The sequence below is a fragment of the Variovorax sp. TLI9-5A genome (assembly GCF_056867935.1).
In genome coordinates, this window is sequence record NZ_CP200310.1 from 1,057,933 (window position 1) to 1,168,783 (window position 110,851).

The 110,851-nt window shown below is 68.1% G+C and carries 105 protein-coding genes and 1 riboswitch (2 of these 106 running past the window's edge); of the genes, 55 read left to right on the forward strand and 50 right to left on the reverse strand.

What is annotated here, in order from left to right; translation table 11 throughout:
• The 4 genes in view from AC1VNX_RS05165 to AC1VNX_RS05180 are tightly spaced (at most 58 nt apart) and all read right to left on the reverse strand, a layout consistent with a single transcriptional unit that may run on beyond the window.
• Positions 1-1,052, reverse strand: partial view of an acetyl-CoA C-acyltransferase gene (locus tag AC1VNX_RS05165; protein ID WP_483155753.1) — the 5' portion only. Its footprint begins 133 nt before the window's first position; the window shows 1,052 of its 1,185 coding nt (coding positions 1-1,052); the start codon lies at positions 1,050-1,052; its stop codon lies beyond the left edge, outside the window.
• A 58-nt stretch (positions 1,053-1,110) separates the two neighbouring features.
• On the reverse strand, positions 1,111-2,931 hold the full coding sequence (gene aceK / locus AC1VNX_RS05170) for a bifunctional isocitrate dehydrogenase kinase/phosphatase (RefSeq protein WP_483155754.1): 1,821 nt from the start codon (positions 2,929-2,931) through the stop codon (positions 1,111-1,113).
• Positions 2,932-2,974: 43 nt separating this feature from the next.
• On the reverse strand, positions 2,975-3,706 hold the full coding sequence (gene can / locus AC1VNX_RS05175) for a carbonate dehydratase (protein WP_483155755.1): 732 nt from the start codon (positions 3,704-3,706) through the stop codon (positions 2,975-2,977).
• Positions 3,707-3,733: 27 nt separating this feature from the next.
• Positions 3,734-4,168 carry a MerR family transcriptional regulator gene (locus tag AC1VNX_RS05180; RefSeq protein ID WP_483155756.1) on the reverse strand — a complete coding sequence of 145 codons (435 nt, stop codon included), beginning with the start codon at positions 4,166-4,168 and terminating at the stop codon, positions 3,734-3,736.
• Between the two features lie 118 nt (positions 4,169-4,286).
• Here AC1VNX_RS05180 and AC1VNX_RS05185 point away from each other — a divergent pair, with 118 nt between their 5' ends.
• The 7 genes from AC1VNX_RS05185 to AC1VNX_RS05215 all read left to right on the forward strand — a co-directional run bounded on the left by AC1VNX_RS05185 (position 4,287) and on the right by AC1VNX_RS05215 (position 10,806).
• Positions 4,287-5,351 carry an MBL fold metallo-hydrolase gene (locus AC1VNX_RS05185; RefSeq protein ID WP_483155757.1) on the forward strand — a complete coding sequence of 355 codons (1,065 nt, stop codon included), beginning with the start codon at positions 4,287-4,289 and terminating at the stop codon, positions 5,349-5,351.
• Between the two features lie 14 nt (positions 5,352-5,365).
• Positions 5,366-6,676: a leucine-rich repeat-containing protein kinase family protein gene (locus tag AC1VNX_RS05190; protein WP_483155758.1), complete on the forward strand. Its 1,311-nt coding sequence runs from the start codon at positions 5,366-5,368 to the stop codon at positions 6,674-6,676.
• Positions 6,673-7,593 carry a pseudouridine synthase gene (locus tag AC1VNX_RS05195; protein ID WP_483155759.1) on the forward strand — a complete coding sequence of 307 codons (921 nt, stop codon included), beginning with the start codon at positions 6,673-6,675 and terminating at the stop codon, positions 7,591-7,593. The genes AC1VNX_RS05190 and AC1VNX_RS05195 overlap by 4 nt, the downstream gene beginning before the upstream one ends.
• A 92-nt stretch (positions 7,594-7,685) precedes the next feature.
• Positions 7,686-8,456 (forward strand): SDR family oxidoreductase, encoded by a 771-nt coding sequence (locus tag AC1VNX_RS05200; RefSeq protein ID WP_483155760.1) that lies wholly within the window; start codon positions 7,686-7,688, stop codon positions 8,454-8,456.
• 736 nt (positions 8,457-9,192) lie between these two features.
• On the forward strand, positions 9,193-9,885 hold the full coding sequence (locus tag AC1VNX_RS05205; RefSeq protein WP_483155761.1) for an HAD family hydrolase: 693 nt from the start codon (positions 9,193-9,195) through the stop codon (positions 9,883-9,885).
• Between the two features lie 75 nt (positions 9,886-9,960).
• Positions 9,961-10,287 (forward strand): thioredoxin family protein, encoded by a 327-nt coding sequence (locus AC1VNX_RS05210; RefSeq protein WP_483155762.1) that lies wholly within the window; start codon positions 9,961-9,963, stop codon positions 10,285-10,287.
• Positions 10,288-10,332: 45 nt separating this feature from the next.
• The gene (locus tag AC1VNX_RS05215; protein WP_483155763.1) at positions 10,333-10,806 is read left to right on the forward strand and encodes a hypothetical protein; all 474 of its coding nucleotides are present in this window, start codon (positions 10,333-10,335) and stop codon (positions 10,804-10,806) included.
• Positions 10,807-10,827: 21 nt separating this feature from the next.
• On the opposite strand, the gene AC1VNX_RS05220 is transcribed toward AC1VNX_RS05215, so the two are convergent.
• Positions 10,828-11,856: an AraC family transcriptional regulator gene (locus AC1VNX_RS05220; RefSeq protein WP_483155764.1), complete on the reverse strand. Its 1,029-nt coding sequence runs from the start codon at positions 11,854-11,856 to the stop codon at positions 10,828-10,830.
• Positions 11,857-11,997: 141 nt separating this feature from the next.
• On the opposite strand from AC1VNX_RS05220, the gene AC1VNX_RS05225 reads away from it, so the two are divergent.
• The 8 genes from AC1VNX_RS05225 to yfcF all read left to right on the forward strand — a co-directional run bounded on the left by AC1VNX_RS05225 (position 11,998) and on the right by yfcF (position 21,969).
• Complete coding sequence (locus AC1VNX_RS05225; RefSeq protein WP_483155765.1) at positions 11,998-13,170, forward strand: isovaleryl-CoA dehydrogenase; 1,173 nt, start codon at positions 11,998-12,000, stop codon at positions 13,168-13,170.
• Between the two features lie 159 nt (positions 13,171-13,329).
• A complete protein-coding gene (locus AC1VNX_RS05230; RefSeq protein WP_483155766.1) occupies positions 13,330-15,000 on the forward strand; it encodes an AMP-binding protein in 1,671 nt (556 codons plus the stop codon).
• Positions 14,997-16,619 carry a carboxyl transferase domain-containing protein gene (locus AC1VNX_RS05235; RefSeq protein ID WP_483155767.1) on the forward strand — a complete coding sequence of 541 codons (1,623 nt, stop codon included), beginning with the start codon at positions 14,997-14,999 and terminating at the stop codon, positions 16,617-16,619. The genes AC1VNX_RS05230 and AC1VNX_RS05235 overlap by 4 nt, the downstream gene beginning before the upstream one ends.
• Before the next feature lie 10 nt (positions 16,620-16,629).
• Complete coding sequence (locus AC1VNX_RS05240) at positions 16,630-17,430, forward strand: enoyl-CoA hydratase/isomerase family protein (protein ID WP_483155768.1); 801 nt, start codon at positions 16,630-16,632, stop codon at positions 17,428-17,430.
• A 25-nt stretch (positions 17,431-17,455) separates the two neighbouring features.
• The gene (locus AC1VNX_RS05245; protein WP_483155769.1) at positions 17,456-18,130 is read left to right on the forward strand and encodes a DUF4126 domain-containing protein; all 675 of its coding nucleotides are present in this window, start codon (positions 17,456-17,458) and stop codon (positions 18,128-18,130) included.
• A 110-nt stretch (positions 18,131-18,240) separates the two neighbouring features.
• On the forward strand, positions 18,241-20,253 hold the full coding sequence (locus AC1VNX_RS05250) for an acetyl/propionyl/methylcrotonyl-CoA carboxylase subunit alpha (RefSeq protein WP_483155770.1): 2,013 nt from the start codon (positions 18,241-18,243) through the stop codon (positions 20,251-20,253).
• A gap of 72 nt (positions 20,254-20,325) precedes the next feature.
• Positions 20,326-21,279, forward strand: a complete 954-nt coding sequence (locus tag AC1VNX_RS05255; RefSeq protein ID WP_483155771.1) for a DUF4349 domain-containing protein — start codon at positions 20,326-20,328, stop codon at positions 21,277-21,279.
• Between the two features lie 57 nt (positions 21,280-21,336).
• Positions 21,337-21,969: a glutathione transferase gene (gene yfcF, locus AC1VNX_RS05260; RefSeq protein WP_483155772.1), complete on the forward strand. Its 633-nt coding sequence runs from the start codon at positions 21,337-21,339 to the stop codon at positions 21,967-21,969.
• Positions 21,970-21,988: 19 nt separating this feature from the next.
• On the opposite strand, the gene AC1VNX_RS05265 is transcribed toward yfcF, so the two are convergent.
• A complete protein-coding gene (locus AC1VNX_RS05265) occupies positions 21,989-22,303 on the reverse strand; it encodes an EthD family reductase (protein WP_483155773.1) in 315 nt (104 codons plus the stop codon).
• Between the two features lie 95 nt (positions 22,304-22,398).
• Between AC1VNX_RS05265 and AC1VNX_RS05270 the strand changes: the two genes are divergently transcribed.
• The 14 genes from AC1VNX_RS05270 (at position 22,399) to AC1VNX_RS05335 (ending at position 33,896) form a co-directional block, all read left to right on the forward strand.
• Positions 22,399-23,319, forward strand: a complete 921-nt coding sequence (locus tag AC1VNX_RS05270; protein ID WP_483155774.1) for a 2-hydroxyacid dehydrogenase — start codon at positions 22,399-22,401, stop codon at positions 23,317-23,319.
• A 96-nt stretch (positions 23,320-23,415) separates the two neighbouring features.
• The gene (locus AC1VNX_RS05275; protein WP_483155775.1) at positions 23,416-24,165 is read left to right on the forward strand and encodes an IclR family transcriptional regulator; all 750 of its coding nucleotides are present in this window, start codon (positions 23,416-23,418) and stop codon (positions 24,163-24,165) included.
• Complete coding sequence (locus AC1VNX_RS05280) at positions 24,162-24,557, forward strand: cupin domain-containing protein (protein ID WP_301509842.1); 396 nt, start codon at positions 24,162-24,164, stop codon at positions 24,555-24,557. Before AC1VNX_RS05275 ends, AC1VNX_RS05280 begins: the two co-directional genes overlap by 4 nt.
• Positions 24,558-24,588: 31 nt before the next feature.
• On the forward strand, positions 24,589-25,605 hold the full coding sequence (locus AC1VNX_RS05285; RefSeq protein ID WP_126023742.1) for a Bug family tripartite tricarboxylate transporter substrate binding protein: 1,017 nt from the start codon (positions 24,589-24,591) through the stop codon (positions 25,603-25,605).
• A 187-nt stretch (positions 25,606-25,792) separates the two neighbouring features.
• Positions 25,793-27,022, forward strand: a complete 1,230-nt coding sequence (locus tag AC1VNX_RS05290; protein WP_483155776.1) for a CaiB/BaiF CoA transferase family protein — start codon at positions 25,793-25,795, stop codon at positions 27,020-27,022.
• Positions 27,019-28,188, forward strand: a complete 1,170-nt coding sequence (locus AC1VNX_RS05295) for an acyl-CoA dehydrogenase family protein (RefSeq protein ID WP_483155777.1) — start codon at positions 27,019-27,021, stop codon at positions 28,186-28,188. Before AC1VNX_RS05290 ends, AC1VNX_RS05295 begins: the two co-directional genes overlap by 4 nt.
• A gap of 15 nt (positions 28,189-28,203) precedes the next feature.
• Positions 28,204-28,500: an acylphosphatase gene (locus AC1VNX_RS05300; protein ID WP_483155778.1), complete on the forward strand. Its 297-nt coding sequence runs from the start codon at positions 28,204-28,206 to the stop codon at positions 28,498-28,500.
• Between the two features lie 129 nt (positions 28,501-28,629).
• Complete coding sequence (locus tag AC1VNX_RS05305) at positions 28,630-29,550, forward strand: hydroxymethylglutaryl-CoA lyase (protein ID WP_483155779.1); 921 nt, start codon at positions 28,630-28,632, stop codon at positions 29,548-29,550.
• 34 nt (positions 29,551-29,584) lie between these two features.
• A complete protein-coding gene (locus AC1VNX_RS05310) occupies positions 29,585-30,220 on the forward strand; it encodes a LysE family transporter (protein ID WP_483155780.1) in 636 nt (211 codons plus the stop codon).
• A 47-nt stretch (positions 30,221-30,267) separates the two neighbouring features.
• Positions 30,268-30,756: a YbaK/EbsC family protein gene (locus AC1VNX_RS05315; protein ID WP_126023736.1), complete on the forward strand. Its 489-nt coding sequence runs from the start codon at positions 30,268-30,270 to the stop codon at positions 30,754-30,756.
• Positions 30,753-31,022, forward strand: coding sequence for a DUF1289 domain-containing protein (locus tag AC1VNX_RS05320; RefSeq protein WP_483155781.1), 270 nt, complete (start codon positions 30,753-30,755; stop codon positions 31,020-31,022). The genes AC1VNX_RS05315 and AC1VNX_RS05320 overlap by 4 nt, the downstream gene beginning before the upstream one ends.
• Positions 31,019-31,666, forward strand: coding sequence for a 2-hydroxychromene-2-carboxylate isomerase (locus AC1VNX_RS05325; protein WP_483155782.1), 648 nt, complete (start codon positions 31,019-31,021; stop codon positions 31,664-31,666). Before AC1VNX_RS05320 ends, AC1VNX_RS05325 begins: the two co-directional genes overlap by 4 nt.
• Positions 31,667-31,856: 190 nt before the next feature.
• Positions 31,857-33,551 (forward strand): MFS transporter, encoded by a 1,695-nt coding sequence (locus AC1VNX_RS05330; protein ID WP_483155783.1) that lies wholly within the window; start codon positions 31,857-31,859, stop codon positions 33,549-33,551.
• A gap of 195 nt (positions 33,552-33,746) precedes the next feature.
• Complete coding sequence (locus AC1VNX_RS05335; protein WP_019656389.1) at positions 33,747-33,896, forward strand: hypothetical protein; 150 nt, start codon at positions 33,747-33,749, stop codon at positions 33,894-33,896.
• 12 nt (positions 33,897-33,908) lie between these two features.
• Here AC1VNX_RS05335 and AC1VNX_RS05340 read toward each other — a convergent pair whose 3' ends face one another.
• Positions 33,909-35,021, reverse strand: coding sequence for an ABC transporter substrate-binding protein (locus AC1VNX_RS05340; RefSeq protein WP_483155784.1), 1,113 nt, complete (start codon positions 35,019-35,021; stop codon positions 33,909-33,911).
• A 179-nt stretch (positions 35,022-35,200) separates the two neighbouring features.
• A complete protein-coding gene (locus AC1VNX_RS05345) occupies positions 35,201-36,313 on the reverse strand; it encodes an ABC transporter substrate-binding protein (protein WP_483155785.1) in 1,113 nt (370 codons plus the stop codon).
• A gap of 186 nt (positions 36,314-36,499) precedes the next feature.
• Here AC1VNX_RS05345 and uvrA point away from each other — a divergent pair, with 186 nt between their 5' ends.
• Positions 36,500-42,250, forward strand: a complete 5,751-nt coding sequence (gene uvrA, locus AC1VNX_RS05350) for an excinuclease ABC subunit UvrA (protein WP_483161883.1) — start codon at positions 36,500-36,502, stop codon at positions 42,248-42,250.
• Positions 42,251-42,298: 48 nt separating this feature from the next.
• Here uvrA and AC1VNX_RS05355 read toward each other — a convergent pair whose 3' ends face one another.
• From AC1VNX_RS05355 to gabT, 7 genes are all read right to left on the reverse strand, one after another.
• Positions 42,299-43,777: an NAD-dependent succinate-semialdehyde dehydrogenase gene (locus AC1VNX_RS05355; RefSeq protein WP_483155786.1), complete on the reverse strand. Its 1,479-nt coding sequence runs from the start codon at positions 43,775-43,777 to the stop codon at positions 42,299-42,301.
• Between the two features lie 49 nt (positions 43,778-43,826).
• Positions 43,827-44,786, reverse strand: a complete 960-nt coding sequence (gene speB / locus AC1VNX_RS05360) for an agmatinase (protein WP_483155787.1) — start codon at positions 44,784-44,786, stop codon at positions 43,827-43,829.
• 15 nt (positions 44,787-44,801) lie between these two features.
• Positions 44,802-45,620, reverse strand: coding sequence for an ABC transporter permease (locus tag AC1VNX_RS05365; protein WP_258352781.1), 819 nt, complete (start codon positions 45,618-45,620; stop codon positions 44,802-44,804).
• Between the two features lie 34 nt (positions 45,621-45,654).
• On the reverse strand, positions 45,655-46,911 hold the full coding sequence (locus AC1VNX_RS05370; RefSeq protein ID WP_093056724.1) for an ABC transporter permease: 1,257 nt from the start codon (positions 46,909-46,911) through the stop codon (positions 45,655-45,657).
• A gap of 30 nt (positions 46,912-46,941) precedes the next feature.
• Positions 46,942-47,970, reverse strand: coding sequence for an ABC transporter substrate-binding protein (locus tag AC1VNX_RS05375; protein WP_483155788.1), 1,029 nt, complete (start codon positions 47,968-47,970; stop codon positions 46,942-46,944).
• A 66-nt stretch (positions 47,971-48,036) separates the two neighbouring features.
• Entirely contained in the window at positions 48,037-49,143 is a 1,107-nt protein-coding gene (locus AC1VNX_RS05380) for an ABC transporter ATP-binding protein (protein WP_483155789.1), read from the reverse strand.
• Between the two features lie 27 nt (positions 49,144-49,170).
• Positions 49,171-50,463 carry a 4-aminobutyrate--2-oxoglutarate transaminase gene (gabT, locus tag AC1VNX_RS05385; protein ID WP_483155790.1) on the reverse strand — a complete coding sequence of 431 codons (1,293 nt, stop codon included), beginning with the start codon at positions 50,461-50,463 and terminating at the stop codon, positions 49,171-49,173.
• Between the two features lie 170 nt (positions 50,464-50,633).
• Here gabT and AC1VNX_RS05390 point away from each other — a divergent pair, with 170 nt between their 5' ends.
• From AC1VNX_RS05390 to AC1VNX_RS05405, 4 genes are all read left to right on the forward strand, one after another.
• Entirely contained in the window at positions 50,634-52,043 is a 1,410-nt protein-coding gene (locus AC1VNX_RS05390) for an aminotransferase-like domain-containing protein (protein ID WP_483155791.1), read from the forward strand.
• Positions 52,044-52,193: 150 nt separating this feature from the next.
• Positions 52,194-53,243, forward strand: a complete 1,050-nt coding sequence (locus AC1VNX_RS05395; RefSeq protein ID WP_483155792.1) for an ornithine cyclodeaminase — start codon at positions 52,194-52,196, stop codon at positions 53,241-53,243.
• A 39-nt stretch (positions 53,244-53,282) separates the two neighbouring features.
• Entirely contained in the window at positions 53,283-54,326 is a 1,044-nt protein-coding gene (locus AC1VNX_RS05400; RefSeq protein WP_483155793.1) for a histone deacetylase family protein, read from the forward strand.
• Between the two features lie 134 nt (positions 54,327-54,460).
• Complete coding sequence (locus AC1VNX_RS05405; protein ID WP_483155794.1) at positions 54,461-55,438, forward strand: tripartite tricarboxylate transporter substrate binding protein; 978 nt, start codon at positions 54,461-54,463, stop codon at positions 55,436-55,438.
• 6 nt (positions 55,439-55,444) lie between these two features.
• Here the strand turns inward: AC1VNX_RS05405 and AC1VNX_RS05410 are convergent, their stop codons facing one another.
• Positions 55,445-56,515 (reverse strand): Fic family protein, encoded by a 1,071-nt coding sequence (locus tag AC1VNX_RS05410; protein WP_483155795.1) that lies wholly within the window; start codon positions 56,513-56,515, stop codon positions 55,445-55,447.
• A 106-nt stretch (positions 56,516-56,621) separates the two neighbouring features.
• Positions 56,622-57,194 carry a TetR/AcrR family transcriptional regulator gene (locus AC1VNX_RS05415; RefSeq protein WP_483155796.1) on the reverse strand — a complete coding sequence of 191 codons (573 nt, stop codon included), beginning with the start codon at positions 57,192-57,194 and terminating at the stop codon, positions 56,622-56,624.
• A gap of 89 nt (positions 57,195-57,283) precedes the next feature.
• On the opposite strand from AC1VNX_RS05415, the gene AC1VNX_RS05420 reads away from it, so the two are divergent.
• Both AC1VNX_RS05420 and AC1VNX_RS05425 read left to right on the forward strand, forming a co-directional pair.
• Positions 57,284-58,549 (forward strand): MFS transporter, encoded by a 1,266-nt coding sequence (locus tag AC1VNX_RS05420; protein ID WP_483155797.1) that lies wholly within the window; start codon positions 57,284-57,286, stop codon positions 58,547-58,549.
• Between the two features lie 208 nt (positions 58,550-58,757).
• The gene (locus tag AC1VNX_RS05425; protein ID WP_483155798.1) at positions 58,758-59,975 is read left to right on the forward strand and encodes a porin; all 1,218 of its coding nucleotides are present in this window, start codon (positions 58,758-58,760) and stop codon (positions 59,973-59,975) included.
• 141 nt (positions 59,976-60,116) lie between these two features.
• Here the strand turns inward: AC1VNX_RS05425 and AC1VNX_RS05430 are convergent, their stop codons facing one another.
• Positions 60,117-60,935, reverse strand: a complete 819-nt coding sequence (locus AC1VNX_RS05430) for an HAD-IIB family hydrolase (RefSeq protein ID WP_483155799.1) — start codon at positions 60,933-60,935, stop codon at positions 60,117-60,119.
• A 94-nt stretch (positions 60,936-61,029) separates the two neighbouring features.
• On the opposite strand from AC1VNX_RS05430, the gene AC1VNX_RS05435 reads away from it, so the two are divergent.
• From AC1VNX_RS05435 to AC1VNX_RS05445, 3 genes are read left to right on the forward strand one after another with little or no spacing between them, the layout of a single operon-like run.
• Entirely contained in the window at positions 61,030-62,025 is a 996-nt protein-coding gene (locus tag AC1VNX_RS05435) for an ABC transporter ATP-binding protein (protein WP_483155800.1), read from the forward strand.
• Positions 62,022-62,873: an ABC transporter permease gene (locus AC1VNX_RS05440; RefSeq protein WP_483155801.1), complete on the forward strand. Its 852-nt coding sequence runs from the start codon at positions 62,022-62,024 to the stop codon at positions 62,871-62,873. Before AC1VNX_RS05435 ends, AC1VNX_RS05440 begins: the two co-directional genes overlap by 4 nt.
• Before the next feature lie 14 nt (positions 62,874-62,887).
• Positions 62,888-63,691, forward strand: a complete 804-nt coding sequence (locus AC1VNX_RS05445) for an ABC transporter permease (protein ID WP_483155802.1) — start codon at positions 62,888-62,890, stop codon at positions 63,689-63,691.
• Positions 63,692-63,712: 21 nt separating this feature from the next.
• Here AC1VNX_RS05445 and AC1VNX_RS05450 read toward each other — a convergent pair whose 3' ends face one another.
• From AC1VNX_RS05450 to AC1VNX_RS05490, 9 genes are all read right to left on the reverse strand, one after another.
• On the reverse strand, positions 63,713-64,126 hold the full coding sequence (locus AC1VNX_RS05450; protein WP_483155803.1) for a hypothetical protein: 414 nt from the start codon (positions 64,124-64,126) through the stop codon (positions 63,713-63,715).
• Between the two features lie 95 nt (positions 64,127-64,221).
• Positions 64,222-65,850 (reverse strand): peptide chain release factor 3, encoded by a 1,629-nt coding sequence (locus tag AC1VNX_RS05455; RefSeq protein ID WP_301511814.1) that lies wholly within the window; start codon positions 65,848-65,850, stop codon positions 64,222-64,224.
• Between the two features lie 91 nt (positions 65,851-65,941).
• Positions 65,942-66,556 carry a GNAT family N-acetyltransferase gene (locus tag AC1VNX_RS05460; RefSeq protein WP_483155804.1) on the reverse strand — a complete coding sequence of 205 codons (615 nt, stop codon included), beginning with the start codon at positions 66,554-66,556 and terminating at the stop codon, positions 65,942-65,944.
• A complete protein-coding gene (locus AC1VNX_RS05465; RefSeq protein WP_483155805.1) occupies positions 66,553-67,641 on the reverse strand; it encodes an alpha/beta fold hydrolase in 1,089 nt (362 codons plus the stop codon). The genes AC1VNX_RS05460 and AC1VNX_RS05465 overlap by 4 nt, the downstream gene beginning before the upstream one ends.
• Positions 67,638-68,063, reverse strand: coding sequence for a hypothetical protein (locus AC1VNX_RS05470; RefSeq protein WP_483155806.1), 426 nt, complete (start codon positions 68,061-68,063; stop codon positions 67,638-67,640). The genes AC1VNX_RS05465 and AC1VNX_RS05470 overlap by 4 nt, the downstream gene beginning before the upstream one ends.
• Positions 68,064-68,098: 35 nt before the next feature.
• Positions 68,099-69,019, reverse strand: coding sequence for an alpha/beta fold hydrolase (locus tag AC1VNX_RS05475; protein ID WP_483155807.1), 921 nt, complete (start codon positions 69,017-69,019; stop codon positions 68,099-68,101).
• A gap of 19 nt (positions 69,020-69,038) precedes the next feature.
• A complete protein-coding gene (gene phaP, locus AC1VNX_RS05480) occupies positions 69,039-69,539 on the reverse strand; it encodes a TIGR01841 family phasin (protein WP_483155808.1) in 501 nt (166 codons plus the stop codon).
• Between the two features lie 177 nt (positions 69,540-69,716).
• Positions 69,717-70,367, reverse strand: a complete 651-nt coding sequence (locus tag AC1VNX_RS05485) for a single stranded DNA-binding domain-containing protein (RefSeq protein ID WP_483155809.1) — start codon at positions 70,365-70,367, stop codon at positions 69,717-69,719.
• 150 nt (positions 70,368-70,517) lie between these two features.
• Entirely contained in the window at positions 70,518-72,584 is a 2,067-nt protein-coding gene (locus AC1VNX_RS05490; protein ID WP_483155810.1) for a hypothetical protein, read from the reverse strand.
• 171 nt (positions 72,585-72,755) lie between these two features.
• A riboswitch (S-adenosyl-L-homocysteine riboswitch) is annotated at positions 72,756-72,824 on the forward strand.
• Between the two features lie 64 nt (positions 72,825-72,888).
• On the opposite strand from AC1VNX_RS05490, the gene ahcY reads away from it, so the two are divergent.
• The 4 genes from ahcY (at position 72,889) to AC1VNX_RS05510 (ending at position 76,643) form a co-directional block, all read left to right on the forward strand.
• Entirely contained in the window at positions 72,889-74,328 is a 1,440-nt protein-coding gene (ahcY, locus tag AC1VNX_RS05495; protein ID WP_483155811.1) for an adenosylhomocysteinase, read from the forward strand.
• Positions 74,329-74,345: 17 nt separating this feature from the next.
• Positions 74,346-75,131, forward strand: coding sequence for a TlyA family RNA methyltransferase (locus tag AC1VNX_RS05500; protein WP_483155812.1), 786 nt, complete (start codon positions 74,346-74,348; stop codon positions 75,129-75,131).
• Between the two features lie 10 nt (positions 75,132-75,141).
• Complete coding sequence (gene metF, locus AC1VNX_RS05505; protein ID WP_483155813.1) at positions 75,142-75,966, forward strand: methylenetetrahydrofolate reductase [NAD(P)H]; 825 nt, start codon at positions 75,142-75,144, stop codon at positions 75,964-75,966.
• A 62-nt stretch (positions 75,967-76,028) separates the two neighbouring features.
• The gene (locus AC1VNX_RS05510) at positions 76,029-76,643 is read left to right on the forward strand and encodes a septal ring lytic transglycosylase RlpA family protein (RefSeq protein WP_483155814.1); all 615 of its coding nucleotides are present in this window, start codon (positions 76,029-76,031) and stop codon (positions 76,641-76,643) included.
• A gap of 23 nt (positions 76,644-76,666) precedes the next feature.
• Here the strand turns inward: AC1VNX_RS05510 and AC1VNX_RS05515 are convergent, their stop codons facing one another.
• Complete coding sequence (locus AC1VNX_RS05515; protein WP_483155815.1) at positions 76,667-77,620, reverse strand: 23S rRNA (adenine(2030)-N(6))-methyltransferase RlmJ; 954 nt, start codon at positions 77,618-77,620, stop codon at positions 76,667-76,669.
• A 198-nt stretch (positions 77,621-77,818) separates the two neighbouring features.
• Here AC1VNX_RS05515 and rplM point away from each other — a divergent pair, with 198 nt between their 5' ends.
• The 4 genes from rplM (at position 77,819) to mdtD (ending at position 80,712) form a co-directional block, all read left to right on the forward strand.
• Positions 77,819-78,250 carry a 50S ribosomal protein L13 gene (gene rplM / locus AC1VNX_RS05520; RefSeq protein ID WP_295981112.1) on the forward strand — a complete coding sequence of 144 codons (432 nt, stop codon included), beginning with the start codon at positions 77,819-77,821 and terminating at the stop codon, positions 78,248-78,250.
• A gap of 12 nt (positions 78,251-78,262) precedes the next feature.
• Positions 78,263-78,655: a 30S ribosomal protein S9 gene (gene rpsI, locus AC1VNX_RS05525; RefSeq protein ID WP_093205808.1), complete on the forward strand. Its 393-nt coding sequence runs from the start codon at positions 78,263-78,265 to the stop codon at positions 78,653-78,655.
• A gap of 187 nt (positions 78,656-78,842) precedes the next feature.
• Positions 78,843-79,208: an iron-sulfur cluster insertion protein ErpA gene (erpA, locus tag AC1VNX_RS05530; RefSeq protein WP_007827949.1), complete on the forward strand. Its 366-nt coding sequence runs from the start codon at positions 78,843-78,845 to the stop codon at positions 79,206-79,208.
• 76 nt (positions 79,209-79,284) lie between these two features.
• Positions 79,285-80,712 (forward strand): multidrug transporter subunit MdtD, encoded by a 1,428-nt coding sequence (mdtD, locus tag AC1VNX_RS05535; RefSeq protein ID WP_483155816.1) that lies wholly within the window; start codon positions 79,285-79,287, stop codon positions 80,710-80,712.
• A 7-nt stretch (positions 80,713-80,719) separates the two neighbouring features.
• On the opposite strand, the gene AC1VNX_RS05540 is transcribed toward mdtD, so the two are convergent.
• Both AC1VNX_RS05540 and AC1VNX_RS05545 read right to left on the reverse strand, forming a co-directional pair.
• Positions 80,720-81,850, reverse strand: a complete 1,131-nt coding sequence (locus AC1VNX_RS05540; protein ID WP_483155817.1) for an anhydro-N-acetylmuramic acid kinase — start codon at positions 81,848-81,850, stop codon at positions 80,720-80,722.
• Positions 81,851-81,860: 10 nt separating this feature from the next.
• A complete protein-coding gene (locus tag AC1VNX_RS05545; protein WP_483155818.1) occupies positions 81,861-83,207 on the reverse strand; it encodes a peptidoglycan DD-metalloendopeptidase family protein in 1,347 nt (448 codons plus the stop codon).
• Positions 83,208-83,391: 184 nt separating this feature from the next.
• Here AC1VNX_RS05545 and tyrS point away from each other — a divergent pair, with 184 nt between their 5' ends.
• Positions 83,392-84,600, forward strand: coding sequence for a tyrosine--tRNA ligase (tyrS, locus tag AC1VNX_RS05550; protein WP_483155819.1), 1,209 nt, complete (start codon positions 83,392-83,394; stop codon positions 84,598-84,600).
• A 38-nt stretch (positions 84,601-84,638) separates the two neighbouring features.
• On the opposite strand, the gene AC1VNX_RS05555 is transcribed toward tyrS, so the two are convergent.
• Together AC1VNX_RS05555 and AC1VNX_RS05560 are read right to left on the reverse strand one after the other, a co-directional pair.
• Positions 84,639-85,253 (reverse strand): OmpA family protein, encoded by a 615-nt coding sequence (locus tag AC1VNX_RS05555; RefSeq protein WP_483155820.1) that lies wholly within the window; start codon positions 85,251-85,253, stop codon positions 84,639-84,641.
• An 11-nt stretch (positions 85,254-85,264) separates the two neighbouring features.
• Positions 85,265-85,816 (reverse strand): FecR family protein, encoded by a 552-nt coding sequence (locus AC1VNX_RS05560; RefSeq protein ID WP_483155821.1) that lies wholly within the window; start codon positions 85,814-85,816, stop codon positions 85,265-85,267.
• Positions 85,817-85,972: 156 nt separating this feature from the next.
• Here AC1VNX_RS05560 and AC1VNX_RS05565 point away from each other — a divergent pair, with 156 nt between their 5' ends.
• Complete coding sequence (locus tag AC1VNX_RS05565; RefSeq protein ID WP_483155822.1) at positions 85,973-86,890, forward strand: cation diffusion facilitator family transporter; 918 nt, start codon at positions 85,973-85,975, stop codon at positions 86,888-86,890.
• A complete protein-coding gene (dtd, locus tag AC1VNX_RS05570) occupies positions 86,887-87,330 on the forward strand; it encodes a D-aminoacyl-tRNA deacylase (RefSeq protein WP_483155823.1) in 444 nt (147 codons plus the stop codon). The genes AC1VNX_RS05565 and dtd overlap by 4 nt, the downstream gene beginning before the upstream one ends.
• Positions 87,331-87,339: 9 nt before the next feature.
• Here the strand turns inward: dtd and ybeY are convergent, their stop codons facing one another.
• Together ybeY and AC1VNX_RS05580 are read right to left on the reverse strand one after the other, a co-directional pair.
• Complete coding sequence (gene ybeY / locus AC1VNX_RS05575; protein ID WP_483155824.1) at positions 87,340-87,807, reverse strand: rRNA maturation RNase YbeY; 468 nt, start codon at positions 87,805-87,807, stop codon at positions 87,340-87,342.
• Between the two features lies 1 nt (position 87,808).
• The gene (locus AC1VNX_RS05580) at positions 87,809-88,756 is read right to left on the reverse strand and encodes a PhoH family protein (RefSeq protein ID WP_483155825.1); all 948 of its coding nucleotides are present in this window, start codon (positions 88,754-88,756) and stop codon (positions 87,809-87,811) included.
• A gap of 169 nt (positions 88,757-88,925) precedes the next feature.
• Between AC1VNX_RS05580 and ruvA the strand changes: the two genes are divergently transcribed.
• Positions 88,926-89,498, forward strand: a complete 573-nt coding sequence (ruvA, locus tag AC1VNX_RS05585) for a Holliday junction branch migration protein RuvA (protein ID WP_295981100.1) — start codon at positions 88,926-88,928, stop codon at positions 89,496-89,498.
• Between the two features lie 18 nt (positions 89,499-89,516).
• Here ruvA and AC1VNX_RS05590 read toward each other — a convergent pair whose 3' ends face one another.
• From AC1VNX_RS05590 to AC1VNX_RS05625, 8 genes are all read right to left on the reverse strand, one after another.
• Entirely contained in the window at positions 89,517-90,518 is a 1,002-nt protein-coding gene (locus AC1VNX_RS05590) for a Bug family tripartite tricarboxylate transporter substrate binding protein (RefSeq protein ID WP_483155826.1), read from the reverse strand.
• Between the two features lie 42 nt (positions 90,519-90,560).
• The gene (locus AC1VNX_RS05595) at positions 90,561-91,832 is read right to left on the reverse strand and encodes an alkyl sulfatase dimerization domain-containing protein (protein ID WP_483155827.1); all 1,272 of its coding nucleotides are present in this window, start codon (positions 91,830-91,832) and stop codon (positions 90,561-90,563) included.
• A complete protein-coding gene (locus AC1VNX_RS05600; RefSeq protein WP_483155828.1) occupies positions 91,829-93,172 on the reverse strand; it encodes a DUF1254 domain-containing protein in 1,344 nt (447 codons plus the stop codon). The genes AC1VNX_RS05595 and AC1VNX_RS05600 overlap by 4 nt, the downstream gene beginning before the upstream one ends.
• 3 nt (positions 93,173-93,175) lie before the next feature.
• Complete coding sequence (locus AC1VNX_RS05605; protein ID WP_483155829.1) at positions 93,176-94,591, reverse strand: DUF1254 domain-containing protein; 1,416 nt, start codon at positions 94,589-94,591, stop codon at positions 93,176-93,178.
• 8 nt (positions 94,592-94,599) lie between these two features.
• Entirely contained in the window at positions 94,600-95,556 is a 957-nt protein-coding gene (locus AC1VNX_RS05610) for a Bug family tripartite tricarboxylate transporter substrate binding protein (protein WP_483161884.1), read from the reverse strand.
• 49 nt (positions 95,557-95,605) lie between these two features.
• Entirely contained in the window at positions 95,606-97,717 is a 2,112-nt protein-coding gene (locus AC1VNX_RS05615; protein WP_483155830.1) for an acetate--CoA ligase family protein, read from the reverse strand.
• A 26-nt stretch (positions 97,718-97,743) separates the two neighbouring features.
• On the reverse strand, positions 97,744-98,808 hold the full coding sequence (locus AC1VNX_RS05620) for a porin (RefSeq protein WP_483155831.1): 1,065 nt from the start codon (positions 98,806-98,808) through the stop codon (positions 97,744-97,746).
• Positions 98,809-98,943: 135 nt separating this feature from the next.
• A complete protein-coding gene (locus AC1VNX_RS05625; protein WP_354425458.1) occupies positions 98,944-99,099 on the reverse strand; it encodes a hypothetical protein in 156 nt (51 codons plus the stop codon).
• Between AC1VNX_RS05625 and AC1VNX_RS05630 the strand changes: the two genes are divergently transcribed.
• Positions 99,098-99,709: a Crp/Fnr family transcriptional regulator gene (locus AC1VNX_RS05630; protein ID WP_483155832.1), complete on the forward strand. Its 612-nt coding sequence runs from the start codon at positions 99,098-99,100 to the stop codon at positions 99,707-99,709. The genes AC1VNX_RS05625 and AC1VNX_RS05630 overlap by 2 nt on opposite strands.
• Before the next feature lie 18 nt (positions 99,710-99,727).
• Here AC1VNX_RS05630 and AC1VNX_RS05635 read toward each other — a convergent pair whose 3' ends face one another.
• The 7 genes from AC1VNX_RS05635 to AC1VNX_RS05665 form a co-directional block, all read right to left on the reverse strand.
• Positions 99,728-100,243, reverse strand: coding sequence for a YdeI/OmpD-associated family protein (locus AC1VNX_RS05635; protein ID WP_483155833.1), 516 nt, complete (start codon positions 100,241-100,243; stop codon positions 99,728-99,730).
• A 46-nt stretch (positions 100,244-100,289) separates the two neighbouring features.
• Positions 100,290-101,246, reverse strand: a complete 957-nt coding sequence (locus AC1VNX_RS05640) for a phosphatidate cytidylyltransferase (RefSeq protein WP_301506287.1) — start codon at positions 101,244-101,246, stop codon at positions 100,290-100,292.
• Complete coding sequence (locus AC1VNX_RS05645) at positions 101,243-101,983, reverse strand: lysophospholipid acyltransferase family protein (RefSeq protein ID WP_483155834.1); 741 nt, start codon at positions 101,981-101,983, stop codon at positions 101,243-101,245. Before AC1VNX_RS05645 ends, AC1VNX_RS05640 begins: the two co-directional genes overlap by 4 nt.
• A gap of 123 nt (positions 101,984-102,106) precedes the next feature.
• A complete protein-coding gene (locus tag AC1VNX_RS05650; RefSeq protein WP_483155835.1) occupies positions 102,107-102,553 on the reverse strand; it encodes a hypothetical protein in 447 nt (148 codons plus the stop codon).
• A complete protein-coding gene (locus tag AC1VNX_RS05655; protein WP_483155836.1) occupies positions 102,543-103,895 on the reverse strand; it encodes a phosphatase PAP2/dual specificity phosphatase family protein in 1,353 nt (450 codons plus the stop codon). Before AC1VNX_RS05655 ends, AC1VNX_RS05650 begins: the two co-directional genes overlap by 11 nt.
• A complete protein-coding gene (locus AC1VNX_RS05660) occupies positions 103,892-105,658 on the reverse strand; it encodes a bifunctional alpha/beta hydrolase/class I SAM-dependent methyltransferase (RefSeq protein WP_483155837.1) in 1,767 nt (588 codons plus the stop codon). Before AC1VNX_RS05660 ends, AC1VNX_RS05655 begins: the two co-directional genes overlap by 4 nt.
• The gene (locus tag AC1VNX_RS05665; RefSeq protein ID WP_483155838.1) at positions 105,655-106,281 is read right to left on the reverse strand and encodes a CDP-alcohol phosphatidyltransferase family protein; all 627 of its coding nucleotides are present in this window, start codon (positions 106,279-106,281) and stop codon (positions 105,655-105,657) included. Before AC1VNX_RS05665 ends, AC1VNX_RS05660 begins: the two co-directional genes overlap by 4 nt.
• Before the next feature lie 87 nt (positions 106,282-106,368).
• Here AC1VNX_RS05665 and ruvB point away from each other — a divergent pair, with 87 nt between their 5' ends.
• Both ruvB and dmeF read left to right on the forward strand, forming a co-directional pair.
• On the forward strand, positions 106,369-107,433 hold the full coding sequence (gene ruvB / locus AC1VNX_RS05670; protein WP_432727860.1) for a Holliday junction branch migration DNA helicase RuvB: 1,065 nt from the start codon (positions 106,369-106,371) through the stop codon (positions 107,431-107,433).
• Positions 107,434-107,438: 5 nt separating this feature from the next.
• Entirely contained in the window at positions 107,439-108,413 is a 975-nt protein-coding gene (gene dmeF / locus AC1VNX_RS05675; protein ID WP_483155839.1) for a CDF family Co(II)/Ni(II) efflux transporter DmeF, read from the forward strand.
• 15 nt (positions 108,414-108,428) lie between these two features.
• On the opposite strand, the gene AC1VNX_RS05680 is transcribed toward dmeF, so the two are convergent.
• Positions 108,429-110,174, reverse strand: a complete 1,746-nt coding sequence (locus tag AC1VNX_RS05680; protein ID WP_483155840.1) for a lysoplasmalogenase family protein — start codon at positions 110,172-110,174, stop codon at positions 108,429-108,431.
• 93 nt (positions 110,175-110,267) lie between these two features.
• Between AC1VNX_RS05680 and AC1VNX_RS05685 the strand changes: the two genes are divergently transcribed.
• A protein-coding gene (locus AC1VNX_RS05685) for a UDP-2,3-diacylglucosamine diphosphatase (protein ID WP_483155841.1) crosses the window boundary here: on the forward strand, positions 110,268-110,851 show its 5' portion. Its footprint extends 286 nt past the window's final position; the window shows 584 of its 870 coding nt (coding positions 1-584); it begins with the start codon at positions 110,268-110,270; its stop codon lies beyond the right edge, outside the window.

The window sequence follows — 110,851 nt, forward strand, 5'->3', positions numbered from 1 at the left end:
GGGTGGCCCAGCGCGCAGGCGCCTCCGTGCACGTTGACGATGTCGTGCGACACGTCGAGTTCGTGCATCAGCGCCATCGGCACCACGGCGAAGGCTTCATTCACTTCCCAGAGGTCGACGTCGCGCGCCTTCCAGCCGGTCTTGGCGAAGAGCTTCTGCACGGCACCGACGGGCGCGGTGGAGAACCACTCGGGCTGTTGCGCGTGCGTGGCGTGGCCGACGATGCGGGCGATGGGCTTCGCGCCGATCTTCCTGGCGTGCGACTCGGTCATCATCACCAGCGCGGCCGCGCCGTCGTTGATCGACGAGCTCGATGCGGCGGTGATGGTGCCGCCCTCCTTCTTGAACGCGGGCTTGAGCGTGGGGATCTTGTCGAGCTTGACCTTGCCCGGGCCTTCGTCGACCGAGATCACGGTCTCGCCACCGCGCCCCTTGACGGTGACGGGCGCGATCTCGTCCTTGAAGAGGCCGGTGTCGGTGGCCTTCTTGGCGCGTTCGACGCTGGCGATGGCGAAGGCGTCCTGCTGCTCGCGCGTGAACTTGTACTTGGCGGCGCAGTCCTCGCCGAAGGTGCCCATGGAGCGGCCCGGCTGGTAGGCGTCTTCGAGGCCGTCGAGCATCATGTGGTCGAAGATGCGGTCGTGGCCCATGCGGTAGCCGCCGCGGCCCTTGAGCATGAGGTAGGGCGCGTTGGTCATGCTTTCCATGCCGCCCGCCACCATCACCTCGTGCGTGCCGGCCAGCAGCAGGTCGTGCGCGAGCATCGCGGCCTTCATGGCCGAGCCGCACATCTTGCTGAGCGTGACCGCGCCCGCGCTGTCGGGCAGGCCGCCCTTGTAGGCCGCCTGGCGCGCCGGCGCCTGGCCCTGGCCTGCCATCAGGCAGTTGCCGAACAGCACTTCGCCCACGCTGTCGGGCGCGATGCCGGCGCGCTCGACAGCGGCCTTGATGGCTGCGCCGCCGAGGTCGTGCGCGGAGAGGGACGAGAAGTCGCCCTGGAAGCCACCCATGGGGGTGCGGGCGGCGCCGACGATGACGATGGATTCGGACATGCTGGTCTCCTTCGGAAATGTGAAAGCGGAATCGGAAAGGGAAAAGAAAAGCGATCGGTCAGAAATGCGTCGCGTGCCCTTCGTGCTGGAAGCGCTGCGATTCTTCGTACGGGAACACATCAAGCATCTGCCCGGCCTGGATGCGTTCCTTGTGGTGCTGCCAGAAGGCGGCGTCGAGCAGGTCGGCGTGGTGGGCCATGAAGGCCTCGCGCACGTCCTTGTTGCCCAGCAGGAAGGGCTCGAAGGTTTCGGGGAACACGTCTTTCGGGCCGACCGAATACCAGACCTCGCCGCTCATCTCTTCTTCCTCGTTGCGCGGCTCGGGCACCTTGCGGAACTTGCAGTCGGTGACGTATTCGATCTCGTCGTAGTCGTAGAACACGACCTTGCCGCCGCGCGTGACGCCGAAGTTCTTCCACAGCATGTCGCCGGGGAAGATGTTGGCGGCCACCATGTCCTTGATGGCGTTGCCGTATTCGACGACCGCATGTTCGAGCTGGTCCTTCGCGCGCTTCGCATGCGCCGGGCTCTCGGGGTTGGCCAGCGTGTCGAAGGCTTCCTGCAGGTAGATGTTCAGCGGGATCATGCGCCGCTCGATGTAGACGTGCTTCACCACGACCTCCATCTCCCCGTTGCCGTCGCGGTCGCCGATTTCCAGCTGGCTGGGCGCGAACTTGCGGATCTCCTCGATCAGCCCGGGCTCGAAGCGGTCGAGCGGAAAGCCCACGTCGCTGTACTCCAGCGTGTCGGCCATGCGGCCCACGCGGTCGTGCTGTTTCACGAGCATGTACTTGCCCTTGATCTGCTCGCGCGTGGTGTCCTTCTGCGGCGGATAGAAGTCCTTGATGACCTTGAACACGAACGGGAACGACGGCAGGTCGAACACCAGCATCACCATGCCCTTGATGCCGGGTGCGATGCGGAAGCGGTCGCTCGAATAGTTCAGGTGCGAAAGGAAGTCGCGGTAGAAGAGCGTCTTGCCCTGCTTGGCCAGGCCCAGCGCGTTGTAGATCTCGGCGCGCGGCTTGCGCGGCATGAGCGAGCGCAGGAACTGCACCCAGGCAGAGGGCACCTCCATGTCGACCATGAAGTAGGCGCGCGCGAAGCTGAAGAGCATCTGCAGGTCGTCTTCGCCGAAGAGCGCGGCGTCGATGTAGAACCGGCCGTGGCTGTCGTGCAGTATGGGCAGCGAGAACGGAAGCTCGGTGAAGCCGTTCATGATCTTCCCGACCACGTACGCGCCCTTGTTGCGGAAGAACAGGCCCGACAGCACCTGCAGCTGGAAGTTGGCGCGCAGCTTGACCTGGTGGAAGCGGTTCAGGATGACGTGCGCCACGCGCTCCGCGTCGCGCCGCTTGTTCGCAAAGGTGCCGAGCAGCGCGAAGTCGTCGAGCATCTGCTCGATGGTGTCGGCCAGTGTCTCGGGCGACGGGTAGTAGGGACGGTAGGTGGGCGCGCCGCGCGGCTCGATGTACTCGGTGCTGATGGCCGGGCGCACGAAGATGAAGTCGTTCTGGAAGTACGCCCTATGCAGGATCTTCGTGGTCACCGAGTTGAAGAAGGTTTCGGCCAGCTCGGGCTGGTGATGGTCCACCAGCAGCCCGATGTAGTGCAGCTTGATCTGGTGCCACACGTCCATCGGCTGCTCGCCCGCCTTGAACTCCTTCTCGAGCCGGGCCACGGCCTCGCCCACGCGCAGGTCGTAGAACTCGATGCGCTCGCGCTGCGCGCGCTGCTGGCCATGCCAGTCGGCGGTTTCGAAGCGGTGCTTGGCGCGCGCCGACTCGGCCCTGAACAACCGGTAGTGCCGGTTGAAGCCGTCCATCATCGCCTTCGCGATGTCGTAGGCCAGCGGCGAGTCGAGGCGCTGCGGGAACATGGCGGCGCGAGACAGCGGATGAAGGGCTGCGAGCCGCCCGGAATCAGGCCGGCTCGGAGCCGCTGACCGCGGCCTGGGCCCCGATCGAACGCACCACCTCGCCGGGCTTGCTCCACTTGTGGCGGATGCGCTGCACCGTTGCCTTGTAGGCGGCGTCCAGCGGCTGCGTGCCGTCCACGCTCAGGCCCAGGTCCTGCAGCAGGCCGTCGTGCACGCCGAAGGTCCAGCCGTGGATCCTGACCTTCTGGCCGCGCGCCCAGGCGTCGACCATCACGGTGCTGACGGCCACGTTGACCACCTGCTCGGCCACGTTGAGCTCGCACAGCGCATCGACGCGCGCTTCCTCGTCGGGCAGGCTCTCGAGCATCACGTGGTGGCGGTCGCGCACGTCCTGGATGTGGCGGATCCAGTTGTCGGCCAGGCCGATGCGCTTGCCGCTGAGCGCGGCCTTCACGCCCGCGCAGCCGTAGTGGCCCACGACCATGATGTGCTCGACCTTCAGGTGCTCCACCGCGAACTGGATCGCCGAGAGCGCGTTGAGGTCCGAGTGCACCACGATGTTGGCGACGTTGCGGTGCACGAACACTTCGCCAGGCTCCAGCCCGGTGATCTGGTTGGCGGGCACGCGGCTGTCGGAGCAGCCGATCCACATGTAGCGCGGCGTCTGCTGCTTCACCAGCCCGGTGAAGAAGCCTGGCCGGTCGCGCTCCATCTGGGCGGACCAGGCGCGGTTGTGGGCGAAGAGGTCGTCGAGGTTGTCGGGTTTTTCGGACATAGTCGGCTATTGTCGATGAGAGGTGTATCAGGCCTTGGCTTCGGCCGGTTTCTGGGCCTTGCCGGCCTTCTGTGTCTTGCTTTTCTGCGCCTTGGCGAGTGTTGCCCGCCCTTTCTTCTCGTGCTCCTTCACTTCGGCGAGGTTGGCCTGCAGCTCGGCAAGCTGCGCTTCGAGCTGGGCCCGGTGGGCGCCCAGCACGCCGAGGAATTTTTCCAGCTGCGGGACGGTGTCGCGCGGGCTGTCGTACATGTCGAGGATGTCCTTGGCCTCCGTCAGGCTCAGGCCGAGGCGCTTGGCGCGCAGCGTCAGCGTGAGCCGGGCCCGGTCGCGCGAGCTGTAGACGCGCTGCAGCCCGGCGCGCTCGGGCGCGAGCAGGCCCATGTCCTCGTAGAAGCGGATGGCCCGCGTGGTGAGGTCGAACTCCTTCGCGAGCTGGCTGATGGTGAAGGTCTGCGCGGGCATGACGACGGTGGCGAAAAAGGGCTTGTTCGGGGGCGTTACGGGCGCGACAGCAGGTTTTCGCCGCGATCCCTACAATGGTGCCCTTGACTCATGACGTTTACGTAAACGTCAATCTTACATGAACCTCCTCGAACGCGAACTCCACTACCCCCTCGGCGACACGCTCCCCGAGCCCGGCCAGACCCTGGAAGTGGCGCCCGGCGTGCGCTGGATCCGCATGCGGCTGCCCTTCGCGCTCGACCACATCAACCTCTGGCTGCTGCGTGACAGCATCGACGGCGTCGAGGGCTGGACGGTGGTCGACTGCTGCATCGCCCGCGACGAGGCGCGCGCGCAATGGGAGCAGGTGTTCGAGACGCAGCTGCAGGGCATGCCGATCCTGCGCGTCATCGTCACCCACATGCACCCCGACCACATCGGCCTGGCCGACTGGCTGTGCAAGCGCTGGAACGTGCCGCTGTGGATCAGCTCCACCGACTACCACGTGGCCCGCGTGCTCAGCACCGCCGGCGACACCCTGGCGGGCGGCGAGCAGGCGGCGAGCTTCTTCGCCTCGCACGGGCTGACCGACCCCGAGGCGGTCGCCAAGATACGGGCGCGCACCAACTACTACGCGAACATGGTGCCCTCGGTGCCCGACAGCTTCGTGCGCATGCTCGACGGCGACATCGTCACCATCGGCGGCCACGCCTGGCGCTGCATCAGCGGCTATGGCCACGCACCAGAGCACATCTCGCTGTACTGCGACGAGCTCAAGCTGCTGCTGGGCGGCGACATGATGTTGCCGCGCATCTCCACCAACGTAAGCGTGCACGCGGGCGAACCCGAGGCGAACTCGCTGCGCCTCTTTCTCGACAGCATCGACAAGTTCAAGGCGTTGCCCGCCGACACGCTGGGCCTGCCCTCGCATGGCAAGCCGTTCAGGGGCATCCATCGCCGCGTCGACCAGCTGCAGGAGCACCACCGCGACCGCCTGGCCGAGCTGCTCGAAGCCTGCACGGCGCGCGCGCTGACCGCCGCCGAGGGCCTGCCGATCCTGTTCAAGCGCGAACTCGACCTGCACCAGATGACCTTCGCCATGGGCGAGACCGTGGCGCACCTGCACCTGCTGTGGTTCTCCGGCCAGGTGAAGCGGGAGCTGGGCAAGGACGGCATCTACCGTTTCGGCGCCAAGGCCGCCTGACCTAAACTCCCCGGATGGACACGCTGGCTCAGCTGCGCGCGGGCCGGCTGGCAGGCGCAACACGTATCGACCTCTCGTGCGGACTCACCGAGTTCCCGCGCGAGGTCTTCGACCTCGCCGATTCGCTGGAAGTGCTGAACCTCTCGGGCAATGCGCTCGACACGCTGCCCGACGACCTGCACCGCCTGCACAGGCTGCGCGTGCTGTTCTGCTCCGACAACCGCTTCACCACGCTGCCTGAATCCATCGGCCGCTGTCGAGGCCTCGACATCGTGGGCTTCAAGGCCAACCGCATCCGCACCGTGCCGGCCGATGCGCTGCCGCCTTCGCTGCGATGGCTGATCCTCACCGACAACGAAATCGAGCAGCTTCCCGATTCGCTTGGCGCATGCACGCGGATGCAGAAGCTGATGCTCGCCGGCAACCGCCTGCGCACGCTGCCTGATTCGATGGCGAAGTTCGAGCATCTCGAACTGCTGCGCATCTCGGCCAACCGTTTCGAGACGCTGCCCGGGTGGCTGCCATCGCTGCCGCGCCTGTCGTGGCTCGCCTGCGCGGGCAATCCTTTCGACACCCAGGCCGAGGACGCGGCCATCGTGGCGCAGTCGGTGCCGCACGTCGACTGGAGCGAACTCACGCTGGGTGACAAGCTCGGCGAAGGTGCATCGGGCGTGATCCACCGGGCCATACTTGGCGCCGACTCGCAGCCGGTGGCGGTCAAGCTCTTCAAGGGTGCGGTCACCAGCGACGGCTGGCCGCACAGCGAAATGGCCGCCAGCATCGCGGCCGGCGCGCATCCCACGCTGATCGCCGCGCAGAGCCGCATCGACGGACATCCCGAAGGCACCGAGGGCCTCGTGATGGCGCTGGTCGATCCTGCGTTCGCCACCCTCGCCGGGCCGCCGAGCCTTGTATCGTGCACACGCGACGTCTACGCCGAAGAGGCGAAATGGACCGCCGACACGGCGCTGCGCATCGCTCGCGATATCGCCTCGGCCATGCAGAATCTGCACGCGCGGGGGATCCTTCACGGCGACCTCTACGCGCACAACATCCTGTGGCATGCGCAGGGCGGCGGCCGGCTCGGCGACTTCGGCGCGGCATGGCTTACCGGTGCGCTCGACGCGCAACAGACGAAGGCATTCCAGGCGCTGGAAGTGCGGGCCTTCGGCTGCCTGCTTGAAGAACTGCTCGACCGCTGCACCGACACACCGCCGCCAGAGATGCCGACGCTGAAAGACCGTTGCCTGCACCCCGACGCATCGGCACGCCCCACCTTCGCCGAAGCCTTGTCGGCACTGCAGCAACACGCCCCCCTGCCATGACCCGCCGCCGGCCAACGCAAATGCCGCTGCCCACGCGCGACGGCGTAGGCCCGAGCTGCACCGGCTTGCCGTACGGCCCCTGGCCGACCATCGCGCAATACCTGATCGAGCGCTTTCCCATCATCACGCCCGAAGCCTGGCTTGAGCGCATCGAGGCGGGAGACGTCGTCGACGAGCACGGCGTGCCGGTGACCGCCACGCGCCGCTACCAGTCGCCGCTGCGCGTCTACTACTACCGCACCCTCGATGGCGAGGCGAGCATTCCTTTCGAAGAGGAGGTCGTCTTCCAGGACGACCAGTTGCTGGTCGTCGACAAGCCTCCCTTCGTGCCCGTGACGCCCAAGGGCAAGTACCTGAAGGAAAGCCTGCTGGTGCGCCTCAAGCGCAAGCTGAAGCTCGATGACCTCGTGCCGCTGCACCGGATCGACCGCAGCACCTCGGGGCTGGTGCTGTTCTCGGTGAAGCCCGCCACCCGGGGCGCCTATCAATCCATGTTTCCCGAGCGCCGCATCACCAAGCACTACGAGGCCGTGGTGCCGTGGCGCGAGGGCGTGTCGTCGGTGCCGGCGGTCTACCGCAGCCGGCTCGTGGACGACGACCACTTCATGCGCGTGCGCGAAGAATCCGGCGAGCCCAACTCCGAGACGCGCATCGAAGTGCTGAACGTGCACGAGGGCCGTGCGCTGTTGCGGCTGTCACCCATCACCGGGCGCAAGCACCAGCTGCGCGTGCACTGCATGGCACTGGGCATGCCGATCGTGAACGATCCGATCTATCCAGTGCTGCTGCCCGAAGGGGCCGACGACTTCGGCAAGCCCATGCAGCTGCTGGCCCGTTCGCTGGCCTTCACCGACCCCGTCACAGGCGAGCAGCGCAGCTTCACCAGCCCTCGCAGCCTGCTGCTGACACCGAGGTGACGCGCGCGCGGCGCCGCGCGCACTAAGCTCGTTTCCTGAATCCGATCGATCCATTCCCGTACGCATTCAATCATTCAGGAGACATCCGCATCATGGACACCACCCAACTCTTCTCGCTGAAAGGCCGCACCGCGCTGATCACTGGCGGCTCGCGCGGCATCGGCCGCATGATCGCCGAGGGCTTCCTGGCTCAGGGCGCGCGCGTCTACATCTCGGCGCGCAAGGCCGCGGCCTGCGACGAGACGGCGAAGGAGCTGTCGGCCTTCGGGCATTGCGTGTCGCTGCCGGCCGACGTGTCGACGCTGGAGGGGGCGCAGGCGCTGGTCGATGCCTATGCGAAGCACGAAGGCTCGCTGGACATCCTGGTGAACAACGCTGGGGCTGCGTGGGGCGCGCCGTATGAAGAGTTCCCGGAAAGTGGTTGGGACAAGGTGGTGGATCTGAACCTGAAGACGCCTTTCTTCCTGACCAAGGCGTTGACGCCGATGCTCAAGAAAGCCGCCACTGACCATCTGGCGAAGGTGATCAACATTGCGTCGATCGACGGGATTTCGGTCAACCCGCAGGAGACGTACTCCTATGCGGCGAGCAAGGCGGGGCTGATTCAGCTTACTCGGCGCATGGCGCTGCGGCTGGCGCAGGATCGCATCGTGGTCAGTGCGATTGCGCCGGGGGCGTTTGCTTCGGATATGAACAAGGTGGCTCGGGATCATGGGGATGAGATCAAGGGGCGGATTCCGGCGGGGCGGATTGGGGTGCCTGAGGACATGGCGGGGGCTGCCATTTACCTTGCCTCGCGGGCTGGGGACTATGTGATGGGGTCTACGTTGGTGGTGGATGGGGGCGTTACGCACGCGCGTTGATGGGTTTTGCTGGGCCTTTGTTTTCCGGGGCCGGGACTCGCCCCGGCGGGCGACCTACTTTTCTTTGCTTCGCCAAAGAAAAGTAGGCAAAAGAAAGGCGACCCCACTGTCTGCGACCCCTTCGCGTTGCTACGGGGCAACCTGCGGTGCTCGCGTTTCGCGGGGTCTCGCAGAACTCGCTTCGCTCAAACAGCTGCGAGCCCTTGTCCGCGAAACGCTGCGCTCCTCGGCGCAGCCAGAGGGGAGGGGAGACGCCCGGGCCTTTGCTTCGCTCGGCCACCAAGGCACGGCAGGCGCTTCGCGCTTGTCGTGCTTGGAATGGGGCGGTGGGGTTGTTGGACTTGCGTGCGTGGTTTGCGCCTCAGGAATAGTTCAGAACCTGCATCTGCTGCCGAGCGAAGCGAAGGCCAGTCCAGGCTGTTCAAAAGCCGAGCGCAGCGATGGCGCGTGTCGATCCCTTCTGGCTGCGCCGAGGAGCGCAGACGTAGGAGGGATCAGGGCCGCAGCTGTTTGAGCGAAGCGAGTTCTGCGGACCCCCTCCTACGTCGAGCACCGCAGGTTGCCCGTAGCGAAGCGAAGGGACGCAGACAGTAGGGTCGCCTTTCTTTTGCCTACTTTTCTTTGGCGAAGCAAAGAAAAGTAGGTCGGCCGCCGGGCCGAGACCCGGCCCCGGAAAGCAAACCCCAAAAGCCGATTGCTACCATCAAGGCAACCCAAGTCAGGCCCCCAAAAAGCAATGTCCCCTTTCCCCTTCTCAGCAGTCCTATTCGACTGCGACGGCGTCCTCGTCGACTCCGAACCCATCACCAACCGCGTCCTGGCACAGATGCTCGGCGAGCTGGGCTGGCAAATCACCACCGAAGAATCGATGAACACCTTCACAGGCAAAGCCGTGAAGGACGAAGCCGCCCTGATCGAACAAAAGACCGGCTTCAAGATCACCGACGATTGGCTGAAAACCTTCCGCGCCCGCCGCAACGAGGCCCTGGAGCGCGACCTGGTCGCCATTCCGCGCGCCCCCGAAGCCATCCGCGAAATCCACGCCAGGCTCAAGGGACGCATCGCCTGCGCATCGGGCGCCGACCGCCACAAGGTCGAGCTGCAGCTCGCCAAGGTCGGCCTGCTCGACTGTTTCCAGGGTCGCATCTTCAGCGGCCACGAGATGCCGCGCTCCAAACCGCATCCCGACGTGTACCTCGCGGCCGCCGAGGCACTCGGTGTGGACCCCAGGCGCTGCGCCATCGTGGAAGACACCGTCACCGGCGCGATGGCCGGCGTGGCGGCGGGCGCGACGGTGTTCGGCTACAGCACGGGCGAGTCGGGCCACAGCGGTCCCGGGCCGTTGCTGAGCGTGGGCGCGGTGAGGGTGTTCAGCGACATGGCCGAATTGCCCGCGCTGCTTTCGGGCTACGGGCTGCAGGCGGCCTGAGTTTCTGTTGGAATGCGGGGAGTCGAGCCAATCCCCAAGTCCCAGGCAGGCAGAAGGAAGGAAGCAAGCAACCCCATGACCTCCGAATACAAAACCGAGCAGCCCGACCGCAGCGAGATCGACACGCTCACCGGCCCCGCCGTGGTCGAGTTCGGCACCAACTGGTGCGGCATCTGCAAGGCCGCCCAGCCGAACATCACCGAGGCATTCGCCCGGTTTCCGAACGTGCGCCGCATCAAGGTGGAAGACGGCAGCGGCCGGCCGCTGGGTCGCTCGTTCAACGTGCGGCTGTGGCCCACGCTGGTGTTCATGCGCGACGGCAAGGAAGTCGCGAAGCTGGTGCGGCCGGAGGACAGCAAGTCCATCGCCGACGCGCTGGCGCTGATCGACCAGCCTGCCTGATCGGCCCGGCATGGTGCTTGCCCATCGGCGCAGCGCTGCAAGCTCATGAACACCGAACTGCATCAACTCGCGAAGGCGGCCGATCTCGACTCGGAAGCGCGGCGGCTGCTGCGGCTGCGTTTCGGCTTCGCATGCGTGCAGCGTGTGCGGCACTTGCTGGAGTCGCCGGAGGCCGTGGAGGGGCTGGACACGCTGGGCGCATTTCTCGAAGGCAAGGCCCGTTCCGCCGCTCTGGCGTTGGCAGAGCAGCGGATGGCCGTGGTGGCGGGGAGCCATCCGGGTTCCCGTTCCATCGACGGAACGGCCCATGCGGCGGTCTCCGCGACCTATGCCGTGTACCAGGCCGTTGCCGGCCGCGCGCTGCAGGCTGCGGAGTACGCGGCTTACGCAACCGTCTATGCGTACGGCGCCTACGCGATCACCGATCCAGAGGCTTTCGCCGAGGAGTTCGCGTGGCAGGTTTCGGCGCTCGACGGACTGCTGCGCGAAGAGCATCCCCTGTCGGCGCGGGCTGGCTGACCCCGCATCCGAACGCAGCGCCTATTTGTCCCGCTGCCTGAAGTCGCGCGGCGCCTGGCCTGTCCATTGCTGGAACGCGCGCGAGAAGCTCTTCTCGTTGCGAAAGCCCACCGCCAGCGCCACCTGCTTGATCGGCCGCGTGGTGCGGCGCAGCTGGTCGACGGCCATCTCGTGGCGCACTTCGTTCTTCAATGCCTGAAGCGAGGTGCCTTCCTCGTGCAGCTGCCGGTGCAGCGTGCGGCCCGACACGTTGAGCAGCGCGGCCAGCGCCTCGGCGGTGGTGGCCTCGCCGGCGCGCGAGCGCAGCAGTTCGCGCACGCGCTGGCCCAGCAGGCGGTCGCGGCGGTACTGCAGGATAGTGAGCGGCAGGGCGCGCTTGAGCATGGCGCGCAGCGCGCGTTCGTCGCGCTGCAGCGGCAGCGCGAGGTAGCGTTCGTCGAAGGCGATGCCCGCCTGCGGCGCGCCGAAGCGCACGTCCGGCGTGAACATCAGCGGGTAGGCGTCGCTGTGCGGCGGCGCGGAAAAAGGAAAGGCCGCGTGGCGCAGCGAGATGCGCGAGTCGATGGCCCAGCACATGTAGCCGTGCACGAAGCGCAGGATGGTCACCAGGCAGAACTCGCGGAAGGCGTCGTCCAGCGCCCGGTGCTCGGCGATGCGCAGCGTGGCCACGCCTGCGGCCACGTCGAGCGACAGGCCGATGTCGTCGGTCAGCAGCCGATGGTGGCGGCACCAGCGCTTGAGCGCCACGCCCAGGTTGGGCGAGCCCAGCGAGGCACGGCACAGCATGCCGTAGCTGCCCCAGGGCAGGCGGCGGGTGAACCAGCCCAGGGTTTCGTCGTCGAGTTCCTGCATGGCGTGGCCCGACAGCGCCTCGAACTGCGCGGCCGTCACCCGGGCACCTGGCCGCGCCAGCTCGCGCGGCGTGATCTGTGCCGCCTTCAGTGCCTCCGCCGGGTCCTTGCCGTAGCGTTCGTAGGCTTGCGCGATGGCTCTCACGAAGGCCATCGGCGTGACCGCGCGGGTGGGTCGGAGGAGCGACGGAGGAGACATGGCTTGGGCGGCGGGTCGTGGCGCAATTTGCAACCATTGTGGCGCCAATTGAGGCACGGCGAAGCGTAAGCTGCGGACTTTCAAGCAAGCGCCATTCCGCGCGGGTAGCTCTGCGCGCCGACCTCAGAGGAGACAAACCCCATGCACGATCCCGGCCTGAACTTCGACCTGGGCGACACCATCGACTCGCTGCGCAGCGCCATCCAGGACTTCGCCGCCAACGAAATCGCACCGCGCGCCGCCGACATCGACCGCGACAACCTGTTCCCGCACGACCTCTGGAAGAAGCTCGGCGACCTCGGCCTGCATGGCATGACGGTGAAGGAAGAGTACGGCGGCACCGAACTGGGCTACCTGGCCCACATCGTGGCCATGGAGGAAGTCTCGCGCGCTTCGGCCTCGGTGGGCCTGTCGTACGGCGCGCACTCCAACCTGTGCGTGAACCAGATCCACCGCAACGGCAGCGATGCGCAGAAGAGGAAATACCTGCCCAAGCTGGTGAGCGGCGAGCACGTGGGCGCACTGGCCATGAGCGAGCCCAACGCCGGCTCCGACGTGGTGAGCATGAAGCTCAAGGCCGAGAAGAAGAACGGCTACTACGTGCTCAACGGCGGCAAGATGTGGATCACCAATGGCGGTGACGCCGACACGCTCGTCATCTACGCCAAGACCGAGCCCGAGATGGGCGCGCGCGGCATGACGGCCTTCATCGTCGAGAAGGGCTTCAAGGGCTTCTCGGCCGGCAACAAGCTCGACAAGCTCGGCATGCGCGGCTCCAACACCTTTCCGCTGTTCTTCGACAACTGCGAAGTGCCGGAAGAGAACGTGCTCGGCGGCGAAGGCCAGGGCGCGAGGGTGCTGATGAGCGGCCTCGACTACGAGCGCGCCGTGCTCTCGGGCGGCCCGCTGGGCATCATGGCGGCATGCATGGACGCGGTGCTGCCTTTCATCCACGAGCGCAAGCAGTTCGGCCAGAGCATCGGCGAGTTCCAGCTCATGCAGGGCAAGCTGGCCGACATGTACTCGACCTGGCAGGCCACGCGCGCCTACGTGTACGCCGTGGGCAAGGCCTGCGACCGCAACGACCATGCGCGCACCTTCCGCAAGGACGCAGCCGGCGCCATCCTGTACTCGGCCGAGAAGGCGACATGGATGGCCGGCGAGGCGATCCAGGCGCTGGGCGGCGTGGGCTACACCAAGGAATTCCCGGTCGAGCGGCTGTGGCGCGATGCCAAGCTGTACGAGATCGGTGCGGGCACGAGCGAGATCCGGCGCATGCTGATCGGGCGCGAGCTGTTCGCTGAAACGGCCTAGGATGAATCGTGCTGCCTCCTCTTGCTCCCTCTCCCCTCGGGGAGAGGGCTGCGGTGAGGGCAGCGGTGATCGAGTCGGGCGCCGCGCTTCATCAAGGGCCGGCACCCTCACCCCAACCCTCTCCCCAAGGGGAGAGGGAGCAAGCCAGGAGACAAGACGATGCCCCTGACGCAGAGCATGGCCCAAGGCGCCACCGACGTCCCCCTCATCGAACAACCCATCGGCGACTTCTTCGACGACATGGTTGCCAGGCAGCCTCACCGCGAGGCGCTCATCAGCCGCCACGAAGGCCTGCGCTTCACCTACCGTGAACTGCAGGCCGAGTCCAACAAGCTCGCCAGCGCGCTGCTCGGCCTCGGGCTGAAGGCCGGCGACCGCGTCGGCATCTGGTCGCACAACAACGTGCCTTGGGTGCTGATGCAGATCGCCACCGCCAAGGCCGGCCTGATCCTCGTCAACATCAACCCGGCGTACCGCACCTCGGAGCTGGAATACGCGCTCAACAAGGTCGGCTGCAAGGCGCTGGTGACGATGGCGCAGTTCAAGACCAGCGACTACCTCGGCATGCTGCGCGAGCTGGGCCCGGCGAAGCTGCCGCAGCTGGCCCACACCTTCTGGATCGACGCGAAGCCGGGCGAGGGCGCCGAGCAGCCGGGCATGCGCCGCTTTTCGCAGCTGCTCGCCAGCGGCGACGCCAACGACCCGCGTGTCGCGCAGGTGCAGAAGACGCTGAAGGCTACCGACCCGATCAACATCCAGTTCACCAGCGGCACCACCGGCTTTCCCAAGGGCGCGACGCTCACGCACCGCAACATCCTGAACAACGGCTTCTTCATCGGCGAGTGCATGAAGCTCACGCCGGCCGACAGGCTGTGCATTCCGGTGCCGCTGTACCACTGCTTCGGCATGGTGCTGGGCAACCTGGCCTGCCTCACGCACGGCTCGGCCATCGTGTATCCGAACGACGGCTTCGATCCGCTCACCGTGCTGGAGACGGTGCAGGCCGAGAAGTGCACCGGGCTGCACGGCGTGCCCACCATGTTCATCGCCGAGCTCGACCATCCGCGCTTCAAGGAGTTCGACCTGTCGACGCTGCGCACCGGCATCATGGCCGGCTCGCCGTGCCCCATCGAGGTGATGAAGCGCGTGGTCAGCCAGATGCACCTGAGCGAGATCACCATCGCCTACGGCATGACCGAGACCAGCCCCGTGAGCTGCCAGAGCAGCACCGACACGCCGCTGGACCGCCGCGTGTCGACCGTTGGCACGGTGCAGCCGCACCTCGAAGTGAAGATCGTCGACCCCGAGACCGGTGCCGTGATGCCGCCGGGCAAGTCGGGCGAGCTCTGCACGCGCGGCTATTCGGTGATGCACGGCTACTGGGACGACGAAACCAAGACCCGCGAGGCCATTGACCCGGAGCACTGGATGCACACGGGTGACCTCGCCACCATGGACGCCGAGGGCTACGTCAACATCGTCGGGCGAATCAAGGACATGGTGATCCGCGGCGGCGAGAACATCTACCCGCGCGAGATCGAGGAGTTCCTGTACCGCCATCCGAAGGTGCAGGACGTGCAGGTGGTCGGCCTGCCCGACCGCAAGTACGGCGAGGAGCTGTGCGCCTGGATCATCGTCAAGCCCGGCCAGAGCGCCACCGAGGACGACATCCGCGAGTTCTGCAAGGGCCAGATCGCGCACTACAAGGTGCCCAAGTACATCCGCTTCGTCAGCGAGTTCCCGATGACGGTGACCGGCAAGATCCAGAAATTCAAGATCCGCGATGCGATGACCGAGCAACTCGGCCTTAGCCAAGAAAAAACAGCATGAGCCAACTCGAAACCAAACTGAACGCCCGCTCGGCGGACTTCCAGGCCAATGCCGCCGCCATGCGCGCGCTGGTCGACGACCTGCGCACCCAGTTCGCGAAAGTGGAGCAGGGCGGCGGCGAGGCCGCGCGTGCCAAGCACACCGCACGCGGCAAGCTGCTGCCGCGCGACCGTGTGGCCGAGCTGCTGGACCCGGGCACGCCCTTCCTCGAGATCGCGCCGCTGGCCGCGCATGCGATGTACCTCGACGGCAAGGGCGCGGAGTCGGCACCGGGCGCCGGCATCATCGCGGGCATCGGCCGCGTGAACGGCGTGGACTGCATGATCGTGTGCAACGACGCCACGGTGAAGGGCGGCACCTACTACCCGATGACGGTGAAGAAGCACCTGCGCGCGCAGGAGATCGCCGAGCAGAACCGCCTGCCGTGCATCTACCTGGTCGACTCGGGCGGCGCCAACCTGCCGAACCAGGACGAGGTGTTTCCCGACCGCGAGCACTTCGGCCGAATCTTCTACAACCAGGCCAACATGAGCGCCCAGGGCATCCCGCAGATCGCGGTGGTCATGGGCTCGTGCACGGCCGGCGGCGCCTACGTGCCGGCGATGAGCGACGAATCGATCATCGTGAAGAACCAGGGCACCATCTTCCTGGGCGGCCCGCCGCTCGTGAAGGCGGCCACGGGCGAGGTCGTGACTGCTGAAGATCTGGGCGGCGGCGACGTGCACACGCGCCTGTCGGGTGTGGCCGACCACCTCGCGCAGAACGACCTGCATGCGCTGGCGCTCGCGCGCTCGGCGGTGGCCAACCTCAATGCGAAGGCGGCCGAGACTCCTGTCAAGGCCGAGGTGCGCGCGCCCGCGTACCCGCGCGAGGAGCTCTACGGCGTGATCCCCACCGACACGCGCAAGCCCTTCGACGTGCGCGAGATCATCGCGCGCGTCGTCGACGGCAGCGAGTTCCACGAGTTCAAGGCGCGCTTCGGCGCCACGCTGGTGTGCGGCTTCGCCGAGATCGAAGGCATGCCGGTGGGCATCGTGGCCAACAACGGCATCCTCTTCTCCGAGTCGGCGCAGAAGGGCGCGCACTTCATCGAGCTGTGCTGCCAGCGCAAGATTCCGCTGGTGTTCCTGCAGAACATCACCGGCTTCATGGTGGGCCGCAAGTACGAGAACGAAGGCATCGCGCGCCACGGCGCCAAGATGGTGACCGCCGTGGCCACGGCCAACGTGCCCAAGTTCACCATCATCATCGGCGGCAGCTTCGGCGCCGGCAACTACGGCATGTGCGGCCGCGCGTACAGCCCGCGCTTCCTCTGGATGTGGCCCAACGCGCGCATCAGCGTGATGGGCGGCGAGCAGGCCGCGAGCGTGCTCGCCACTGTGAAGCGCGACGGCATCGAGCTCAAGGGCGGCAGCTGGAGCAAGGAAGAGGAAGAAGCCTTCAAGGCACCGATCCGCCAGCAGTACGAGGACCAGGGCCACCCCTACTACGCCACGGCGCGGCTGTGGGACGACGGCATCATCGATCCGGCCGACACGCGCCGCGTGCTGGCGCTGGGCCTCGCGGCCGCGCGCAATGCGCCGGTGCCGGAGCCGAAGTTCGGCATCTTCCGGATGTGAGGAAGCTGGCATGAGCGAATACACCAAGCTGCAACTGGGCTTCGACGGCCCCATTGCCCGCATCTGGCTCGACCAGCCCGATGCGCGCAACGCCTTCGACGACATCGTCATCGCCGAACTCACGCGCGCCTTCACCGAAGCCGGCGCGGCGCCGCAGGTCAAGGCGATCGTGCTGGGCGCGAACGGCCCGGCCTTCTGCGCGGGCGCCAACCTCAACTGGATGCGCCGCATGGCCGACTACACGCGCGACGAGAACATCGCCGACGCGGGCAAGCTGGCCGAGATGCTGCGCACCATCGCCGAGTGCCGCAAGCCCACCATCGCACGCGTGCAGGGTGACGTGTACGCGGGCGGCATGGGACTGGTGGCGGCCTGCGACATGGCGGTGAGCGTCGACACCGCCTGGTACTGCCTGAGCGAAGTGAAGATCGGCCTCGTGCCCGCGACCATCAGCCCCTACGTGCTGCGCGCGATGGGCACGCGCGCCTCGCGGCGCTACTTCCTCACGGCCGAACGCTTCACCGCGGCCGAAGCGCATCGCATCGGCTTCGTGCATGAAGTGGTGGCCGCCGACGCGCTCGATGCGAAGGTCGACGAACTGCTGAAGGCGCTGACCGGTGCGAGCCCTGCCGCGGTGCGCGCCTGCAAGCAGCTGATCGCCGACGTGGCCGGCCGCGAGATCGACGATGCGCTGATCGCGAAGACGGTCGAGGGCATCGCCGACATCCGCGCGAGCGACGAAGGTCGCGAAGGCGTGCAGGCCTTCCTGCAGAAGCGCAAGCCCTCGTGGCTCGAAGCGAACAAGTCCTGAAGCCCCATCCTCCGGAGGTCGCGCCATGAACACCACCCTCGACATGCCGCAGCTGCTCGCGCTCGCCGCCGCCATCGGCTGGGCCAGCGGCGTGCGGCTCTACCTGGTCGTGCTGCTGACCGGCCTGGCCGGCTACTTCGGCTGGGTGCCGCTGCCGGGCGGGCTGCAGATGCTGGCGCATCCGGTGGTGATCGCGGCCAGCGGCTTCATGGTGTTCATCGAGTTCTTCGCCGACAAGATTCCGGGGCTCGATTCGCTGTGGGACGTGGTGCACACGGCCATCCGCATTCCGGCGGGCGCGGCGCTCGCGGCCAGCGTGTTCGGCGTGGACCATGGCGTGATGGCCATCGTCGCGGCGCTGCTGGGCGGCAGCTTCGCGGCCACGGCGCATGCGGCCAAGGCCACGACGCGCGCGGCAATCAACACCTCGCCCGAGCCGTTCTCGAACGTCGGCGCCTCGCTGGTGGAAGACACGATGGTGCCCGCGGGGCTGTGGCTCGCGGTGGCGCATCCCTTCGTCTTTCTCGTGCTCTTCGTGCTGGTGCTTGTGGCGAGCGTGTGGCTCATCCGCAAGAGCTGGCGTTTCCTCAAGGCGCTGTTCTCCCGCGTGGCCCGCATCTTCAGCGGCCGGCCCGATCCGGGCGTGGTGCCGGCGTTCCAACTGAAAAAGAATCCTCCGGGAGACACTCCGAATGTTTAAGAAGATCCTGATCGCCAATCGCGGTGACCAGCCGCGAAGCGGCGCAGTGGCGAAGCCAAATTGCCTGGCACGCGCAGCGTGCGCAGGCGATTTCACCGCGAAAGTCCACCATGTTTAAAAAAATCCTGATCGCCAATCGCGGCGAAATCGCCTGCCGCGTTGCCGCCACCGCCCGCCGCATGGCGATCCGCACGGTCGCCGTGTACTCCGACGCCGACGCGCATGCCAACCACGTGCGCGCCTGCGACGAGTCGGTGCACCTGGGCGGCAGCGCGCCGAAAGACAGCTACCTGCGCTGGGAAAAGATCCTCGAGGCCGCCAAGGCCACGGGCGCCGAGGCGGTGCACCCGGGCTACGGCTTCCTGAGCGAGAACGAGGAGTTCGCGCAGGCCTGCGCCGACGCGGGCCTGGTCTTCATCGGCCCGCCGCCCTCGGCCATCAAGGCGATGGGCCTGAAGGCCGAGTCGAAGCAGCTGATGGAAAAGGCCGGCGTGCCGCTGGTGCCCGGCTACCACGGCCACGACCAGAGCCCGCAGCTGCTGCAGCGCGAGGCCGACCGCATCGGCTACCCGGTGCTCATCAAGGCCAGCGCTGGCGGCGGCGGCAAGGGCATGCGCGCGGTCGACAAGGCCGAGGACTTCGCCGCCGCGCTCGCCTCGTGCCAGCGCGAGGCCATCAACAGCTTCGGCGACGACGCGGTGCTGATCGAGAAGTACGTGCAGCGCCCGCGCCACATCGAGATCCAGGTGTTCGGCGACACGCACGGCAACTACGTCTACCTGTTCGAGCGCGACTGCTCGGTGCAGCGGCGCCACCAGAAGGTGCTCGAAGAGGCTCCCGCGCCGGGCATGGCGGAGGCGATGCGCAAGCAGATGGGCGAGGCCGCTGTCGCTGCTGCGCGTGCCGTGAACTACGTGGGCGCGGGTACCGTCGAGTTCATCGTCGAGCAGCGAGAGGGCGGCGAGATGAATTTCTTCTTCATGGAGATGAACACGCGGCTGCAGGTGGAGCATCCGGTGACCGAGGCCATCACGGGTCAGGATCTCGTCGAATGGCAATTGCGCGTGGCCTCGGGCGAGGCGCTGCCGGCGAAGCAGTCTGAGCTGCAGATCCATGGCCACGCCATCGAGGCGCGCATCTGCGCCGAGAACCCCGACAACAACTTCCTGCCTGCCACCGGCACGCTGCGCGTGTACCGCAAGCCGCAAGCCACCGCCTTCCAGCGCAGCCGTGTGCGCATCGACGACGGCGTGCGCGAGGGCGGCGAGATCTCGCCCTTCTACGACTCGATGATCGCCAAGCTCATCGTGCACGGCAGCACGCGCGAGGAGGCGCTGGCCCGGCTCGATGCTGCGCTGGCGCAGGTGCAGATCGTGGGCGTGGCCACCAACGTGCAGTTCCTGCGCGGCATCCTGGCGACCGAGTCGTTCTCGAAGGCCAATCTCGACACAGCGCTGATCGAGCGCGAGCGTGCCGTGCTGTTCGACCGCGAGCCCTTGGGGCTGCCGCTGGCTGCCGCCGCCGCGATCACGCGCACGCTGATCACCGAGTGGCCCTCGAAGATGCCCGATCCTTTCGCGCGGCGCGATGGCTGGCGCTCGCTGGGCGAGTACCGGCGCCACTTCGACTTCGAGTTCCGGGGTGCCGAGCAGACCGCGCTGCTGACCTACAAGCGCGACGGCGGCCTCTGGCTCGAGGCCGGTGGTGCCGCGGGCCCGCTGGTCATCGGCCAGTTCCCGAGCGGCGAGTTCGAGGTGGAATTCGCCGGCAGCCGCCAGACGCTCGACGTGCACCTCGACGGCGCCGTGGCCCATGTCTTCGCCTCGAAGGGCGCGACGAAGATCACCGCCATCGACAGGCTGGCCCATGCCGGCGACACGCACGCCGAGGGCGGCCGCCTCACCGCGCCGATGCCTGGCAAGGTGGTGTCCTTCGCGGTCAAGGCCGGCGACAAGGTCAGCCGTGGCCAGCCGCTGGCGGTGATGGAGGCCATGAAGATGGAGCACACCATCGCCGCGCCGGCCGACGGCACGGTGGAGGAGCTGATGTTCGCGCCGGGCGAGCAGGTGGCCGAGGGCGACGAGCTGCTGCGGATGAGCGCCGCAGCCGCTGCGGCAGCCTGAAAAAAAGTTAACCCCGTTGCGGGCGCCCGCCCGTATGAGCTGCGGTAGTCAACATCCAGGGGAACTCCTTCCATGACCTATCGCATGCCCACTTTCTCCGTCCGCCGCCATGCGGGCATTGCCCTGCTGGCCCTGGCCGCCGCGCTCTCGCTGGCCGGCTGCGGCCGCAACAACGGCGAAGCCAATGTGCTCTCCGAGCCGGCTCCTCCACCCGCGCCGATGCAGGCCGCGGCCGGCTACGGCGGCGGCATGGTCATGAAAGAGCAGCGCATGCGCTCGGCCGAACCGGCTTCAGCGCCTTCGGCCACCGACCAGCAGCAGGACGGCACGCCCCTGCAGCGCTTCCTGGCCGTGCGCCAGGAGCTGAACGTCGAGGTGCCTGCCGATCAGCTCGCCGATGCCTGGGGCAAGGTGCGCGACCTGTGCGGCACGCTGAAGTGCGAGCTGCTGTCGTCCTCCCTGCTGCGCGAGACGCCGCAGCAGCCCGGCAACGCCACGCTCGAAATGCGCGTGGAGCCCGCCGACGTCGAGAGGCTGCTCGGCGGCCTGGCGGGCGTGGCCAGTGTGGTTTCGCACACCACCACCAGCGAGGACAAGACCGCCGAGGTGATCGACGTCGAAGCCCGGATCAGGAATCGCACCGAGTTCCGCGACAGCCTGCGCGCGATGCTGCGCGACACCGTCACCAAGCGAACCATGACCGACCTGCTGGCCATCCAGCGCACCTTGTCCGACACGCAGGCCGAGCTCGACGCCATCGCCACGCAGCGCAAGGTGCTGGCGCAGCAGACCAGCAAGCAGCACATCCAGATCCAGTTCACGGCCAAGCGCGCGCTGGTGAGCAGCGGCGACGGCTACAGCCCGATGCGCAATGCGCTGCGCAACGCCGGCTCGGTGCTGGCGGAGAGCGTGGGCTCGCTCATCACCTTCGTCGCGGCGGTGCTGCCGTGGCTGCTGCTGGTGGTGCTGCCGCTGGGATGGCTGACACGCGTGCTGTGGCGTCGCCGCCGTGCCGCGGCCAAGTAAGTAAGATCGGGGAGGGATTGGTTCTAGTCCCTTTTTCTTACTCAGGAGCCTTTCCCGATGTCGGATCCGCTGCGTCTCTACGTGGACGCCCAGTTCGCCAGTCCCTATGCCATGTCGGTGTTCGTGGCACTGCACGAGAAGCAGCTTGCCTTCGACATGAAAGCCGTCGACCTGGGGGCTCTGGAGCACCGCGCGGCCGGCTTCTCGCAGCTGTCGCTCACGCAGCGCGTGCCGACGCTGGTGCACGGCGACTTCGCCCTGTCGGAGTCGTCAGCCATCACCGAGTACATCGACGAGAACTTCGCGACGGGAACGGCGCTGTACCCCTGCGGGCCGCGCAACCGGGCCCGCGCGCGCCAGCTGCAGGCCTGGCTTCGCAGCGACCTGATGCCGATCCGCCAGGAGCGCCCCACCGAGGTGATCTTCTACGGCCCGGCCAGTGCGCCGCTGTCGACGGCGGCGCACCGCGCGGCGAAGACGCTCTTCCAGGTCGCGCAGGCGCTGCTGGCGGATGGTGCGGAAAACCTGTTCGGCGACTGGTCGATCGCCGATGTCGACCTGGCGCTGATGCTCAACCGCCTTGTGATGAACGGAGATGCCGTGCCACAGCGGCTGGCCTCGTATGCCGACAGGCAGTGGCAGCGGCCCTCGGTGCAGCGCTGGGTGGCGCTGGAGCGGCCGCCGCGCTGAGGCGGCGGGGCTCTCTCGGTCAGCCCACCACCACTTCGCTGATCTGCGTCAGCGGCACGATGTCGGTGTAGTTCTTCACGTCGTCCCTGACCTCCTTCTGGTGCGGGCCGAAGGCCTTCAGGAATGATTCGACCGATTCTGCGAACACGTGGCACATGGCGACGTAGGCGGGCGCGGAGCCCGGCGCGCCGCCGGACAGGCCCTTGTCGATGGTGTACGAGAGGCATGCGTCGCCCATGCGGGCCTTGAGCAGGGGCATGTGCTTGTCGCGGTAGTAGTCGTGATCGAACCGTGCGCCGGGGGTGTGGGGGTACATCACGCTGAACTTGATCATTCCAAGAGTCTCCTGAGGTCGGCGTTCGAGGATAGGAGATGGCCAGTGCCCGCACAAGCCGACGGCGACGCGGGCGCGACCTAAGATGCGTGCCCATGCGAATCACCGTCTACCTCACCGACAACCGTCCCGAACCCTGGATCGAAGGCCTGAAGGCCGAACTCCCCGATGCCGTCATCGAAGCCTGGAAGCCCGGCGCGCCGCAGGCCGACCATGCGGTGGTCTGGGCGCCGCCGCAGGAGTTTCTCGACGAGCAGCCCAAGCTGCGCGGCATCTTCAACATCGGCGCGGGCGTCGACGCGCTGCTCAAGCTCAAGGTGCCGGCGCACACGCGCATCGTGCGGCTCGACGACGCCGGCATGTCGGTGCAGATGGCCGAGTACGTCTGCCACACGCTCATTCGCCATTTCCGCGAGTTCGACGCCTACGAGGCCGATGCGCGCGAGGGCAAGTGGAGCTACCGCAAGCCGAAGCTTCGGCGCGACTTCCCGGTCGGCATCATGGGCCTGGGCGTGCTCGGCGAGCGCGTGGCGAAGGCCGTGACGCAGTTCGAGTTCCCGGTGCTGGGCTGGAGCCGTTCGCCCAAGGAGATCGAGGGCGTGCGCGTCTTCAGCGGCGAGGCGCAGTTCGACGAGTTCCTGTCGTCCACGCGCGTGCTGGTCAACCTGCTGCCGCTGACCGAGGCGACGCGCGGCATCCTCAATCGCGACACGCTGGGCAAGCTGCGGCCCGAGGGCTACCTGATCAGCATCGCGCGCGGCGGCCATCTGGTGGAAGACGACCTGATCCCGCTGCTCGACGCCGGCCGGCTCGCGGGCGCGACGCTGGACGTGTTCCAGGTCGAGCCGCTGCCCTCGGACCACGCCTTCTGGCGCCACCCGAAGATCACGGTGACACCGCACGGCTCGGCGCGCACGCTGCGCGAGGAGTCCATCGCGCAGATCGCCGGGAAGATCCGCGCGATGGAGCAGGGGCTGCCGATCGCCGGCGTGGTCGATCCGGCGCGCGGCTACTGACGACGGGGGCGCGTCCTCCCTCCGGACCCGCCGGAGTGCATCGCGGGCAGGGGAAACCCTGAAACACTGATTTTTCACAAGTATGAAAATCTTTTCATGACTGTGAAAACTGCGTTTCGGGTGATCGAGATCGTCGAACTCTTCGCCCGGGAGAAGCAGCCGCTGGCTCTTTCGGAGATGGCGCGCCTGCTCGACATGCCGGTGTCGAGCTGCCTGGGCCTGATCCGCACGCTCGAGGAGCAGGGCTACATGTACGAGACCGGCCGCCGCCAGGGCTACTACCCGACAGGCCGGCTCCTCGCGATGGCGCAGGTCATCGCCGCCCACGACCCGGTGCTCGACCGGGTGAAGGCCACGCTCGAGGAGCTGCGCGACGCGGCGCGCGAGACGGTGGTCTTCGGCAAGTTCCGCGACGCGGGGCAGGTGGTGTACCTGGAAGTGCTGAGCGCGCCGCAGAGCATCCGCTACACGGCCGAGTCGGGCGAGACGCGCCCGGCCTACGCCAACTCCATCGGCCGCGCGCTGCTTTCAACGCTCGCCCCCGACGAGCGCCGCCGGCTGCTCGAAGGCGCGACTCTCGCGCCGCTGACCGACGCCACGCTCACCACTGCCGACGCCATCGAGGTCGAGCTGCAACGCTCCGCCACGCGCGGCTGGTTCGGCAACCTCGGCGAGAGCATTCCCGACCTGATCGGCCTGGCCTGGCCGCTGCGCATCGGCGGCGAGGCCTACGCCATCTCCGTCGCTGGCCCGCGCTACCGCATGGAGGCGCGCATCGAGGAGATCGCCGCGATGCTGCGTTCCGCCTGCCTCGCCATCGAACCCAAGAACGAAAGCCCCCGATGACAACGACCACAGCAGCCCCCCGCTATTTCGTCCGCGAGGCCGAGATCGCCGGCTACCACCCCGCCAACCACACGGGCACGCTGAACAAGCGCCTGATCGGCCCCGAGACCGTGGGCGCCAGGCAGCTCGAAGTGCTGGTCGGCCACATCCAGAAGGGCAAGGGCGCGCTGCCGCATGCGCACCCGGGCATCGAGCAGGTCTGCTACATGCTCGAAGGCCGCGCGGTCGCCGAGGTGGGCGGCCAGCGGCAGGAGCTGCACCCGGGCGACAGCTGCTTCTTTCCCGCCGACGCGATGCACACCTTCACCGTGGTGAGCGACGAGCCGGTGCGCGTGCTGGTGATCTACAGCCCGCCCTACGAGGAATCGCCGGAGCGCGTGATCCGGCCCTGAAGCGACGCCACACAACAACCGGAGACAAACCATGCAGACAACGAAGAACGCGACCGGGCAACCGGCCGCGATGGCGAACCGTCGCCGTTTCATTTCCATCGGCGCCGCCGCGGGCCTCGCGGGCGCCATGCCCTGGGCCTTCGCGCAGGACGGCTACCCGAAGCAGCCCATACGCATCGTTGTGCCCTTCGCCGCCGGCAGCGGCACCGACGCGGTGGCGCGCATCGCGGGGCAGATGCTCGGCGATGCGCTGAAGGCCTCGGTCATCATCGACAACAGGGCGGGCGCCAACGGCGTGATCGCGGCCGAGTACGTCGCCAAGGCGGCGCCCGACGGCTACACGCTGTTCATGACGACCAACACCACGCATTCGGCCAACCCGAGCCTGATGAAGTCGCTGCCCTACGACCCGGTGAAAGACTTCGCGCCCGTCAGCCGCATGGGCAACCTGCCGTTCATGCTGGTGGTCAACAACGACCTGCCCGTCAAAAGCGTGGCCGAGCTGCTGGCCTGGGGCCGCGCGCATCCCGGCAAGCTGACCTACGCGAGCGGCAACAGCACGGGTATCGTGAGCGGCGCCACGCTCTCGCGCATGAGCGGCGTGCCGATGCTGCACGTGCCCTACAAGAGCACGCCGCCGGCCATCGCCGACCTGATAGGCGGGCAGGTGTCGATGATGGTGGTCGACCTCGCCGCGGGCTTGGCCACGGTGAAGGCCGGCAAGATGCGTGCGATCGCCGTCACCACGCAGGAGCGCACCAAGCTCTTTCCCGAACTGCCGCCGCTGGCCGACACGCCGGAGCTGAAAGGCTTCGACATCACCTCCTGGAACGGCGTGTTCGCGCCGGCCGGCACGCCGCGCGACATCGTGCTCAAGCTCAACAAGGTGCTGGCCGACATGGCCAACGGCCCGGTCTTCCGCGAGCGCGTGGCGAAGCTGGGCTTCGACGCCTTCGGCAGCACGCCCGAGGAGCTGGGCGCCTTCACCGTGTCGGAGCTGGCGAAGTGGAAGAAGCTGATCCAGGCCGCGGGGATACAGCCCGAATGAAGCTGCGCGCCGCGGTCCTCACCCTCACCCCAATCCTCTCCCGCCAGCGGGAGAGGGGGCAAGACAAGGGCTGCATGACTCCCTCTCCCCTCGGGGAGAGGGTGGGGGTGAGGGCGAACGGCGCCTCCATCGCGCGCCCTGCCTGCCCCCATCCCAGCCTTCCCCCAGAGGGGGAAGGAGCGAAGACATGAACTCCTCCGGACCTCTCCAAGGCATCCGCATCCTCGACCTCACGGCCGTGGTGATGGGCCCCTACGCCACGCAGACGCTCGGCGACCTCGGCGCCGACGTCATCAAGGTCGAGCCGCCCGGCGGCGACAACCTGCGCGCCGTCGGGCCGATGCGCAACCCGGGCATGGGCGCGATGGCGATGCACCTCAACCGCAACAAGCGCTCCATCGCACTCGACCTCAAGCAGCCCGAGGGCCGCGAGGCCTGCCTGCGGCTGGCGGCGGGGTGCGATGCGCTGATTTACAACACGCGGCCGCAGGCGATGGCACGGCTCGGGCTCGGCTATGAAGCCGTGGCTGCGGTCAACCCGAAGATCGTCTACCTCGGCGCCTTCGGCTATGGCGAGCAGGGGCCCTATGCCGGCAAGCCCGCCTACGACGACCTCATCCAAGGTGCAGCGGGCGTCGCCTCGCTGTTCGCGCAGCAAAGCGGCGGCGCGCCGCGCTACGCACCCGTCACGCTGGCCGACCGCGCCGTGGGCCTGCAAGCCGCCATCGCATTGCTCGCCGCCGTGCTGCATGCCCAGCGCACCGGCAAGGGCCAGGCCGTCGAAATGCCCATGTTCGAAGCCCTGTCGCAGTTCGTCATGGGCGACCACCTCGGCGGCCACAGCTTCGAGCCGCCGCTCGGCCCCACCGGCTATGCGCGCCTGCTCGCACCGCATCGCAAGCCCTACGCCACGGCCGACGGCTACCTCAGTGTGCTCATCTACAACGACAAGCACTGGCAGGCCTTCTTCGACGTGATCGGCCGGCCCGAGCTGCGCAGCTCGCCGATGTTCGGCACGCACACCGCGCGCGCCGCGAACATCGGCGCGGTCTACGCCTTCGTGGCCGAGGTGATGGCCACGCGCACCAGCGACGAATGGTTTGCCGCGCTCAATGCCGCGGACATTCCCGTCGCGCGGCTGCACACCACCGACAGCCTGCTCGACGACCCGCACCTGCGCGCCGTCGGTTTCTACCCCGAGCTCGACCATCCCACGGAGGGCCGCATCCGCACCCTCGCGCCGGTCGGCCGCTACAGCGCCACGCCCACCGCCATCCGCCGCCCCACGCCGCGCATCGGCGAGCAGAGCGTGGAGTTGCTGCGCGAAGCGGGCTACGGCGACGAGGCCATCGAACGCATGCTTGAACGCGGCGTCACGCTGCAACCGGACTCATTGAAGAAAGACGGCGAAGAATGAATTTCTCCCTGAACGAAGACCAGCGCTCGCTGGTCGCGGCCATCGAACGCCTCTGCGAGGACTTTCCCGCCGACTACTGGCGCGACCACGACGACCGCGCCGTGTTCCCGCACGAGTTCCACCGCGCCGTGGCGGAGAGCGGCTGGCTCGGCATCGCCATGCCCGAGGCGCAGGGTGGCGCGGGGCTGGGCATCACCGAGGCGGCGCTGATGATGCGCGCCATCAGCGCATCGGGCGCCGGCATGTCGGGCGCATCGTCGGTACACATGAACATCTTCGGGCTCAACCCGGTGGTGGTGTTCGGCAGCGAGGATCAGCGCCAGCGCTTCCTGCCGCCGCTGATCGCGGGCACCGAGAAGGCCTGCTTCGCAGTCACCGAGCCCGACGCGGGGCTCGACACCACCAGCCTCAAGACGCAGGCGTTGCGACAGCCCGATGGCGGCTACCTGCTGCATGGCCGCAAGATCTGGATATCGACCGCGCAGGTGGCCGACCGCATGCTGATCCTCACGCGCACCACGCCGCTGGACCAGGTGAAGAAGCCCACGCAGGGCCTCACGCTGTTCTACACGCCGCTGGACCGCAGCAAGGTCGAGGTGCGCGAGATCCACAAGCTGGGCCGCGCGGCGGTGGACTCGAACATGCTTTTCATCGACGGGCTCGAAGTGCCGGAAGAAGACCGCATCGGCGAGGAAGGGCGCGGCTTCGAATACATCCTGCACGGCCTCAACCCCGAGCGCATATTGATCGCGGCGGAAGCCATCGGCATCGGCCGCGCGGCACTGCGCATCGCCTCGCAGTACGCGCAGGAGCGCGTCGTGTTCGGCCGGCCCATCGGCCAGAACCAGGGCGTGGCGCATCCGCTGGCGCGCGCCTGGGCCAATCTGGAGGCGGCCGACCTGATGATGCTCAGGGCCGCCACGCTCTACGACGCGGGCGAGCCCTGCGGCATCGAGGCCAACGCCGCCAAGTACCTTGCGGCCGAGGCGGCGCACGACGCCTGCCAGAACGCGGTGCTCACGCTCGGCGGCATGGGCTACGCGAAGGAATACCATGTGGAGCGGCTGCTGCGCGAGAGCTACATCCCGCGCATTGCGCCCGTCAGCCCGCAGATGATCCTGAACTTCATCGCCGAGAAGGCGCTGGGGCTGCCCAAGTCGTACTGACCTCTCTCTCAAGTCATGAGCACCGTCATCCGCCATCTCGCCATCCGAGGCCTCGTGCAGGGCGTGGGCTATCGCTGGTCGATGGTGCAGGCGGCGAAGCGGATCGGCCTGCGAGGCTGGGTGCGCAACCGGCGCGACGGCAGCGTGGAAGCGCTTGCGGCCGGCGAGGCTTCTGCGGTGGAAGAGCTGATCCGCTGGGCGCACCAGGGGCCGGAAGGCGCGCGCGTCGATGCGGTCGACGTTGGCGAGCCGACTGGTGCCATCGCGGCGCAGGTTGTGCCCGATGGCTTCGAGCAGAGGGAAACGGCCTAGGCTGGCGCCATTTGCAACCTCGCAGGCGCGCATTGCTACCTTCCCCGGCTTCTGTACCAGGCAGGGGATTTCCATGTGGCCGACAATCCAGGGCGGTCTTCCATCCTCCAGCGATACAAGAGACATCCCATGAAACTCCCCACCAAAGTCCAGCTCGTCGACGTCGGCCCGCGCGACGGCCTGCAGAACGAAAAGCAGCCCGTTTCCGCCGAAGTGAAGATCGGCCTCGTGCATCGCCTGCAGGACGCGGGCCTCAAGGAGATCGAGGTCACCAGCTTCGTGAGCCCGAAGTGGGTGCCGCAGATGGCCGACAACGCCGAAGTGATGCACGGCATCCGGCGCAAGCCCGGCGTGCGCTACTCGGTGCTCACGCCCAACATGAAGGGCTTCGAGGCGGCCATCGCCGCGCCGCGCGAGGAGTGGCCCGACGAAATCGTGGTGTTCGGCGCCGCGAGCGAGGCCTTCAGCCAGAAGAACATCAACTGCTCCATCGCCGAGAGCATCGAGCGCTTCGCACCCGTGGTGGCCGCTGCGCTCGAGAAGGGCATCCAGGTGCGCGGCGCGATGTCGTGCACGGTCGGCTGCCCCTACGAGGGCGAGATCGCGCCGGCCAAGGTCGGCTACCTTGCCCGGCTGATGAAGGGCATCGGCGTGCAGCGCGTGGACGTGGCCGACACCATCGGCGTGGGCACGCCGCGCAAGGTGCAGGCGGCAATGGAAGCCACGCTGGCGCACTTCGATGTCGACGCCATTTCCGGCCACTTCCACGACACCTACGGACAGGCGCTCGCCAACACGCTGGCGGCGCTCGAGCTGGGCGTGTGGAACTTCCAGTCGTCCTCGGCCGGCCTGGGCGGCTGCCCCTATGCCAAGGGCGCGACCGGCAACGTGGCGACGGAAGACGTGGTCTACATGTTGCACGGCATGGGCATCGAGACCGGCATCGACCTCGACAGGCTGATCGACGCGGGTGTCTACATCAGCGAGGCGCTGGGCCGCGAGCCGAACTCGCGCGCCTCCAAGGCCATCCGCACCAAGCGGGCCGGCTGAATCGCTGAATTGAACGGGTAGACGGGAGTAGTCGGTGGATCTGCATGTGTGGCTTGCGTTCCTGGTGGCCAGTTGCGTCATCGCGGTGTCGCCCGGTTCGGGCGCGGTGCTCAGCATGAGCCATGGGCTCAGCTACGGCGTGCGGCGCACCACCGCGACCATCGTGGGGCTGCAGCTGGGGCTCGCGGTGATCCTGCTGGTGGCCGGCCTCGGCGTGGGCGCGGTGCTCACCGCCTCGGCCAGCGCGTTCCTGGTCGTGAAAGTGGTCGGCGCGTGCTATTTGCTGTGGCTGGGCTGGCGCCAGTGGCGCGCACCCGTCGCGAAGATCGAGGGCGACGCGACGGGGGCGGCCGAGCCCGACCTGACGGCGCCGCAGCGGGTGCTGCGCGGCTTCCTCACCAACGTGACGAATCCCAAGGGCATCGTCTTCATGGCCGCCGTGCTGCCGCAGTTCATCCAGCCGACGCGGCCCCTGTGGCTGCAGCTGCTGGTGCTGCTGGCCACGACGGTGATGGTCGACGTGACCGTGATGCACGGCTATGCCTGGCCGGCCGCACGGTTGCAGGGCATGCTGCGCAGCGTGCGGGCACGGCGGGCGCAGAACCGCGTCTTCGGCGGTGTGCTGATGGCCATGGGCGCGATGCTGTTCCTGTTCAAGCGCAGCGCCTGACGGGGCCGGCCTTCACCGCCCTGCGGCCTGATAGATTCGAAGCCACCATGTGCGGATCCGAACTCCATAACCTCCCCGAAGGCGTCCAGCGCGTTTCCCGCGCCCTGCAGGATGCCGGCCACCCCCATTCCCCACGCATGCTCGACGACGCCTGCCGCACCGCGCAGCAGGCTGCCGACGCGCTCGGCATCGCGGTCGGGCAGATCGCCAAGAGCATCATCTTCAGGCGCAAGAGCGACGAGTCGGCGGTGCTGGTCATCACCTCGGGCGACAAGCGCGTGGACGAGAAGAAGGTCGACGCGCTGGTCGGCAAGACCGGCCGCGCCGATGCCGACTTCGTGAAGTCGCGCACCGGCTTCACCATCGGCGGCGTCTCGCCCGTGGGCCACCTGACGCCGCCCGTGGTGCTGATCGACCGCGAGCTCTTCCGCTTCGAGGAAATCTGGGCCGCCGCCGGCCATCCGCATGCCGTGTTCCAGCTGCGACCGCACGACCTCGAGAAGCTCACCGGCGCGCCGGTGGCCGACGTGGTGTGAATTTCGCCGAAGCTGAAACGCTGGCCGGCCGCGCGGTGGCCGTGCAGGCCATGGAGGAGGACGTTCCCTCGCCATGCTGCTCGGTGTGCCGCATGGACCGCCTGAGCGGCATCTGCGAAGGCTGCCTGCGCACCATCCCCGAGATCGCGGGCTGGAGCAAGATGGAAGACGAGACCCGGCGCCACGTGTGGCGGGCGATAGAGTTGCGGGCCAAGGCCGGCATCTGGCGCATGCCTGAAACGAATGCAGGAGACAGCAGCGCATGAAGCACATCGACTTCCATCTCGACTTCATCTCGCCCTACGCGCACCTCGCCTTCGAGCACCTGCCCGAGGCGCTCGAAGGGCTTAGCTACAGCGTGGCCTACAAGCCGGTGCTGCTGGGCGCGCTGCTGAAGCAGCACGGCCAGCTCGGCCCGGCGGAGATCCCGTCGAAGCGCAGCTGGACCTACCGCCACGTGCTCTGGCTGGGCCACACGCACGGCATCGAGATCCGGATGCCCGCTTCGCATCCTTACAGCCCGCTGGCGCACCTGCGGCTGGCGGTGTCCACGGGCGACGACGGCAGCATCAGCCGCCTCGTGGCCGAGACCATCTTCCGCCATGTGTGGCGCGGCGGCGAGGAAGCCGGCGACCCCGCGCGCCTTGCCGCGCTCACCGCGCAGCTCAAGCCGAAGCGCGACGCGAACAGCGACGAGAGCAAGGCCCTGCTGAAGCGCAACACCGACGAAGCCCTGCGGCAGGGCGTGTTCGGCACCCCGACCTACGTGGTCGACGGCCGCCTGTTCTGGGGCTTCGACGGCCTGCAGATGCTGCGCGCCTACCTGTCGGGCGATGCCTGGTTCGATGGCCCGGAGTGGGCCTCGGCGGACCAGCGGCCGGCCTTGCTGCGCAGCAGCAAACAGGGCTGAGGACAAACCCGAGCAAGGCGGTAAAGGCCCCGATTTCTTACAAGCTGAAACGCGCTGCGCGGGTTTCACCCTAAACCGTAAGCGCCGGTTCAGTTTCGCGAAAGGCTCGGGTCAGTCGCGTCTCCAAGAATGCCTTCACGGTCCCGGATACCGGGCACCGAAATGAACGCATACACACAGGAGACGACCAATGGCAGCCACACTAGATTCGAGGGGAGTGCCGCATCCGGCCCCCCGGCCCATGTCCTCGGAGGAGAAGAAAGTCATCTTCGCCTCCTCGCTGGGCACGGTGTTCGAGTGGTACGACTTCTACCTCTACGGTTCGCTGGCCGCGATCATCGCGAAGCAGTTCTTCAGCGGTCTTGATGCGGGCGCCGCCTTCATCTTCGCGCTGCTGGCCTTCGCGGCGGGCTTCCTGGTGCGTCCGTTCGGCGCCATCGTGTTCGGCCGCCTGGGCGACATGATCGGGCGCAAGTACACCTTCCTGGTGACGATCCTGATCATGGGCCTGTCGACCTTCATCGTCGGCCTGCTGCCGAGCTACGCGACCATCGGCGTCGCGGCGCCGGTGATCCTGATCGCGCTGCGCATGCTGCAGGGCCTTGCGCTCGGCGGCGAGTACGGCGGTGCAGCCACCTACGTGGCCGAGCACTCGCCGCACGGCAAGCGCGGCGCCTACACCTCGTGGATCCAGACCACCGCCACGCTCGGCCTGTTCCTGAGCCTGCTGGTGATCCTGGGCGTGCGCGAGTTCATGGGCGAAGCGGCCTTCAACGACTGGGGCTGGCGCATTCCGTTCCTGGTGTCGATCCTGCTGCTGGGCATCTCGGTGTGGATCCGCCTGACGCTGTCGGAATCGCCCGCCTTCCAGAAGATGAAGGCAGAGGGCAAGACCTCCAAGGCGCCGCTGGCAGAGTCCTTCGGCCAGTGGAAGAACCTGAAGATCGTGATCCTGGCGCTGGTCGGTCTCACGGCCGGCCAGGCGGTGGTCTGGTATTCGGGCCAGTTCTACGCGCTCTTCTTCCTGACGGCGCAGCTCAAGGTCGACGCCACCACGGCCAACCTGATGATCGCCGCCGCGCTGCTGCTGGGCACGCCCTTCTTCGTGGTGTTCGGCACGCTGTCGGACAAGATCGGCCGCAAGCCGATCATCATGGCCGGCTGCCTGCTGGCCGTGGTCACCTACTTCCCGGTCTTCAAGATGCTGACCGAAGCCGCCAACCCCGACCTGGCCCGCGCACAGGCCACCGCCGGAGTGACGGTGACGGCCGATCCGGCGACCTGCTCGTTCCAGGGCAACCCGGTGGCGCGCGAGATCGACTTCAAGAGCTCCTGCGACATCGCCAAGCGCTACCTCGTGCAGAACTCGGTGAGCTATGAGAACGTGGCCGGCGCGCCGGGCTCGAAGGCCGTCGTGAAGATCGGCGACAAGTCGGTCGAGGCGCCCATCGGCAACGTCGTGAACTCGAAGTTCGACGAGAACTCGGTCAAGGAAATCGCCGCCTTCAAGAAGGGCGTGGCCGAAGACCTGAAGGTCGCCGGCTACCCGACCAAGGCCGATCCCGCCAAGATCAACAAGGTGCTGACGATCGTGCTGCTGTTCTGGCTGGTGCTGCTGGTGACCATGGTCTACGGCCCGATCGCCGCGATGCTGGTGGAGCTCTTCCCCACGCGCATCCGCTACACCTCGATGAGCCTGCCGTACCACATCGGCAACGGCTGGTTCGGCGGCCTGCTGCCGACCACCGCCTTCGCCATCGTGGCCTCCACCGGCAACATGTTCAACGGCCTGTGGTATCCGATCATCATCGCCGGCATCACGCTGGTGGTGGGTACGCTGTTCATCCGCGAGACGAAGGACGTCGACATCTACGCCAATGATTGACTGACCCCCAGGCTTCGCGCACTTCGTGTGCTTCGCCAACCCCCTCTCCGAGGGGGCAACACCTGCGGCCCGGCAAAGCCGGTTCCGCGGTGTTCCTTGCGAAATACCGAGATCGCCTTTTCTGCCTGTTCAACAAAGAGGCTTCATGCCGACCGCATGAGGCCTTTTTCTTGAACCATCCAGGAGACAAAACCCATGTGGAAACTCGTCGTCGGCTTCGTCATCTTCGCCGCCATTGCCCTGTACGTGATCTCGAAGGCCGGTGACAAGGTCGACATGTCGGGCGAGAAGCATGGCGGAGACACCACCACGCACGAACCGGCACCCGCCGCCGCGCCGAAGTGAGGCCGGGCGCGGCTAGCGCTTGAACTTGCCGTCGCTCACGATCGACAGATCGACGTAGTCGATGCCAGTGTGATCGGTCGGCGAGTAGCTGATGTCGAGCCCGCCGCCCACGTCGTACTGGAAGCTGTTGAGCGTGGCGATCAGCTTCGCGCGCGTGGGCTTGGGCCCCGTGCGGCGCAGCGCCTCCACCATCACCTTGGTGGCGACGAAGCCTTCGAGCAGCGCGGGAGAAAGATCGTTCTGGCCCTTGGCCTTGGCCAGCGCCAGCGCTTCCTTGATGAGCGGATGGCCAAAGGAGCGCTCGTAGGGCAGCACCTGCGTGATGATCACGCCCGCGCTGGCCGAGCCCAGTTCCTTGATGAAGCCCGAGGCCGCGTTGTTCGACAGCGTGATGATCTGCGCCGCCGAGCCGGCAGCGCGCAGCGCCTTGATGCCGTCGGTCACGGCCGTGCCCGAGCCGATCCACAGCACCGCCTGCGCGTTGGCCTTGGTGAGCTGCGGCACGATGGCTGCGTAGTCGGGCTTGCTGCGATCTGCCAGCGCCACCACGGCCGGCTTCAGGTTGGCCTTCTCGAAGCCCTTGTTCGCGCCTTCCATCGCGTCCTTGCCGAAGGAGTCGTCGGCCTGCACGACGGCGATGCGCTGGATGCCGGTGGTCTGCAGGTGCTGCACCGCCTTTTCTGCCTCGCGCTGGTAGGTGGAGCGCACGTTGAAGATGTTCTTCTGCAGCGGCTTGTGCAGCGCCATCGCGCCGGTGGAGGGGCCGACCAGTGCCACGCCGTACTTGTCGAGCAGCGGGATCACCGCGAGCGTGTTGGGCGTGCCGCGGTTGAGCAGCAGCGCGACGACCTTCTTGTCTTCGATGAGCACGCGCGCGTTCTCCAGCGAGCGCTTGGCGTCGAGGCCGTCGTCCATGCGGATGACCTCGATCTGCTCGCCGTTGATGCCGCCCTGGGCGTTGACCTGGTCGATGACCAGCTGCGAGCCCATGATGGTTTCCTTGACGCTGGCCGCCACCGGGCCCGAGAGGTCGGCCGACTGGCCGATCAGGATCTGGGCCGCCGCGCCCGGCGCCGCCATGGCCAGGAGCAGCGCAACGGCGCAGGACGTGAACGTCTTCTTCATCGAGCAAAGCCTTTCCAGGAAGCGGTTGCTTCTGTCAGAAACTGTGTAATGTGTTGCCGAACGTCACATATCGCTAGCTCGCGCAAACCCTGTCAAACCAAGGTTTCCAGCGCCCGGAAAAAAGCGGCCCGCCGGACAGGCCGGCGGGCCGTTCAAACTCGCCCTCGGGGGGCGGGGACTCAACGCTTGAAGCGACCGTCGCTGATGATGGACAGGTCCGCGAAATCGATGCCGCTGTGGTCGGTGGGCGAGTAGCTCACCTCCAGCCCGCCGCCCAGGTCGTAGCCGCGCAGGCTGTCGAGGGCGGCCACCATCCTGGCCCGCGTGGGCTTCGGGCCGGCGCGGCGCAGCGCCTCCACCAGCACCTTGGCCGAGGCGAAACCTTCGAGCGCGGCCGGCGACAGCTCCGACTGGCCCTTGGCCTGCGCGAGAGCCAGGGCTTCCTTCACCATCGGATGGCCCAGCGAGCGCTCGTTGGGGAACACCTGTGTCACGATCACGCCGCGGCTGGCGTCGCCCAACTGCTTGATGAAGCCCGAGGAGGCGTTGTTCGACAGCGTGACCACCTGCGCGGCCGAGCCCGCCGCGCGCAGCGCCTTGATGCCGTCGACCACGGCCACGCCGGAGCCGATCCACACCACCGCCTGCGCGTCGGCGTCCTTGATGGCGGGCACGATGGCCTTGTAGTCGGGTTTGTCGCGGTCGGCCGGGATGGTCACGGTCGGCTTGGCCTTGCCCTTGCTGAAGCCGGTCATCGCGCCTTCGAGCGCGTCGGAGCCGAAGGAGTCGGTCACGTACACCACCGCGATGCGCGTGAGGCCGATGGTCAGCAGGTGCTGCACCGCTTTCTCGGCCTCGCGCTGGTAGGTGGCGCGCACGTTGAACACGTGCTTCTGCAGCGGCTTGTGCAGCGCCATCGCGCCGGTGGAAGGGCCGATGAGCGCCACGTCGTTCTTGTCGAGCCAGGGAATGATCGCCTGCGAGTGCGGTGTGCCGCGGCTCATGAAGAGCGCCAGCACCTTCTTTTCCTCGATCAGCACGCGCGCGTTCTCGCTGGCGCGCTTCACGTCGAAGCCGTCGTCCATGCGCAGCACTTCGATCTTCTCGCCGTGGATGCCGCCCTGCGCGTTGACCGCGTCGATCACCAGCTGTGCGCCGCCGATGGTTTCGTTCACGCTCGCGGCCACCGAGCCGGTCATGCCGGCGGTCTGGCCGATCAGGATCTGGGCAGACGCGCCCAGTGCGCTGAAGGCCAGCAGGGCGGCGGCGCAGAGCGTGCGCGTTTTCGTCATGGAGTCCTTTCGAGGCAATGCCGGCGCCCGGTTGGGCGAACGTGAAAACAAATGTGCTATTTGTTTCTGAAAGTGTTTTGAACTCCATCCGGACAAACCCCTGCGCAGCCACCGACCTTGTGACGTAGTGCGCAAGCCCGTCACGAGGCACTCCCTAGAATGTTTGCCCCACCCCCCAAGGCACTCATGACACAGGGCTCCATCCGGATTCGCGGCGCGCGCCAGCACAACCTCCAGAACCTCGATCTCGACATCCGCACCGGCGAGATGACGGTGGTCACCGGGCCCAGCGGCTCGGGCAAGTCGAGCCTCGTTTTCGACACCCTCTACGCCGAAGGCCAGCGGCGCTACGTGGAGACCTTCTCCGCCTACGCGCGCCAGTTCCTGGACCGCATGGACAAGCCGGCCGTCGACAAGGTGGAAGGCGTGCCGCCCGCCATCGCCATCGACCAGACCAACCCGGTGCGCTCCTCGCGCTCCACGGTCGGCACGATGACCGAGCTGAACGACCACCTGAAGCTGCTCTTCGCGCGCGCGGCCAACCTGTTCGACCGCGAGACCGCGCTGCCGGTGCGCCACGACTCGCCCGACAGCATCTACGCGCAGATCGTCGAGCGCGCGGCCGCGGCGGGCGATCCGCGCCTCGTGGTCACCTTTCCGGTCGAGCTGCCCGCGAGCACCACAGCCGAGGAAGTCACGCAGTGGCTGTCGGCCAGCGGCTTCACGCGCGTGCAGGCCGAGCGCGAGGTGGCCACGCCCACCGGGCCGCGCAAGGTGCTCGATGTGGTGGCCGACCGCTTCCGCGCGTCGAGCGCCGAGCGCTCGCGCGTGGTCGAGGCCATCGAGGTGGCGCTCAAGCGCGGCAGCGGGCGCGTCACGGTGCATGCCACGGGCGCCGAAGAAAACGCGCCGACTGACGTCTGGAAGTTCTCCACCGGCCTGCATTGCCCCGAAAGCGACATCCGCTACTCCGACCCCATCCCGTCGATGTTCTCGTTCAACTCGGCCGTGGGTGCCTGCGAGACCTGCCGCGGCTTCGGCCGCGTGATCGGCGTCGACCTGGGCCTGGTGATTCCGAACGACAAGCTCACGCTGCGCGCCGGTGCCATCAAGACCATCCAGACGCCCGCCTGGAAGGAAGCGCAGGACGACCTCATGCGCCACGCCGAAACCGCCGGCATCCCGCGCGACACCCCCTGGAACAAGCTCACCGACGAGCAGAAGCACTGGGTGATCGAGGGCACGCCCAACTACAAGGAAGGCAACTGGAACAAGCAGTGGTACGGCGTGCGCCGCTTCTTCGGCTACCTGGAGAGCAAGGCGTACAAGATGCACATCCGCGTGCTCTTGTCGAAGTACCGCAGCTACACGCCGTGCCCCACCTGCAGCGGCGCGCGCCTCAAGCTCGAAAGCCTGCTGTGGCGCATCGGCAGCAAGGAAGACGCAGACGCCGTCCTGCCGCCCGAGAAGCGCTTCATGCCCAACGGCGTGAAATGGACCCGCGCCCAGCTCGAGGCGCTGCCCGGCCTGTGCCTGCACGACCTCATGCTGCTGCCCATCGAGCGCCTGCGCCAGCTGTTCGACCGCGTCGAGCACCACGGCAACGGCCACACGGCGAGCGAAGGCGAGATGCAGGCGCTGAAGCTGCTGTTCGAGGAAATCACCACCCGCCTGCGCTACCTGCACGACGTCGGCATCGGCTACCTCACGCTCGACCGCCAGAGCCGCACGCTCTCCGGCGGCGAAGTGCAGCGCATCAACCTCACGACCGCGCTCGGCACCTCGCTGGTCAATACGCTCTTCGTGCTCGACGAGCCCAGCATCGGCCTGCACCCGCGCGACATGAACCGCATCACCGAGGCCATGCTGCGCCTGCGCGACGCCGGCAACACGCTGGTGGTGGTCGAGCACGACCCGGCCGTGATGCTCGCCGCCGACCGCGTGATCGACATGGGCCCCGGCCCCGGCGCGCGCGGCGGGCAGATCGTGTTCGACGGCACCACCGACCAACTGCGCGACGCCGACACGCTCACCGGCCAGTACCTGGGCGGGCGCAAGAAGATCGGCATGGGCTTCAAGCGGCTCGTGAGCGAGAACACGCACCGGCTCATTCTCGAAGGCGTGCGCGAGCACAACCTGAAGAACATCGCGGTCGAGTTTCCGCTGGCGCGCCTGGTGTGCGTCACCGGCGTCAGCGGCTCGGGCAAGTCGACGCTGATCCAGGACGTGCTGGCGCCCGCGCTCATGCGCCACTTCGGCAAGGCCACGGAAACGCCCGGCGCGCACGACCGCATGCTCGGCGCCGACCACCTGGGCGACGTGGTGTTCGTCGACCAGTCGCCCATCGGCAAGACCGCGCGTTCCAACCCCGCGAGCTACGTGGGCGCGTGGGACGCCATCCGCGAGATCTTCGCCACCGCGGCGCTGTCGCGCCAGCGCGGCTACACCGCGAGCAAGTTCAGCTTCAACTCCGGCGACGGGCGCTGCCCGACCTGCGGCGGCTCGGGCTTCGAGCACGTCGAGATGCAGTTCCTGTCCGACGTGTACCTGCGCTGCCCCGACTGCGACGGCAAGCGCTACCGCCCCGAAATTCTCGAAGTGCGCGTGGAGCGCAAGGGCAAGAGCTACAACGTGGCCGACGTGCTCGACCTCACCGTGGCCGAAGCGGCGGCGGTGTTCGAGGCCGACCGCGACGTGCTGCGCGTGCTGCAGCCCATCTCCGACGTGGGCCTGGACTACGTCAAGCTGGGCCAGCCCGTGCCCACGCTCAGCGGCGGCGAGGCGCAACGCCTGAAGCTCGCGGGCTTCCTGGCCGAGGCCGCGAAGAATGCGACCGCCAGCAAGCAGTCGGTGGCGCGCAAGGGCACGCTCTTTTTGTTCGACGAGCCCACCACCGGCCTGCACTTCGACGACATCGCGCGGCTGATGCGCGCGCTGCGCAAGCTGCTGGACGCCGGCCATTCGCTGATCGTGATCGAGCACAACCTCGACGTGATCCGCGCCAGCGACTGGCTCATCGATCTCGGCCCCGAAGGCGGCGAGGGCGGCGGGCAGGTGGTGGCCGAGGGCACGCCCGAGCAGCTGCGCGAGAACCGCGCATCGCTCACCGGCGCCGCGCTGGCCGACTACGAACTGGCCATCGGCCCCGACGCCTACAAGGTGGCCGAGCGCGCCGCGCGCCGCTACATCGCCAATGCGAAGACGGCGCCGGGCAGCAACGCGATCGAGATCGTCAATGCGCGCGAGCACAACCTGAAGAACCTCAGCGTGGACATTCCGCGCGGCAAGTTCAGCGTGGTGACGGGCGTGAGCGGATCGGGCAAGTCGACGCTGGCCTTCGACATTCTTTTCAACGAAGGGCAGCGCCGGTATCTCGAATCGCTCAACGCCTATGCGCGCAGCATCGTGCAGCCGGCGGGCCGGCCCGAGGTGGACGCGGTGTACGGCATTCCGCCGACCGTGGCCATCGAGCAGCGCCTGTCGCGCGGCGGCCGCAAGAGCACGGTGGGCACCACCACCGAGGTGTGGCACTTCCTGCGCCTGCTGTACGTCAAGCTGGGCATCCAGCACTGCATTCACGACGGCGCCGCCGTGCAGCCGCAGACGCCCGACAGCATCGCCGCGCAGCTGATGCGCAACTTCAAGGGCCAGCACATCGGCCTGCTCGCGCCGCTGGTGACCAACCGCAAGGGCGTCTACACCGAGCTGGCCGACTGGGCGCGGCCGCGCGGCTTCACGCACCTGCGCGTGGACGGCGAGTTCCTGCCGACCACCGGCTTCCCGCGCATCGACCGCTTCAAGGAGCACAGCATCGAGCTGCCGGTGGCGAGCCTCGACGTGCTGCCCTCGAACGAGAACGAGCTGCGCGCGGCGCTGGCCAAGGCGCTGGAGCATGGCAAGGGCGTGGTGCACGTGCTCAGCGATCTCGACGGACTGCGCGCCGCGATGATGGCGGGCGTGTCCGCCGCCGGCATCGGCCGCGTGAACGTGTTTTCCACGCTGCGTGCCTGTCCTGTGTGCAGCACCAGCTACGCCGAGCTCGATCCGCGCCTGTTCAGCTACAACAGCAAGCACGGCTGGTGCCCCGATTGCGTGGGCACGGGCGTCAAGCTCAGCAAGGACCAGCGCAAGGTGTTCGACGATTCCGTGCTGGCCGACGACAACAAGGGCCGCGAGCAGACATTCGCCGAGCCCGAGGTGGAAGACCTGGCCGACGTGGCCTGCCCGACCTGCCAGGGCACGCGCCTGAACGCCACGGCGCGCGCCGTGAGCTTCGGCACCACGGCCGACGGCTCGGGCGGCATCGGCATCACCGAACTCGCGCGCATGAGCGTGACCGAGGTGCGGCAGTGGTTCGAGGGGCTGACGCTCACGGGCCGCGAAGCGGAGATCGCGCGCGATCTCGTGCCCGAGATCAAGAGCCGGCTCGAATTCCTGGAAGAAGTGGGCCTGGGCTACCTCACGCTCGACCGTGGCGCGCCCACGCTTTCAGGCGGCGAGGCGCAGCGCATCCGCCTGGCGGCGCAGCTCGGCAGCAACCTGCAGGGCGTGTGCTACGTGCTCGACGAGCCGACCATCGGCCTGCACGCGCGCGACAACCAGATCCTGCTCGACGCGCTGCACAAGCTCGGCGACAAGGGCAACACGCTGGTGGTGGTGGAGCACGACGAGGACACCATCCGCCGCGCCGACCACATCATCGACATCGGCCCGAGCGCCGGCAAGCGCGGCGGCCGGCTGGTGGCCGAGGGCTCGGTGGCCGACATCCAGAAGGCCGGCGACTCGCAGACCGGCCGCTACCTGCGCGACGCCATCAGGCATCCGCTGCAGGCCCGCAGGCTGGTGCCGTCGCCCGACCCCAAGGCAGCCGACAGCGGCGAATGGCTCACCGTGCACGGCGCCAACCTGCACAACCTGCAGGACGTGACCGCCACGCTGCCGCTGCACCGCCTCGTTGTGGTCACCGGCGTCAGCGGCTCGGGCAAGTCCACGCTCGCGCGCGACGTGCTGCTGGCCAACGTGCAGGCCATCGTGGTGCAGCGCATGACCAAGGCTGGCCGCGATGCCGATGCCGCGGGCAAGCGCCCGGCATGGGCCGGCTGCAAGAAGGTCGACGGCTACGAGACCATCGACCGCGTGCTCGAAGTCGACCAGACGCCCATCGGCAAGACGCCGCGCAGCTGCCCGGCCACCTACATCGGCTTCTGGGACACCATCCGCAAGCTCTTCGCCGACACGCTCGAAGCCAAGGCGCGCGGCTACGGCCCGGCCCGCTTCAGCTTCAACACCGGCGAAGGCCGCTGCCCGGGCTGCGAAGGCGCAGGCGTGCGCACCATCGAGATGAGCTTCCTGCCCGACGTGAAGGTGCCCTGCGAGGTGTGCCACGGCGCGCGCTTCAACCCCGAGACGCTGGCCGTGAGCTGGCGCGGCAAGAGCATCGGCGACGTGCTGAAGATGGAAGTCGACGAGGCCGTCGAGTTCTTCGCGAGCATGCCCAACATCAGCCACCCGCTGCAGTTGCTGAAGGACGTGGGCCTGGGCTACCTCACGCTGGGGCAGCCTTCGCCCACGCTGTCGGGCGGCGAGGCGCAGCGCATCAAGCTGGTGACCGAGCTGAGCAAGGTGCGCGACGACATCACCCGCCGCGGCCAGAAGGCGCCGCACACGCTGTACGTGCTCGACGAGCCGACCGTGGGCCTGCACATGGCCGACGTCGAGAAGCTGATCCACGTGCTGCACCGGCTGGTGAACGGCGGCCACAGCGTGGTGGTGATCGAGCACGACCTCGACCTGATCGCCGAGGCCGACTGGATCCTCGACCTCGGGCCCGAGGGCGGCAGCGCGGGAGGGCGCATCGTCGCGGCGGCGCCGCCGGAAGAAGTGGTGCGGCTCGGCACGCACACCGGCGTGGCCTTGGCGCCAGTGCTGGCGCGATAGACAGGGCAGGGCAGGGCGGGGCTTGCCCCCGCCTTCTTCCTCCTCCTCTTATTTCTGGATATCGCCCAGGCAGAGGTACTTGATCTCGACGTAGTCGTCCATGCCGTGGTGCGAGCCCTCGCGCCCCAGGCCCGACTGCTTCACGCCGCCGAACGGCACATGCTCGGTGGCGATCACGCCGGCATTGATGCCGACCATGCCGTATTCCAGCGCCTCCGCCACGCGGAAGATGCGGCCCACGTCGCGCGTGTAGAAATAACTCGCCAGGCCGAACTCGGTGTTGTTCGCCGCGTCGATGCCGTCCTGCTCGGTCTTGAAGCGGAACACGGGCGCGAAGGGGCCGAAGGTTTCTTCGCGCGCGCAAAGCATGTCGGGCGTGGCTTCGGCAATCACGGTCGGCTCGAAGAACTGGCCCTGCATCCTGTGGCCGCCCGCCAGCACTTTGCCGCCCTTGGCGATGGCGTCGGCCACATGGCGCTGCACCTTGTCGATGGCCGCATCCTCGATTAGCGGGCCCTGCAACACGCCGTCGTCGAAGCCGTTGCCGACCTTGAGTGCCTTCACCTTGGCCGCGAACTTCTCGACGAAGGCGTCATAGATGCCTTCCTGCACATACAGCCGGTTCGCGCACACGCAGGTCTGGCCGGCGTTGCGGTATTTGCTCGCGATGGCGCCTTCGACAGCCGAATCCACATCCGCATCGTCGAACACCAGAAAAGGCGCGTTGCCGCCCAGTTCCAGCGAAAGCTTCTTGACCGTCGGCGCGCACTGGCTCATCAGGATGCGGCCCACTTCAGTGGAGCCCGTGAAGCTCAGGTGGCGCACGACGTCGCTCTCGCACAGCTCCTTGCCGATCGCGATGCTGTTCTGGCTGTCGGCCGTGAGCACGTTGAGCACGCCCGCCGGAATGCCGGCCCGCACGGCCAGCTCTGCTGCGGCCAGCGCGGTCAGCGGCGTGAGTTCGGCCGGCTTGATGACCACCGTGCAGCCCGCGGCCAGTGCCGGCGCCACCTTGCGGGTGATCATCGCGAGCGGAAAATTCCACGGCGTGATCGCCGCGCACACGCCGATGGGCTGCTTCATCACCAGCAGGCGGCGGTTGTTGTCGAACTGTGGCAACACCTCGCCGTTCACGCGCTTGGCTTCCTCGGCAAACCACTCGATGAAGCTCGCGCCGTAGGCGACCTCGCCCTTGGCCTCGGCGAAGGGCTTGCCCTGCTCGGCGGTCATCAGGCGGCCGATGTCCTCGGTGTTGGCGATCAGCAGGTCGAACCACTTGCGCAGCACGATGCTGCGCTCCTTGCCGGTCTTGCCGCGCCAGGCGGCGAGCGCCTTGTTGGCGGCGGCGATGGCATGCGCGGCATCCGCGCGCGTGAGGTTGGCCACGTCGACCAGCTTGCGGCCGGTGGCCGGGTCGTTCACGTCGAAGCGGCTGGCGCCTTTCGTCCATTCGCCGGCGATCAGCGCATCGGTCTTGAGCAGGGTCGGGTCGTTCAGCAGTGCGAGGGGAGAAGTCTTCGTGTCCATGGTGTCGTGTGGTCTCCAAAGGAATGAGTAGCCGGTGCAAGCACCGGTGTCAGCGAAAAGGTACGCCGGGAAGCACGCAGAGCATTTCGTAAAGCAGATTGGCCCCGAGCAGCGCAGTGTTTCCGCTCGTGTCGTACGGCGGGCTGACCTCCACCAGGTCGGCGCCCACCACGTTCAGCCCGCGGCAGCCGCGCACGATCTCCAGCGCCTGCGGCACGGTGAGCCCACCGATCTCCGGCGTGCCGGTGCCGCCGGCGAACGAAGGATCGATGCCGTCGATGTCGAAGCTGATGTACACCGGATGCGTCGGCCCGATGCGCTCGCGCACCTGCGCCATCAGCGGCGCCAGCGACTGGTACCAGACCTCGTGCGCCTGCACCACGGTGAAGCCCTGCGCGCGCGGCCAGTCGAAATCGTCCGCCGCGTAGCCGGTGCCGCGCAGGCCGATCTGCCAGACCTTGTCGCAGGCCAGCAGGCCCTCTTCGACGGCGCGCCGGAACGGCGTGCCGTGCGCGATGCGCTCGCCGAACATATCGTCGTTCACGTCCGCATGCGCATCCACGTGCACCAGCGCCACCGGGCCGTGCCTGCGCGCCACCGCGCGCAGGATCGGCAGCGCGATGGTGTGGTCGCCGCCCAGCGTCAGCGGGGCGCAGCCGGCGGCCAGCACCGTGTCGTAGAAGTCCGAGATGATGTCGATCGATTTTTCGAGCGAATAGGTATTGATCGGCACGTCGCCCAGGTCGGCCACGTTCAGCTTGTCGAAAGGCGCCGCGCCGGTGGCCATGTTGTAGGGCCGCAGCAATGCCGACTCGGCGCGGATCTGGCGCGGTCCGAAGCGCGCACCCGGCCGGTTGGAAGTGCCGATGTCCAGCGGCACGCCGATGAATGCCGCGTCCAGCCCTGCCGGAGACGTTGCAGCGGGCAGCCGCATCATCGTGCCGGGGCCGGCGAAGCGCGGCATCGTGTTGCCGCCCAGCGGCTGGTTCGGTGTTGTGTTGGTGGGCATCGTGCGTGTGCGGGTTCAACGCCGCCGGCCGCGCAGCCATTCGAGCGCAAGCAGCAGCGTGGTGGTGAAGATGATCAGCAGCGTCGCCACGGCGGCGATGGTGGGCGAGATGTTCTCGCGGATGCCGGTGAACATCTGGCGCGGCAGCGTGACCTGGTCCGGCCCCGCGAGGAACAGCGTGACCACCACCTCGTCGAACGAGGTGGCAAAGGCGAACAGCGCACCCGAGATCACGCCCGGCGCAATCACCGGCAGCGTGACGCGCATGAAGGTCCTGAACGGTGTCTCCCCCAGGCTCAGCGATGCGCGCACCAGGTTCTGGTTGAAGCCGGCCAGTGTGGCGAGCACGGTGGTCAGCACGAAGGGCGCACCCAGCGCCGCATGCACCACGATCAGCCCGAAGTAGGTGTCGGCCAGGCCGATGGGGGCGAAGTAGAGATACGTGGCGACGCCCACCACCACGATCGGCACCACCATCGGCGAGATCAGCACGCTCATGAGCAGGCCCTTGAAGGCGAAGCTCGTGCGCGACAACCCCACTGCCGCCAGCGTGCCCAGCACGGTGGCCAGCACCGTCGCGGCCGGCGCGACGATGAAGCTGTTGCGCGCCGCGCGTGCCCACTCGGGCGATTCGAAGAGGTTGCGATACCACCGCAGCGACCAGCCGGGAATCGGGTAGGCCAGGAACGAGCTGTCGGAGAACGACAGCGGAATCACCACCAGGATCGGCGCCAGCAGGAAGGCCAGCACCGCGACGCAGCCGGCGCGCACCAGCCACCAGCCGAGCTTGTCGGCGAAGGTGGCGTAGGCCGGGAATTGGGGAAGCTTCAACATGCTTGTTCGTCTTTCGTGCGGCTTTTCGTGCGGCTCAACCGAGGCTCAGCTCGGCCTTGCCGATGCGGCGGTACACGGCATACAGAATCAGCGTGGCGACGAGCAGCACGGAGCCCAGCGCGCAGGCCATGCCCCAGTTGATTTCGACGTTGGTGTAGCGCGCGATGTAGTAGCTCAGCATCTGGTCGTCCGCGCCGCCGAGCAGCGCTGGCGTCACGTAGTAGCCGATCGCCAGGATGAAGACCAGCAGCGCCCCGGCGCCGATGCCCGGGTAGGTCTGCGGCACGTACACGCGGAAGAAGGCCGCCAGCGGCGAGCTGCCCAGCGAGACGGCTGCGCGCAGGTAGGTGGGCGGCACGCTCTTCATGACGCTGTACAGCGGCAGGATCATGAAGGGCAGCAGGATGTGCACCATCGCGATGATCACGCCGGTGCGGTTGAACAGCAGCGCCAGCGGATGGTCGATCAGGCCGATGCCCATGAGGCCCCGGTTGACCAGCCCCTCGGACTGCAGCAGCACAATCCAGGCGGCCACGCGCACCAGGATGGAAGTCCAGAACGGCACCAGCACCAGGATCATCAGCACGTTGGCCTTGCGCGCCGGCAGCGTCGACAGCCACCACGCCAGCGGATAGGCCAGCAGCAGGCAGAAGAAGGTGACGACGGCACTGATCTGGAAGGTGCGCAGCAGGATGCCGGCAAAGGCGCGCTGGTCGGCGGGCATGCGCTCGACCTCGCCGGCCACGTCGCGCCGCAGGTCGACCGAGGCGAGCAGGTAGTCGGGCGTCCAGCGCGAGCCGTTCTTGGCAATCGCCTGCCAGTACGGCGCCTCGCCCCAGCGCGGGTCGAGCTCCAGCATGCGCGCCTTGACCTCTTCCGGCGTGCCGGCAATCGGCAGCGCACGGAAGGTGCCCATCACCAGCGAGCGGGCGCCGGCGATCTCGGTGTTGAGGCGGCGCGCCAGGGCGCCGGCGTCGGAGCTGTCGGGCAGCTGCGCGAGATCGGCCGCGATGGCCGCAAAGGCCGCCGGCGCGGGCGCCTCCTTGCGGTTCCAGCCGTCGAGCGCGCGCACGGTGCGCGGCAGCGCGTTGGCCACTTCGGGGTTCTCCACCGCGCGCTGCAGCAGCGCCACGATGGGCACCAGCAGCGTCAGCAGCAGAAACACCAGCAGCGGCACCGTGAGCGCGAATGCGCGCCATTTTCGGCGGGCTTCGGCGCGCGCCAGCGCACGCCGCAGTTCGCCGGGCGGCGCTTCTGCTGGAACCAGGGGGACAGACGTTGCCGCGTGCATGGACTCTTCCGCGCTCGCTCGCTTGCCCGTTTACTGCGTGGCCCAGGATGCGAAGCGCTTCTCGAGCGCCTCGCCCTGGTCGGCCCAGAAGCCGACGTTGAACTGCAGCGCATCCTTGGCGTTGGTCGAGGAGGTCGGCAGGTCGGCCAGCACCTTGGGGCTGAGCGAGGCCAGCGCCTTGGTGTTGGTGGGGCCGTAGGCGATGTTCTGGGCATAGACCGCCTGGTTGGCCGGCTGCATCGCGAACTGGATGTACTTCAGCGAGGCTTCCTTGTTCGGCGCGCCCTTCGGGATCACCAGGTAGTCGAGATCGTAGATGCCGCCCGGCCAGTAGATCTTGAGGTCGCGGCCTTCGCGGTTGGCCGCGTCGATGCGGCCGTTGTAGACGGTGGTCAGCACCACGTCGCCGGCCACCAGGAACTGCGGCGGCTGGGCGCCGGCTTCCCACCACTGGATGTTCGGCTTGAGTTCGGTGAGCTTCTTGAACGCGCGGTCGGCGCCTTCCTTGGTGCCGAGCACCTTGTAGACATCAGCCGGCTTCACGCCATCGGCCATGAGCGCGAACTCGAGGTTGTAGCGCGCGCCCTTGCGCATGCCGCGCTTGCCGGGGATCTTCTTCACGTCCCAGAAGTCGGCCCAGCTGCTGGGCGCGGTCTTGAGCTTCTCGCCGTTGTAGGCCATCACGGTCGACCACACGAACAGGCCCACGCCGCAGTCGGTGACGGCGGCCGGCAGGAAGTCGGCCTTGCTGCCGATCTTGGAATAGTCGAGCTTCTCGAACAGGCCCTCGTCGCAGCCGCGCGCCGCGTCGGGCGATTCGACCTCGACCACGTCCCAGGTGACCTTCTTCGTCTCGACCATGGCCTTGATCTTGGCCTGCTCGCCGTTGTATTCGACCGGAATGATCTTGGTGCCGGTCTTCTCGAAGGGCTCGTAGTAGGCCTTCTTCTGCGCATTGGCGTTGGCGCCGCCGAAGTTGACCACGGTGAGCTGCTGCTGGGCAAAGGCCGGCAGTGCGAAGCTGGCGGCGACGGTGCAGGCGAGAAGTGTCTTTTTCATGGTGGAAATCTTCCTGGGTGATGAACGGGAACGAGGGGGAAAGCGAACGGGAACGGAAGGCCGGCTTCAGGGGGCGTAGATGCGCGCATGCGCGGTCGGAAATTCGAGAACGACGGCTTCGCCGGCCCGCGGCGCGGCGGCACCGTCGAGGCCGTCCAGCGGCAGCTTCACGGTGGCATCGGCCTGGCCGCCGCCGACGCTGCACAGCAGCCTCAGGTGGTCGCCGAAGTAGATGACGCGCGCCACCTCGGCCGCGAGCATGTTGGAGCCCTGCGCCTCCGCGCGGCGGTGCAGCACCACCCGCTCGGGCCGGATGCAGGCCTCGACGGCCGCGCCCGTGGCCGCCCCGCCGACGTTGATTCCGCGCAGCACGCGGCCGTCGGGCAGCGTCATCTCGGCATGCTCGCCGCCATGACCCTGGCGTTGGCCCAACTGGCCCCTGAGCACGGTGTTGTCGCCGACGAAGCCGGCCACGAAACGGTTGGAAGGCGTCTCGTAGAGCCGGTCGACCGTGTCCAGTTGCTGGATCACGCCCTCGTTGAACACCGCCACGCGGTCGCTCATGGTGAGCGCCTCGCCCTGGTCGTGCGTCACGTAGACGAAGGTGACTCCCAGCTGGCGGTGCAGGTCCTTGAGCTCGATCTGCATGTGCTCGCGCAGTTGCTTGTCGAGTGCGCCGAGCGGCTCGTCCATCAGCACCAGCTGGGGTTCGAACACCAGCGCGCGCGCCAGCGCCACGCGCTGCTGCTGGCCGCCCGAGAGCTGGCCGGGTAGGCGGTCGGTCATGCCGCGCAGCTGCACCATGTCGAGCGCGCGCTGCACGCGGCGCTGCTGCTCGTCCTTCGGCACCTTGCGCACGGTGAGCGGATAGGCCACGTTCTGCCCCACGCTCATGTGCGGGAACAGCGCGTAGTTCTGGAAGACCATGCCGAAGTTGCGCTTGTGCGGCGGCGTGCCGGTGATCGGCTTGCCGTCGAGCAGGATCTCTCCCGAAGTCGGCGACTCGAAGCCTGCCAGCATCATCAGCGTGGTGGTCTTGCCAGATCCCGAAGGGCCGAGCAGGCTCAGGAACTCGCCACGGTGGATGTCCAGATCGAGCTGGCGCACCACCAGGTGCTCGCCGTCGTAGGTCTTCTGGACGCGCTGGAAGCGCACCAAGGGTTCTGCGGTCATGGAGGAATTCAGGAAAGGATCGGTCGATCAGCGCAGTGCGGCGAAGCTGTCCGCGAGAAGCGCCAGGCCTTCGTCCACAAGCAAGTCGGATGCCGTGAGCGGCACCAGTACGCGAATTACATTGCCGTAGGTGCCGCATGACAGCAGGATTAACCCGCGCCGCGCTGCCTCCGCGACCACCTTGCGGGTCAGCGCGGCGTCGGGCCGCGCGGTGTCGCCCTCTTCGAACAGCTCGATGGCCACCATGGCGCCGAGCCCGCGCACGTCGCCGATGGCAGGCACATCGGCCGCGATGCGGCGCAGGCCGGCCATGAGCCGCTCGCCCAGCGCGCGGCTGCGCGCCAGCAGTTGCTCGTCGTCGAACACTTTCAGCACCGCGAGCGCCGCGGCGCAGCCGATGGGGCTGCCGGCATAGGTGCCGCCCAGGCCGCCGGGCGCGGGAGCGTCCATTACCTCGGCGCGGCCCACCACGCCGGAGATGGGGAAGCCGCCCGCCATCGACTTGGCGGTGGTGATCAGGTCTGGGGCCACGGGCCACTGCTCGCTGGCGAACCAGGTGCCGGTGCGGCCGGCGCCGGTCTGCACCTCGTCGGCAATGATCAGGATGCCGTGGCGGTCCGCCAGCGCGCGCAGGCCCTCGACGAAGTCGTTGGGCGCCACGTAGAAGCCGCCCTCGCCCTGCACCGGCTCCAGGATGAATGCCGCCACGCGCTCGGGCTCGATGTCGTTCTTGAACAGCAGCTCGACCGAATGCAGGGCATCGTCCACGCTCACGCCGTGCAGCGCATTCGGGTACAGCGCATGGAACACCTCGCCCGGGAAGGGGCCGAAGCCGATCTTGTAGGGAGCCACCTTGCCGGTGAGGCCGAGCGTCATCATCGTGCGGCCGTGGTAGCCGCCGGTGAAGGCAATGACGCCGGGGCGCCGGGTGTGGGCGCGGGCGATCTTGACGGCGTTCTCCACCGCCTCGGCGCCGGTGCTCAGGAAGATCGACTTCTTCGCGAACGCGCCCGGTGCCAGTGCATTCAGGCGCTCGGCCAGCTCCACGTAGGGCTCGTAGGCCACCACCTGGAAGCAGGTGTGCGAATAAAGATCTACCTGCGCCTTGACGGCGGCGCTGATCTCCGGATGGCAGTGGCCGGTGTTGAGCACCGCGATGCCGCCGGCGAAGTCGATGTAGCGGCGGCCCTCGACGTCCCACAGTTCGGCGTTGGCGGCCCGGCTGACGAAGATTTCATGGGCCTGGCCGACGCCGCGGGCGACGGCCGCGTTGCGGCGGGCCATGAGGGCGGCGTTGCTGAGGTGGGGTTCGCGTTGCATGGTACGACCTGTGCTTTGGTGCTGTGAAGAAGGAATCCCGGCACTCTAGGTCGCGCGATTCGATCCAGCCATGTACAGCGGAAGTGATCGCCCGGAAGACTGTACTGGTCTTGTATCCTGTACATACTTTCCTCAATATGGTGCAGGCCGGACTGCCGGAGACACCCCCGATGCTCATTCTTCGCCCCGAACAGCCGACGCCGCTGGTAAGCCAGATCGTGGAAGGGCTGCGCGGACTGATCGGCGCCCAGAAGCTCAAGGCCGACAGCAAGCTGCCGTCGATCCGCGCCTTTGCCGCGGCCCACGGCGTCAGTGTCTTCACGGTGGTCGAGGCCTACGACCGGCTGGTGGCGCAGGGCCTGCTGGTCTCGCGCGCCAACGCGGGCTTCTTCGTCAAGCGGCGCAGCGAAGACAGCGCCTCCGGCACCACCAGCGTGCCCCGCCCGGACCCCCGCTTCGACGCCCGCTGGTATCTGCAGCAGATCTTCGAGAACCGCAACCTCCCGCTCAAGCCCGGCTGCGGCTGGCTGCCGCACGACTGGCTGTTCGAGGACGGCATGCGCCGCAGCCTGCGCCACCTGGCCTCCGAAGGCACCGACATCGGCGGCTACGGCCTGCCCTTCGGCCACATGGCGCTGCGCATGGCAACGGCCGAGGCGCTGTCGGAGCAGCAGATCGTGGTCGAGGCCGCGCAGGTCCTGCTGACCCAGGGTTCCAGCCAGGCGCTGGACCTGGTCGCGCGCCGCCTGCTCAAGCCGGGCGATTCGGTGCTGGTGGACGACCCCGGCTATCCGAACCTGATGTACATGCTGCGCTTCCTGGGCGTGGAGATCATCGGCGTGCCGCGCACCCCGACGGGCTACGACATGCCCGCGCTCGAGGCGCTGCTCGCGGTGCACCGGCCCAAGGCCTTCTTCACCCAGCCCCGGCTGCAGAGCCCGACCTGCTCGATGGCCTCGCTGCCGCAGCTGGTGCAACTGCTGCAGCTGGCGCAGGCGCACGACTTCACGCTGGTCGAGAACGACATCTATGCCGAGATGGACGCATCGATGCGTCCCTCGCTCGCCAGCCTGGGGCAGCTGCGCCGCGTGGTCTACGTGGGCAGCTACTCGAAGACCATCTCGCCGAACATCCGCGTGGGCTACGTCGTGGCGCAGCCGGAGCTGCTCGAGGAGCTTGCGCAGCTCAAGATGATCTCGGGCCTGACCTCGTCCGACATCACCGAGCGCCTGGCCTTCGGCACCGTGACCGACGGCCGCTGGCGCAAGCACCTGAAGGCCCTGCGCGACCGCCTCGCGCAGGCGCAGGGCAGCGTCGCAAGAAGGCTGGACGCGCTGGGCTTCGAGCTGTTTCACGAGGCCGCTGCCGGCATGTACCTGTGGGCCCGGCACCCGGACATCGCCGACAGCGCCGAGCTCTCGCGGCGCGCCGCTGCCGAAGGCATCATGCTCGGCCCGGGCCAGCTCTTCCTGGTCAACCCGCGTCCCACCGGGTGGCTGCGCTTCAACGTCGCCTTCAGCGAAGACGAGCGGCTGTGGCGTTTCCTGGAACGCAGCATCGAGGAGCGCAGCTGCGACTGAAGGCGGTGCCCGCGGAGGGCTCGCAAAGGTTCGCAAGCAGGCGCACAATGGCTCTCAACCCTTGGCGCAGGCGCATCCTGAATCAGCCATGGTGGAGTAAACATGTGAGGGGATGAAGCGCCGCGGCGGGGCTACGCAAGGAGCCATGTCATGACCCGCTTCATCGATGTTCACAGCCTGGTCCGCCTGGTGGACGAGACCGGTGTTCCGCAGTTCCTCACCGCGCTGGCCGACGCGCTGCGCGACGACTTCATGCGGTGGCGCGAGTTCGACAAGAAGGCCCGCGTGGCCAGCCATTCGCATCTCGGCGTGATCGAGCTGATGCCGGTGGCCGACGATGGCGCCTATGCCTTCAAGTACGTCAACGGTCATCCGCACAACACGCAGGTCGGGCTGCCGACCGTCATGGCCTTCGGCGTGCTCGCCGAAGTCGACACGGGCTACCCCGTGCTGCTTTCCGAACTCACGCTCACCACCGCGCTGCGCACGGCGGCCACTTCGGCGATGGCGGCCATGGCGCTGGCCCGGCCCGATTCGCGCAGCCTCGCGCTGATCGGCAACGGCTCGCAGAGCGAGTTCCAGGCGCTGGCCTTCCATGCGCTGCTGGGCATCGAGGAAGTGCGCGTGTACGACACCGACCCGCACGCCACCGACAAGCTGGTGCGCCACCTGTCGGCCTGCACGCCGCTGGACATCGTGCGCGCCCGCTCGGTGGCCGAGGCGGTGCGCGGCGCCGACATCGTCACCACCGTCACCGCCTACCAGGGGCGTGCGACGGTGCTCACGCCCGAGATGATCGAGCCGGGCATGCACATCAACGCGGTGGGTGGCGACTCGCCCGGCAAGACCGAACTGCACCCCGACGTGCTGCGCAAGGCGCGCGTGTTCGTCGAGTACGAGCCGCAGACCCGCGTCGAGGGCGAGATCCAGCAGGTGGGGGCCGACTTTCCGGTGCAGGAGCTCTGGCGCGTGCTGCTCGGCGAGGCGCCCGGGCGCGAGAGCCCGACGCAGGTCACGCTGTTCGACTCGGTGGGCTTCGCGCTGGAGGACTACACCGCGCTGCGCTACATCCAGCGCATCGCCACCGAGCGCGGCATCGGCCGGCAGATCGCGCTGGTGCCGGAGCTCGACGACCCGAAGGACCTGTTCGGGCTCACCGCCTCGGGCCGGCGCCGGGCGGTGCTGCGGCGTGCGGCATGATGGGCGGCTTCGTCACAGCCGCTCCTGCCGTACATCTCCATGCTCACCATCTACAACGACCAGCACGCTCTTCACCAAGGCAAAGTCGAGATGTTCCGCGGCGAGCTCGTGCCGTGCTTCGAGGTGCCCGCCCGCGTCGACCATGTGAGGCATGAACTGGAGCGCCGGAACATCGGCCCGCGGCAGGCGCCCGATGCCTTCGACGAGGCGCTGCTGGCCAAGGTGCATGCGCCGCGCTACCTGGACTTCATCGCCCACGCATGGGACGAGTGGGTGGCGCTGGACCCGGCCAACGCGACGCGCGACGCGCTGCCCTCGTACTGGCCCACGCGCGGCATGCGCAGCGACGTGCTGCCGAAGAGCTTTCCGGCGCGCCTGGGGCTGTTCTCGTTCGATGCGGGCACGCCGCTGATGGCCGGCAGCTGGACGGCCGCGCGCCATGGCGCGGCCTGCGCGTGGACTGCCACGCAGCGCGTCATCGGCGGCGAGCGCGCGGCCTTCGCGCTCACGCGGCCGCCGGGCCATCATGCGGGCGCCGATTTCTTCGGCGGCTACTGCTTCATCAACAACGCCGCCGTCGCCGCGCAGGCGCTGCGTGACGCGGGCGTGGAGCGCGTGGCCGTGCTCGACGTCGACTACCACCACGGCAACGGCACCCAGGCCATCTTCTACGAGCGCGACGACGTGCACTTCGCGAGCCTGCACGGCGATCCGCTGACCGACTACCCCTATTACCTGGGCCATGCCGACGAACGCGGCGCCGGGCGAGGCGAGGGCTTCAACCACAACCTGCCGCTGCCGCGCGGCACCGACTTCACCGCATGGCGCGCCGCACTGAAGACCGCGCTGGCCCGCATCGCCGAGGTGAAGGCCGGCGCGTTGGTGGTCTCGCTGGGCGTCGACACCTTCGAGGGCGATCCGATCTCGGGCTTCAGGCTCAGGAGCGACGACTACCTGCGCATGGGCGAGGACCTCGCGCGCGCCGGACTGCCGACGGTGTTCGTGTTCGAGGGCGGATATGCGGTGGCCGAGGTGGGCATCAACGCGGTGAACGTGATCGAGGGCTTCGCCGCGCAGGCGTAGCCGCCGGCTGACGCGCAGGCGACTCGGACGCGGGAATTCGCCCCGTTTTCCCCGGGAAATCAGGGCAGCCCCGATTGCCTTCGCCCGACTGGCGGGGCCCAATCGGCGCTTTCCCAAGTCAGGACCCAGTCAGCATGCTCCGCCGCTCCACCTTCCTCCGTACCGCCGCCGCACTCGCCACAGCCGGCGGCCTCGCCTTTCCGATGGCGGCGCTCGCTCAGGCCTTTCCCGCCAAGCCCATCAAGCTGGTCATCGCCTTCCCGGCGGGCGGCCCGACCGACATCACCATGCGCCAGCTCGCGGAGAACGCGAGCAAGATCCTCGGCCAGCCGGTGATCATCGACAACAAGCCCGGCGCCGGCGGCACGCTGCCCGCGCAGGCGCTGCAGACCGCGCAGCCCGACGGCTACACCGTCGCGCAGATCCCGCTGGGCGTGTTCCGCCTGGGCTACACCACCAAGATCAACTGGGACCCGCTGAAGGACATCACGTACGTCATCAACGTCACCGGCTACGCCTTCGGCATCGTCGTGCCGGCCGACAGCCCCTTCAAGACCTGGGCCGACTTCGTCGCGTACGCCAAGGCCAACCCCGGCAAGCTCACCTACGGCTCCACCGGCACGCTGACCAGCCCGCACCTGACGACCGAGATCGTCGCGCAGAAGGCCGGCATCCAGCTGCAGCACGTGCCCTACAAGGGCAGCGCCGACCTGATGCTCGCGGTGGTCAGCGGCCAGCTGATGGCCGCCGCCGACAGCACCGGCTTCGCGCCGCAGGTCGAGGCCGGCAAGCTGCGCGTGCTCAACACCTGGGGCGAGAAGCGCCTGGCCAAGTTCCCCGACGCGCCCACGTTGAAGGAACTGGGCTACGACGTGGTGCAGAACTCGCCCTTCGGCATCGGCGCGCCCAAGGGCACGCCGCCCGAGGTGGTGAAGAAGCTGCACGACGCCTTCAAGCAGGCGATGGAAGAGCCGAGCTACGTGGCCTCGCTGGGCCGCTACGACATGCTGCCGAACTACATGAGCTCGGCGACTTACACCAAGTTCGCGCAGGAGACGGTGGTGCGGGAGAAGGCGATCATCGACAAGCTGGGCCTGGCGAAGGAGAAGTGAGTCGGCCTACTTGTTACCTCGCAGGATGGCGGCGAGCGCTATGTTGACGTAGTAGTTGCTGCGCCCGAACTTCTGCTTCTGAACGAAGCCGCCTTCGACCAGCGCGTCGAGATATTTGGTCGCGGTAAGGCGTGAGACCTGCAAGTCCTGTTGCACGAATTCGATCTTCGTGTACGGGTGCATGAAGAGGTTGTTGATCAGATCCTGGCTGTAGAACTTGTAGCTCTCGCGAATGCGGTGCTTGTAGTCAAACAACGCCGACTTGATTGCGTTGATCGTTTCTATGGTCTGAGTGGCTGTTTGCTCCACCGCCTCGAGCAGGTAGAGCACCCATTCTTCCCATGCGTCGTGGTCTCGCACTGCCTGCAGCAAACGGTAGTAGTCGGCCTTCGTCTGCACGATGTGGCTGCTCAGATAGAGCACAGGGATATCGAGCAACCGTTCTTTCACCAGATAGAGCACGTTGAGAATCCGTCCTGTGCGGCCGTTGCCGTCGTAGAACGGGTGAATGCTCTCGAACTGATGATGGATCAGCGCCATCTTGATCAAGGGATCGACGGGGAACAGATCGGCCTCGTTGACGAAGCGTTCCAACGCGCGCATCAATGCCACGATCTCACCGGGATCCTGCGGCGGCGTGTAGACAGTTCGGCCGGCAGCATCTTTCAATGCGGTGCCCGGCAGCTTTCGAAATCCCGCGTTGTTTCTTTCGAGTTCGAACTGGATCTGAAGGATGTGGTTCGACGTGATCAGCCCGCTTTCGCGAACCTGCTCGAAGCCCACGCGCAGTGCTTGCCGGTATCGCAGCACTTCCTTGGCTGCGGGGTTTGCAAAGGCCTCCGGCAACACGTCGTCCTTGAACAGCTCGTCGTGAGTCGTGACGATGTTCTCGATCTCGGAACTGTCTTTGGCCTCCTGGAGGCCCAGCGTGTTGATCAAGATCCCTTGATTGGGGATGGCGGCTGCGATGCCCTTGAGTTCAGCCAGCCTGCGGCTCGCGGTGGCGAGTCTTTTCAGAATTGCAGCCGTGTCGAAACGCGCGGGGTCTAGCTGATCGAGGGGAGCAAGGGTGTGCATGGAAATCAAGGATTTCTATACATGTTATGCCTGATATGTATAGAAAATTGAAATTTCTATACATGTGAACGGCTGCAGCTCGGGAAAAGCCAGAAAACTGCACAAGTCAGCAATTCAGACCGATTGCGAACAGTTCGTCCACCAGCCGGGACGCCAGTTCCGGCTGCACCGCATCTCCCCCGAACACCAGCCGGAACACGATCGGCGCGATCAGGTGATCGATCACCTGCTGCGGCTCGGGCGCGGGCTCGCCGCGCGCGCGGGCCTGCTCGACCAGCGTGAGCGCTTCCCTGCGGCGGTTGCGCAGGCAGTTGGTGTCGGCGCCGTCGTTGGCCAGTGCGGCCGCGGCTTTCAGCAACGAGGTATTGCACGGTTTGGCCAGGTGCTCGATGAGTTCGCGCGCCCAGGCTTCGAGGTCGGCGCGCAGCGTGCCGGTGTTCGGCAACGGGCGGTTCGGGTCGAGCCGATGGGTGGCGGTTTCGGCCAGCAGGCCCTGCAGGTCGCCCCAGCGGCGGTAGATGCTGGAGGCGCTGACGCCCGCGCGCTCGGCCACCGCCGGCACCGTGACGCGCTCCCGTCCCTGTTCCGCCACCAGTTCTTCGAGGGCGGTGCGCACCAGTGCCTGCACCTGGGCGCTGCGGCCGCCGGGGCGTTTGTTGGGGAGGGCGATATCGGTCATGGCTTGGACTTTAACGCAAAGATATTTGCTTTAGAGGATTCTCAGGTCTAGAATCGCAAAAGCAAAAAAAGTTGCGTTAAGGATCAGCCATGCCGTCCTCCTGCCCCGAACTCGCTTCCGCCACCGCCGACATCGCAGCCCGCTCCAGACCCTGGCGCCTGCCGCAGCGCGCTGCCTTCCCGCTGCTGGCGGCGGTGCTGTTCGCCTTCTTCTTCGCGGCCGCCGCGCCTTCGCCGCTGTTCGTGGTGTTCCAGCACGCCTGGCATTTCTCGTCGTCGCTGCTCACCGTGGCCTTCGCGGTCTACGCGATCGCATTGCTGATATCGCTGCTGGTGGCCGGGTCGCTCTCGGACCACATCGGGCGCCGCCCGGTGGTGCTGGCGGCGCTGGTGCTGCAGGCGGTGGCGATGGGGCTCTTCCTGCTGGCGAACGGCATCGGCGGGCTGATCGTCGCGCGCGTGGTGCAGGGCATTGCCACCGGCATCGCGAGCGGCGCGCTGAGCGCGGCGGTGGTCGAGGCGGCGCCGGCCGCGCGCAAGCGGCTGGGCGCGCTGATCACGAGCGTGTCGCCGCTCGCCGGCCTTGCGGTGGGCGCGCTGCTCACGGGCGTGGCGGTGAAGTTCTCGCTGCAGCCGGTGATGCTGGTGTTCGGCGTGCTGGCCGCGGTGTTCGCGCTGGGCGCGGCCATGGTGCTGTGGATGCCGGAGACCGTCACGCCGCGCGCCGGCGCGCTGGCCTCGCTGGTGCCCCGCATGTCGATTCCAGCGAAGGCCCGCGCCGAGTTCGCGCGCGGGCTGCCGGTGTTCATCGTGGTGTGGGCTCTCGGCGGGCTGTACCTGTCGCTGGCGCCTTCGCTGATGCTGCATGTGTTCGGCATCGACAACGGCGTGGTCAACGGCCTCACGGTGGCGGTGCTTTCCGGCGCGGGAGCCATCGCGCCGACGCTGCTCGGCCGACTTGCGGCGCCGCGCCCGGCCATCGCCGGCATGGCGAGCATCGCGCTGGGACTCGGGCTGCTGCTGGCCGCGCTCGCGACCCGTTCGCTCGCACTGTTCTTTGTCGGCACGGCGGTCGCGGGCATCGGCTTCGGCGGCGCTTTCTCGGCGCTGGTGCAGACGCTGGCGCCGATGGCGCAATCGCACGAGCGCGGCGAACTCTTCGCGGCGATCTTCGTGGTGAGCTACCTCGCCTTCAGCCTGCCGGCGATGCTCGCGGGCTTCCTGGTGGCGCCGCTGGGGCTGTTGAACACGGCGCAAGGCTATGCGGCCGTGCTGCTGCTGATCGCGGCCTTCGGCACGTGGAGCCAGTGGGCGGTGCTGCGTCGCCGGCAGCGCGAATTGCCCGCGAGCGAGTGAGCGGCCGGAGAGGCATTCCGGGCCAGTTAACAGTCAGGACACTCATGTCAAGAGGCGAGGCCCTTCAGGGGCTGGGTACTTACCCTATGTAATTCATTTGTCTTCCACGGTGGAAAAACTCCGATGCAGTCTTGTGGCGAAAAAGCCCGGGCTCTTAACAGCTGCATCTGACATCGGAGCGGCACTTCCCCATCCTGGAGTGATACGAATGAAAAAATCCCTGCTTGTTCTGGCTGCGCTGGCAGCCTGCGGTGCCGCGTCGGCGCAATCGACCGTGACGCTGTTCGGCGTCGTCGATGCGGCCTACCGCAACGTCTCGAACAAGAGCGAGTCGGTCCCGGCCACCCCCTTCACCCCCTACTACAGCGTGAAGGCCAGCCGCAGCGAACTGGCCAACTCGGGCCTGAGCTCCAGCCGCCTGGGCTTCCGCGGCGTGGAAGATCTCGGCGGCGGCCTGTCGGCCAGCTTCTGGCTCGAAGCCCCGATCACCAACGACGACGGCGCCACCGGCATCTCCACCTTCAGCCGCCGCTCGACCGTGAGCCTGGCCGGCAGCTTCGGCGAATTCCGCATCGGCCGCGACAAGACCGCCACCGTGCTGAACGACGAGCAGTTCGACCCGTTCGGCGACACCGGCATCGGCGGCTCGCTGATCATCGATGCCAACGAAGCGGCGGTGTCGGGCACCGGCTACGGCAGCAACAGCACCTACAAGCGCGCCGGCAACATGGTCCAGTACTTCCTGCCGCGCAACCTGGGCGGCTTCTATGGCAACGTGGACTACAGCTTCCACGAGATCACCCGCATGTCGCCCGACACCATCACCGGCGCCGACCGCTCCAACACCGGCCGCCACATCGGTGGCCGCGTCGGCTACGCCTCGGGCGCGTTCGACGTCGCCGCCAGCTACGCGCAGAACGACACGAGCTTCACCTCGGGTTCCGGTTCCTCCGCCGTGGCGCGCCCGGGCAAGATCAAGACCTTCAACATCGGCGCGACCTACGACTTCGGCGTGGCCAAGCTGTTCGGCGAGTACTCGCGCTCGAAGGACCAGCGCGATCCGCTGAACATCTTCACGCCGGTGCCGAGCACCGACCTCGCCGGCTACCTGATCGGCGTGACCGTGCCGATCGGCCCGGGCCAGATCCGCGCCTCGTACTCGCAGGTCAAGTACGACTTCAACCGCGTGCCGGCCTTCGGCGTGCTGAACTCGCCCGATCCCAAGTCGAACAAGTTCGCGCTGGGCTACGTGCACAACCTGTCGAAGCGCACCGCGCTCTACGGCACCATCGCGCGCGTGACCAACAAGAACGGCGCGGGCAACACGGTCGGCGCCGGCCCGTCGTACGTGGCCACGTACAACCGCGTGGCGCTGCAGCCCAGGACGTCGATGGGCTACGAGTTCGGCATCCGCCACAGCTTCTGATCGCAGCGAACCCCCGAGACCGTTTTCTCCAAGGACTCCGTCAAACGGTCCCTTTGCCCGCCTCGCGCGGGCTTTTTTTCGCCTGCATTTTTCGCGCGGAGTGTTGTTTGTTCGCAGCGTTCCCGCAGCGTCGCGCGGTGCTCAGCGCGCCGACAGAATCGCGCGCGCCGCCTCGGCGAAGCCGGTGCCGCGCTCGCCCTGCGTCACGTAGCGCGGCAGGTGCTCGAGCTGCGGCACGAAGCGCGCGACGTTCGCCACGCCGATGCTGTGCGCGAAGCTGCGGAACATCAGCTGGTCGTTGGTGGAGTCGCCCACGTAGGCCCAGCGGTCCATCTCGCCGTCGAGCGTGCGGCCCCACAGCTCGCGCACGATCCAGCGCGCGCCTTCCAGCTTGTCGTTGTCGCCGTACCAGCCGTTGATGTGGATGCTGCTGACCGTGGCGTGCATGCCCTCGCCGCGCATCAGCGCCACCACCCGGGCAATGGTGGCGTCGCTCACCTGCACGAACTCGCTGTGGTCGATGGCGATGTCGGTCTCGCGCCCCGGCGAGTCGGTGGCGCGGCCTACGCCCGGCAGCTCGCGCTCGATGCGTTCCAGCACCGCCTGCATGCGCGCGAAGTTGGCTGCGCGCGTGGGCTCGTCCTGCTGGTAGCGCTTCTCGACGCGGCCGTCGGCCGAGGGCAGCAGCGCCACCGCGCCGTTCTCCGCCACGATGGCATCGACCGGCCAGGTGTTGACGAAGGGCAGGCTCCAGCCTACCGGGCGGCCGGTGATCGCCACCACCGCGAGCCCCGCCGCCTTCAGATCGCCCAGCGCCCGCAGCGCATCGGGCGTGATGGCGCCGTCGTGGGTCAGCGTGTCGTCGATGTCGGTGAATACGCCGACGAGCGCACCGCGCGCGGCCTCGGGCCACTGGGTCAGCGGAAGAAGATGGTGTGGCGAGGAGGGCAGGGAAGGCATGGAGCGGGGAATGCTGGAAGAGCGGCGATCGTACCGGCGCTTTCGTGTAGCATCCCGCCCCCGCCGTGCCATCGAGGCCGGCGCGGCGCCATCCATGCCCCACATCCTCGTCGACGACCTCCGCAAGACCTACCGCATTTCCGAACGCGATCCTGGCGTGATGGGCGCGCTGCGCGGCCTCGTGCAGCGGCGCCATCGCACGGTGGAGGCGCTGTCGGGCGTGTCGTTCTCGCTGGAGCGCGGCGAGCTGCTGGGCTTCATCGGGCCGAACGGCGCGGGCAAGTCGACCACCATCAAGATCCTCTCGGGCATCCTGCGGCCCGATGGCGGGCGCGTGGAGATCGACGGGCGCGACCCCTTCGCCGACCGCGAGCGCCACGTGGCGCGCATCGGCGTGGTCTTCGGCCAGCGCACGCAGCTGTGGTGGGATTTGCCCGTGGGCGACGGCTTCGACCTGCTGCGCGACATCTACCGCGTGGACCCCGCGCGCTACCGTCGCACACGCGACGAGCTGGTGGCGCTGCTGAACCTGGAGCGCGTGCTCGCGCAGCCGGTGCGCCAGCTCTCGCTGGGCCAGCGCATGCGCGCCGAGATCGCGGCGGCGCTGCTGCACGAGCCCGACATCCTCTTTCTGGACGAGCCCACCATCGGCCTCGACGCGCCTTCCAAGCTCGCCGTGCGCGACTTCGTGCGCCGCGCCAACCGCGAGCGCGGCACCACCGTGCTGCTGACCACGCACGACATGCACGACATCGAGGCGCTGGCGCGTCGCGTGATCATCATCGGCCACGGCCGCGTGCTGGCCGACAGCCCGGTCGAGGCGCTGCGCGCCCAGGTGATGGCCGAGCGGCGCCTCGTGGTCGACTTCGCGCAGGACGCCGAACTGCCCGGGCAGGTGGAAGGCGCGAGGGTGCATTCGCGCGACGGCCAGACGCTGGTGCTCGACTTCGACCCGGCCCGCACCGCCGCGCCCGCGCTGATCGCGCGCATCGCGGCCGCGCACGCGGTGGAAGACATCCGCCTCGAAGGGCTGGCGATCGAGGCCGTCATCGCCCGCTTCTACGCCATGCACGGAGCGGCCGAGGCATGACGGCGAACAGCCCGCGCGATCTGGCGCGACCCTACGTTGCCGCCTTCGCATCGCGCTTCCAGCAGATGCTGCAGTACCGCACCGCCGCGCTCGCCGGCTTCGCTACGCAATGCTGGTGGGGCGGCATCAAGGTGATGGTGTTCGCGGCCTTCTACGGCCACGCGGCCATCACCGGTGCGAGCAGCTCGATGTCGCTCGCGCAGGCCATTACGTACACCTGGCTCGCGCAGGGGCTGCTCGTGCTGCTGCCCTGGCTGGGCGACCCGGAGGTGGGGCAGGCGGTGCGCACCGGCGCCGTCGCCTACGACCGGCTGCGGCCCGTCGATGCCTACGCGCTGTGGTTCGCGCGCAGCGCCGGCTGGATCGCCGCGCGCGTGCTGCCGCGCGTGGCGCTGATGGCTGCGTTCGCGATGGTCGCGCTGCCGCTGGCCGGCCTCGGCGAGTGGGCATGGCAGCTTCCTGCGGGCGTGGCGGCGGGGCTCGCCTTCGTGCTGTCGGCCGTGCTCGCGCTGCTGCTTTCGACGTCGATGGTGATGCTGCTGAACGTGGCGGCCGCCGCCGCGCTCAACGAACGCGGCATCAGCGCGGTCGCCACGCCGGTGGTCATCGTGTTCTCGGGCAACCTGCTGCCGCTCGCGATGCTGCCCGACGGCTGGCAGACCGCGCTGCTGATCCAGCCGCTGGCCGGGCTGATGGACATTCCGGCGCGCCTGTACTTCGGGCAGCTGCAGGGCTGGCAGGCCATCGGCGGGCTGGGGTTGCAGGTCTTCTGGATCGCGGTGCTCGTGGCGCTGGGGCACCTGGCGATGGGCCGCACCATGCGCGGCCTGCAGGTGCAGGGCGGGTAAGGCAAGTGAGGGCGATGGGATCGCTTCCGCTCTTCTTCCGGCTGGTGGGCGCGTCCCTCGGCGGGCAGGCGCGCTACCCGGCCTCGGCGCTGATGCTGACCGTCGGCCAGTTCCTCGGCACCGGCATCGAAGTGATCGCCGTGTGGGCGCTGTTCCACCGCTTCGGCGACGTGCAGGGCTGGCGCATCGGCGAGGTTGCGCTGTTCTACGGCCTGGTGAACTGCATGTTCGCACTGGCCGATGCGCTGGGCCGCGGCTTCGACGTGCTGGGCACGGAGTTCTTGCGCACCGGCGCCTTCGACCGGTTGCTGCTGCGTCCGCGTCCGCTCGCACTGCAGCTGATGGGCAACGACTTCCGCATCAGCCGCCTGGGCCGGCTGCTGCAGGGGCTGGCGATGGTGGCGTTCGCGACGCAGCAGATCGGCATCGCCTGGACGCCGGGCGCCGTCGGCATCGCGCTGATGGCCGTCGCAGGCGGCGTGGCGCTGTTCCTGGGCATCCTGGTGCTGCAGGGCACCCTGGCCTTCTGGACCGTCGAGAGCCTCGAGATCGCGAACGTGCTGACCTACGGCGGCGTTCAGGCCGCGCAGTACCCGCTGGCGCTCTATGCGCAGTGGTTCCGGCGCGTGCTGACCTTCATCGTGCCGCTGGCCTGCGTGGCCTATTACCCGGTGCTGGCGATCCTGGGGAAGGCTGATCCGCTGGGGGCTCCGGCGTGGGTGGGCCTTGTGTCGCCGCTCGCGGGGTTCGTGTTCCTGGCGGCGGCGTTCGGGGTGTGGCGCTTCGGGCTGCGCCACTATGCGTCAACGGGGAGCTGACTCCGCGAAATGGCCGAAATGCTACTTCTTCGGAGCCGCGTTCTTGGTGCGATGCTCGGCAAGAAGGATCCCGGCGGTTTCGTAGAACGAGAAGATCGAGTCCCCACTTCCGTTGGCAAATTGCTTGCTCACCTTGTTGAACGGAAAGACGATGAATTCGGCCTCGCATTGCAAGGCGACCTGACCTTCGGTGCCGATCCAGGTGCAGCCGTAGTTTCTCCGCATGGTTTCACCCAGATAGGAGCCGAGAACCTGAACAAGCCCCGAAGGATCGGGCAACTTGGATCGGGTTCTCTCTATGTATCCATCGAGCCACTTCACTGACTCCGGCGTGAAGTTGAAGTCCACGCCGGAGATCGGTCCAAGCCGATCTTGGACCGATTTCACGTTCGCCGCGATGGTGGAGAGCTGCTCGGGTGTGACGGAGGACGTCATGGAGGACCTCTGAGTGCTGTGCGAGGGCTGCTGTGCCCATGTAGATGACATCACCAGACTGGCCGCGATCAGGGCGATACGAAGGTAAAGCATGCTCACCCCGCGCTCTGCAGCGCCAACCCCGCATGCTCGCGCAGCGGATGAAAGTGGATCTTCGGAAAACGTTCCTGCGCCAGCCGCACGTCGTACGGCGAAGTGCACAGGAAAGCCAGCGTATCCGCCGCGTCCTTCGCCATGCGCTGCGGATACGCGTTGACGAACTCGCGCAGCTCGGCCGGCGTGTCGGCCGTGATCCAGCGCGCGCCGGTGTACTGGCAGCCTTCCAGGCGCACATCGGCGTCGTACTCGGCCTTCAGGCGGTGCTGCACCACTTCGAACTGCAGCTGGCCGACCGCGCCCAGCAGCATCGGGCCACCGATCTCGGGGCGGAACACCTGGATCGCGCCTTCCTCGCCGAGCTGGGCCAGGCCCTGCTGCAGCTGCTTGGTGCGCAGCGGGTTCTTCAGGATCACGGTCATGAAGAGTTCGGGCGCGAAGAAGGGCAGGCCGGTGAACTGCAGGCTCGCGCCGTCGGTGATGGTGTCGCCCAGCTGCACGCCGCCATGGGTGGTGAAGCCCACGATGTCGCCCGCGTAGGCCTCTTCCACCGCCTCGCGGCGCTGGCTCATGAAAGTCACGACGCTGGTGGGGCGCAGCTCCTTGGCGGTGCGCTGCACCTTGAGCTTCATGCCCGGCGTGTACTTGCCCGAAGCCATGCGCACGAAGGCGATGCGGTCGCGGTGGTTGGCGTCCATGTTGGCCTGCACCTTGAAGACCACGCCAGCGAAGTCCTTGTCCTCGGGCTGGATCTCCTTCACCACCGGCTGGCGGTTGACCAGCGTGGTGCTGGTGCGTGAGCGCGGCGAGGGAGCGAGGTCGACCAGCGCGTCCAGCACTTCCATCACGCCAAAGTTGTTCACGCCGGAACCGAAGAACACGGGGGTCTGCTTGCCGGCCAGGAAGGCTTCGCGGTCCCAGGCGGGCGAGGCACCGGTGGCGAGCTCCATGCTCTCCATGGCGGTCTCGAAGTCGGCGCCGAAGCGCTTGACCAGCGTGTCGCGCTCGGCAAGCGGGATGGTCTCGAAGTCCTGCGGCAGGCGCTCGCTGCCCGACTCGAACACGGTCATGGCCTGCGTGCGCAGGTTCATGATCCCGCGGAAGCTCTTTCCCTGGCCCACGGGCCAGGTCATGGGCACGCAGGGCATGCCCAGCTCGCGCTCCACCTCGTCGAGGATGTCCAGCGGCTCGCGCACTTCGCGGTCCATTTTGTTGACGAAGGTGATGATGGGTGTGTCGCGCTGGCGGCAGACCTCGATCAGCCGCCGCGTCTGCGCTTCCACGCCGTTGGCCGCGTCGATCACCATCAGCGCCGAGTCGACGGCGGTGAGCACGCGATACGTGTCTTCCGAGAAGTCCTTGTGGCCCGGCGTGTCGAGCAGGTTGATGACGTGGTCGCGATACACCATCTGCATCACCGACGAGGCCACCGAGATGCCACGCTGCTTCTCGATCTCCATCCAGTCGGAGGTGGCATGGCGCGAGGCCTTGCGCGCCTTCACTGAGCCGGCGATCTGGATCGCGCCGGAGAAAAGCAGCAGCTTTTCGGTCAGCGTGGTCTTGCCGGCGTCAGGGTGGGAAATGATCGCGAAGGTGCGGCGGCGGCGGGTTTCGGCTACGAAAGACAAGGTGGGCAATCTGCGGGGGGAATCCGCGATTTTAAAAGGGCGGCGGTCCTACCCTCCGCCCGGCCCTGCCGCAGGAGGAAACCGCCCCTCTTTAGCCCCCGTGCGCCTCGCCCATCCCATACGCCCGCATCTGCGCCTCGAAGCGCGCCACGTCGTGGCTCAGCACCACCAGGTCGTGAGGCACACCCTGGCGGTCCTTCACGTGCTTGCTCAGAAGCGCCTCGGGCCTGAAGCCCAGGGCCTGGAAGACGGAGATGGCGCCGCGCTGGTCGACGGTCATGCGCGCGACCAGCTTTTCGGCCCCACGCTCGATGGCCAGCGCACAGGCCTCGCGGGCGAGCTTGTGCCCCAGGCCGCTGCCGCGCAGCTCCGGCGCGGCGAGCACGCGCAGTTCGGCGACGTGGCTCGACCAGGAGTGCGGATCGCGGATCACCGCCGTGCAGCCGAGCACGGCGTCGCCGTGCATCGCGAGCACGCTGTCGATGTCGCCGCGCTCGATGGCGCGCACCCAGGCGTTCATCACCTTGGGCTGGGTGATGTCGCGCGGCAGGAAGAGCAGGTCGTGCGCCGGCAGGGCCTGCGCGAAGGCGAGCACGGCATCGGCGTCTTCGGCGGCCATCAGGCGCAGGACGATGCTGCCCTCGCTGCTGGTCACGGTGCGCGGATAGGTCCGCGAGAAGGAGTCGGTCACGGTGGTGATGCTCATGTCGATCGCACTCCAAGCCATTCGTCGAGTTTGGGCCACAGCCGGCGCACCGCGTTGGGCCCGGCGGCGAGGCTGACGTGGCCGCCCTTGAGCACCACTTCCTCCTTGTCGGTGGAGCCTATGCCGGCGACGAGCGGCTGCCCGGCCTCGTAGGGAACGATGTGGTCGTGCTGCGCGAGCGCGTGCAGGACCGGCACCCGGATGTTCTTCAGCAGCACCTTGCGTCCGTCGAGCACCAGTTCGCCCTTGTGCAGCTTGTTGCCCCACATGAGCTCCTTGACGGTCTGGCGGAAGTACTCGCCGGCCAGCGGCAGCATCTCGTTGCCCCAGCGGTCGAACATGCGGTACGACTTGACGAATTCGTCGTTATCCATGTTGTCCCACAGCTGCACCATGCCGGCGCTTCGGCCGGCGGGGCGCAGCATGTCGAAGGAGGTGAAGAGCATCTCGGGCGGCACGTTGCCCACGGTGTCGATGAGCCGGTCGACGTCGAAGTAGCGACGGTCCGACCACGCGTGGAACAGCTTCATGCGGCTGAAGTCGATGGGCGTGGTGAAGAGCGCGAGGTTCTTCATCGGCCCGCCGGGGTGCAGCGCGGCGTAGAGCGTGGAAAGCACGCCGCCCATGCAGTAGCCAACGAGCGTGACATCTTCCTCGCCCGAGCGCTCCTGCACGCGCCGGATCGAGTCGGGAATGAAGTCGAGCACGTAGTCCTCGATGCGCAGGTGCTTCTCCTGCGGTCGCGGCGCGTTCCAGTCCATCATGTAGACGTCGTAGCCCTGCAGCAGCAGGTGCTCGACCATGCTCTGGCCCGGCGCGAGGTCGAGGATGTAGCCGCGGTTGGTGGTCGCCATCACGATCAGCAGCGGCACGCGGTAGATCTCGTCGGCCATGGGCCGGTAGTGGTACAGGCTCAGCGTGCCGCGCCGGTGGATCTCGTCCTTGGGTGTCTGGCCGACGGCGGGTGCGGTCGTGGTGAGGAAGTCCAGGCCCTTGAGGTTGCGCTGGATCGCGCGCTCGATCTCGGCGGCCATGTCGACAGCGATGTCGGGCAGGGCGAAGGGCGTGTCGGCGGCGGTGCTCATGCCGGGCGCTTTCCTGCCGGGGGCTTGCGCGTGCGGGGCGGGGTGGCGGGTGGCGCTGCAGGCGCCGCCTTCGGAGGCTGCCGGGTGCGGCGCGGTCCTGGCGGCGCCGCAACGGAGGAAGCGGGCCCGCCCTCCACCGCGCGGGCGATGCGCGCCAGGTGGTCGTCGATGCGCTGCAGCTGCTCGCCCAGCACCTGCAGGTCGGCGCGCGTCGGCAGGTTCAGCATCGTGAGGTAGCGCGCCATCAGCTCGCCCAGCGCTTTCTGCGCGGTGAGCGAGGCGTTCATGCCGCCGTGCATGCCCTGGCGGAACGGGTCCGAAGACATGGTCTCGTTGGCGAACTCGTTGGTGCTTTTTTCCCACTGGGCCGTGAGCTCGCGCCACATGGCCATCGGGTCGAGAGGGGAGAACTTGTTCGTCATGGCGGATGCTCCCTGGTCGCCTTGTTTCTTCTGCTTCAGTCGCCCGGGTGCCGCGCCGTGTGCGCCGCGATGGCGTCGACGATCTGCGGCCACATCGGGATCGGCAGCGCGTGCCCCATGCCCGGAATGCGCAGCAGTTGCGCGCCGGCAATCGCGTCGGCCACGTCAACGCCGCAGGCCACCGGCACCAGCGGGTCGTCGCCGCCGTGGATCACCAGCGTCGGCACGCGCACCTCGCGCAGCGCCGGCTTGCGGTTGCCCGAGGCGAGGATGGCGGCGAGCTGCCGCGCCACGCCGGCCGGGTTGAGCCCGCGCAGGAAGACGAGCTGGGCCTTCTCGGCATCGCGCGCCTCGTCGAGCGGAAAGCTCTGCGGCCCGCGCAGCACGCGCCACACCCTTGCGTGGTGCGCCTGGTAGGCCGCGAAGGTGGTCGGCGCGGGCGAGAACAGCACCGCCATCGCCTCGGGCGTGGGCGGCGGCAGTCCAGGCGCGCCGGTGCTCGACATGATGCTGGTGAAGGACAGCATGCGCTGCGGATGGTGGATGCACAGCTCCTGCCCTATGGCGCCGCCCATCGAGGCGCCGACGACGTGCGCCCGCGCGATGCCCAACGCGTCGAGCAGCCCGACGCAGTCGGCCGCCATGTCGCGAAGGTTGTAGGGCGTTCGCAGCGGCTGGCCCGTCATCGCCTGCGCCATCAGCGCCTGGATGTCGGGCACGCCGAGCAGCGTGAGGTGCGTCGAATGGCCGATGTCGCGGTTGTCGAAGCGGATCACGCGGTGCCCGCCGGTCTCGGCGAGCCGGGCGCAGAAGGCGTCGTCCCACGCCACCATCTGCGCGCCGAGGCCCATGACCAGCAGCAGCGGCGGGGCGGCCGGGTCGCCGAAGCTGTCCCAGGCCAGCTCGATGCCGTTGGTGCGCGTGCGGTGCTCGACGCGGGGCGGGGCTGCGGTCATGGCCGGGCGCGAAAGCGTATTACTTGCGCTGCAGCATCTTCGTCACTTCGTCCACGTTGGACTGGATGCGCTGGCGCACCACGTCGAAGGCGTCGGCCTGCGACTTGGCGGCGAGGTTTGCCAGCTCCTTGATGTCGTCGATGGCGCGCTGGAACGACTGGCGGCCGAGCTCGTCGAGCTTGGCGAGGTTTTCCTTCGGATCCTTGCCGGGCATTTCCTTGGCGGCGGCCTGCCATTCGGCGATGGCGCTCTTGATCATCTCGGTCTGCCGCTGCACCACGGTCTGCAGGCCCTGGTAGGACTTCTCGTTGGCCTGCATCAGCGCAGCCAGGTCCTTGCGGCCGCTTTCCAGCAGCTTGCCGGCGCCACCGGTCAGGTTGAGGCTCTGCAGCCGGTCGGCCATGCCCTTCAGCGGATTGAGCATGTCCGCGGCATTCGGCGCCGCCTTCTTCGCGCCGGCGGTGCTGTTGCTGCTGCTGGCGGTTGTCTTCTTGGCGGCGGCTTTCTTGGCAGTGGCCATGGTGCGGAATCTCCTGTGACGGTGGACGTTTGGATGGCAAGGACCAGCCTGACGGCAAAAATCCCTCGCCACGATACGCCGCGCCGGTGCGCCGGAGGTCGCCGCAGCGACAAAAATGCCTGCGGGATTTCCCTTGGGTACTCCCCGCGTCCTTCGTCCTTGTTCCGGCCTTCGTTCCTACATCGGCGGCGCGAAGCCGTTGCGCCCGGCGGTCACGCGCAACGCGGTGGGCGTACCGTTCTTCTCCTGCGCATTGACCAGCACCCGGGCGCCGGGCACCAGCAGCGCATCGGTGCCGGGGCGGAAGGTGACCACCGGCACGTCGGGCGGCACCACGACGGTCTTCTCTCCGCCCTTGTAGGTCAGGTGCAACTGCTGGCCGCCGCGCACCGACTTCGGCGCAGCGGCCAGGTCGGCAACGGTGGCGTTGGTCATTGTGCTTTCGGGCAGCAAGTCCCACGGGCGATGGCCCTCGCCGGTGCCGCGCGCGGCCTCGGGGAACACGACGACTTCGAGCGCCTTCTGCGTGCCGTCGGGCTGCGGCATGGCGGCGGTGCCGATGAAGCTGCCGCGCTTGATGGCCGAGAGCTTGATCGGGTAGACCTCGGACACCGACAGGTCGGCCGGACGCGCGAGCGAGACGACTTCGCCATTGCGGTCCTGCACGACCAGGGTGCTGGCATCGACGCGCACGAGGGTGCCGCGGATGCGGACGGTGTCGGCGCTCTGGGCGGACGCGGCGGCTGGCAGCAGTGCCATGGCGGCGAGGCCTAGGGCGGCGGCGGTTGCGAGCAGGGGCCTGGGCGTGCTGGAGGAATGAATCGGCATGTTGGCTTTCAGGGGCTGTGGGCCGGCCAATGTACGTCGCGGCGGCCAAACGTGCAGGCGGCCGACTTAGCCCTGAATGAGCAAGAAAAAAGGCCGCATGCCTCGCGGCATTGCGCGGCATGCGGCCTTGCGAGCGAGGCGCCCGTGGCGTCAGTCGATCAGGCCGATCTCCATCGCGCCGGCCGTGGCCGGGTTGCGCGAGCCGACCATCGCGAAGAGCTTGCTGCTCTGGCTGGCGAAGTGGTAGTTCGGGCCGGTGAAGGTCGCCGCGCGCATATTGAGCGGACCGTTGGTGCCCATCGGAGCCAGCGTCGCGTTGAGCGTGGCGCTGGTGCCGTCGGGAAGCGTCTGGGTGCGCGTGTAGTACGAAGCGTCGGCGCCGGTGGTACCCCAGCCGCCGCTGGTGGCGCCGCCGCGTGCGACGACGGTGGGCCATGTGGCACGTTCGGGCAGGCCGATGCGGAACACCGACCTCGGGGGCGTGGACGCCACGTTGCCGGCCGAGAGATAGATGTTCTCGCCTCCGACGCGCGCGACCGCGAAGGTGCCGTTGTCCGACGGATTGGCCACGTTCACGATGCGCCAGGTGTCCACGGTCGCACCGGCCGACACGGCGTAGGTCAGCACGGAGGCCGCGGGGCAGGTGTCGATCCGGTAGATCACGTTGTCGTTGCACAGGTAGAGCACGGTGCCGCCGTTGGCGATCTGGATCTGCGTGATCGACGAGTCGCCGGTCGTGGACGTCATGTTGATGCCCAGCCGGTTGTAGGTGCCGTCGAGCGCAGCCTGCGTCTTCACCAGCGCGCGGGACGCCACGAAGGGCCGCACGGCATAGTTTTCGGGCGTGACCTGCGCGACCGCGAACGGGAACGCGCCGACCACCGTGTCCGTCGCGAAGCGGAAGCGCGCCGTGTTCGCCGGGCTCGTGATGCGGCTGCTGTCGAAGATGAAGCTGCCGGCCTCCGCCGTGTCCTCGGCGAAGCTGCCCGATGCGACGATGCCGGCGGCATCGGTCATCTCGTAGCGCTTGCTGTCGAGGTTCAGCGCGAGCGTCTGCCGCGAGCCGTTGGTGGCGTAGACCTTGTAGCGGCCGTTGCGTGCATCGGGCGTGGCGCCGGTGTCGATCAGGTTGAGCTGGATGTAGCCCTGCGTGCTTGGGTTGCGCGAGCCCACGAGTACGGAGAGCAGGCCGTTCTGCATCGCGAAGTAGCTGCTCGTGCCGCCGGCGTTGACAGTACGGATGCCCTCGGGTTGCAGCGGGAAGGTGCCACCCACTGGCATCGTCAGGCTGCCGTAGGTGCCGTCCGTGCCGGTGCTCGTGCGCACCGAGTTCGCGCTGTCGATCTGGTTCGTGCCCCAGCTGCCTGTGGTCGATGAACCGATGCCGCGGGTTGTGGGCCAGCTTGAAGAGTCGGGCAAGCCGACCCTCAGGGTTTGGGTGACCGGCGTCGTTGCGGTGTTGGTGCCTGCCGCCAGATAGACGTTCTGACCGCCGATGCGTGCCATGCGGAACCTCACGATATCGGTGGGGTCGGCAACGTTGGTGGCAATCCACGCGCTGTCGGCATCCGCGGCGATAGCGTAAGTTCGCGTCGACGCGGCGGGGCACAAGGCAATCCGGTAGACCACGTTGCTGAGGCAGATCTCGAGCGTGGTGCCGCTGCCGGAAACCCGCATGGACAGGATCTGCGAGTCCGCTGCACCAGCGCTGTTGCGCGAGATACCGAAGCGGTTGTAGTCGCTGTCGAGTAATGCGGCGTCGGCTACGAAATTGCGCGCCGCCACGAAGGGCTGCGCGGCGTATGCGGCGGGGCTCGAGTACGCGGTCTGGAACGGGAACGCGCCCACGATGGCGTCGCTCGTCACGCGGAAGCGCGAGGTGTTGGCCGCGGTGGTGATGCGGCTGCTCGCGAACACGTAGGTGCCCGGCTCGGTGAAGTCCTCGGCGAAGGTGCCGGACTCGGCCACGCCGAGGTTGTCCGTCATCGTGTAGCTGCCGGCGTCGAAATCGACCGAGAGCTGCTGCTGCGTGCCGTTGGCCGCGTAGACGCGGTAGCTGCCGTTGCGCGCATCGGCCGTGCCCAGGGTCTTGGCTGCCGCGACCTCGGGTTTCCCGCTGCCGCCCGACGACAGCGAGAGGCCGGAGCCTCCTCCTCCGCCCCCTCCGCAGGCCGCCAGCAAGGCGACCATGCCCCAACTCGCGAGATACCTCGTCATCCTCTTCCTCATGTCGTGTCCTTTTGTTTTCAAGTGGGCTCGGCAGCAAGCCGGCGGCTCCTGAACCGAACCTGTTGAAATCGTAACCAGAGGTCAATGACATGCCAGGGATGACAAATGCCGGCCAAACCCCGAGCATTGGCGCCGGCTCGTGCCCCGTCTACAATCCGCCGCTCCGAGGAGCGTTGCAGCGCCGTCAGGCGTGAGGCTCGGACCACATCGCAACGACGCTCACCCGCTGTTCTTGCGGTGAGTCTTTTTCCGTACGCAGCGGCATCTTCAAACCAGCTTTGTTGGAGTTCTCATGAGCGCTGTTCTCAAACCCACCCCCGTTTCGACCGCTGACCAGGCGATTGCCGACCTGTCCCTCGCCGCCTGGGGCCGCAAGGAAATCAAGATCGCGGAAACCGAGATGCCCGGCCTGATGGCCATCCGCGAGGAGTTCTCGAAGTCGCAGCCGCTGAAGGGCGCGCGCATCACCGGCTCGCTGCACATGACGATCCAGACGGCCGTGCTGATCGAGACGCTGCAGGCGCTGGGCGCGCAGGTGCGCTGGGCCTCGTGCAACATCTTCTCGACGCAGGACCACGCAGCCGCCGCCATCGCCGACGCCGGCACGCCGGTGTTCGCGATCAAGGGCGAGTCGCTGAAGGACTACTGGGACTACACCCACGCCATCTTCGACTTCGGCCCCAAGGGCTCGAAGGGCGAAGGCCCGAACATGATCCTGGACGACGGCGGCGACGCCACGCTGCTGATGCACCTGGGCCAGCGCGCCGAGAAGGACCTGGGCGTGCTTGCCAACCCGGGCAGCGAGGAAGAGCGCATTCTCTTCGCCGCCATCAAGGCCAAGCTGGCCGTCGACGGCACCTGGTACACCCGCAAGTCGGCCGAGATCATCGGCGTGACGGAAGAAACCACCACCGGCGTGCACCGCCTGAACGAGATGTCGGCCAAGGGCACGCTGCTGTTCCGCGCCATCAACGTGAACGACTCGGTCACCAAGAGCAAGTTCGACAACCTGTACGGCTGCCGCGAGTCGCTGGTGGACGGTATCAAGCGCGCCACCGACGTGATGATCGCCGGCAAGGTGGCCTGCGTGGCCGGCTACGGCGACGTGGGCAAGGGCTCGGCCCAGGCGCTGCGCGCGCTGTCGGCGCAGGTGTGGGTGACCGAGATCGACCCGATCAACGCCCTGCAGGCCGCGATGGAAGGCTACAAGGTCGTGACGATGGAATACGCCGCCGACAAGGCCGACATCTTCGTGACCACCACGGGCAACAAGGACGTGATCCGCCACGAGCACATGGCCGCCATGAAGGACCAGGCCATCGTCTGCAACATCGGCCACTTCGACAACGAGATCGACGTCGCTTCGATCGAGAAGTACGAGTGGGAAGAGATCAAGCCGCAGGTCGACCACATCAAGTTCCCCGACGGCAAGAAGATCATCCTGCTGGCCAAGGGCCGCCTCGTGAACCTGGGCTGCGGCACGGGCCACCCGAGCTTCGTGATGTCGTCTTCGTTCGCGAACCAGACCATCGCCCAGATCGAGCTTTTCACCAAGCCCGACGCCTACCAGGCCGGCAAGGTCTACGTGCTGCCCAAACACCTCGACGAGAAGGTCGCGCGCCTGCACCTGAAGAAGGTCGGCGCCATGCTCACCGAGCTGACCGACGCGCAGGCCGCCTACATCGGCGTGGACAAGAACGGCCCCTACAAGCCGGACACCTACCGCTACTGAGCGGCGACAGCCAACGCATGCGCGCCGATCAGTTGCTGGTGGAGCGCGGCCTCGCCGCATCGCGTTCGCAGGCCGTGCGGCTCATCGCCGGCGGCTTGCGCTGGCGTGACGCGGGCTCGGGCGATGCGTGGCGCGACGTCGTCAAGAACAAGGACGACGTGCCCGAATCGGCCGAGCTCGAACTGCTCGACGCCGCGGAGGCGCGCTACGTGTCGCGCGGCGGGCTCAAGCTCGAAGGCGCGCTGGCGGCGAGCGGCATCGACGCCACCGGCAAGCTGTGCCTCGACGTGGGCCAGTCGACCGGCGGCTTCACCGATTGCCTGCTGCAGCGCGGCGCCGCCAGAGTCGTGGGCGTCGATGTCGGCCATGGGCAGCTGCATGCGCGGCTGCGCGAGGACGAGCGCGTGGTGGCCATCGAGGGCGTCAATGCGCGCGCCCTCTCGGCCGACGATCTGGGTGAAGAGGGCGCTGGAGATGAACCACGCTTCGACCTGATCGTGGGCGACCTGTCGTTCATTTCGCTCACGCTGGTGCTGCCGGCGGTCGTCGGCTTCCTCGCGGACGACGGGCGCCTGCTGATGCTGGTCAAGCCGCAGTTCGAGTTGCAGCCCGGCCAGGTCGGCAAGGGCGGCATCGTGCGCGACGAGGCCATGTACGCGGTGGTCGAGAAGCGCCTGCGCGATGCCTGCGAGGCGCTCGGCCTGAGGGTGCTGCAGTGGTTCGACAGCCCGATCGCCGGGGGCGACGGCAACCGCGAGTTTTTCATTCACGCCGAGCGCGCCGTGCGCGCGAACGGCTCCTAAGGAGACGCAGGTGCGCCTTCCGTTGAGTTTCGAATTCTTCCCGACCAAGACGCCCGAAGGCGCGGTCAAGCTGCGCGCGGTTCGCCAGCAGCTGTATGCGCGCAAGCCGCAGTTCTGCTCGGTCACCTACGGCGCTGGCGGCTCCACGCACCAGGGCACCTTCGGCGCGGTGCAGGAGATCCTGTCCGAGGGCGTGGACGCCGCGAGCCACTTCTCGTGCATCGGCGCCACGCGCGCCACCGTGCGCGAGCAGCTCGCCGAGCTGAAGGCCATGGGCGTCAAGCGGCTGGTGGCCCTGCGCGGCGACCTGCCCAGCGGCTACGGGATCGGCGGCGAGTTCCAGTACGCGAGCGACCTCGTCGGCTTCATCCGCGAGGAGACTGGCCGCGACTTCCACATCGAGGTGGCCTGCTACCCCGAGATCCATCCGCAGGCCCGCTCGCCAGAAGCCGACCTGCAGGCCTTCGCCGCCAAGGTGAAGGCGGGCGCCGATTCGGCGATCACGCAGTATTTCTTCAGCCCCGAGGCGTACTTCCGCTTCGTCGACGACGCGCGCAGGCTGGGGCTCGACACGCCCATCGTGCCGGGCATCATGCCGATCACCAGCTCGACGCAGCTCATGCGCTTCTCGGACGCCTGCGGCGCGGAGATTCCGCGCTGGATCCGCCTGCGGCTGCAGAGCTTCGGCGACGACACGGCCTCGATCAAGTCCTTCGGCCTCGACGTGGTCACCGACCTGTGCGCGCGGCTGCAGGAAGGCGGCGCACCGGCGCTGCACTTCTACACGATGAACCAGTCGGCGGCCACGCTGGCTGTGCTGGAGCGCCTCGATTGAGAGGCCGCGCGGGGCTTCGGGCTGCGCTGGTCGCGGCGACCTGCGTGCTTGCGGGATGTGCCATGCCGCCTGCGACCGATGCCGAGGGCAACGCGAAGTTGCTGCCCCTGCCTCGTGCCATCGCGGTGCCTCCGGGCGCGGCCGCGCGGTCCAGCGTGCCGGCGGTGCGCTATGACCTCGCCGTCTCCGGCATGGGCGAGCAGGCCCCGGACGACGGCGTGCCTGACGACGGCCCGCGCGAGATCTTCGAGCGCGGCGGTGCCTCGTGGTACGGCATCCAGTTCCACCAGCGCAAGACCGCCAGCGGCGAGCGCTTCGACATGACCGCCATGACGGCGGCCCACAAGACCCTTCCCTTCAACACGCGCGTGTGCGTTCGCAGCCTCGTCAACGGCAGCGAGGTGCTGGTGCGCATCAACGACCGCGGACCCTACGCGGCGGGTCGTGTGATCGATCTGAGCCGCGCGGCGGCCGACCGCATCGGGCTGACAGGGCTGGGCATCAAGCAGGTGGCGCTGACGGTCGTCGACCGCGACGGCATGCGCTGCGGCGGCCTGCAGGTGGAGGCTGGCGATGCGGCGGCGCCGACGGCGTCGAGCGAGCCACAGCAGCAGCGCGTGCGAGCACCGGCTCCGGCGCGGCGCAAGGCGGTGGTGCCGCCCCGGCGTCGCAAATAAGAAGGCTGAGAGAGCTGGTCGGCTCAGCCGCCCGAATCGAGCGAGAAGGCGGCGTTGCGGTCCTGGCCCAGGCGCTCCACCAGTTGCGGCAGCGCGGCCGCCAGCATCGGCTTCAGCGTGTACGGCGGGTTGATCAGGAACATGCCGCTGGCCGGCAGGCCCGGACGGTGCGTCTCGCCCGAGGCGGCGTCTTTCGTGATCTTGCTGGACTTGACCGTCAGCGTGGCGTGCAGCCACGACTTGCCGGCCTTGGTCGCCATCGTCTTGAGCCGGCGTGGCAGGTCGTGCGCCTCGGGGCGCGGAATGATCGGATACCAGACCGCGTAGGTGCCGGTGGCGAAGCGCTTGAGCGCCTCGGCCATGAAGTCGAGCACGCGGCCGTAGTCGGTCTTCATCTCGTAGCTGGGGTCCATCAGCACCAGTGCGCGGCGCGACGGCGGCGGCAGGAACTTGGTGGCGCTGCCGAAGCCGTCCTCGCGCAGCACGGCGATCTGGCGGCCAGCCTCGAGCTGGGCGATGTTGGCGTCCAGCGTGCGCGCATCGGTGGGATGCAGTTCGAACAGCTTGAGCTTGTCGTGGTCGCGCAGCAGGTGCTGCACGATGAACGGCGAGCCGGGATAGACGCGGGCGCCGCCCTTGGGGTTGAAGTCGCCGATCACGCCGAGGTAGCGGGCGATGGCGTCGGCCAGCGGGGTCTCGGCTTCGGGTGCTGCTTTTTTGATAGCAGACTTTGCCGCAGGAGCCGGCGTGCCGGGCTCTTTTGGGGGCGAAATAAGGCGCAGGATGCCATCGGCAGCCTCGCCGCTGGTGCCGGCGTAGTCGCCGTCAAGGCGATAGAGGCCGGCGCCGGCGTGGGTGTCGACGACCGTCAGGGCTGCCTCTTTTTCAAGCAGGTGGTCGAGCGTGGCAATCAGCACCGTGTGCTTGAGCACGTCGGCGTGGTTGCCGGCATGGAAGGCGTGGCGGTAACTGAACATAGGGGGAGGATGGTAACGGTGTTGGGGCGGGATACGGGCGAATTTGCCTGCTCAGGGTCATTCTTCGTATAATCGCGGGCTTCGCAGCGTTTTTGTGGCCCCGCGGCGAAGACTTCAAACCCACCTAAGAGATTCCCGTCAGAGGAACGCCGACCGTGGAAAAGGGCCCGCCAAACCCTCTTTTCAAGAGAAAAACTCATGACCAAAACGTTCAGCGCCAAGCCCGCTGACGTGACGCACGAGTGGTTTGTGATTGACGCGACCGACAAGGTCCTCGGACGAGTAGCCAGCGAAGTTGCTCTCCGTTTGCGCGGCAAACACAAGGCCATTTACACGCCTCACGTCGATACCGGTGACTTCATCGTCATCATCAACGCATCGCAACTGCGCGTCACCGGCGCCAAGTCGATCGACAAGGTGTACTACCGTCACTCGGGCTACCCGGGCGGTATCACGGCGACGAACTTCCGCGACATGCAATCGAAGCACCCGGGCCGCGCCCTGGAAAAGGCTGTCAAGGGCATGCTGCCCAAGGGCCCGCTCGGTTACGCAATGATCAAGAAACTCAAGGTGTACGGTGGTGCTGAGCACCCGCACACCGCCCAACAGCCCAAAGTGCTGGAACTGTAAGGAGCCTTGAGAATGATTGGTGAATGGAACAATGGCACCGGCCGTCGCAAATCGAGCGTCGCCCGCGTGTTTCTGAAAAAGGGCTCGGGCAAGATCACGGTCAACGGCAAGGACATTCAAGAGTTCTTCGGCCGTGAAACCTCGATCATGATCGCGAAGCAGCCCCTCGCGCTGACCAACAACCTCGAAACCTTCGACGTGATGGTCAACGTGCACGGCGGCGGCGAATCGGGTCAAGCCGGTGCTACCCGCCACGGCATCACCCGTGCGCTGATCGACTACGACGCAGCGCTGAAGTCGGTGCTGAGCCAGGCTGGCTACGTCACGCGCGATGCACGTGAAGTCGAGCGTAAGAAGGTCGGTCTGCACTCCGCTCGCCGTCGCAAGCAGTTCAGCAAGCGCTGATCCGCTTCCTGCGAGCAAGAAGAAGCCGCCTTCGGGCGGCTTTTTCATTGGAACGCCCCTTGGCCTGGGGTGCTCCAACCCCACTTGCAGCGGGGTGCGAGCCAGTCTGGCCTGCCGAGATTGCGTCATTGCAGTAGGATTCGTTTCATTGGCCGCACCATCCGGCCCCCCAAGGAGTTATTAGCCCATGAGCGCCGTAGCCGAAAACATCCAGACCCAGATGCCCGAGCCAATCGTCTTCACCGACAGCGCGGCAGCCAAGGTGGCCGACCTGATCGCCGAAGAAGGCAACCCCGACCTCAAGCTGCGCGTGTTCGTGCAGGGTGGCGGCTGCTCCGGCTTCCAGTACGGGTTCACCTTCGACGAGATCACCAACGAAGACGACACCACCATGACCAAGAACGGTGTGTCGCTGCTCATCGACGCCATGAGCTACCAGTACCTGGTCGGTGCCGAGATCGACTACAAGGAAGATCTGCAGGGCGCCCAGTTCGTGATCAAGAACCCGAACGCCACCAGCACCTGCGGCTGCGGATCGAGCTTCTCGGCCTGATCCTGGATGCCGCTGACCAGCCTCCCCCAGAAAGCCGCCTTCGGGCGGCTTTTTCGTTCTCGTTTCCTTTCGCGCCATGACAACTCCCGAGGCTGAGCCCGCCGATCAACCCGTTCGCAAGAGCCTGCTGTGGCTCGTCGCCGTCGGCTTCTTCATGCAGACGCTGGACGCCACCATCATCAACACGGCGCTGCCGGCGATGGCCGCGAGCCTGGGCGAGAGCCCGCTGCGCATGCAGTCGGTGGTGGTGGCCTATGCGCTCACCATGGCGATGCTGATCCCCGCCTCGGGCTGGATCGCCGACCGCTTCGGCACGCGGCGCATCTTCTTCTCGGCCATCGTGCTCTTCGCCGCCGGATCGGTGCTGTGCGCGCTCTCGCACGGCCTGGGCCAACTGGTGGCCGCGCGGGTGGTGCAGGGGCTGGGCGGCGCGCTGCTGCTGCCCGTGGGGCGGCTGGCGCTGCTGCGCACCGTGCCGCGCGGGCAGTTCCTGCAGGCGATGAGCTTCGTCGCGATCCCGGGCCTCATCGGGCCGCTGCTGGGCCCCACGCTGGGCGGCTGGCTGGTGCAGTACGCCTCTTGGCACTGGATCTTCCTGATCAACGTGCCCGTGGGCCTGCTGGGCTGCATCGCCACGCTGCGCTACATGCCCGACCTGCGCGGCGCGGTGCTCAAGCGTTTCGACAGCGTGGGCTACGCGATGCTGGCCTTCGGCATGGTGGCGATCTCGCTCGCCCTGGACGGCGTGGGCCTGCGCCAGGGTGGCGTGATGGTCGTGCTGATCTTCGGCTTCGCGAGCATCGCCGGCTACTGGCTGCGCGCCTCGCGCACGCCCGAGCCGCTGTTCGCGCCCTCGCTCTTCCATGTGCCCACGCTCAGCATCGGCCTGATCGGCAATCTGTTCTCGCGGCTGGGCAGCAGCTGCATGCCCTTCCTGGTGCCGCTGCTGCTGCAGGTGTCGATGGGCTATTCGCCGGTGCATGCCGGGCTGATGATGCTGCCGATCGCGCTGGCCGGCATGGCCATGAAGCGCTTCGCCACGCCGCTGATCACGCGCCTGGGTTACCGCAAGGTGCTGGTGATCAACACCATCCTCGTGGGCTGCACCATGGCCAGCTTCGGGCTCACGGCGCCGGGCCAGCCGATGGCGCTGCACGTGCTGCAGCTGCTGGCCTTCGGCGCGGTCAATTCGCTCCAGTTCACGGCCATGAACACCATCACGCTGAAGGACCTGGACGGCAGCATGGCCAGCAGCGGCAACAGCCTGCTGTCGATGGTGCAGATGCTGGCCATGAGCATGGGCGTGGCCGCCGCGGGTGCGGTGCTGGCGGGCTACAACGGCATCTTCGGCACCGATACGCCCGCCCATACGCTGGACGCGTTCCAGGCCACTTTTGCGAGCATGGGGCTCATCACGGTGGCTTCCGCGCTCATCTTCTGGCATCTGCCGTCGGAAGTGCGTGCGCCGCACCCGGCGCAGCCGGAGGTTTCCGGCCAGGGCTGAGCTTGTCTCAGGCCGGGTAGATCGCGCCCAGCACCCGGGCGCCGCGTGCGCCGGTCACGCTGGCGAGGTTGCCCGGCTCGCGGCGCACGCTGGCGCGGGCAAGCCAGGCGAAGGCGGCGGCCTCGACCTGCAGGGGCGGCAGGCCGTGATCGGTGGACGCCGCGACCGTCACGCCCGGCAGCAGGGCGCGCAGCCGCTCGAGCAGGTGGTCGTTCAGCGCGCCGCCGCCGCAGACGATCAGCAGCTCGCTATCTTTTCCGTAGCTCTTGAGATCCGCCGCGCAGGCGTGGGCGGTCAGCTCTGCCAGCGTGGCCTGCACATCTTCGGGCGCCATGGTCGCGGTGCCGAGTTGCGCGGCGAGCCAGTCAGGGTTGAACAGGTCGCGGCCGGTGCTCTTGGGCGGGGTCCGGGCGAAATACGGGTCGGCCAAGAGCTGCGCGAGCAGGCCGGGCAGTACCTTTCCGCTGGCTGCCCACTGGCCGCCGCGGTCGAAGGGCTGGCCCTGGTGGGCCTGGCACCAGTGGTCCATCAGCGCATTGCCGGGGCCGCAGTCGAAGCCGAGCACCGTGGGCGCGCCTGCCGGCCTGTTGGTGGCCGGCAGCAGGCTCAGGTTGGAGATGCCGCCGATGTTCAGCACCGCGACCGTCTCGTCGGGCCTGGCGAACAGCGCGCGGTGGAATGCCGGCACCAGCGGCGCGCCCTGGCCGCCGGCCGCGAGGTCGCGGCTGCGGAAATCGGCCACCACGTCGATGCCCGTCAGCTCGGCCAGCAGCGAGGGGTTGTTGATCTGGAGCGTGTAGCCGACCTCGTCGAACTCGAGCGGCCGGTGCCGCACGGTCTGGCCATGCGCGCCGATGGCGGTGACCGCGGTGGCATCGGTGCCGCTGTCGGCCAGCAGCTGGGCGACGACGCCGGCGTAGGCGCGGGCCAGCCCGTTGCCGGCCAGTGCCGCGCGATGCAGTTCGTTGTCGCCCGGCGTGTTCAGCGCCAGCAGTTCGGCGCGCAATGCCACCGGAAACTGGGCGGTGGCGTAAGAGCGGACCGCGATGCGGCCGTCTGAAAAGTCGGCGAGCACGCCATCGACACCATCGAGCGAGGTGCCCGACATGAGACCGATGAAGAGCTCCTCGGCCGCCATTGCCGGGAGGTCAGTCGGCGCTGGCCTGGATGACGGAGAAAGCCGCGGCCAGCTCGGTGCGCGCGCCCGTGGCGATGCGCTCGAAGGCGGGGCGCATGGCGGCGGTGATCGGTGCACCGCCTTCCTGTGCGATGGAAGCCGGGTCTTGATAGACGCCGCCCACGCGGAATTCGAAGTGCAGGTGCGGACCGGTGGCCCAGCCGGTGGAGCCCACCGCGCCGACCGTCTGGCCCTGGCTCACCGCCTGGCCGGCCTTGACGTCGATGCGGCTCAGGTGAGCGTATGCCGTCTGCTGATTGTTGCGGTGGTTGATGATGACGATGTTGCCGTAGCCGTTCTGCGTACCGGCGAAGTCGACCGTGCCGTCGCCGACCGAGCGTACCGAAGTGCCGGTAGGTGCCGCGTAGTCGATGCCGTTGTGCTGGCGCCAGCTGTTCAGGATCGGGTGCATGCGCATCGCGAAGCCGCTGGACACGCGCGAGAACTCGACCGGCGTTGCCAGGTAGGCCTTGCGCAGGCTGTCGCCGTTCGGGCGGTAGTAGCTGCCCTTCTGGCCCGCGCCCGGGGGCTGGAACCAGACGGCCTGGTGGATCTTGCCGTTGTTCTCGAACTCGGCCGACAGCACGCGGCCGCTGCGCAGCGCCTGCCCGTCGGCTTCGAAGGTCTCGTACACCACGGCGAAGCGATCGCCCTTGCGCAGCGCACGCACGTCGACGTCGCCCGCGAAGATGTCGGCCAGCTGGCTCGCCACCGCGTCGGGAATGCGCGAGTCGTCGGTGGCGGCGAAGAGCGAGGTGCGGATGGTGCCGCTCGCCAGGCGCGTGCCTGGCGTGAGCGAATCGCGCTCGGTCACGCCGGCGAAGCCGGTGGGCGTGCGCTCGATGACGAAGCGCTTGAAGCCGCCGTCGCCGTCGGGAATCCAGCGTGCGCTGAGCTTCTTGAGCTGGTTTTCCTGCGTGGCCTCGGCCGTCACGGTGCGGCCGGCGCGCGAGAAGAGCGCGTTGCGGGCCTCGACGCTGCCGCGCACGAAGGCGGTGGCTGCCGGGTCGGAAATGCCCAGGCGCTTCATGAGCGCATCGGCCGTGTCGCTGGAGCGGGTGACGTCGGTGCGGAAGAGGGTGAAGCTGAAGCTTTCGAGCGAGTCGCTCTGGTCGGCGAACGAGACGGGCGTCGTGGCTTCGAGGATCTGGTGGACCGGGAGGTCGGATGCGTCCGGACCGAGCGATGCCACAGCGAGAGTGCCGGCGCTCAGCAGCGCGGCGGCGATGACCGCGGTGATCTGCCTGGGGTACGTCCGGAATGTATAGGCCACGCGAGAAGCGAGAAGCTCCTCGGCGGCAAGAATGCCGTTGATCAAACTTTGAATTCCAGCTCAGGTTCTGCAGGTCCGTGCTGCAAGGCCCAGTAACGTTCAGGGCGGCAGGAGACGGTGCGGAAAGAGCGCCGCTTAGAATTCGGCGCTAGAAAAGTCGGGCTGAGTATAGCTTCGGCACCCCAAAAATCAGCCAAAAAAGCCCGTAAAGGCCGAATCTGTTACATCCATGAGCCTCTCGAATAGTGTAGGACGCGCGCTCGAAATCTCCCTCCGGGGCGCCGACGAGTTGCTGCCGCAGGACGAATGGGTGCGCAAGCTCCAGCGCTCCGAAGCGACCGGAACCCCGCTGCGCATCAAGCTGGGCCTGGACCCGACCGCGCCGGACATCCACGTCGGCCACACCGTGGTGCTCAACAAGATGCGCCAGCTGCAGGACCTGGGCCACCGGGTGATCTTCCTGATCGGCGACTTCACCACCACCATCGGCGACCCGTCCGGCCGCAACAGCACCCGCCCGCCGCTCACTCGCGAGCAGATCGAGGCCAACGCCCAGACCTACTACAAGCAGGCCAGCCTGGTGCTGGACCCCGAGAAGACCGAGATCCGCTACAACTCCGAATGGAGCGATCCCCTGGGCGCCCGCGGCATGATCCAGCTTGCCGCCAAGTACACGGTGGCCCGGATGATGGAGCGCGACGACTTCAACAAGCGCTTCAAGGCTGGCCAGTCGATCTCGGTGCACGAATTCCTCTACCCGCTGATGCAGGGCTACGACTCGGTCGCGCTCAAGAGCGACCTGGAACTGGGCGGCACCGACCAGAAGTTCAACCTGCTCGTCGGCCGCCATCTCCAGCAGGAATACGGGCAGGAACCGCAGTGCATCCTCACTATGCCGCTGCTGGAAGGGCTCGACGGCGTCGAGAAGATGTCCAAGAGCAAGAACAACTACATCGGCATCAGCGAAGACGCCAACACCATGTTCGCCAAGGTGCTGTCGATCTCCGACGACCTGATGTGGCGCTGGTACACCCTGCTGAGCTTCCAGTCGCTGGAGCAGATCGCGGCGCTGAAGGCCGAGGTCGAGGGAGGGCGCAACCCGAAGGACGCCAAGGTCGCGCTGGCCAAGGAAATCACCACCCGCTTCCACAATGCGGCAGCGGCGGACGCGGCCGAGCAGGACTTCATCAACCGCAGCAAGGGCGGCGTGCCGGACGAGATTCCGGAGGTATCGCTGTCGGGCGCGCCGCTGGGCATCGCCCAGGTGCTCAAGCAGGCGAACCTTGCGCCCTCGACCTCGGAGGGCAACCGCCTGATCGACGGCGGCGGCGTGCGGATCGACTCCGCCGTGGTCAGCGACAAGGCGCTGAAGCTGCCCGCAGGCAGCTACGTGGTGCAGGTCGGCAAGCGCAAGTTCGCGCGCGTGACCCTGAGCTGATCGCCCTCCGGGGCGACCTGCCCAATCCCTCTATTTAATTAGCGGACCTCGATGGTGACGCGCCGGTTGCGCGGCTCGTCCACGTCGTCGGCGGTCTGGATGGCCAGGTCGCGCTCGCCGCGGCCCACGGCCTCGATGCGGTTGGCCGGGAACTGGCGCTCCACGAAGAGCTGGGCCACTTCCTGCGCCCGGCGGCGCGACAGCTCGTCGTTCTGGTCGCCGTTGCCCTTGGTGTCGGTGTGACCGGTGACCACGATGTCGCCGCCGCTGCGTGCCAGGGCTGCCGCCAGCGCTTCGCTCATGATCTGCTGCGACGCCGCCGTCAGCGTGGTGCCGCCCAGTTCGAAATACACCGTGTAGCGCTGGGGCGGGGGCGGGCGCATGTCGAACAGCGGCTTGTTCTCCGCCTGCACCTTGGCCGGATCGACGTTGTCGACCACCGGCGCGCCCTTGGCGCCGACCGCGGCCGTGGCACGCTGGTAAGGCGTGGAGAGTACTTCCTCGCCATCCTTGGCGCGAACCACCACGGCCGAGGGCTTGCCGTCGGCCTGCGGCAGCAGCACCACCCGCGTGCCGGGCGTGGAGCACGCGGCCAGCAGCACGGTGGCCAGCATGGTCGCGAGGAGGGATGCGAAGCGGATCTGTCGGGGCATCGTGGTTTTCATCATGGCTGGCCGTCGGCTTGCACGATGAAGTCGGTGCCGCGAATGCCGATGGTGGCAGTCTGCGTCTCGATCCGCACCGCGTCGGGGTTGGTCTTGCCGATGAGGCCGGTGATCATGCGCATGGAGCCGCGCAGCAGAGAGAGCAGGATGCCGCCGTCGCGCGTCGTGCCGTCGAAATGGAATTCCTTGAGATCGAGCCGCGAGGAGGGGCCCACCACAAGCGTCGTGTCGTCGCGCAGCACCACGGCGGCGGAGGAGTCGGGGCCGGTCACGATGCGGTCCACCGCGCCCAGTGGGTCACCGGGGCTTGCCGTGCGAGCGGCGCCTGCGCCGTTGAGCAGTTGGACGCTGCCGCGCACCGACTTCACGAAGCCGGCCTGGAGATCGGCCTTGGCGGCGGCAGTGGCAGGCACTGGCGCAGGCACGGCTGCTGCGGGAGCGGGAACAGTCGCGGGGGAGGCCGCGGGTGCGGCCGGCGGCGTCTGGGCCTGCGCCAGCATGGCGGCTCCCGCGAGGGCGAGGCTGCCGAGGGCGGTCACGAGGTTTTTCATCATCTGGCTCTCTGCGAATAACAGTTGCGCAACGTTTGCCAAACATTATTAATGCGAAGGCGTTACATATGGACACGAGGCCGATAATTCAGGCTGTTTCTGCGGTCTTTTACCGCTTTTCGCGTTGCTTCCTGCTCCGTTCCTGATGGTATTTGCATGATGTTTACCCCAAAGACACTGCTGCGCGCCTCGATTGCCGTGGCTTTGGTCACGATCGCGCTCAAGGGATTGGCCGGTTACATGACCAACTCCATGGGCCTGATCTCGGACGCCATGGAGTCCTTCGTGAACCTCGCGAGCGCCGTCTTCGCGCTGGCCATGGTCACTATCGCCGAGCGGCCGGCCGACGACGATCATCCCTACGGCCACCACAAGGCCGAGTATTTCTCCTCGGGCTTCGAGGGCATCCTGATCGTCGGCGCCGCCTTCGCCATTCTCTGGGTCTCGGTGCAGCGCCTGCTGTCGCCTCAGCCGCTGGAGCAGCTGGGCTGGGGCCTGGCGCTCTCAGTGCTCAGCTCGGGCTTCAACGCGGGGCTGGCCTTCCTGCTGTTCCGCGCGGCGCGCGCCCACCGCTCGATCGCGCTGGAGGCCGACGGCCGCCACCTGATGGCCGACGTCTGGACCTCCGCCGCCGTGCTGGTCGGCATCGTCGGCGTGATGTTCACCGGCTGGCTCTGGCTCGACCCGGTGCTGGCCATCGGCGTCGCGCTGAACATCGCGCGCGAGGGCGTCAAGCTGGTGTGGCGTTCCTCGCAAGGCCTGATGGACAAGGCCCTCGACCCCGAAACCCTCGCCACCGTGCGCGCCACGATCGACGCCTTCGCCGCTCGCGTGCCCGAAGGCACGAGGCTGCGCTTCGACGACATGGTCACGCGAAGCGCCGGCCAGCGCCGCTTCGCCGACCTGCACATGCACGTGCCCGGCGACTGGACGCTGCAGCACGCCGCCAACATGCGCGACGTGCTGGAGCAGGCGCTCATGGACGCCGTGCCCGGCCTGCGCGTCACCATCCAGCTGTTGCCCTTGACCATGGAAGCCCGCGCCACCCAGGCCGGCGAACATCACCCCCTATGAAAGCCGTTCTCCAGCGCGTGGCGCATGCCCGCGTCGACATTTCCGGGCGCACCGTCGGCGCCATCGATGCGGGCCTGCTCGTGCTGCTGTGCGCCGAGCGCGGCGACGTCGACGCGCTCGCCGACCGCATGCTCGCCAAGATCCTCAAGCTGCGCATCTTTGCCGACGACGCCGGCAAGATGAACCGCAGCGTGCAGGACATCGGCGGCGGCCTGCTGGTGGTGAGCCAGTTCACGCTGGCGGCCGACGCGAGCGCGGGCAATCGCCCCAGCTTCACCCAGGCCGCGCCGCCCGACGAAGGACGGCGCCTCTACGAATACTTCGTGGCGCAGGCCCGTGCCGCGCATCCGGTGGTGGCCACCGGCGAATTCGGCGCCGACATGCAGGTGCATCTGCTGAACGACGGGCCGGTCACGATCCCGCTGCAGATGACGGCGTAGATCCCCGGCCTACTTGCCGTAGGGGCTGCGGATGCCCAGCCCCGCGAGGATCTCGATCTCGTACGCCTCCATCTCGTCGGCGTCGGCCTCGCTGGTCTCGTGGTCCCAGCCCTGCGCGTGCAGCGTGCCGTGCACCAGCAGGTGGGCGTAGTGGTCGGCCAGCGTCTTGCGGTTTTCCTTCGCCTCGCGCGCCACCACCGGCGCGCACAGCACCAGGTCGGCCATCACCAGCGGGCTTTGCGCGTAGTCGAAGGTGAGCACGTTGGTCGCGTAGTCCTTGCCGCGGAACTCGCGGTTCAGGCGCTGGCCCTCGTCGGCATCGACGATGCGCACCGTGATCTCGCCGTCGATGTCCAGCGCGTGGCGAATCCAGCGCGTCACGCTGTGGCGCGGCAGCGCCGTGCGATGGCGCTCCACACCCTTGAAGCGGCCGAACTGCAGCGAGAGCGAAAGCGCCGGTAGCTTCGATGCCGCCATCTCAGTGGCTCCCCGCGCGCTTGCGCTGGCTGTCGTAGGCATCGACGATCTTCGCCACCAGCGGGTGGCGCACCACGTCCGCGCTCGTGAAGTGCGTCATGGCGATGCCGTTCACGCGCTTGAGCACGCGCTCCGCGTCGATCAGGCCGCTCAACTGGCTCTTCGGCAGGTCGATCTGGCTCACGTCGCCCGTCACCACCGCGCGCGCGCCGAAGCCGATGCGCGTGAGGAACATCTTCATCTGCTCGGGCGTGGTGTTCTGCGCCTCGTCAAGGATCACGAAGGCGTTGTTCAGCGTCCGCCCGCGCATGAAGGCCAGCGGCGCGATTTCGAGCGCGTTGCGCTCGAAGGCCTTCTGCACCTTCTCGTAGCCCATCAGGTCGTAGAGAGCGTCGTACAGCGGTCGCAGGTACGGGTCCACCTTCTGTGTCAGGTCGCCCGGCAGAAAACCCAGCCGCTCGCCCGCTTCCACCGCCGGTCGGGTCAGCACGATGCGCTGCACCGCGGCGCGCTCCAGCGCATCGACCGCGCAGGCCACCGCCAGGTAGGTCTTGCCGGTGCCGGCCGGGCCGATGCCGAAGGTGATGTCGTGCTTGGCGATGTTGTCCAGGTAGATGGCCTGCGTCGGCGTGCGCGGGCGCAGGTCGCCGCGGCGGGTGACGAGCAGCGCGACGTCCTCGTCGCCCTCGAGCATGCCGCCGTCGCCGGCCAGCGTGAGCTGCACCACCGCAGCGTCGATCGGCCGCTGGGCGATCTCGTAGAGCGCCTGCAGCACGTCCATGGCGCGCTGCGCCGGGGCCTTGGGGCCGTCGACCTTGAACTGCTCGTGGCGGTGCGCGATCTTCACGCCCAGCGCGTCCTCGATGCGGCGCAGGTGGGCGTCCAGAGGACCGCACAGGTGGCTGAGGCGCGAATTGTTCAGTGGGGTAAAGGTGTGTCGCAGAATCACGCGGTATCCATTTCCATCTAATCAGCAGCCCTATGCAAGACCAGCCACGCTCGAAAAAACGCAGTCCAAGGCAGGGAACACCGCGGAACCGGCTTTGCCGGGCCGCCGGTGTTGCCCCCTTGAGGGGGGAAGCGGCTACACGAAGTGAGCAAGCAACGGGGGGGAGCCAATGATAGGCAAACTGACCGGCACGCTGGCCGAACGCAACCCGCCGCAGGTGGTTGTCGACTGCAACGGCGTCGGCTACGAGGTCGACGTGCCGATGAGCACGTTCTACAACCTGCCGAACGTCGGCACCAAGGTGTCGCTGCTCACGCACTTCGTCGTGCGCGAGGACGCGCAGATTCTCTACGGCTTCGGCACGGCGGAAGAGCGCGCCGCCTTCCGCCAGCTCATCAAGATCACCGGCGTGGGCCCGCGCACCGCGCTGGGCCTGCTCTCGGGCATGAGCGTGGGCGAACTCTCGCAGGCGATCACCACGCAGGAGCTGGGCCGGCTGGTGAAGATCCCGGGCATCGGCAAGAAGACCGCTGAGCGCTTGCTGCTGGAGTTGAAGGGCAAGCTCGGCGCCGACATCGGCCTGCCGGCGCACGCTGCCTCCGACGCGCAGGCCGACATCCTGCAGGCGCTGGTCGCGCTGGGCTACAGCGACAAGGAAGCCGCCCTCGCGCTGAAGGCGCTGCCGAAGGACGCGACGGTGAGCGAGGGCATCAAGCTGGCGCTGAAATCGCTGGCGAAGTAGGGCCGGCGCGGCCCGGCCTCACTCCAGCGTGAGGCCGATGTCCTTCACCAGCACGTTCCAGTCGTGCAGGTCCTTCTGCATCGTCGCGGCGAACTGCTCGGACGTGTTCTGCGGCAGGTCGGTGAAGTTGAGTTCGCGCAGGCGCTGCAACACGGCCGGGTCCTTCAGCACCTGGTTCACCGCCACGTTGAGCTTCTTCACGATGGCCGGCGGCGTCTTCGCGGGCGCCAGCAGGCCGTACCACGAGTAGTTCGTGAAGGGGTAGCCGGCCTCCGTCATCGTCGGCACGTCGGGCAGCATCGGAATGCGCGAGGGGCCGCTGTTGGCCAGCGCCTTCAGGCGCCCGGCGCGCACCAGTTCCACCGTCGACGACATGTCGGCGAAGGCCGCGTCCACCTGCCCGCCCATCAGGTCCTGCACGCAGGGGCCGCTGCCCTTGTAGGGCACATGCGTCAGCGACAGGCCTGCTTGCTTGCGCAGGCTCTCCATCGCGAGGTGGCCGCCGGAGCCGTTGCCCCACGAGCAGTAGTTGAGCTTGCCTGGGCGCGCCTTGGCGTAGGCGACGAACTCCTTGAGCGTCTTCACCGGCAGGTCCGGCCGCACCAGCAGCAGGTTGCCGCCGCGCCCGATCTGCGCCACGGGCGCGAAGTCCTTCAGCGGGTCGTAGGGCAGCTTCTTGTAGAGGCTGGGGTTCACCACCATCGCCGCGGCGTAGGTGAACAGCAGCTTGTAGCCGTCGGGCGTGGCGCGCGCCGCGAGCTCGGTGCCGAGGATGCCGTTGGCGCCCGGGCGGTTGTCGATGATGAAGGGCTGCTTCAGCGACTTGGAGAGCGCGTCCGCGATCAGCCGCGAGATGGTGTCGGTGCCGCCCGCCGCCGCCGTGGGCACGATCAGCGTCACCGGCTTGTCGGGATAGGCGTCGGCATCGCCCTGCGCATGGACCGAGGCCATGACGCAGGCCGCGAGCGCGCCCAGGGCCAGGGTGCGCAGGTGGCGTCCAAGAAGTGTTGTGGTTCTCATGTCTTGTCTCCTGGTCTCTCTATCTGACTGTCTGTCTCTCATTCAGTGAATGCCGAAGCGCGCCTGCGTTCCCTGCTCGATCATGTCCGCGCCCACGCGATACAGGTTGCGCGACACGTAACTCGGCACCTGACGCGCGCGCTCGCGCAGCCATTCGGCCTTCAGCGATCGGGCCTCCGCGATCTCGGGTGCGTCGCCCTCGGCGGTGGCCAGCAGGTCGATCACGTGCAGCGCGAGCTGCCAGCGGCCTTCCTTGGCGATGCCGCATGCGCGCGCGATCACGCCGCGCTTGTCGGTGATGGCCTCCGCCACGGCCCGGCCGATGGCCTCGGGCGCCTCGGGGTGCAGCGAGGTCGGGTTGCGGTCCCACCAGCCGTTCTCCGAGCGGTAGATGTCGCGCACGATGTAGCCGGGGTCGCCATACGTGGGCTTCATCCACTCGACGCCGAACAGCTCGTCGGGAAAACGGATGCGCGCCAGCACGCCGCGCTCGTTGTGCCCCTCGTTCATCAGCCGCACGACCTCGGCGCGCAGCCAGCGCAGCGCACGCGCGGTGTGGGTGAGCACGTGCCGCACCTGCTCCTCGCCATCCAGCGTTGCGCCGAACTCGCGCACCGCCTTGCGCGCGCCCAGTGCGGCGAGCGCTTCGAGCGTGTCGGCCCAGCGCACCGTGTCGCGCATCGTGCGAAAGGGCGTGCCGATGTTGGGAATCGAGTCGATCAGCGCCGCGCCGCCGTACAGCACCCGCTGCGAGGGGCTCCACAGAGCGATCGCGTCGTCGGTTTCCGATGGCGCCCAGCGCAGCTCGATGCGGCTCTCGCCCGGGCCGATCTGCAGCCGGTCGTCGAAGGTCTCCGTGGGCGGGTGCATGGCGAGCCGGCGGTCGAAGAAGCCGGCGGGCCGGTTGAACTGGATCTCGGCCATGCGGTGCTGCAGCGCCTCGGTCTCGCGGTAGCGCGCATGGCGCTTTGGCACGTTGCGGTGTGCGATGACGCGCGGCGGCGCATCCCCGCGCTGCGCGGCGTGCGCAAGCCACATCGGCACGCCGGAGTTGTAGCCCACGTGCCCGTGGCTGAAGCACAGCGCATGCAGCGGCGCGTTGCTGATCTGGCGCACCGCGTCGATCATGCCCTGCGTCACCGCGCCGCCCGGCCCGGCGTCGATCACGACGAGGCCGGCATCGGTCTCGGCCACGAAGGACTGTCCCTGACCGCGCAGGATGTGCAGCCCCGGCGCCACCGTCTCGGTGCCCGTGCCGACGATGAGGAAGGGCTTTTCCTGTTCAGTGTTGCTCGTAATGTTGTTCGTGCTCATGCGGCCTCCCCGATACGGACCAGTGCCGGCAGCGCATAGCGGCCGTCCAGCATTTCCTCGCGCGGCACATAGGCGCGCAGGCACAGATAGAAATCGCCGGCGGGCGCCGGAAGCCAGTTCGCCTGCGCGGCATCGTCTTCTGGCCGCGCATGCTGGATGTGCAGCGTGAGTCCGCCGTCCGCGTCGCGGCGCAGTCCGGGCGTGCGGTCGCCGATGGCGTAGCGGTCGATGGGGTTGTCCACCAGCATGTAGTCGCGGCTGTCGTACATCGTGAGCGACCAGAAGGCATCGACCGGCGGCAGCGCGCCGGGCGCGAAGCGCAGCGTGTAGCGGCCGCTGCCGTCGAGCTTGCGTCCGGAAGCGTCGTGCCACGCCAGCGGATAGGTCGCCTCGCGGCTTTCGAGCATGCCGATGTACTTGAGCGCCACCAGCGCGCGCGCCAGGTGGTCGTCGCCGAAGCTGCCCTCGACCAGCGGCATCTGCACCCAGCCGGAAGGCGCCGTGGTGCCCGACTGCGCATTGCGCAGGCGCGGCAGCACGGCATCGAGCGCGTCCTGCAGCAGGCTGAGCTGCGTTTCGTCGGGTGTGTCGGCATCGGGGCCCAGTCCGAGCCGGGCGAAGCGGGCGAGTACAGCGGCATCGCGCGCGGGCGGCAGGTTCTCGCGCAGCGCGCGGTTCACCTGCGTCGCGAAGTGCCCGGCGTCCAGCGGTGCCTTCGGGTCGCAGCCCGGATCGAAGTGCTGCGGCATCGACGATGCCTTGCCGGCCTGCCAGTCGCCGAGCGTGCGCACGACGAAGCCGTCCTGCAGCGCGTTGACCGCAGGCACGTCGCCCGGCCCGTCGACCAGGATGCGGCCGATGACCCACAGCCAGCGCGTCGATGCCTCGATGTGCGAACCGGGCTGCGCGAATGCGGCCGGCACGTCCCCGCGCCAGCCCGGCGGCGTGACGAGAAAGGATCGCGCCGCCGTTCCGGTGAGCCGCTGGCCGATGTGCGCGAAGGGGTTCGTGTAGAAGTCCAGCAGGCCCAGCACGTAGTAGCGCCCGGCCGTGTCGGGCGCGTCGATCACCAGCGGGCCGTCGCCCAGGTCCAGCCAGGCGTTGGTGTAGAGCGTGTCGTTGTTCGGCGTCACCACGCGGCTCTTGCCCGCGCCCAGCAGCTGGCGGGCGTGGGTGAACACGTTGCACCAGCGATGGGGCTTTGGCGCTTCTCCCGCCGCGTCGGTGCGCTGCGGCGAGGTGGCGGCGCGCATGCGGCTCATCTCGTAGAGCGGAAAGGCGTAGATGACGGCCTCCTCGGCCAGCGTGCGCAGTCCGTCGTCGATGGTCGTGGTCTGCATCGCTCAGGCCTCCCGTGCCCGCAGGGCAGGAATGCGCCAGCTCTGCACGCCCTCGCGCGGGTAGTACATGCGCAGGATCAGGTAGAAGCGGCCCGCCGGCGCGGGCAGCCAGTTGGACGTGTCGGCCGGGCGTTCATGGCCGAGCTCGATTTCCAGGCTGCCGTCGGCCGCGCGCTTCAGGCCGGGCGTGCGGTCGCCGATGGCGTGGCGCCTGATCTCGTTGGGGTAGAGAAAGCGATCGGCGTCGTAGAGCGTCACCGACCAGAAGGCGTCCGCGGGCGGCATGTCGTCGGCCTCGAATCGCATCGTGTAGCTGCGCCTGCCGTCCAGCGGCTCCTGCTTCTCGTCGTAGTGCGCGGCGGCGTACACCGCCTCGCTGGTGGCCAGCGCGCCCAGGCCCAGGTAGGCGGTGCGGGCGCGGCCGAGGAACTCGTTGCCGTAGCGGCCGGTGGAAGGCGTCATCGACCACGGCTTGGGACGGCGGTTGCGGCCCACGGCGCCGACCAGCTGCACGCCTTCGGCGAAGCCCTCGATCAGGCCTTCGCGCGTGGGCTCGTCCAGCGCTTCCCATGAGAACGCCGCATCCGGCCGCAGCCCGGCCTGGCCGAACCAGGCGACCAGCGCGCGGTCTTCCACGCGGCCCGGCGCCTCGGCGAGCTCCCGGCACATGTTGGTGAAGAAGCGCGGCGCCACCTGCGCGGCCGGCTCGCCGTTCTCGAAGGCGGCGGCCATGGCATCCACCGGCGGGCCGGCCCAATGCTCGACGGCGGCGGGCCTTCCCTGAGGCACGGTGCCGGGGGCGGGCTCCAGCCTGATCTCCGACTGCAGCGCGCGCGCGGCGGGCCAGTCGCTCTCGTCGCCGACCAGGATGCGGCCGATCAGCCAGACAAGATCGGTCGGGCAGCGCACCACGCGATGGCCCGCGAGCTGCGGCGGTACCGTGCCTCCGGGGCCGACGAGCACCACCGTCTCGCCCTCGGGGTTGCAGTTGCGCGGCCCCAGGTTCTCGAAGTTCTCGGTGTAGGCATCGTAGAGCGGCAGCACGAAATAGCGACCGGGGTGGCGTGACGACGCGGGCACGGTCAGCAGCATCGGCCCCTGCGCCAGATGCACCCAGGCGATGGTGTAGAGCAGGTCGTTGGCGGGCGTCACCACGTCGCGGTCTTCATCGGTGGAAGGGCGCGGGGCATGGTGCAGCGTGTTCACCGGTGCGCGCACGTCCGAGCCGTGCGAGGTGCCGGCGCGGCGTTCGGCCTGCGGCGCGGTCTGCATGGCGCAGGTACGGTAGGTCTCGGTGAGCGGATAGCCGTAGACGAAGGCGGTCAGGCCGATGGACCGGGCGAGCGCCCTGCGCGCGAGCGCGACGGCGGGATTGGAGTCGGGAGCGTTCATGTCGGATGTCTCTTTGCTGGAATTCATGGATCGGTTCAATCGAGCTTCACGCCCGTGGCCTGCGTGAGCCGCAGCGTCACGGGGAGGAATGCCTTGTAGGCTGCGGTGGCCTCGGCCGGCAGGTTCCCCACCGGCTCGGCGCCCAGCTCCTCGATGCGGCGGCTGACCTCGGGCTGGCGGATCACCGCGCTGACCTCGCGCCCCAGCCGCTCGACCACCGCATCGGGTGTCTTCGCCGGGGCCATCAGCGAGGTCGGCCCGGTGAGCGCATAGACCTCGTCGCCGTAGCCCTGCTCGGCGAAGGTCGGCACCTCGGGCAGCGCCTTGGCGCGGCGCGGGCCGGCGACGGCCAGTGCGCGCAGCTTGCCGGTCGCGATGTACGGCTGCAGCGTGGTGACCGAGCCCACGGTCATGTTGATGACGCCGCTGATGAGGTCCACCGCCATCGGGCTCTCGCCCTTGTAGGGCACGTGCAGCGTCTGCAGGCCGTAGGTCTTGTCCATGTAGACCTGGATCTGGTGCGGCTGCGTGCCGGGACCCCACGAGCCCATCGTGTACTTGCCGGGCGCGGCCTTCACCGTGGCGATGAGGCTCTTGAAGTCCTTCGCCGGCACGGACGGGTGCACGGCGAGCACGGTGCGCGTGGTGGCGATGTCCGAGACCATGCGCAGGTCGCTGCGCGGGTCGTAGGGCAGCTTGCTGTAGAGCACCATGTTCGCCGTGACCGGGCCCGGCACCGTCAGCAGCAGCGTGTAGCCGTCGGGCGCACTCTTGGCGACGTAGTCGGTGCCGATGATCCCGCCCGCGCCGCTGCGGTTCTCGACCACCACCGGCTGGCCCAGCCGCTTCGACAGCCCTTCCGCGACGATGCGCGCGAGGATGTCGGTGGAACCGCCCGCCTGGTACTGCACGATGATGCGCAGCGGCTTGGACGGAAAAGCCGCTTCGGCGTGCGCGCCGCCAGCGGCGAACGCGATGGCGATGCCCAGCATGGCAAGTTGTGTCTTCGATGTCGTCATGCGATCTGTCTCCCATGGTTGTTCATCCGGCGCGCCCGACGACCAATGCGTCGACCGCCACGCAGCTGCCGTCGGCCCGCGGCCGCGCGATCAGGGGGTTGATCTCGGCGCTGTCGAGCGAATCGCCGGCGCGCAGCGCGAAGCCGGCCAGCGCGCATAGCGCATCGGCGATCGAGTCGAGGTCGACGGGCGCACGGCCGCGCGCGCCGTCGAGGATCGCGAAGGCTCGCAACTCGCGCACCATGGCCAGCGCGTCGTCGCGCGTGATCGGCAGCGCGCGCAGCGACACGTCGCGCAGGGTCTCGACGTGGATGCCGCCCAGGCCGAACATCAGCACCGGGCCGAACACCGGGTCGCGGTGCACGCCAGCGATGCATTCGACGCCCCCCGTCGACATGCGCGCCACCAGCGCGCCGTCGAGCCGCGCGTCGGGCCGTGCTGAAAGGGCATGGTCGCGCGTGCGTTCGAAAGCCGCGCGCGCCTGCGCCGCGCCGCGCAGGCCGAGCGCCACGCCGCCCACGTCCGATTTGTGCGGGATGTCCGCGCTCACGATCTTCACCACCACCGCATCGCCGATGGCCTCGGCCGCTGCGGCCGCCTCGTCGGCGCTGCGCACCACGCGGTGCTCGACCACGGGTACGCCTGCCTCGGCGAGCAGCGCGAGCGCGTCGGGCTCGGACATGGTGCCGGCCGGGAGCTTCAGCGGCTCGGCATCCTGCGTCATGGCCGCTGCAGGCACAGCGCCGGTCTTCAACCCGGCGAGCGCGGCGATCGTGCGGATGCCGTCCGACGGATCGGCGAAAACCAGGCAGCGCATCGCTTCCAGCTCCGCGCGGCGTTCCGGCGCCAGCAGCGTGCTGATGGCCAGCAGCGTGTCGGGATGGGCCGCGCGCAGCGAGCCCACCAGTTCGCGCAGCACCGGCCAGAAAGCATCCGATGCGCCCGCGGCCGCGAGGAAGCCCATCCACGACGCGAAGCCCCGGTCGTCGAGCATCACGCGGGCGCTGCGCTCCAGCAGGCTCATGTCGTTGGTGACCTGCCCGGTGATGTCGACCGGGTTGCGCGGCGCCGCGAAGGGCACCCAGCTGCGCAGCGTGTCTTGTGCGGCATCGCTCAGCGGCTGCACGTCGAGGCCCTGCGCCGAGGCCTCGTCGGCCATCAGCGCGCCCACGCCGCCGGAGAGCGTGAAGAGGCCGATCGAGCGGTCGCGCGGCCGGCCGGCCACGGCGGCGCTGTGGGCGAGGTCGAAGAACTCGGTGAGGTTGCGCGCGCGCAGCACGCCGTACTGGCGGAACACCGCGTCGTACACCGCGTCGTCGCCCGCCAGCGCGGCCGTGTGCGAGGCGGCCGCCTGCGCGCCCAGCGCCGTGCTGCCGACCTTCACCATCACCACTGGCTTGCCGTTCGCCTGCGCGAGGGCCAGCGCGGCGCGCAGGCGCGGGCCGTCGCGGCAGCCTTCCATGTAGCCCATGATCACGTCGGTGGCCGGGTCCTGCGCGAGCCAGGCCAGGCAGTCGGCGAACTGCACGTCGGCCTCGTTGCCGGTGGTGGCCCACAGCGACAGGCCCACGCCGCGCGCCCGCGCCATCGAGTACGCGTATGCGCCGAAAGCGCCCGACTGGCTCACCAGCCCGATGCGCCCCGCAGCCACGCGGCCCACGCCGGGCGCCGGCGAGAAGGTCGCGTAGACGTTGCGCGCGATGTTCATGAAGCCCAGGCAGTTCGGGCCGACGAGCCGAACGCCAGCCGCGCGCGCCTTGTCGCCGAGCCGCAGCTGTGCGGCAGTGCCTTCGTCGCCGGTTTCGGCGAAGCCCGAGGAGAACAGCACCACGCCCTTCACCTTCGCGGCGATGGCGTCGTCGAGCGACGCGTCGACCAGCGCGGCGGGCACGGCGAGGATGGCCAGGTCCACCGGCTTGCCGATGGACCGCAGGTCGGGCCAGGCCTGCAGCTCCTGGATGCGGTCGGCGTTGGGGTTCACCGGGTATAGGGCGCCGTCGAAGCCGAAGCGGCGCTGGTAGTCGACCGGGATGCCGCCGATCTTCTGCGGGTTGGACGAGGCGCCGACCACCGCGATGGAGCGCGGCGCGAACAGGGCCGAGAGCGATTCGGCCTGGGACGAGAAGAAGTCCATGGATAGAGCGGGAGAGAAGAGCGGTTTCAGAAGTTGTGGCGGATGCCGGCGGCGAGCACGCGCACGCCGGCGCCGCTGTCGGGCGCGACGGTGATCGTCGCAAGCGAGGCCGAGGCGCCGTGCCGGTTGAGCAGGCGCAGCCAGCGCGCATAGAGCACGGTGCGCTTGCTCAGGTAGTAGTCGTAGCCCAGCGTCCACGCGAGCTGCGAGCGGCTGGAGTCGTCCACCTTGCGCTGCATGGCCTCGAACATCAGGTTCGAGGCCGGCGTCACGTTGTAGGTGACGCCCAGGCTCGCGAGCTTCGTCGTGGGAACGCGCGGCAGGCTCGAGCTGTTGCGCACGTAGTTGGCGTAGAACTGCAGGCCGATGTCCGGCAACTCGTAGGCGCCGCTCAGCGCCTGGTAGGTGGTGGTGGCCGGCTGGGCCACGGGCGCGGCGGCCGAGCCGGAGCGCGCGCGCTGGAATGCGTAGGCGATGTAGTAGGGCTTGCGCGACCAGCCCGCGCTGCCGCCGTAGAAGTTGCCGCTCTGGTGGCTGGGCGCGCTCGATTCGCCCGGCGCATAGGCGATATCCGCGAAGAAGTCGCTGCTGGCCGGCGTGCGGTAGCGGACCATGTTGCTGGCGCGCGCCGCGAAGGGCGTGAGGCCCGGCTGGGCATCGGTGGCGGCCACCAGGTTGATCGGCGAGAACACCGAGTTCACGCCGTAGGGGTCGGCCTTGAACAGCGTGTAAAACATCGGCGTGTACATGCGGCCCGCGTCGATCTGCCCCCACGGCCCCGACAGCCCGACGAAGGACTGCCGGCTGAACGACATGGCGGGCCCGGGCAGCGTGCCGTTGCCGGTGTCGGGCGCGAAGCCGCTCTCCAGCGTGAAGTGCGCGCTGAGGCCGCCGCCCAGGTCCTCGGTGCCGCGAAAGCCCAGGCGCGAGGCGGTCTGGCCGCCGTCTTCCAGCCGCTTCAACGAGGTGGCACCCGACTTGGCGAAGGCCATGTAGAGGTCGACGGTGCCGTAGATGGTCACGCTGCTCTGCGCCAGCGTGAGCGATGAGTAAGCCGCCAGCGCGAGGCCGGCTGCTGCTGTCTTCTTCATGTGCTGCTTGTCTCCGGTAGGGCTTGCCGCATGCGCGTGCATGCCGGTGCCGCTTGTGTGCTTGTGGATGTCCGGTGCTTACGATAGAAATGACGCCCTCCCGAATCTGTCAACGCTTTGACAGATTCATGAACATCACGGCAGGGAGAACCCGCTGACCCGATCGCCCCGCTCAACCCCCAGGAACGCCGAAGAGAGCGCCGCGCTCATCGAGCGCGCGCTGCGCTGGAACGAGCTGTTCTCGCGCTGGCCCGACGCGCGCCGCACCGAGCTCATGAAGTCCGCGCGCATGGAGCGCTACAGCCGCCGCACGCAGGTTCTCGCGCACGACCGCCACCGGCGCGAGCTGCTGGTGGTGGTGTCGGGCTGCCTGGAGATCAGCAGCATGAGCGCCCATGGGCGCAAGTACGTCAACGCGCTGCTCGGGCCGGGGCAGGTGGCGCCGCTGGTGCGCCTGCTGGAGGACGTGCCGCTGCCCTACGACTACCACGCGCACGAGGACTCGGTGATCATCCACCTGCCCAGCGACGCCGTGATCGCGGTGCTCGACGCCGAACCTGTGCTGTGGCGCGACGTGGCCAAGCTGGGCCTTCAGCGCCAGCGGCTGAGCATCGTGCTGCTGCAGAACCAGATGCTCAACTCCATCCACGGGCGCGTGGCCGCCACGCTGATGAGCCTGATCCACTTCTACGGCGGGCAGGGGCCTGGAACTGCAGAGGACGCCGACGGCCCGCTGGTGCGGCTGTCGCAGAACGACCTGGCGGCCATGCTCGGCCTCTCGCGCCAGACCATCAACAAGGAGCTGGGGCGCCTGGTGGAAGAGGGCGCCATCGACATGCGCTACAAGCGCATCCGCATCGTCGACGCCGAGCGGCTGGCGCGCATCGCCGCCGGCACCTGAGGAGGAGCCGGATCAGGCTCAGGGGTGGATCTTCTCGCCCTTGGCCAGCATCTCGACGAACTGCGCGATGCGGCGCGCCCGGGTCTCGGGCTTCTTCGCGCTTTGCGTGCGGAACAGCACCGCGAAGCGGTTGCGCGAATCGAGCGTGGCGAAGAACTTCGCGGCGTTCCTGTTGGCGTCGAGCGCGGCCTGCAGGTCGGGCGGCACCGTCGCGGCGCTGACGCCTTCGTAGGCCGCGTCCCAGCGGCCGTCGGTCTTGGCGCGCTCGATCTCGGCATGGCCGGGCGGCTGCATGCGGCCTTCCTCGATGAGCTCGAGCACCTTGGCGCGGTTGATCTGCGACCAGATGCTGCGCTTGGTGCGCGGCGTGAAGCGCTGCTGGAAGTACTGCGCGTCGTCGCTCCTGCGCTGGCCGTCGATCCAGCCCCAGCACAGCGCTTCTTCAAGTGCGCCTGCGTAGTCGACGGAGGCGATGCCGCTGTCCTTCTTCGCGATGCGCAGCCATATTCCGGCGGCGCTGGCATGGTGGCGCACTCCAGGGGCGTGTCGTGCGCGACGCGCTCTTCCGCCGTCTTGCCCGTCATGGCACCCACCAGTAGCGCAGCGCGTGGAAGTAGATGGGTGCCGCGAAGATCACCGAGTCGAGTCGGTCGAGCATGCCGCCGTGGCCTTCGATCATCGAACCCCAGTCCTTCACGCCCCGGTCGCGCTTGATGGCCGACATCACCAGGCCGCCGAAGAAGCCCATGAGGCAGATGGTGAGCGACATCAGCGCCGCCTGCCACGGGTTGAAGGGCGTGGCCCAGTACAACGCCGCGCCCAGCGCGGTGGCGCTGGCCACGCCGCCGATCAGGCCTTCCCAGGTCTTGGAGGGCGAGAGCTCGGGCGCGACCTTGCGCTTGCCGAAGAGCTTGCCCCACACGTACTGCAGCACGTCGCTGCCCTGCACCACGATCACGAGGAAGGCGATCAGCAGCAGGTTGCGGCCCTCGAAGCCCGGAATCTGCAGCGTGAGCAGCGCGGGCACGTGGCTGATGCAGAACACGCACACCATCAGGCCCCACTGGATCTTCGAGGTGCGCTCAAGGAAGCGGCGCGTGTCGCCGCCCACCGCCGCCAGGATCGGCAGCAGCAGGAAGGCGTAGACCGGGATGTAGATGGCGTAGAGCCCGTACCAGTCGATCCAGATCAGGAAGTACTGCCCCGGCAGCGCGAGGTAGAAGGCCAGCGCGATCGGCGCATGGTCGCCCCGGCGCGTATAGGCCAGGCTGATGAACTCGCGCAGCGCATAGAACGAGATCAGGTAGAACAGGATGATCACGCCGCCCTTGCCGAAGGCGAAGGCGATGCCGATCACCGCCACCATCACCCACCAGGCGTTGACACGCGAGTTGAGGTTGTCGATCACCGAGTGCGGCTGGCCGTGCGCCACCTGCCACTTCAGCAGCGCGCCGATGGCCGAGGCCAGCACCAGAACGCCGGCCACGCCGCCGAAGAGCTTGAGCGTGGTCCACGCGAAGGGAGAAAGCTCGATCATGCGGCGGTCCCTGCGTTGCCGTTCTGGCTGCCGGCGCTGTTTGCGCTTCCGTTCCCGTTCTCCTCGATGCGGTCGTACTCGGGCCGCAGGTCGAGCATGGCCGCTCGCGCCCTTGCGATGAAGCTGTTCTTGTCCTCGCCATCGGCCAGCGAGATTGGCGCGCCGTAGCGCACCGTGCACGCCAGCGGGATCGGCACCAGCGTGCCCTTGGGCAGCACGCGCTTGAGGTTCTCGATCCATACCGGCACCAGCCGCACGCCGGGGCAGGCGCGCGCCAGGTGGAAGAGACCGCTCTTGAGCGGCAGCAGGATCTCGTCGCCGGTGTTGCGCGTGCCCTCGGGGAACATGATGAGCGAGTCGCCGGCGTCGAGTGCCTGCTTCATCTGCTCCACCGGGTTCTCGCCCTGGCCAGAGCCGTCGCGGCGGATCATCAGCGCGTTGAACACGTCGATGCCGATGAACTGGCGTAGCTTCGAGGCCATCCAGTAGTCCTGCCCGGCCACCGGGCGCGTGAGCGCGCGCAGGTCGGGCGGCAGGGTGGCCCACAGCAGCACGAAGTCGCCGTGGCTGGTGTGGTTGGCGAAGTACAGCGTCTGCTCGGCCTTGGGCGTGGAGCCCGACCAGATGGCGCGCACCCCGGTCAGCAGCCCGGCCGCGCCGATGATGAGCTTGCCCGCCACGATGGCGAGGCCGCGCCGCAGCACGGTGCTTTCGGGCTTGTCTGTGCTATCGCTCAAAGCGTCGCCTCCGGCGTGAATGCCTGGTTCGGTGCGCACCGCGGAACCGGCTTTGCCGGGCCGCCGGTGCGGCCCCCGGCGAGGGGGAGGAGGCCACACGCAGTGGGCAAGCCTGGGGGAGAGTCATGACAAGTCCTGTGTCATCAAGGCTAGTAGGAACAATGCGCTCTGGCAGGCCACCACGATGGCGTGGCGCTGCATGAGCTGGCGGGTGCCCTGCACGCGGTCGTCGAGCGGGCGGGGCGCATGCTGCGAAGGCGGCGGCTCGCGCAGCCCGAGGGACGAGAGCGCGCGGTCGAGCGCGTCGAGCGAGGCCACCGTGTTGCGCGCGAGGCCGTCGAACAGCGCCTCGTCGAAGCGCAGCCGGAACGCGAAGTAGCGCTCCAGCGCGCCGAGGATGACGACCGCGCCGAAACCCATGGTGGCGGTGGTCGAGAGCGAGCGCAGCGTCAGCGCGAGCACCAGCGCCGAGATGCAGGTGAGCGCGAAGCCCCAGAGGGCCAGCAGCGCCATCGCGCGCAGCAGCGCCGCGAGCGCGGCGCAGGTGGTTCTGTCGTTGTCATCGGTCATGGGGCGGCACCTCCGGCAAGGGCTTGAACGGCTCCAGCGAGACCCGCCACGCACCCCGCAGCACGATCTGCGGCCGTGCCCGGCGCACTGTGTCCTCGGCTTCGGCGACGCCGCCGGCCGCGCCGTAGCGGCCGAGCCAGGCGATCACCGCCGCCGCGCTGCGCGAGAAGCCGAGCGCGCAGCAGACCCACACTGTGGCACCGTCCGCGTTCCTGCGCTGGCCTTCGATGACCGTCGCCGCGCGCTGCAGGCGCACCGTGGGCGGCACCGTCAGGTCGAGCAGCGGCACGCAGTGCGCGTGCGGCACGCCGGTGGGCAGCTGCAGCTCGGCGCACAGGCTCACCAGCCGGGGCCGGCCGGCCGCCAGCCACTCGGCGCGCGTGGGCCGGCGGCCCAGCCGCAGCCCCGGTACCACCTCGACCGAAGCCGGCAGGCTGCGCGTCCAGAGCCGGGCATTGACGGCTGCGGCCAGCCGGTAAGGCGCCAGCATCCAGCGCGCAGCCCAGGCCATGTGGCCACGGCCGTCCATCTGGAAGCCGCGCGCGCCGAAGCCGACGTAGTTCAGCGCCACCAGCGCCAGCGAGGCGGCCGGCCAGGCGAGCCACAGCGCGATGCCGCCGCCGTAGAGCGCCGCAGCCAGGAACAGCGCCGCGCCCACCGCGTAGAAACCGGCCAGCTTCCAGCGCTGCGGATCACGGGTGGTGCGCCAGGCGCGCGGCATGGCCACCACGCGCTCCAGCGGCCACAGCCACACGCAGAAGATGCCGAGCAGCGCGCCGGTCGGAATGTCGATGAAGTGGTGCTGCCAGGTCGTGAGCACCGAGGCGCAGATGGCGAAGGCCCACGCGTGCAGCACCAGCCGCGCCCACAACGGCTTCAGGAACTGGCGATACCAGTCCCACAGGATCACCGCCAGCGCGATGTGCAGCGAAGGCGCCTGGTTGAAGGGCTGGTCGAAGCCCCGCAACGCGTTGAACAGGAAGGCCGGCGCGCCGTCGACCGGCGGCTGCCCGAAGCTGAAGTGCAGCGGCCAGAGCACGAAGCAGGTGCAGGCGACGATGGTGGCCGTGAGCAGCCGCAGCGCATGCCGGTCTAGCGCATGCTTGCTGCGAGCGAGGAAGAGGGACAGCGCGTAGAAGACGTTGATCGTCCAGTACGGGAAGATGGTCCACGGCCAGAACGGCACGTGCCGCTCCCAGTCGAAGGCCATCGATGGCACGTTGGCGCGCGTGGTGGCCCACCAGTTGGCGAAGCCGTAGGTCGCGTAGAACAGCGGCCCCAGCAGCACCAGCCAGGCGGCTGCGCGCTTCCAGGGCCGTCGTGCCGGCGGGGCGGTCGTCATTGCGTGACGCGCACCGCCAGCGACACCGTGAAGATGCCCCACTCGTCGACCCGCTGGTCGATCTTGCGGAAGCCGGCTTCTTCCACCAGCTGGTCCATTTCGTACTGCGTGCGGCGGCGCATCACCCAGGCCTCGCCCTGGCGGTGGCTGGTGAGGGCGCGCGCGATCATCTCCAGCTGCGGATGCCAGGGCTGGCCGGTGTAGACCAGGTAGCCGCGGTCTTCCACCGCGTCGCCCACGCCCGCGAGCGAGCGGCGCACCATTTCGTTGTCGGGGAACAGCTCGTACAGGCCCGACACCACCGCCAGCGTCGGTCGCGGCGTCACGCTGGCGAGGCTCATGCGGTCGAAGGCGTCGGCCTGCACGAACTGGGCGATGTCTTCCAGGCCCTTCTCGGCGATGAGCGCGCGGCCGTCGCGCACGTTGATGTCGCTGTAGTCGCGCAGCAGGATCGAGCTGGCCTTGACGGGGCTCGCCAGCACCGCGTCGAGCACGTAGCGGCCGTGGCCGGCGGCGATGTCCATCACGCGCACCTCGCGGTGCATCTCGGCCAGCCGCTCCATCGCGATGCGCAGCAGCTCCTCGACGTGGATCTTGCGCTGGCGGATGCCGCGCCAGCCGATCGACTCCAGGTAGGTCTTGTCGATGGAGCGGCCGATGAACGAGCTGCCCTGCGGATGGTTGCGGTAGACGTAGTCGAGCGTGCTGCCCGAGTCGAAGCCGGTGGCGTGGCCCAGCTTGATGCCCTCGGACATGGTGCCGCCCAGCTTCAGCCCGGCGCGGGTCATGGCCCAGTAGGCGCCGCGCGGCGACAGGGGCGAGAGCGGCTCGGCCAGCGCGCGCGACTCCTCGGCTGTATCGCCGCTCAGGTGCGCTTCGCGGCGGTCCACCGGCACGGCGGGCTCGTCGAAGCGCTGCAGGATGAACTCGCGGATCTGCGCCACGGCCGGGGCCCGGTCTTTCTCGCCCAGCGTGTCGTGGAAGAAGCCCGGCAGCTCGACCTTGGTCTTCACCGCGCTGCCCAGCCGCTCGAAGAACTGGTGCTGCGGCTTGTGGTGCACCACCCAGTCGGCGCCCGAGATGAGCAGTTGCACCGGCAGCGTGATCGCGTTGGCGTCGGCCACCACGCGGTCGGCCGCTTCATAAAGGCCCAGCAGGATGTTGACCGCGATGGGGCGGCTGATGAGCGGATCGCTCTCGTAGCTGGCGATGCGCTCCGGGTCGTGCGTGAGGAACTTCGCCTTCACGTAGCTGTTGACGAAGAACAGCCCGCGCAGCTTGTGCATCAGCGCCAGGCCGGGCCGCGCGAAGGGCACGTAGAGCTTGACCTTGAAAGCCGGCGAGGCCAGCGTGAGGCCGCGCACCTTGGGCGCGTAGTCGTGCGCCCAGGTGGCGATCAGCACCGCGCCCACGCTCTGCGCGACCACGTGGATGTCCTGCTCGGGCACGCCGTGGGCGGTGCCGATGTGCTGCACGAAGGTCTGCACGTCGCGCACCGAGGTGCCGAAGCTGGGGCTGTAGCCGCGCTGGCCCGGCGAGCGGCCGTGGCCGCGGGCGTCCCAGGCGTAGAAATCGAAGTCGGGCAGGTCGAGCTCGTCGACCAGGTGGGCCATGCGCGCGCCGTGCTCGTGGCCGCGGTGGAACAGCAGCACGGCGCCGCGCCGCGCGGCCCCCGTGGCGGGCCAGCGGCGGTAGAAGAGCGATTCGCCGTCGTGCGTCTGGAAATGGAGTTCCTCGGCGATGCGTGGAGTGGTGTTCGTCATTGAGTCCCTGTGGAGTTCTTGTTGTCAGCCTCCGCCAGTGCCCGGCGGATGCGGTTGGTGATGGTCCAGGCCACGAGCGCGGCCAGCAGCGGCATCAGCACGGCCGTCCAGCCCGGCAGCGGCCCGCCCAGCGCCACGTACAGGCCGAGCGCGCCGAACACGAAGGCCCGGTCGCTCTTGCCCAGCGGGCCGTCGTAGCGGCGCGAGGCGCCCACGGTGGGGCCCAGCGCGCCGGCGAATTCGCTCAGCCCGGCCAGCACGATGACGGTGCCGACCCAGAAGCCGCCGAAGGGCTGCACCAGCGCGAAAGGCAGGTACAGCGCGGCGTCGGAGACCACGTCGGTCAGTTCGTTGAGGAAGGCGCCCAGCCTGCTCTGCTGGTTGTGCTCGCGCGCCAGCATGCCGTCGATGGCGTTGAAGGCCATGCGCAGGAACATCCACAGCGGGATGAGCCCGAAGGCCGCCAGCGAGGGCGCCGCGAAGAAAAGCCAGAGCCCGAGCGCGACCGAAACGACGCATGCCGCCATCGTGACCTGGTTGGCGGTGACGCCCATCGCATGCAGGCGGACCACCAGCGGCCGCAGCAGGGCCTGGAAACGCGGCTTCAGTTCGTAGATCGACACGTGCTGTCTTCCCCTCGTTTGTTATGTGCCGAAGCATTCTGCCAGTCTGGCCCAAGGACTAAACTTGCCGACGCAGACCCTTACCCAATGACCATCCAGACAGACGACTTCGCGCCCGCCCCCCAACGCGTGGTGTCCGCGGCCCCCGCTTCGCCCAACGAAGAGGCGATAGAGCGGGCCTTGCGTCCCAAGCTGCTCGACGAGTACGTCGGCCAGGCCAAGGTGCGCGAGCAGCTCGAGATCTTCATCGGTGCCGCGCGCAAGCGGCAGGAAGCCCTCGACCACGTGCTGCTTTTCGGCCCGCCGGGCCTGGGCAAGACCACGCTGTCGCACATCATCGCGGCCGAGCTGGGCGTGAACCTGCGCCAGACTTCCGGCCCTGTGCTCGAGAAGCCCAAGGACCTGGCGGCGCTGCTGACCAACCTGGAGCCGAACGACGTGCTCTTCATCGACGAGATCCACCGGCTGAGCCCGGTCGTCGAGGAAATCCTGTATCCCGCGCTGGAGGACTACCAGATCGACATCATGATCGGCGAGGGCCCCGCGGCGCGCAGCATCAAGCTCGACCTGCAGCCTTTCACCCTGGTGGGCGCCACCACCCGCGCCGGCATGCTGACCAACCCGCTGCGCGACCGCTTCGGCATCGTCGCGCGGCTGGAGTTCTACACGCCCGAAGAACTCGCGCTGATCGTGCACCGCAGCGCCGGCCTGCTCAAGGTCGAGGCCGACCCGGCCGGCGGCTTCGAGATCGCCCGCCGTTCGCGCGGCACGCCCCGCATCGCCAACCGCCTGCTGCGCCGCGTGCGCGACTACGCCGAGGTCAAGGGCAACGGCCGCATCACCGAAGACATCGCGCACCGGGCGCTGGCCATGCTCGACGTCGACCCGCAGGGCTTCGACCTGATGGACCGCAAGCTGCTGGAGGCCGTGATCCACCGCTTCGACGGCGGCCCGGTTGGCCTGGACAACGTGGCCGCCAGCATCGGCGAGGAGCGCGACACCATCGAGGACGTGATCGAGCCGTACCTCATCCAGCAGGGCTACCTGCAGCGCACGCCGCGCGGGCGCATCGCCACGCTGGCCGCCTACCGCCACCTCGGCGTGGCCCCGCCTTCCGGCCGCGCCGACGGCCCCGATCTCTTTGGAGCCTGATCCCCATGCACACCCATGACCTGAGCGCCTGGCAGCACGACCACCATTTCGGCGCCGACACCTCTTCCGCCGAGCGCAGCACGCGCCTCGTGATGTGGATCACCGCCGCCATGATGGCCATCGAGATCGGCGCCGGTTGGTGGTTCAACTCGATGGCGCTGCTGGCCGACGGCTGGCACATGAGCTCCCACGCGCTGGCCATCGGCCTGAGCGCCTTCGCCTATGCGGCCGCACGCCGCTACGCACGCGACCCGCGCTTCGCCTTCGGCACCTGGAAGATCGAGGTGCTCGGCGGCTTCGCGAGCGCGCTGGCGCTGCTGGGCGTGGCGGCGCTGATGGTGTTCGGCTCGCTGGAGCGGCTGTGGTCGCCGGCGGCCATCCACTACCCCGAAGCCATTTCCGTGGCGGTGCTGGGGCTGGTGGTCAACCTGGTCTGCGCGCGGCTGCTGGGCGGGGCGCACCATCATCACGGGCATGGCCATGACCACCACGGGCACGATCATCACGACCATGCCCACCACGATCATCATGATCACCATGGCCACGACCTGAACCTGCGCTCGGCCTACCTGCACGTCGTGGCGGACGCCGCCACCTCGGTGCTCGCCATCGCGGCGCTGCTGGGCGGCTGGTTCTACGGCTGGGCCTGGCTCGATCCGGCGATGGGCATCGTCGGCGCGGTGCTGGTGGCGGTCTGGGCCAAGGGGCTGCTGAAGGAAACCGGCAAGGTGCTGCTCGACCGCGAGATGGACCACCCGGTGACGGAAGAAATCCGCGAAGGCGTCGAGACCATGCTGGCCGACTCCGAAACCCGCGTGGCCGACCTGCACGTGTGGCGCGTGGGCCGCGACGCGTACGCCTGTGCGCTCACCGTGGTGACGCACTCGCCGACGCTCACGGCCGACGAGGTGCGGGCCTGCTTCTCGATGCACGAGGAGATTCGGCACTCCACGGTGGAAATCCAGCGCTGCGCCGATTGAGGTCGCGGGCGCTCGTCAGGCCCTTGCGGCGCGCGTGTGCCGCACGATCAATATCTGCGCCGCGTAGTAGGTCGACAGCACCCACAGCGACGCCAGCGGCAGCGGCGCCACGAACTTGTTGGTCGCCAGCAGCGAATCGCTCAGCATGAAGAAGCAGGCGCCCACCGCCACCCAGGGCGCGGACGGGTTCGCATCTCGCAGCACCGCGGCCCGGCCGATGGCCTGCGCCGCCATGCAGGCGATCACCACCACGTAGGCGCCGACCGGAATCCGCAATGCAGCCGGTAGCCCGCCGTGCCAGAGAAAGGCGTACATCCCGGCGCCGATCAGCAGCGTGGTCACCAGTGCCCGGGGCTGCGGAAACAGTCCCACGCCGATGCGGAACAGCGCGATATAGGCGAGGTGGGCCAGCAGGAAGCACACGAGGCCGGGAACGAAGAGCCGGGTCGGGCCCATCAGCATCACGTCGCCGGCGAACGAGGCGACCAGCCCCGCCAGCAGCAGGCCATCGAAGCCGGTGATCGAACCGCCCGCCAGCGCCCGCCGGGCGGCCATGAAGATCGCGATCGACAGGGCCAGCGGCTTGAAGACGAAGTGCAGCCAGCCGATGCCCAGCGCCGCGCTCGCGGTGGCCAGGGCGGCGGCCTCGATCAGCAGCACTTCGGTGACCGAAAGCCGCCCCTGCAGCACACCGCCGATCGCCCACAGCGCGGCCGTCAGCGCGGCCAGCCAGACGGCGGAGTGCGACAGCGGCATGAGGTCGGAGAACCACAGGAACACCACGGCGAACCCGACCAGCAGCAGGAACTGGACGCCCGCGAACCACTGCACGCCCTTGCTCACCGCCGGCTCGTAGCGCGTCACCTTCGCGATGTCGAAGTGCGGCTTGGGAAATCGCGCCGCCACGTCGGCCGGCCGCCAGCCGGGCGGCTTGAGCCACACGCGCAGCTTGTCGGTCCAACTGCGCGCATGCCATGAATCCTTCGCGAGCGCCCAGTAGACCTCGGCGTTGGCCCACAGCGGGTCCCAGCTGCGCAGTTCGCCGCGCGTGCCGTAGACGCAGCGCTCTCCTTCCTCGCGGAAGGTGCCGAACATGCGGTCCCACACGATCAGGATGCCGCCGTAGTTGCGGTCGAGGTACTGGTCGTTCACCGCGTGGTGTACCCGGTGGTTGGATGGCGAGCAGAACCAGCGGTCGAACCAGCCCAGCTTGCCCACCTGCTCGGTGTGCACCCAGAACTGGTAGAGCAGGTCGACGAGCGCCACCACGCCGAACACCAGCGGCGGCACGCCGGCCACCGCCATCGGCAGGTAGAAGATCCAGCCCAGCAGCGCGCCGCTGGAGGTCTGGCGCAGCGCGGTCGAGAGGTTGTAGTGCTGGCTCTGGTGATGCACCACGTGCGCAGCCCACAGCACGGCCGACTCGTGGCCCATGCGGTGCAGCCAGTAGTAGCAGAAGTCGTAGAACACGAGCGCCAGCAGCCAACCGTACCAGGTGGTCCAGAACTCCTTCATGGCTTCCTGCGGAAAGAGCGCCACCGTCGAATAAACGGCCGTGTAGATGCCGATGCGCAGCAGGCCGGTGAGCACCGCGCTGACTTGGCTGAGCATGCCCAGGCCTACGCTGTTGACGGCGTCGGCGAGGCGGTAGGTGTCCTGCCCGGTGCCGCGTCGTGCCCTGGTGCGGCCGACAGCGAACTCGATCCCCATCAGCAGGAAGAAGACGGGGGTTGCTAGAACAATGATCTGGCCAGGTCGCATCGCGCGATTGTGCGTTGCTGCACTGCCACAAGTCATCGGGATGTCACGGGGTCGCCATCGTATGGTCACCCGCCGGTGGGAGCCTACCCGTCCATGCAACGCGACGACGCTTTCCTTCGCGCATGGCGCGACACCGCGACCCGGGCCCTCGACCCCGAGGACGATGATCGCGGGCGTCCACCATTGCACTTCCGCACCCTCTGGATCTCCGACCTGCACCTGGGCACCCCCGGATGCCAGGCCCGGGCCCTGCTCGATTTCCTCAAGCACACGGAGTGCGAGACCCTGTTCCTGGTCGGCGACATCATCGACGGCTGGCAGCTCAAGCGGCACTGGTACTGGCCGCAGGCGCACAACGACGTGATCCAGAAGCTGCTGCGCAAGGCGCGCAAGGGCACGCGCGTGATCTTCATTCCGGGCAACCACGACGAATTCGCCCGCAAGTACCTGCACCACAACTTCGGCGGCATCGACGTGGCCGAGGAATGGATCCACGAGACGGCAGACGGCCGCAAGCTCTGGATCATCCACGGCGACCTGTTCGACGGCGTGATCCAGTGCGCCAAATGGCTGGCCTACGTGGGCGACTCGCTCTACGAGTTCACGCTCAAGCTCAACCGCCATCTCAACTCGCTGCGCGCGCGCATGGGGCTGCCGTACTGGTCGCTGTCCAAGTA

What these genes read in the sequence shown, in the direction of transcription:
- aceK (WP_483155754.1), bottom strand. Translation starts at nt 2,931, where the DNA reads ATGTTCCCGCAGCGCCTCGACTCGCCGCTGGCCTACGACATCGCGAAG.
- can (WP_483155755.1), bottom strand. Translation starts at nt 3,706, where the DNA reads ATGTCCGAAAAACCCGACAACCTCGACGACCTCTTCGCCCACAACCGC.
- AC1VNX_RS05180 (WP_483155756.1), bottom strand. Translation starts at nt 4,168, where the DNA reads ATGCCCGCGCAGACCTTCACCATCAGCCAGCTCGCGAAGGAGTTCGAC.
- AC1VNX_RS05185 (WP_483155757.1), top strand. Translation starts at nt 4,287, where the DNA reads ATGAACCTCCTCGAACGCGAACTCCACTACCCCCTCGGCGACACGCTC.
- AC1VNX_RS05190 (WP_483155758.1), top strand. Translation starts at nt 5,366, where the DNA reads ATGGACACGCTGGCTCAGCTGCGCGCGGGCCGGCTGGCAGGCGCAACA.
- AC1VNX_RS05195 (WP_483155759.1), top strand. Translation starts at nt 6,673, where the DNA reads ATGACCCGCCGCCGGCCAACGCAAATGCCGCTGCCCACGCGCGACGGC.
- AC1VNX_RS05200 (WP_483155760.1), top strand. Translation starts at nt 7,686, where the DNA reads ATGGACACCACCCAACTCTTCTCGCTGAAAGGCCGCACCGCGCTGATC.
- AC1VNX_RS05205 (WP_483155761.1), top strand. Translation starts at nt 9,193, where the DNA reads ATGTCCCCTTTCCCCTTCTCAGCAGTCCTATTCGACTGCGACGGCGTC.
- AC1VNX_RS05210 (WP_483155762.1), top strand. Translation starts at nt 9,961, where the DNA reads ATGACCTCCGAATACAAAACCGAGCAGCCCGACCGCAGCGAGATCGAC.
- AC1VNX_RS05215 (WP_483155763.1), top strand. Translation starts at nt 10,333, where the DNA reads ATGAACACCGAACTGCATCAACTCGCGAAGGCGGCCGATCTCGACTCG.
- AC1VNX_RS05220 (WP_483155764.1), bottom strand. Translation starts at nt 11,856, where the DNA reads ATGTCTCCTCCGTCGCTCCTCCGACCCACCCGCGCGGTCACGCCGATG.
- AC1VNX_RS05225 (WP_483155765.1), top strand. Translation starts at nt 11,998, where the DNA reads ATGCACGATCCCGGCCTGAACTTCGACCTGGGCGACACCATCGACTCG.
- AC1VNX_RS05230 (WP_483155766.1), top strand. Translation starts at nt 13,330, where the DNA reads ATGCCCCTGACGCAGAGCATGGCCCAAGGCGCCACCGACGTCCCCCTC.
- AC1VNX_RS05235 (WP_483155767.1), top strand. Translation starts at nt 14,997, where the DNA reads ATGAGCCAACTCGAAACCAAACTGAACGCCCGCTCGGCGGACTTCCAG.
- AC1VNX_RS05240 (WP_483155768.1), top strand. Translation starts at nt 16,630, where the DNA reads ATGAGCGAATACACCAAGCTGCAACTGGGCTTCGACGGCCCCATTGCC.
- AC1VNX_RS05245 (WP_483155769.1), top strand. Translation starts at nt 17,456, where the DNA reads ATGAACACCACCCTCGACATGCCGCAGCTGCTCGCGCTCGCCGCCGCC.
- AC1VNX_RS05250 (WP_483155770.1), top strand. Translation starts at nt 18,241, where the DNA reads ATGTTTAAAAAAATCCTGATCGCCAATCGCGGCGAAATCGCCTGCCGC.
- AC1VNX_RS05255 (WP_483155771.1), top strand. Translation starts at nt 20,326, where the DNA reads ATGACCTATCGCATGCCCACTTTCTCCGTCCGCCGCCATGCGGGCATT.
- yfcF (WP_483155772.1), top strand. Translation starts at nt 21,337, where the DNA reads ATGTCGGATCCGCTGCGTCTCTACGTGGACGCCCAGTTCGCCAGTCCC.
- AC1VNX_RS05265 (WP_483155773.1), bottom strand. Translation starts at nt 22,303, where the DNA reads ATGATCAAGTTCAGCGTGATGTACCCCCACACCCCCGGCGCACGGTTC.
- AC1VNX_RS05270 (WP_483155774.1), top strand. Translation starts at nt 22,399, where the DNA reads ATGCGAATCACCGTCTACCTCACCGACAACCGTCCCGAACCCTGGATC.
- AC1VNX_RS05275 (WP_483155775.1), top strand. Translation starts at nt 23,416, where the DNA reads ATGACTGTGAAAACTGCGTTTCGGGTGATCGAGATCGTCGAACTCTTC.
- AC1VNX_RS05280 (WP_301509842.1), top strand. Translation starts at nt 24,162, where the DNA reads ATGACAACGACCACAGCAGCCCCCCGCTATTTCGTCCGCGAGGCCGAG.
- AC1VNX_RS05285 (WP_126023742.1), top strand. Translation starts at nt 24,589, where the DNA reads ATGCAGACAACGAAGAACGCGACCGGGCAACCGGCCGCGATGGCGAAC.
- AC1VNX_RS05290 (WP_483155776.1), top strand. Translation starts at nt 25,793, where the DNA reads ATGAACTCCTCCGGACCTCTCCAAGGCATCCGCATCCTCGACCTCACG.
- AC1VNX_RS05295 (WP_483155777.1), top strand. Translation starts at nt 27,019, where the DNA reads ATGAATTTCTCCCTGAACGAAGACCAGCGCTCGCTGGTCGCGGCCATC.
- AC1VNX_RS05300 (WP_483155778.1), top strand. Translation starts at nt 28,204, where the DNA reads ATGAGCACCGTCATCCGCCATCTCGCCATCCGAGGCCTCGTGCAGGGC.
- AC1VNX_RS05305 (WP_483155779.1), top strand. Translation starts at nt 28,630, where the DNA reads ATGAAACTCCCCACCAAAGTCCAGCTCGTCGACGTCGGCCCGCGCGAC.
- AC1VNX_RS05315 (WP_126023736.1), top strand. Translation starts at nt 30,268, where the DNA reads ATGTGCGGATCCGAACTCCATAACCTCCCCGAAGGCGTCCAGCGCGTT.
- AC1VNX_RS05325 (WP_483155782.1), top strand. Translation starts at nt 31,019, where the DNA reads ATGAAGCACATCGACTTCCATCTCGACTTCATCTCGCCCTACGCGCAC.
- AC1VNX_RS05330 (WP_483155783.1), top strand. Translation starts at nt 31,857, where the DNA reads ATGGCAGCCACACTAGATTCGAGGGGAGTGCCGCATCCGGCCCCCCGG.
- AC1VNX_RS05335 (WP_019656389.1), top strand. Translation starts at nt 33,747, where the DNA reads ATGTGGAAACTCGTCGTCGGCTTCGTCATCTTCGCCGCCATTGCCCTG.
- AC1VNX_RS05340 (WP_483155784.1), bottom strand. Translation starts at nt 35,021, where the DNA reads ATGAAGAAGACGTTCACGTCCTGCGCCGTTGCGCTGCTCCTGGCCATG.
- AC1VNX_RS05345 (WP_483155785.1), bottom strand. Translation starts at nt 36,313, where the DNA reads ATGACGAAAACGCGCACGCTCTGCGCCGCCGCCCTGCTGGCCTTCAGC.
- uvrA (WP_483161883.1), top strand. Translation starts at nt 36,500, where the DNA reads ATGACACAGGGCTCCATCCGGATTCGCGGCGCGCGCCAGCACAACCTC.
- AC1VNX_RS05355 (WP_483155786.1), bottom strand. Translation starts at nt 43,777, where the DNA reads ATGGACACGAAGACTTCTCCCCTCGCACTGCTGAACGACCCGACCCTG.
- speB (WP_483155787.1), bottom strand. Translation starts at nt 44,786, where the DNA reads ATGCCCACCAACACAACACCGAACCAGCCGCTGGGCGGCAACACGATG.
- AC1VNX_RS05365 (WP_258352781.1), bottom strand. Translation starts at nt 45,620, where the DNA reads ATGTTGAAGCTTCCCCAATTCCCGGCCTACGCCACCTTCGCCGACAAG.
- AC1VNX_RS05370 (WP_093056724.1), bottom strand. Translation starts at nt 46,911, where the DNA reads ATGCACGCGGCAACGTCTGTCCCCCTGGTTCCAGCAGAAGCGCCGCCC.
- AC1VNX_RS05375 (WP_483155788.1), bottom strand. Translation starts at nt 47,970, where the DNA reads ATGAAAAAGACACTTCTCGCCTGCACCGTCGCCGCCAGCTTCGCACTG.
- AC1VNX_RS05380 (WP_483155789.1), bottom strand. Translation starts at nt 49,143, where the DNA reads ATGACCGCAGAACCCTTGGTGCGCTTCCAGCGCGTCCAGAAGACCTAC.
- gabT (WP_483155790.1), bottom strand. Translation starts at nt 50,463, where the DNA reads ATGCAACGCGAACCCCACCTCAGCAACGCCGCCCTCATGGCCCGCCGC.
- AC1VNX_RS05390 (WP_483155791.1), top strand. Translation starts at nt 50,634, where the DNA reads ATGCTCATTCTTCGCCCCGAACAGCCGACGCCGCTGGTAAGCCAGATC.
- AC1VNX_RS05395 (WP_483155792.1), top strand. Translation starts at nt 52,194, where the DNA reads ATGACCCGCTTCATCGATGTTCACAGCCTGGTCCGCCTGGTGGACGAG.
- AC1VNX_RS05400 (WP_483155793.1), top strand. Translation starts at nt 53,283, where the DNA reads ATGCTCACCATCTACAACGACCAGCACGCTCTTCACCAAGGCAAAGTC.
- AC1VNX_RS05405 (WP_483155794.1), top strand. Translation starts at nt 54,461, where the DNA reads ATGCTCCGCCGCTCCACCTTCCTCCGTACCGCCGCCGCACTCGCCACA.
- AC1VNX_RS05410 (WP_483155795.1), bottom strand. Translation starts at nt 56,515, where the DNA reads ATGCACACCCTTGCTCCCCTCGATCAGCTAGACCCCGCGCGTTTCGAC.
- AC1VNX_RS05415 (WP_483155796.1), bottom strand. Translation starts at nt 57,194, where the DNA reads ATGACCGATATCGCCCTCCCCAACAAACGCCCCGGCGGCCGCAGCGCC.
- AC1VNX_RS05420 (WP_483155797.1), top strand. Translation starts at nt 57,284, where the DNA reads ATGCCGTCCTCCTGCCCCGAACTCGCTTCCGCCACCGCCGACATCGCA.
- AC1VNX_RS05425 (WP_483155798.1), top strand. Translation starts at nt 58,758, where the DNA reads ATGAAAAAATCCCTGCTTGTTCTGGCTGCGCTGGCAGCCTGCGGTGCC.
- AC1VNX_RS05430 (WP_483155799.1), bottom strand. Translation starts at nt 60,935, where the DNA reads ATGCCTTCCCTGCCCTCCTCGCCACACCATCTTCTTCCGCTGACCCAG.
- AC1VNX_RS05435 (WP_483155800.1), top strand. Translation starts at nt 61,030, where the DNA reads ATGCCCCACATCCTCGTCGACGACCTCCGCAAGACCTACCGCATTTCC.
- AC1VNX_RS05440 (WP_483155801.1), top strand. Translation starts at nt 62,022, where the DNA reads ATGACGGCGAACAGCCCGCGCGATCTGGCGCGACCCTACGTTGCCGCC.
- AC1VNX_RS05445 (WP_483155802.1), top strand. Translation starts at nt 62,888, where the DNA reads ATGGGATCGCTTCCGCTCTTCTTCCGGCTGGTGGGCGCGTCCCTCGGC.
- AC1VNX_RS05450 (WP_483155803.1), bottom strand. Translation starts at nt 64,126, where the DNA reads ATGACGTCCTCCGTCACACCCGAGCAGCTCTCCACCATCGCGGCGAAC.
- AC1VNX_RS05460 (WP_483155804.1), bottom strand. Translation starts at nt 66,556, where the DNA reads ATGAGCATCACCACCGTGACCGACTCCTTCTCGCGGACCTATCCGCGC.
- AC1VNX_RS05465 (WP_483155805.1), bottom strand. Translation starts at nt 67,641, where the DNA reads ATGAGCACCGCCGCCGACACGCCCTTCGCCCTGCCCGACATCGCTGTC.
- AC1VNX_RS05470 (WP_483155806.1), bottom strand. Translation starts at nt 68,063, where the DNA reads ATGACGAACAAGTTCTCCCCTCTCGACCCGATGGCCATGTGGCGCGAG.
- AC1VNX_RS05475 (WP_483155807.1), bottom strand. Translation starts at nt 69,019, where the DNA reads ATGACCGCAGCCCCGCCCCGCGTCGAGCACCGCACGCGCACCAACGGC.
- phaP (WP_483155808.1), bottom strand. Translation starts at nt 69,539, where the DNA reads ATGGCCACTGCCAAGAAAGCCGCCGCCAAGAAGACAACCGCCAGCAGC.
- AC1VNX_RS05485 (WP_483155809.1), bottom strand. Translation starts at nt 70,367, where the DNA reads ATGCCGATTCATTCCTCCAGCACGCCCAGGCCCCTGCTCGCAACCGCC.
- AC1VNX_RS05490 (WP_483155810.1), bottom strand. Translation starts at nt 72,584, where the DNA reads ATGACGAGGTATCTCGCGAGTTGGGGCATGGTCGCCTTGCTGGCGGCC.
- ahcY (WP_483155811.1), top strand. Translation starts at nt 72,889, where the DNA reads ATGAGCGCTGTTCTCAAACCCACCCCCGTTTCGACCGCTGACCAGGCG.
- AC1VNX_RS05500 (WP_483155812.1), top strand. Translation starts at nt 74,346, where the DNA reads ATGCGCGCCGATCAGTTGCTGGTGGAGCGCGGCCTCGCCGCATCGCGT.
- AC1VNX_RS05510 (WP_483155814.1), top strand. Translation starts at nt 76,029, where the DNA reads ATGCCGCCTGCGACCGATGCCGAGGGCAACGCGAAGTTGCTGCCCCTG.
- AC1VNX_RS05515 (WP_483155815.1), bottom strand. Translation starts at nt 77,620, where the DNA reads ATGTTCAGTTACCGCCACGCCTTCCATGCCGGCAACCACGCCGACGTG.
- rplM (WP_295981112.1), top strand. Translation starts at nt 77,819, where the DNA reads ATGACCAAAACGTTCAGCGCCAAGCCCGCTGACGTGACGCACGAGTGG.
- rpsI (WP_093205808.1), top strand. Translation starts at nt 78,263, where the DNA reads ATGATTGGTGAATGGAACAATGGCACCGGCCGTCGCAAATCGAGCGTC.
- erpA (WP_007827949.1), top strand. Translation starts at nt 78,843, where the DNA reads ATGAGCGCCGTAGCCGAAAACATCCAGACCCAGATGCCCGAGCCAATC.
- mdtD (WP_483155816.1), top strand. Translation starts at nt 79,285, where the DNA reads ATGACAACTCCCGAGGCTGAGCCCGCCGATCAACCCGTTCGCAAGAGC.
- AC1VNX_RS05540 (WP_483155817.1), bottom strand. Translation starts at nt 81,850, where the DNA reads ATGGCGGCCGAGGAGCTCTTCATCGGTCTCATGTCGGGCACCTCGCTC.
- tyrS (WP_483155819.1), top strand. Translation starts at nt 83,392, where the DNA reads ATGAGCCTCTCGAATAGTGTAGGACGCGCGCTCGAAATCTCCCTCCGG.
- AC1VNX_RS05555 (WP_483155820.1), bottom strand. Translation starts at nt 85,253, where the DNA reads ATGCCCCGACAGATCCGCTTCGCATCCCTCCTCGCGACCATGCTGGCC.
- AC1VNX_RS05560 (WP_483155821.1), bottom strand. Translation starts at nt 85,816, where the DNA reads ATGAAAAACCTCGTGACCGCCCTCGGCAGCCTCGCCCTCGCGGGAGCC.
- AC1VNX_RS05565 (WP_483155822.1), top strand. Translation starts at nt 85,973, where the DNA reads ATGATGTTTACCCCAAAGACACTGCTGCGCGCCTCGATTGCCGTGGCT.
- dtd (WP_483155823.1), top strand. Translation starts at nt 86,887, where the DNA reads ATGAAAGCCGTTCTCCAGCGCGTGGCGCATGCCCGCGTCGACATTTCC.
- ybeY (WP_483155824.1), bottom strand. Translation starts at nt 87,807, where the DNA reads ATGGCGGCATCGAAGCTACCGGCGCTTTCGCTCTCGCTGCAGTTCGGC.
- ruvA (WP_295981100.1), top strand. Translation starts at nt 88,926, where the DNA reads ATGATAGGCAAACTGACCGGCACGCTGGCCGAACGCAACCCGCCGCAG.
- AC1VNX_RS05590 (WP_483155826.1), bottom strand. Translation starts at nt 90,518, where the DNA reads ATGAGAACCACAACACTTCTTGGACGCCACCTGCGCACCCTGGCCCTG.
- AC1VNX_RS05595 (WP_483155827.1), bottom strand. Translation starts at nt 91,832, where the DNA reads ATGAGCACGAACAACATTACGAGCAACACTGAACAGGAAAAGCCCTTC.
- AC1VNX_RS05600 (WP_483155828.1), bottom strand. Translation starts at nt 93,172, where the DNA reads ATGCAGACCACGACCATCGACGACGGACTGCGCACGCTGGCCGAGGAG.
- AC1VNX_RS05605 (WP_483155829.1), bottom strand. Translation starts at nt 94,591, where the DNA reads ATGAATTCCAGCAAAGAGACATCCGACATGAACGCTCCCGACTCCAAT.
- AC1VNX_RS05610 (WP_483161884.1), bottom strand. Translation starts at nt 95,556, where the DNA reads ATGCTGGGCATCGCCATCGCGTTCGCCGCTGGCGGCGCGCACGCCGAA.
- AC1VNX_RS05615 (WP_483155830.1), bottom strand. Translation starts at nt 97,717, where the DNA reads ATGGACTTCTTCTCGTCCCAGGCCGAATCGCTCTCGGCCCTGTTCGCG.
- AC1VNX_RS05620 (WP_483155831.1), bottom strand. Translation starts at nt 98,808, where the DNA reads ATGAAGAAGACAGCAGCAGCCGGCCTCGCGCTGGCGGCTTACTCATCG.
- AC1VNX_RS05630 (WP_483155832.1), top strand. Translation starts at nt 99,098, where the DNA reads ATGGAGCGCTACAGCCGCCGCACGCAGGTTCTCGCGCACGACCGCCAC.
- AC1VNX_RS05625 (WP_354425458.1), bottom strand. Translation starts at nt 99,099, where the DNA reads ATGCGCGCGGACTTCATGAGCTCGGTGCGGCGCGCGTCGGGCCAGCGC.
- AC1VNX_RS05640 (WP_301506287.1), bottom strand. Translation starts at nt 101,246, where the DNA reads ATGATCGAGCTTTCTCCCTTCGCGTGGACCACGCTCAAGCTCTTCGGC.
- AC1VNX_RS05650 (WP_483155835.1), bottom strand. Translation starts at nt 102,553, where the DNA reads ATGACCGATGACAACGACAGAACCACCTGCGCCGCGCTCGCGGCGCTG.
- AC1VNX_RS05655 (WP_483155836.1), bottom strand. Translation starts at nt 103,895, where the DNA reads ATGACGACCGCCCCGCCGGCACGACGGCCCTGGAAGCGCGCAGCCGCC.
- AC1VNX_RS05660 (WP_483155837.1), bottom strand. Translation starts at nt 105,658, where the DNA reads ATGACGAACACCACTCCACGCATCGCCGAGGAACTCCATTTCCAGACG.
- ruvB (WP_432727860.1), top strand. Translation starts at nt 106,369, where the DNA reads ATGACCATCCAGACAGACGACTTCGCGCCCGCCCCCCAACGCGTGGTG.
- dmeF (WP_483155839.1), top strand. Translation starts at nt 107,439, where the DNA reads ATGCACACCCATGACCTGAGCGCCTGGCAGCACGACCACCATTTCGGC.
- AC1VNX_RS05680 (WP_483155840.1), bottom strand. Translation starts at nt 110,174, where the DNA reads ATGCGACCTGGCCAGATCATTGTTCTAGCAACCCCCGTCTTCTTCCTG.